At 40.6% G+C, this 115,343-nt stretch carries 104 protein-coding genes, 2 pseudogenes and 1 riboswitch (2 of these 107 cut by a window edge); of the genes and pseudogenes, 61 read left to right on the forward strand and 45 right to left on the reverse strand.

The window, feature by feature from the left end:
* The 3 genes from U2718_RS16045 to U2718_RS16055 form a co-directional block, all read right to left on the reverse strand.
* Nucleotides 1–470, reverse strand: the 5' portion of a protein-coding gene (locus tag U2718_RS16045) for a DUF561 domain-containing protein (protein ID WP_341996658.1). It extends 283 nt beyond the left edge of the window; only the first 470 of its 753 coding nucleotides appear in the window; its start codon is at nt 468–470; its stop codon lies off the left edge, out of view.
* 133 nt (nt 471–603) lie between these two features.
* A complete protein-coding gene (locus U2718_RS16050; protein WP_341996660.1) occupies nt 604–795 on the reverse strand; it encodes an AtzH-like domain-containing protein in 192 nt (63 codons plus the stop codon).
* Between the two features lie 83 nt (nt 796–878).
* Nucleotides 879–1,160: a DUF4278 domain-containing protein gene (locus U2718_RS16055; RefSeq protein ID WP_341996662.1), complete on the reverse strand. Its 282-nt coding sequence runs from the start codon at nt 1,158–1,160 to the stop codon at nt 879–881.
* 342 nt (nt 1,161–1,502) lie between these two features.
* Here U2718_RS16055 and dps point away from each other — a divergent pair, with 342 nt between their 5' ends.
* Nucleotides 1,503–2,069 (forward strand): DNA starvation/stationary phase protection protein Dps, encoded by a 567-nt coding sequence (dps, locus tag U2718_RS16060; protein WP_341996665.1) that lies wholly within the window; start codon nt 1,503–1,505, stop codon nt 2,067–2,069.
* 295 nt (nt 2,070–2,364) lie between these two features.
* Here the strand turns inward: dps and U2718_RS16065 are convergent, their stop codons facing one another.
* Complete coding sequence (locus U2718_RS16065) at nt 2,365–2,733, reverse strand: four-helix bundle copper-binding protein (protein ID WP_341996666.1); 369 nt, start codon at nt 2,731–2,733, stop codon at nt 2,365–2,367.
* Between the two features lie 516 nt (nt 2,734–3,249).
* Here U2718_RS16065 and U2718_RS16070 point away from each other — a divergent pair.
* From U2718_RS16070 to rppB, 9 genes are all read left to right on the forward strand, one after another.
* Nucleotides 3,250–3,978 (forward strand): DUF305 domain-containing protein, encoded by a 729-nt coding sequence (locus U2718_RS16070; protein WP_411813307.1) that lies wholly within the window; start codon nt 3,250–3,252, stop codon nt 3,976–3,978.
* A gap of 383 nt (nt 3,979–4,361) precedes the next feature.
* Nucleotides 4,362–6,011, forward strand: coding sequence for an efflux RND transporter periplasmic adaptor subunit (locus U2718_RS16075; protein WP_341996670.1), 1,650 nt, complete (start codon nt 4,362–4,364; stop codon nt 6,009–6,011).
* Between the two features lie 32 nt (nt 6,012–6,043).
* Nucleotides 6,044–9,124 carry an efflux RND transporter permease subunit gene (locus U2718_RS16080; protein ID WP_341996672.1) on the forward strand — a complete coding sequence of 1,027 codons (3,081 nt, stop codon included), beginning with the start codon at nt 6,044–6,046 and terminating at the stop codon, nt 9,122–9,124.
* Nucleotides 9,125–9,392: 268 nt separating this feature from the next.
* Nucleotides 9,393–9,995 carry a DUF411 domain-containing protein gene (locus U2718_RS16085; protein ID WP_341996674.1) on the forward strand — a complete coding sequence of 201 codons (603 nt, stop codon included), beginning with the start codon at nt 9,393–9,395 and terminating at the stop codon, nt 9,993–9,995.
* Nucleotides 9,996–10,079: 84 nt separating this feature from the next.
* Nucleotides 10,080–10,577, forward strand: a complete 498-nt coding sequence (locus U2718_RS16090; RefSeq protein ID WP_341996841.1) for a hypothetical protein — start codon at nt 10,080–10,082, stop codon at nt 10,575–10,577.
* Nucleotides 10,578–11,026: 449 nt separating this feature from the next.
* Nucleotides 11,027–11,710: a DUF305 domain-containing protein gene (locus U2718_RS16095; protein ID WP_341996676.1), complete on the forward strand. Its 684-nt coding sequence runs from the start codon at nt 11,027–11,029 to the stop codon at nt 11,708–11,710.
* Nucleotides 11,711–11,733: 23 nt separating this feature from the next.
* Nucleotides 11,734–11,997 (forward strand): thioredoxin family protein, encoded by a 264-nt coding sequence (locus U2718_RS16100; protein ID WP_341996843.1) that lies wholly within the window; start codon nt 11,734–11,736, stop codon nt 11,995–11,997.
* A gap of 122 nt (nt 11,998–12,119) precedes the next feature.
* A complete protein-coding gene (rppA, locus tag U2718_RS16105) occupies nt 12,120–12,824 on the forward strand; it encodes a two-component system response regulator RppA (RefSeq protein WP_341996678.1) in 705 nt (234 codons plus the stop codon).
* Nucleotides 12,811–14,193, forward strand: a complete 1,383-nt coding sequence (gene rppB, locus U2718_RS16110) for a two-component system sensor histidine kinase RppB (RefSeq protein ID WP_341996680.1) — start codon at nt 12,811–12,813, stop codon at nt 14,191–14,193. Before rppA ends, rppB begins: the two co-directional genes overlap by 14 nt.
* Here the strand turns inward: rppB and hisC are convergent.
* The gene (hisC, locus tag U2718_RS16115; protein ID WP_341996681.1) at nt 14,142–15,206 is read right to left on the reverse strand and encodes a histidinol-phosphate transaminase; all 1,065 of its coding nucleotides are present in this window, start codon (nt 15,204–15,206) and stop codon (nt 14,142–14,144) included. The two genes, rppB and hisC, sit on opposite strands and share 52 nt — an antisense overlap.
* A 748-nt stretch (nt 15,207–15,954) precedes the next feature.
* On the opposite strand from hisC, the gene U2718_RS16120 reads away from it, so the two are divergent.
* Nucleotides 15,955–16,224, forward strand: coding sequence for a hypothetical protein (locus tag U2718_RS16120; protein WP_341996683.1), 270 nt, complete (start codon nt 15,955–15,957; stop codon nt 16,222–16,224).
* A gap of 151 nt (nt 16,225–16,375) precedes the next feature.
* Here the strand turns inward: U2718_RS16120 and U2718_RS16125 are convergent, their stop codons facing one another.
* Both U2718_RS16125 and U2718_RS16130 read right to left on the reverse strand, forming a co-directional pair.
* Nucleotides 16,376–16,651: a hypothetical protein gene (locus U2718_RS16125; RefSeq protein WP_341996685.1), complete on the reverse strand. Its 276-nt coding sequence runs from the start codon at nt 16,649–16,651 to the stop codon at nt 16,376–16,378.
* Nucleotides 16,648–17,553, reverse strand: coding sequence for a LysR family transcriptional regulator (locus U2718_RS16130; RefSeq protein ID WP_341996687.1), 906 nt, complete (start codon nt 17,551–17,553; stop codon nt 16,648–16,650). The genes U2718_RS16125 and U2718_RS16130 overlap by 4 nt, the downstream gene beginning before the upstream one ends.
* A gap of 104 nt (nt 17,554–17,657) precedes the next feature.
* Between U2718_RS16130 and U2718_RS16135 the strand changes: the two genes are divergently transcribed.
* The 3 genes from U2718_RS16135 to U2718_RS16145 all read left to right on the forward strand — a co-directional run bounded on the left by U2718_RS16135 (nt 17,658) and on the right by U2718_RS16145 (nt 19,933).
* Nucleotides 17,658–18,458, forward strand: coding sequence for a methyltransferase domain-containing protein (locus tag U2718_RS16135; RefSeq protein ID WP_341996690.1), 801 nt, complete (start codon nt 17,658–17,660; stop codon nt 18,456–18,458).
* Between the two features lie 308 nt (nt 18,459–18,766).
* Nucleotides 18,767–18,979: a hypothetical protein gene (locus U2718_RS16140; protein ID WP_341996692.1), complete on the forward strand. Its 213-nt coding sequence runs from the start codon at nt 18,767–18,769 to the stop codon at nt 18,977–18,979.
* 27 nt (nt 18,980–19,006) lie between these two features.
* Nucleotides 19,007–19,933 (forward strand): hypothetical protein, encoded by a 927-nt coding sequence (locus U2718_RS16145; RefSeq protein ID WP_341996694.1) that lies wholly within the window; start codon nt 19,007–19,009, stop codon nt 19,931–19,933.
* Nucleotides 19,934–20,093: 160 nt separating this feature from the next.
* On the opposite strand, the pseudogene U2718_RS16150 reads toward U2718_RS16145, so the two are convergent.
* Nucleotides 20,094–20,546 (reverse strand): annotated as a pseudogene (locus tag U2718_RS16150) (dienelactone hydrolase family protein); the annotation flags it as partial.
* Nucleotides 20,547–20,909: 363 nt separating this feature from the next.
* On the opposite strand from U2718_RS16150, the gene U2718_RS16155 reads away from it, so the two are divergent.
* Entirely contained in the window at nt 20,910–21,356 is a 447-nt protein-coding gene (locus U2718_RS16155) for a hypothetical protein (RefSeq protein ID WP_341996697.1), read from the forward strand.
* Nucleotides 21,357–21,800: 444 nt separating this feature from the next.
* Nucleotides 21,801–22,037: riboswitch (cyclic di-AMP (ydaO/yuaA leader) on the forward strand.
* Nucleotides 22,038–22,134: 97 nt separating this feature from the next.
* Complete coding sequence (gene ntrB, locus U2718_RS16160; protein ID WP_341996845.1) at nt 22,135–22,983, forward strand: nitrate ABC transporter permease; 849 nt, start codon at nt 22,135–22,137, stop codon at nt 22,981–22,983.
* A 49-nt stretch (nt 22,984–23,032) separates the two neighbouring features.
* Here the strand turns inward: ntrB and U2718_RS16165 are convergent, their stop codons facing one another.
* Complete coding sequence (locus U2718_RS16165) at nt 23,033–23,170, reverse strand: hypothetical protein (RefSeq protein WP_341996699.1); 138 nt, start codon at nt 23,168–23,170, stop codon at nt 23,033–23,035.
* Here U2718_RS16165 and U2718_RS16170 point away from each other — a divergent pair.
* The 5 genes from U2718_RS16170 (at nt 23,169) to U2718_RS16190 (ending at nt 28,812) form a co-directional block, all read left to right on the forward strand.
* Nucleotides 23,169–24,620 (forward strand): ABC transporter substrate-binding protein, encoded by a 1,452-nt coding sequence (locus tag U2718_RS16170; protein WP_341996701.1) that lies wholly within the window; start codon nt 23,169–23,171, stop codon nt 24,618–24,620. The two genes, U2718_RS16165 and U2718_RS16170, sit on opposite strands and share 2 nt — an antisense overlap.
* Nucleotides 24,621–24,670: 50 nt before the next feature.
* Nucleotides 24,671–25,513, forward strand: a complete 843-nt coding sequence (locus tag U2718_RS16175; RefSeq protein WP_341996703.1) for an ABC transporter ATP-binding protein — start codon at nt 24,671–24,673, stop codon at nt 25,511–25,513.
* A gap of 411 nt (nt 25,514–25,924) precedes the next feature.
* Nucleotides 25,925–26,566 carry a universal stress protein gene (locus tag U2718_RS16180; RefSeq protein ID WP_341996847.1) on the forward strand — a complete coding sequence of 214 codons (642 nt, stop codon included), beginning with the start codon at nt 25,925–25,927 and terminating at the stop codon, nt 26,564–26,566.
* A gap of 386 nt (nt 26,567–26,952) precedes the next feature.
* The gene (locus tag U2718_RS16185) at nt 26,953–28,329 is read left to right on the forward strand and encodes a 16S rRNA (cytosine(967)-C(5))-methyltransferase (protein WP_341996705.1); all 1,377 of its coding nucleotides are present in this window, start codon (nt 26,953–26,955) and stop codon (nt 28,327–28,329) included.
* A 57-nt stretch (nt 28,330–28,386) separates the two neighbouring features.
* Nucleotides 28,387–28,812, forward strand: a complete 426-nt coding sequence (locus U2718_RS16190) for a TerB family tellurite resistance protein (protein WP_341996707.1) — start codon at nt 28,387–28,389, stop codon at nt 28,810–28,812.
* Between the two features lie 55 nt (nt 28,813–28,867).
* Here U2718_RS16190 and psb35 read toward each other — a convergent pair whose 3' ends face one another.
* Together psb35 and U2718_RS16200 are read right to left on the reverse strand one after the other, a co-directional pair.
* Nucleotides 28,868–29,086: a photosystem II assembly protein Psb35 gene (gene psb35 / locus U2718_RS16195; protein WP_341996709.1), complete on the reverse strand. Its 219-nt coding sequence runs from the start codon at nt 29,084–29,086 to the stop codon at nt 28,868–28,870.
* Nucleotides 29,087–29,365: 279 nt separating this feature from the next.
* The gene (locus U2718_RS16200; protein ID WP_341996711.1) at nt 29,366–31,756 is read right to left on the reverse strand and encodes a penicillin-binding protein 1A; all 2,391 of its coding nucleotides are present in this window, start codon (nt 31,754–31,756) and stop codon (nt 29,366–29,368) included.
* A 279-nt stretch (nt 31,757–32,035) separates the two neighbouring features.
* On the opposite strand from U2718_RS16200, the gene folK reads away from it, so the two are divergent.
* Both folK and U2718_RS16210 read left to right on the forward strand, forming a co-directional pair.
* Entirely contained in the window at nt 32,036–32,518 is a 483-nt protein-coding gene (folK, locus tag U2718_RS16205) for a 2-amino-4-hydroxy-6-hydroxymethyldihydropteridine diphosphokinase (protein WP_341996712.1), read from the forward strand.
* Nucleotides 32,519–32,603: 85 nt separating this feature from the next.
* A complete protein-coding gene (locus U2718_RS16210; protein ID WP_341996715.1) occupies nt 32,604–33,152 on the forward strand; it encodes an NUDIX hydrolase in 549 nt (182 codons plus the stop codon).
* A 200-nt stretch (nt 33,153–33,352) separates the two neighbouring features.
* On the opposite strand, the gene U2718_RS16215 is transcribed toward U2718_RS16210, so the two are convergent.
* On the reverse strand, nt 33,353–33,520 hold the full coding sequence (locus U2718_RS16215) for a hypothetical protein (protein ID WP_411813308.1): 168 nt from the start codon (nt 33,518–33,520) through the stop codon (nt 33,353–33,355).
* A gap of 815 nt (nt 33,521–34,335) precedes the next feature.
* Here U2718_RS16215 and U2718_RS16220 point away from each other — a divergent pair.
* From U2718_RS16220 to U2718_RS16255, 8 genes are all read left to right on the forward strand, one after another.
* Nucleotides 34,336–34,617 carry a 4a-hydroxytetrahydrobiopterin dehydratase gene (locus U2718_RS16220; RefSeq protein ID WP_341996849.1) on the forward strand — a complete coding sequence of 94 codons (282 nt, stop codon included), beginning with the start codon at nt 34,336–34,338 and terminating at the stop codon, nt 34,615–34,617.
* Nucleotides 34,618–35,107: 490 nt separating this feature from the next.
* The gene (locus tag U2718_RS16225; protein ID WP_341996850.1) at nt 35,108–36,832 is read left to right on the forward strand and encodes an iron uptake porin; all 1,725 of its coding nucleotides are present in this window, start codon (nt 35,108–35,110) and stop codon (nt 36,830–36,832) included.
* 223 nt (nt 36,833–37,055) lie between these two features.
* The gene (locus U2718_RS16230; RefSeq protein ID WP_016879051.1) at nt 37,056–37,496 is read left to right on the forward strand and encodes an RrF2 family transcriptional regulator; all 441 of its coding nucleotides are present in this window, start codon (nt 37,056–37,058) and stop codon (nt 37,494–37,496) included.
* Between the two features lie 64 nt (nt 37,497–37,560).
* Nucleotides 37,561–38,523, forward strand: coding sequence for a cysteine synthase A (gene cysK, locus U2718_RS16235; protein WP_341996717.1), 963 nt, complete (start codon nt 37,561–37,563; stop codon nt 38,521–38,523).
* Between the two features lie 15 nt (nt 38,524–38,538).
* Complete coding sequence (locus U2718_RS16240; RefSeq protein ID WP_341996719.1) at nt 38,539–39,240, forward strand: J domain-containing protein; 702 nt, start codon at nt 38,539–38,541, stop codon at nt 39,238–39,240.
* A 94-nt stretch (nt 39,241–39,334) separates the two neighbouring features.
* Complete coding sequence (locus U2718_RS16245; RefSeq protein ID WP_341996721.1) at nt 39,335–39,808, forward strand: ester cyclase; 474 nt, start codon at nt 39,335–39,337, stop codon at nt 39,806–39,808.
* A gap of 61 nt (nt 39,809–39,869) precedes the next feature.
* Nucleotides 39,870–40,742 (forward strand): 6-carboxytetrahydropterin synthase, encoded by an 873-nt coding sequence (locus U2718_RS16250; protein ID WP_341996722.1) that lies wholly within the window; start codon nt 39,870–39,872, stop codon nt 40,740–40,742.
* A gap of 738 nt (nt 40,743–41,480) precedes the next feature.
* The gene (locus tag U2718_RS16255; protein WP_341996724.1) at nt 41,481–42,470 is read left to right on the forward strand and encodes a glycosyltransferase family 2 protein; all 990 of its coding nucleotides are present in this window, start codon (nt 41,481–41,483) and stop codon (nt 42,468–42,470) included.
* Here U2718_RS16255 and U2718_RS16260 read toward each other — a convergent pair.
* The 3 genes from U2718_RS16260 to mscL all read right to left on the reverse strand — a co-directional run bounded on the left by U2718_RS16260 (nt 42,463) and on the right by mscL (nt 45,039).
* Nucleotides 42,463–43,434 (reverse strand): PrsW family intramembrane metalloprotease, encoded by a 972-nt coding sequence (locus U2718_RS16260; RefSeq protein WP_341996726.1) that lies wholly within the window; start codon nt 43,432–43,434, stop codon nt 42,463–42,465. The two genes, U2718_RS16255 and U2718_RS16260, sit on opposite strands and share 8 nt — an antisense overlap.
* Nucleotides 43,427–44,347 (reverse strand): class I SAM-dependent methyltransferase, encoded by a 921-nt coding sequence (locus tag U2718_RS16265; protein ID WP_341996728.1) that lies wholly within the window; start codon nt 44,345–44,347, stop codon nt 43,427–43,429. Before U2718_RS16265 ends, U2718_RS16260 begins: the two co-directional genes overlap by 8 nt.
* A gap of 236 nt (nt 44,348–44,583) precedes the next feature.
* Nucleotides 44,584–45,039, reverse strand: a complete 456-nt coding sequence (gene mscL / locus U2718_RS16270; RefSeq protein ID WP_341996730.1) for a large conductance mechanosensitive channel protein MscL — start codon at nt 45,037–45,039, stop codon at nt 44,584–44,586.
* 132 nt (nt 45,040–45,171) lie between these two features.
* Here mscL and U2718_RS16275 point away from each other — a divergent pair, with 132 nt between their 5' ends.
* The gene (locus U2718_RS16275; RefSeq protein WP_016879042.1) at nt 45,172–45,600 is read left to right on the forward strand and encodes a VOC family protein; all 429 of its coding nucleotides are present in this window, start codon (nt 45,172–45,174) and stop codon (nt 45,598–45,600) included.
* A gap of 40 nt (nt 45,601–45,640) precedes the next feature.
* On the opposite strand, the gene U2718_RS16280 is transcribed toward U2718_RS16275, so the two are convergent.
* Nucleotides 45,641–46,288: a TetR/AcrR family transcriptional regulator gene (locus U2718_RS16280; RefSeq protein WP_341996734.1), complete on the reverse strand. Its 648-nt coding sequence runs from the start codon at nt 46,286–46,288 to the stop codon at nt 45,641–45,643.
* A 170-nt stretch (nt 46,289–46,458) separates the two neighbouring features.
* On the opposite strand from U2718_RS16280, the gene U2718_RS16285 reads away from it, so the two are divergent.
* Together U2718_RS16285 and U2718_RS16290 are read left to right on the forward strand one after the other, a co-directional pair.
* The gene (locus U2718_RS16285) at nt 46,459–47,598 is read left to right on the forward strand and encodes an FAD-dependent monooxygenase (protein ID WP_341996736.1); all 1,140 of its coding nucleotides are present in this window, start codon (nt 46,459–46,461) and stop codon (nt 47,596–47,598) included.
* A gap of 145 nt (nt 47,599–47,743) precedes the next feature.
* A complete protein-coding gene (locus U2718_RS16290; protein WP_341996738.1) occupies nt 47,744–50,824 on the forward strand; it encodes a DNA cytosine methyltransferase in 3,081 nt (1,026 codons plus the stop codon).
* 135 nt (nt 50,825–50,959) lie between these two features.
* On the opposite strand, the gene U2718_RS16295 is transcribed toward U2718_RS16290, so the two are convergent.
* On the reverse strand, nt 50,960–52,627 hold the full coding sequence (locus U2718_RS16295) for a DUF3352 domain-containing protein (protein ID WP_341996739.1): 1,668 nt from the start codon (nt 52,625–52,627) through the stop codon (nt 50,960–50,962).
* Between the two features lie 659 nt (nt 52,628–53,286).
* Between U2718_RS16295 and U2718_RS16300 the strand changes: the two genes are divergently transcribed.
* Nucleotides 53,287–55,896: a M1 family metallopeptidase gene (locus tag U2718_RS16300; RefSeq protein WP_341996741.1), complete on the forward strand. Its 2,610-nt coding sequence runs from the start codon at nt 53,287–53,289 to the stop codon at nt 55,894–55,896.
* An 84-nt stretch (nt 55,897–55,980) separates the two neighbouring features.
* Here U2718_RS16300 and U2718_RS16305 read toward each other — a convergent pair whose 3' ends face one another.
* Nucleotides 55,981–56,955, reverse strand: coding sequence for an EamA family transporter (locus U2718_RS16305; RefSeq protein WP_341996743.1), 975 nt, complete (start codon nt 56,953–56,955; stop codon nt 55,981–55,983).
* A 76-nt stretch (nt 56,956–57,031) separates the two neighbouring features.
* On the opposite strand from U2718_RS16305, the gene U2718_RS16310 reads away from it, so the two are divergent.
* From U2718_RS16310 to U2718_RS16320, 3 genes are all read left to right on the forward strand, one after another.
* Nucleotides 57,032–57,619 (forward strand): hypothetical protein, encoded by a 588-nt coding sequence (locus U2718_RS16310; RefSeq protein ID WP_341996745.1) that lies wholly within the window; start codon nt 57,032–57,034, stop codon nt 57,617–57,619.
* 178 nt (nt 57,620–57,797) lie between these two features.
* Nucleotides 57,798–58,019 carry a hypothetical protein gene (locus U2718_RS16315; RefSeq protein WP_341996747.1) on the forward strand — a complete coding sequence of 74 codons (222 nt, stop codon included), beginning with the start codon at nt 57,798–57,800 and terminating at the stop codon, nt 58,017–58,019.
* Between the two features lie 381 nt (nt 58,020–58,400).
* Nucleotides 58,401–58,649, forward strand: a complete 249-nt coding sequence (locus U2718_RS16320) for a hypothetical protein (RefSeq protein ID WP_341996749.1) — start codon at nt 58,401–58,403, stop codon at nt 58,647–58,649.
* Nucleotides 58,650–58,832: 183 nt separating this feature from the next.
* Here U2718_RS16320 and U2718_RS16325 read toward each other — a convergent pair whose 3' ends face one another.
* A complete protein-coding gene (locus tag U2718_RS16325; RefSeq protein WP_341996751.1) occupies nt 58,833–59,639 on the reverse strand; it encodes a fasciclin domain-containing protein in 807 nt (268 codons plus the stop codon).
* Nucleotides 59,640–60,413: 774 nt separating this feature from the next.
* Here U2718_RS16325 and U2718_RS16330 point away from each other — a divergent pair.
* Together U2718_RS16330 and U2718_RS16335 are read left to right on the forward strand one after the other, a co-directional pair.
* The gene (locus U2718_RS16330; protein ID WP_341996753.1) at nt 60,414–61,211 is read left to right on the forward strand and encodes a glutathione S-transferase family protein; all 798 of its coding nucleotides are present in this window, start codon (nt 60,414–60,416) and stop codon (nt 61,209–61,211) included.
* Nucleotides 61,212–61,644: 433 nt separating this feature from the next.
* Nucleotides 61,645–63,378 (forward strand): ATP-binding protein, encoded by a 1,734-nt coding sequence (locus U2718_RS16335; RefSeq protein WP_341996755.1) that lies wholly within the window; start codon nt 61,645–61,647, stop codon nt 63,376–63,378.
* 105 nt (nt 63,379–63,483) lie between these two features.
* Here the strand turns inward: U2718_RS16335 and U2718_RS16340 are convergent, their stop codons facing one another.
* The 4 genes from U2718_RS16340 to U2718_RS16355 all read right to left on the reverse strand — a co-directional run bounded on the left by U2718_RS16340 (nt 63,484) and on the right by U2718_RS16355 (nt 68,893).
* The gene (locus tag U2718_RS16340) at nt 63,484–64,803 is read right to left on the reverse strand and encodes an O-antigen ligase family protein (protein WP_341996757.1); all 1,320 of its coding nucleotides are present in this window, start codon (nt 64,801–64,803) and stop codon (nt 63,484–63,486) included.
* The gene (locus U2718_RS16345) at nt 64,800–66,488 is read right to left on the reverse strand and encodes a hypothetical protein (protein ID WP_341996758.1); all 1,689 of its coding nucleotides are present in this window, start codon (nt 66,486–66,488) and stop codon (nt 64,800–64,802) included. The genes U2718_RS16340 and U2718_RS16345 overlap by 4 nt, the downstream gene beginning before the upstream one ends.
* Before the next feature lie 67 nt (nt 66,489–66,555).
* Nucleotides 66,556–67,737 carry a hypothetical protein gene (locus tag U2718_RS16350; RefSeq protein ID WP_341996760.1) on the reverse strand — a complete coding sequence of 394 codons (1,182 nt, stop codon included), beginning with the start codon at nt 67,735–67,737 and terminating at the stop codon, nt 66,556–66,558.
* A gap of 52 nt (nt 67,738–67,789) precedes the next feature.
* Complete coding sequence (locus U2718_RS16355) at nt 67,790–68,893, reverse strand: hypothetical protein (RefSeq protein ID WP_341996762.1); 1,104 nt, start codon at nt 68,891–68,893, stop codon at nt 67,790–67,792.
* A 730-nt stretch (nt 68,894–69,623) separates the two neighbouring features.
* On the opposite strand from U2718_RS16355, the gene U2718_RS16360 reads away from it, so the two are divergent.
* The 3 genes from U2718_RS16360 to U2718_RS16370 all read left to right on the forward strand — a co-directional run bounded on the left by U2718_RS16360 (nt 69,624) and on the right by U2718_RS16370 (nt 72,685).
* The gene (locus U2718_RS16360) at nt 69,624–69,767 is read left to right on the forward strand and encodes a hypothetical protein (protein ID WP_341996764.1); all 144 of its coding nucleotides are present in this window, start codon (nt 69,624–69,626) and stop codon (nt 69,765–69,767) included.
* A 646-nt stretch (nt 69,768–70,413) separates the two neighbouring features.
* Nucleotides 70,414–71,397, forward strand: coding sequence for an RNA polymerase sigma factor, RpoD/SigA family (locus tag U2718_RS16365; RefSeq protein ID WP_016878995.1), 984 nt, complete (start codon nt 70,414–70,416; stop codon nt 71,395–71,397).
* Nucleotides 71,398–71,854: 457 nt separating this feature from the next.
* Nucleotides 71,855–72,685, forward strand: coding sequence for a hypothetical protein (locus tag U2718_RS16370; protein ID WP_341996766.1), 831 nt, complete (start codon nt 71,855–71,857; stop codon nt 72,683–72,685).
* A gap of 149 nt (nt 72,686–72,834) precedes the next feature.
* Here U2718_RS16370 and cobO read toward each other — a convergent pair whose 3' ends face one another.
* The 5 genes from cobO to U2718_RS16395 all read right to left on the reverse strand — a co-directional run bounded on the left by cobO (nt 72,835) and on the right by U2718_RS16395 (nt 77,782).
* Nucleotides 72,835–73,506, reverse strand: coding sequence for a cob(I)yrinic acid a,c-diamide adenosyltransferase (cobO, locus tag U2718_RS16375; protein ID WP_341996768.1), 672 nt, complete (start codon nt 73,504–73,506; stop codon nt 72,835–72,837).
* Nucleotides 73,507–73,694: 188 nt separating this feature from the next.
* A complete protein-coding gene (locus U2718_RS16380; RefSeq protein WP_341996853.1) occupies nt 73,695–75,353 on the reverse strand; it encodes an alpha-amylase family glycosyl hydrolase in 1,659 nt (552 codons plus the stop codon).
* A 581-nt stretch (nt 75,354–75,934) separates the two neighbouring features.
* On the reverse strand, nt 75,935–76,318 hold the full coding sequence (locus U2718_RS16385; RefSeq protein WP_341996770.1) for a DUF1823 family protein: 384 nt from the start codon (nt 76,316–76,318) through the stop codon (nt 75,935–75,937).
* 92 nt (nt 76,319–76,410) lie between these two features.
* Entirely contained in the window at nt 76,411–76,980 is a 570-nt protein-coding gene (locus U2718_RS16390; RefSeq protein WP_341996772.1) for a phycobiliprotein lyase, read from the reverse strand.
* A 118-nt stretch (nt 76,981–77,098) separates the two neighbouring features.
* The gene (locus U2718_RS16395) at nt 77,099–77,782 is read right to left on the reverse strand and encodes a HEAT repeat domain-containing protein (protein ID WP_341996774.1); all 684 of its coding nucleotides are present in this window, start codon (nt 77,780–77,782) and stop codon (nt 77,099–77,101) included.
* Nucleotides 77,783–78,215: 433 nt separating this feature from the next.
* Between U2718_RS16395 and U2718_RS16400 the strand changes: the two genes are divergently transcribed.
* Entirely contained in the window at nt 78,216–78,563 is a 348-nt protein-coding gene (locus tag U2718_RS16400) for a translation initiation factor (RefSeq protein ID WP_341996776.1), read from the forward strand.
* Nucleotides 78,564–78,635: 72 nt separating this feature from the next.
* On the opposite strand, the gene U2718_RS16405 is transcribed toward U2718_RS16400, so the two are convergent.
* Nucleotides 78,636–79,157, reverse strand: coding sequence for a Coq4 family protein (locus U2718_RS16405; RefSeq protein ID WP_341996777.1), 522 nt, complete (start codon nt 79,155–79,157; stop codon nt 78,636–78,638).
* Between the two features lie 60 nt (nt 79,158–79,217).
* Complete coding sequence (locus U2718_RS16410; protein ID WP_289788595.1) at nt 79,218–79,670, reverse strand: hypothetical protein; 453 nt, start codon at nt 79,668–79,670, stop codon at nt 79,218–79,220.
* 384 nt (nt 79,671–80,054) lie between these two features.
* Here U2718_RS16410 and U2718_RS16415 point away from each other — a divergent pair, with 384 nt between their 5' ends.
* Nucleotides 80,055–80,291 (forward strand): hypothetical protein, encoded by a 237-nt coding sequence (locus tag U2718_RS16415; RefSeq protein ID WP_341996855.1) that lies wholly within the window; start codon nt 80,055–80,057, stop codon nt 80,289–80,291.
* Here U2718_RS16415 and U2718_RS16420 read toward each other — a convergent pair.
* Nucleotides 80,191–80,670 (reverse strand): annotated as a pseudogene (locus U2718_RS16420) (Spy/CpxP family protein refolding chaperone). The gene U2718_RS16415 and the pseudogene U2718_RS16420 overlap by 101 nt on opposite strands.
* A 225-nt stretch (nt 80,671–80,895) precedes the next feature.
* Here U2718_RS16420 and U2718_RS16425 point away from each other — a divergent pair.
* Complete coding sequence (locus U2718_RS16425) at nt 80,896–82,125, forward strand: sensor histidine kinase (RefSeq protein ID WP_341996781.1); 1,230 nt, start codon at nt 80,896–80,898, stop codon at nt 82,123–82,125.
* Nucleotides 82,100–82,759, forward strand: a complete 660-nt coding sequence (locus U2718_RS16430) for a response regulator transcription factor (protein WP_341996782.1) — start codon at nt 82,100–82,102, stop codon at nt 82,757–82,759. Before U2718_RS16425 ends, U2718_RS16430 begins: the two co-directional genes overlap by 26 nt.
* A gap of 13 nt (nt 82,760–82,772) precedes the next feature.
* Here U2718_RS16430 and U2718_RS16435 read toward each other — a convergent pair whose 3' ends face one another.
* Together U2718_RS16435 and U2718_RS16440 are read right to left on the reverse strand one after the other, a co-directional pair.
* Nucleotides 82,773–83,090 (reverse strand): hypothetical protein, encoded by a 318-nt coding sequence (locus U2718_RS16435; protein WP_341996784.1) that lies wholly within the window; start codon nt 83,088–83,090, stop codon nt 82,773–82,775.
* Between the two features lie 21 nt (nt 83,091–83,111).
* The gene (locus U2718_RS16440) at nt 83,112–83,537 is read right to left on the reverse strand and encodes a nucleoside deaminase (protein WP_341996786.1); all 426 of its coding nucleotides are present in this window, start codon (nt 83,535–83,537) and stop codon (nt 83,112–83,114) included.
* Between the two features lie 94 nt (nt 83,538–83,631).
* Here U2718_RS16440 and U2718_RS16445 point away from each other — a divergent pair, with 94 nt between their 5' ends.
* The 6 genes from U2718_RS16445 (at nt 83,632) to U2718_RS16470 (ending at nt 89,632) form a co-directional block, all read left to right on the forward strand.
* Nucleotides 83,632–84,405, forward strand: a complete 774-nt coding sequence (locus U2718_RS16445) for an ion transporter (protein ID WP_341996788.1) — start codon at nt 83,632–83,634, stop codon at nt 84,403–84,405.
* An 84-nt stretch (nt 84,406–84,489) separates the two neighbouring features.
* Nucleotides 84,490–85,164, forward strand: a complete 675-nt coding sequence (locus U2718_RS16450) for an OmpA family protein (protein WP_341996790.1) — start codon at nt 84,490–84,492, stop codon at nt 85,162–85,164.
* Nucleotides 85,165–85,356: 192 nt separating this feature from the next.
* Nucleotides 85,357–86,919 carry a DUF1565 domain-containing protein gene (locus U2718_RS16455; protein ID WP_341996792.1) on the forward strand — a complete coding sequence of 521 codons (1,563 nt, stop codon included), beginning with the start codon at nt 85,357–85,359 and terminating at the stop codon, nt 86,917–86,919.
* A gap of 433 nt (nt 86,920–87,352) precedes the next feature.
* Nucleotides 87,353–87,574 (forward strand): hypothetical protein, encoded by a 222-nt coding sequence (locus U2718_RS16460; RefSeq protein ID WP_016878964.1) that lies wholly within the window; start codon nt 87,353–87,355, stop codon nt 87,572–87,574.
* Between the two features lie 170 nt (nt 87,575–87,744).
* Nucleotides 87,745–89,025: an acetyltransferase gene (locus U2718_RS16465; RefSeq protein WP_341996794.1), complete on the forward strand. Its 1,281-nt coding sequence runs from the start codon at nt 87,745–87,747 to the stop codon at nt 89,023–89,025.
* Between the two features lie 22 nt (nt 89,026–89,047).
* Entirely contained in the window at nt 89,048–89,632 is a 585-nt protein-coding gene (locus U2718_RS16470) for a hypothetical protein (protein ID WP_341996796.1), read from the forward strand.
* A gap of 218 nt (nt 89,633–89,850) precedes the next feature.
* Here U2718_RS16470 and U2718_RS16475 read toward each other — a convergent pair whose 3' ends face one another.
* Together U2718_RS16475 and U2718_RS16480 are read right to left on the reverse strand one after the other, a co-directional pair.
* Nucleotides 89,851–90,261 (reverse strand): type II toxin-antitoxin system VapC family toxin, encoded by a 411-nt coding sequence (locus tag U2718_RS16475; protein WP_341996798.1) that lies wholly within the window; start codon nt 90,259–90,261, stop codon nt 89,851–89,853.
* A gap of 5 nt (nt 90,262–90,266) precedes the next feature.
* A complete protein-coding gene (locus tag U2718_RS16480) occupies nt 90,267–90,560 on the reverse strand; it encodes a hypothetical protein (RefSeq protein ID WP_341996800.1) in 294 nt (97 codons plus the stop codon).
* A gap of 279 nt (nt 90,561–90,839) precedes the next feature.
* Here U2718_RS16480 and U2718_RS16485 point away from each other — a divergent pair, with 279 nt between their 5' ends.
* From U2718_RS16485 to U2718_RS16500, 4 genes are all read left to right on the forward strand, one after another.
* Nucleotides 90,840–92,564, forward strand: coding sequence for a SulP family inorganic anion transporter (locus tag U2718_RS16485; RefSeq protein ID WP_341996802.1), 1,725 nt, complete (start codon nt 90,840–90,842; stop codon nt 92,562–92,564).
* A complete protein-coding gene (locus tag U2718_RS16490; RefSeq protein WP_341996804.1) occupies nt 92,551–93,240 on the forward strand; it encodes a DUF1345 domain-containing protein in 690 nt (229 codons plus the stop codon). The genes U2718_RS16485 and U2718_RS16490 overlap by 14 nt, the downstream gene beginning before the upstream one ends.
* Nucleotides 93,241–93,596: 356 nt before the next feature.
* A complete protein-coding gene (locus tag U2718_RS16495; protein WP_341996806.1) occupies nt 93,597–94,064 on the forward strand; it encodes a MarR family transcriptional regulator in 468 nt (155 codons plus the stop codon).
* A gap of 70 nt (nt 94,065–94,134) precedes the next feature.
* Entirely contained in the window at nt 94,135–94,527 is a 393-nt protein-coding gene (locus U2718_RS16500; RefSeq protein ID WP_341996808.1) for a hypothetical protein, read from the forward strand.
* Between the two features lie 453 nt (nt 94,528–94,980).
* On the opposite strand, the gene tkt is transcribed toward U2718_RS16500, so the two are convergent.
* The 3 genes from tkt to acpP form a co-directional block, all read right to left on the reverse strand.
* Nucleotides 94,981–96,993 (reverse strand): transketolase, encoded by a 2,013-nt coding sequence (tkt, locus tag U2718_RS16505; RefSeq protein ID WP_341996810.1) that lies wholly within the window; start codon nt 96,991–96,993, stop codon nt 94,981–94,983.
* A 292-nt stretch (nt 96,994–97,285) separates the two neighbouring features.
* Nucleotides 97,286–98,536, reverse strand: coding sequence for a beta-ketoacyl-ACP synthase II (fabF, locus tag U2718_RS16510; protein ID WP_341996812.1), 1,251 nt, complete (start codon nt 98,534–98,536; stop codon nt 97,286–97,288).
* Between the two features lie 150 nt (nt 98,537–98,686).
* Entirely contained in the window at nt 98,687–98,938 is a 252-nt protein-coding gene (gene acpP, locus U2718_RS16515; protein ID WP_289788612.1) for an acyl carrier protein, read from the reverse strand.
* A gap of 343 nt (nt 98,939–99,281) precedes the next feature.
* On the opposite strand from acpP, the gene U2718_RS16520 reads away from it, so the two are divergent.
* The gene (locus tag U2718_RS16520; RefSeq protein ID WP_341996814.1) at nt 99,282–100,199 is read left to right on the forward strand and encodes a CoB--CoM heterodisulfide reductase iron-sulfur subunit B family protein; all 918 of its coding nucleotides are present in this window, start codon (nt 99,282–99,284) and stop codon (nt 100,197–100,199) included.
* A 444-nt stretch (nt 100,200–100,643) separates the two neighbouring features.
* On the opposite strand, the gene U2718_RS16525 is transcribed toward U2718_RS16520, so the two are convergent.
* From U2718_RS16525 to lpxD, 3 genes are all read right to left on the reverse strand, one after another.
* Complete coding sequence (locus U2718_RS16525; protein ID WP_341996816.1) at nt 100,644–103,004, reverse strand: hypothetical protein; 2,361 nt, start codon at nt 103,002–103,004, stop codon at nt 100,644–100,646.
* A gap of 390 nt (nt 103,005–103,394) precedes the next feature.
* Entirely contained in the window at nt 103,395–103,874 is a 480-nt protein-coding gene (locus U2718_RS16530) for an Hsp20/alpha crystallin family protein (RefSeq protein ID WP_341996819.1), read from the reverse strand.
* 326 nt (nt 103,875–104,200) lie between these two features.
* On the reverse strand, nt 104,201–105,247 hold the full coding sequence (gene lpxD, locus U2718_RS16535; RefSeq protein ID WP_341996820.1) for a UDP-3-O-(3-hydroxymyristoyl)glucosamine N-acyltransferase: 1,047 nt from the start codon (nt 105,245–105,247) through the stop codon (nt 104,201–104,203).
* Between the two features lie 492 nt (nt 105,248–105,739).
* On the opposite strand from lpxD, the gene U2718_RS16540 reads away from it, so the two are divergent.
* Nucleotides 105,740–106,390: a DUF4142 domain-containing protein gene (locus U2718_RS16540; RefSeq protein WP_341996823.1), complete on the forward strand. Its 651-nt coding sequence runs from the start codon at nt 105,740–105,742 to the stop codon at nt 106,388–106,390.
* Between the two features lie 89 nt (nt 106,391–106,479).
* On the opposite strand, the gene U2718_RS16545 is transcribed toward U2718_RS16540, so the two are convergent.
* Complete coding sequence (locus U2718_RS16545; protein WP_341996825.1) at nt 106,480–107,730, reverse strand: murein transglycosylase A; 1,251 nt, start codon at nt 107,728–107,730, stop codon at nt 106,480–106,482.
* A 3-nt stretch (nt 107,731–107,733) separates the two neighbouring features.
* Nucleotides 107,734–107,988, reverse strand: coding sequence for a hypothetical protein (locus U2718_RS16550; protein ID WP_289788618.1), 255 nt, complete (start codon nt 107,986–107,988; stop codon nt 107,734–107,736).
* Between the two features lie 768 nt (nt 107,989–108,756).
* Between U2718_RS16550 and U2718_RS16555 the strand changes: the two genes are divergently transcribed.
* Entirely contained in the window at nt 108,757–109,527 is a 771-nt protein-coding gene (locus tag U2718_RS16555) for a hypothetical protein (protein ID WP_341996827.1), read from the forward strand.
* 286 nt (nt 109,528–109,813) lie between these two features.
* Nucleotides 109,814–113,647, forward strand: coding sequence for a PAS domain S-box protein (locus U2718_RS16560; protein ID WP_341996829.1), 3,834 nt, complete (start codon nt 109,814–109,816; stop codon nt 113,645–113,647).
* Between the two features lie 186 nt (nt 113,648–113,833).
* Here the strand turns inward: U2718_RS16560 and U2718_RS16565 are convergent, their stop codons facing one another.
* Together U2718_RS16565 and U2718_RS16570 are read right to left on the reverse strand one after the other, a co-directional pair.
* The gene (locus U2718_RS16565; RefSeq protein WP_341996831.1) at nt 113,834–114,334 is read right to left on the reverse strand and encodes a GNAT family N-acetyltransferase; all 501 of its coding nucleotides are present in this window, start codon (nt 114,332–114,334) and stop codon (nt 113,834–113,836) included.
* A gap of 95 nt (nt 114,335–114,429) precedes the next feature.
* Nucleotides 114,430–115,343, reverse strand: partial view of a heavy metal translocating P-type ATPase gene (locus tag U2718_RS16570; protein WP_341996833.1) — the end only. The gene runs 1,048 nt beyond the window's last position; only the last 914 of its 1,962 coding nucleotides appear in the window; its start codon lies off the right edge, out of view; it ends in the stop codon at nt 114,430–114,432.

Below are 115,343 nucleotides of genomic sequence, written 5' to 3' on the forward strand. Positions count from 1 at the left end.
GTACCACCCTCGGTTTGGATGATATCTGCACCAGCTTTCACTAGTTCTTCTGCTAACTGTACCTGTCGATCCAGTGTCAGGATATGGGGAACAGTGACAGAAAGGGTAATTTCTGGTAGCAAAGCGCGGGTTTGGTAAGTCAGTGCTAAAACTTCCTCAGCCTCAAATTTCCGTCCTTGCGCATAAAAAGAATCGAAATTACCGATTTCAATTAAATCTGCGCCCTTGTCTACAGCTTGGACAAATTTGTCTGGCTCTACTTCCGAAGCACAAATAGGTAAGTTTGTCAAGCTTTTAGCTAATTTTACGAGAGTTGGATCAGCAGCAATATCGACAAAAGTAGCACCACCGTGGTGTGCGGCTTTGACGGTGGCAGCAACGCTGTTGGTGTCAAAGTTATTCAAACCGCTGATAACTTTGAGGGCGCAGCGGTTAGCAAATGCATATTGGAGAGTAGGATGCATTGTCATGGTTTATGTGGTCAATCTACGAAAATCGCAAATAACGATTATTCTACCGTTCTCCTTTACCTCTTAACTCGGCTTTATCTATTTAGCCAAACTGCGAGTTTACACTGAAATTCTTATTTTTTCGTATTTAAATTCATGCTGGCAAAAACGAAACGTCTGCAGAAACTACCTTCCATTCCTCTGGCAGCCTGTACCACATTTGGCTTTGTCGCCCCAAACGCTCCACACCGTCAACAACTCGGCGAAACTCTAAAGTCACTGCTGCCGCATCTGAATCTATATTTAAATTTGTTGAGCGTTTTAGTTTTCCCAAGTGGTTCACCATGCAAATCATAGATTACTGAAAGCTGACAAACAAATTTATCTTGGTTTGGCAAACCACTAGGGCAAAAAAATGTTGTTAAAATTTTAAGTCTCAGAGAGTGAAGGTGTAGTGATTTGTGAAGTAATCGCTGGTGGAGTAATGACGCTAACCTCTCTCTGTACAGCTTTATTTACTAAGTAGCTAACTCCTCGATACATCAATTTCTGGGTTACTCGTGTTGCAAGAATATCTATCGGCTTGGGATGAGAATTGACACTATAGGCAATCCCACGGTAAACCATATCAGAAGCTGGTTTAAATTCACTATTGCTTGCAGATTTTGTTGGCTCGTATTCGTAGCTAGCGCCGCGATAGTAAAGTTTCATAAAGTTGAATATCCTCGTAAATACACGCTTATCAGCCAAATCAGGCACTTTCTTGAGCTACAAGCTTATATTTTGCTTTTACGGAAATCTTTCCCAAAAAAAGCAGAATTAAGAAAATATTTGCTTGAGGGCGATGGTGCAACGGAAGCGATCGCTTCTAAGTATTTGTAGATTGAGCGAAACTGAGCAATTTAAACCCGTCGTTGCGATTAAAATTCTTTTCTAGAATGCGTTTATTTTATAGCGACAAGAGAAAAATACCATCTGCCGCCAGAGAGTTTCGCGCAGTGGTCTTCTATTTGTAGACTTGTTCTATCGATTCCATGAAAGAGAGTGACAACCATGAGCACAAATAAACTGTCATCACGTCTTTATCCAAGCCGCATTGATCTTCCTGCCGATGCACGTACCAAAATTGTTGAACTTCTCAACCAAACTTTGGCAGCGACTTTGGATCTCAAAACCCAGGTGAAACAGGCGCACTGGAATGTAAAAGGAGCCGACTTCTACCAACTGCATGAAATGTTTGATGAAATGGCAGGTGAGCTAGAAGAATACATTGATATGGTTGCAGAAAGAGCCACTGCTTTGGGCGGCTATGCTTGTGGTACAGTTCGCATGGCAGCTGCTAGCTCCATATTGCCAGAGTATCCGACTGAGATTTTAGAGGGCATGGAACACGTCACCGCATTAGCAGAGCGCTTTGCACCCTATGCCAAACACATCAGAGAAGCGATCGATACAACCGATGAATTAGGCGATGCAGACACTGCGGATCTCTATACCGAAGTTTCTCGCACTATCGACAAGCGACTGTGGTTCTTAGAAGCTCATTTGCAACCAGCAGAAATTAAATCAGAGAATGGTTCTACAGCTGCTAAGAGTCAACAGAAAGTTGGTGTGAGATAAATAAAGGTAATAGTTAAGTAATTTCCAGGGCATAATATTACATCAGTAGAAGACAAGTAGTCCGCCAAGAAATAAATTTCAAACGGCTCAAAGCTAAAGTCAGTTAAAACTGACTAGGTAAGATTTTCAGTCAGTGCAAACTGACTTGAAGTATAAGCCTGGAACTTCAGTTCCAGGCGTTTTATTGTCGTTATAGGTTCACTTCAGCCTACAGGCTAAAAGTCTAAGGCTATCATAATCAAGCCTGCAAAGGCAGGCTTTGTCTGTAAGCCACACTTTTTAAAGTGTCAGCTACTTATGCCCTTGCCATTGCCATTTGGCGACAAGATTCAGCACAACGGCGACACATATCAGCACAAGCTTTCATTTGAGCATCATCACCCATGCGAACACAATCTTGAGCGCAACGTTCACATACTTCAGCACAAACGCCGCAGGTACGTGCATGAAGTTCAGAAGTGCGAAGCATAAAATTAGCGCTGGTTTCACAAATTTCAGCGCAGTCTAGTAGTAACCGGATATGAGATTGTTCTGCGTGATTGCCGCCTTTTTGTAAGCAGTATGTCACCGTATTCATGCAGATGCTATGGCAGTCTAAGCAGTTTTGAATGCACTCCTGCATTCCTTGATTAACTTGGTTCAAAGTGAGTTGTTGTATAGCCATGATCTCAACTTCTCCAATTGCTTAGGTTGACAGGCAAAATTGCCTTTAGCATCACCTTAAAAAGTTGTAAGTATGTTTGCCTCTCACTAATGGAGTAATAAAATTTCTACCGATTGAATAATCAGAATTTCATGTCGATTTCATTTTTGTATATATGAGTCAATCAACATAAATTAACTAAAATACAGAGTCCCGACTTCTTTAAGAAGTCGGGACTCTTACAATTCAAGAGATCTATATCACGTTAAAAATGAATCAGAACTTCAAATTGGTTAAAGAGAAAATATTCGCTAACAAACTAAAAACGAAGATTTCATTCTAATTTCATTTTGATATGAAATACTAAGCATTTAGCGCAGTTATCTAGCTCTAATAACAAGTTAGATAAATCACATAACGCTCGTCATGAAAGAAAATCTTTTTTCTCTAGCCCCTATTTTCAAGACAGCTATTCTGACAGAACATTACAGTTGACACTCCAGCTAACTAGAGATTTCAGAATAGAGAAGGAAAGTTATGAGTATGGATGTTAAGTCTATGACTATCTCTTGGAAAACTGGATTTTTTGCATTTGCTTCTGTTGCGATCGCTCTCACAGGTGGCGTGTTAACAGCCTGTTCTACAACTACTTCCCAAAGCCAGATACCAAATACCACTACCACTGCGACTGATGCTAGCGGCAAGCAACAAATGAACCATGACGGTATGCATCACAATCACGACATGAACCATAGCATGGTAATGGATTTAGGCCCAGCTGATACTAATTATGATTTGCGCTTTATTGATGCCATGATTCCGCATCATCAAGGAGCAGTAGAAATGGCACAGGAAGCACAGCAAAAATCAAAACGCCCTGAAATCAAAAAGCTAGCAGACGAAATCATCAAAGCCCAGAACCAAGAAATTACTCAGATGAGACAGTGGCGCGCAGCTTGGTATCCCAAAGCAGGAGATAAACCAATGGCTTACGATACCCAACAAAGAAAGACAGTAAAGATGTCATCACAGCAAATGCAAGACATGATGATGAGCACAAACTTGGGTGCTGCCGATCAAGAGTTTGACTTACGCTTGATCAACGCGATGATTCCTCACCATGAAGCTGCTGTGACTATGGCTAAAGATACCTTGCAAAAGTCTCAGCGTTCTGAAATTAAGCAATTAGCTCAAAATATTATCAGTTCACAAGATACAGAAATTAACCAAATGAAACAATGGCGAAAAGCTTGGTATAACCAGTAAAACCAAGTACATAGCCGACACTTTAAAAGGTGCCGCTACACAGACAAAGCCTGCAAAGGCAGGCTTGGTTATGATAGCCTCAGGTTACCCTACAAGAAGCCGCCCTGTCGGCTTAAGTGAAGTGTATTGAGTTCTAGAGTGATTTTGAGAGCGATCGCAACTCAATTTCATCTTAATTTCATTTCTCAATGAAACATTAGTAGAAGAGTCTTTTAAATCTAATACCTTCACCAAAATCCAACACCCTAGAAGGGTGTCGCTATACAAACCAAGGCTGCCTCCGCAGCCTGTAAGGATTTTAGCCCACGGAGGTGGGCTTTATTTGTGTAGCCCCAGGCTTCCAGCCTGTGGGCGTTTCTGTACTCAAGGAATTTTGAAGCGCGATGTCTAACTCTCTGGGTTCCCAATCAACCATATTAATTAGTTGTGTTTCTGGTACAGTAGCAAGCTTGCTTTTACTAGCAACTCCCACAATTGTTCTGGCACACGCCGGGCATGGAGATGAATTTCATCAAGGAAACCAAGCCACTCCAACTACTAACTCAATTAAAGTTGATGCCCAAACAGCGCAACGGTTGGGAATTAAAATTGAGCCAGTCAAACGTCAGCGCCTCGCAGTTGGCATTAAAACCACCGGGCAAATTGAAACTCTCCCTAGCCAAAAAGTAGAAGTAACAACTCCAATTTCTGGAGCGAAAGTAGTTGAGTTATTGGTAGAACCTGGTGTATCAGTAAAAAAAGGTCAACCCCTTGCTGTTTTAACTAGTCCTGATTTAGTGACACTGCGAGTTGAATCACAAGAAAAACTAGCACAAGCTCAAGCTGACTTACAACAAGCACAAGCAGACTTAAGATTAGCTCAACAAAACTACGATCGCTATCAACAAATAGCCGCAGCAGAAATCGCTCAAGCCCAAAGCCAAGTCTCATTTGCCCAAGAAAAGTACGACAAAGACAAGCAGTTAACCGATGCTGGTGCTTTACCTCGTCGCAATGCCCTTGAATCGCAAACTCAATTAGCCCAAGCAAAAGCCGAACTTGCTAAAGCCAGTAGTCGCCGCGATGTCATCGAGGCAGAAAATCAACTCAAACGCGCTCAAGCAGGAGTAGAAGTAGCAAAAAAACGTATAAATCTCAGCAATACTACTTATGAAACGCGCCTGCAACAATTGGGAAATAGCGCTAATGCTAAAGGACTGGTGACGGTAACATCTCCCATTTCCGGTAAAGTTGCTGACAGAGAAGTAACAATCGGTCAATCCTTTGAGGATGCAGGTGGCAAGCTCATGACAATCGTGAACGATAGTCGAGTTTTTGCCACAGCTAATATTTATGAAAAAGATTTAGATCAAGTAAAAACTGGTCAGAGAATTAGGCTAAAAGTCGCTAGTATGCCTGAGCGTACCTTTTCTGGACGAATTTCGCGAATTGGTGCAGTAGTAGAAGGAGAAACGCGAGTTGTACCAGTACAAGCAGAAATTAATAATACTAGTGGGCAACTCAAACCGGGAATGTTTGCAGAGCTTGAAGTTCTCACAGAGCAAGCATCAGCTGCTAAGTTGGTGATTCCGAGTTCAGCTGTAGTTGATGTGAATGGTAAAAAAACTGTCTACGTGCAAAATGGTAATGCTTACCAGCCGATTGAAGTTACCTTAGGGCAAACTTCTGAAGACACGATTGAGGTAAAGACTGGTTTATTTGAGGGAGATTTAATCGTCACTCAACGTGCGCCCCAACTTTATGCACAATCATTGCGAGGTGGTGCTAAGACAACAGATCAAACAAAAGAAACTCCTGCACAGGCGACTGAAGTTAAAACGTCTAGCTTACCAGTACCGCTGTGGTTGCTAGGAGTAGGTGGAGGAAGTGCGATCGCTACCATCGCTTTCATGGCTGGTGTTTACATCACAAGTCGTCGTAATCAGTCGCAGCAGCTAGTACTAGTAAGCAGTTCGTCGGAGTTAGATACTCCTGCTCGTGATCCAGAAACTCATCACATTGCAAATAATTCGACCACAGATGGACACCGATAAACACCGATAGGCTCTTTTAAACTGAACTAAATATGTTAAATGCTATTCTCAAGTGGTCGATTGTCCAACGCTGGATAGTGGTGCTAGGAGCTATTGTTGTTACTTTCTTGGGTGTATATAACCTTACCCAGATGCCCCTAGATGTCTTTCCTGATTTTGCCCCACCCCAAGTAGAAATTCAAACCGAAGCTCCAGGGCTTGCTCCCGAAGAAGTCGAGTCTTTAATTACTTTACCAATAGAAAGCGCAGTCAATGGTACGCCGGGAGTAGAAACGGTGCGTTCTTCTTCGGCAGTGAGTATTTCTGTTGTGAAGGTGATTTTTAAATGGGGAACTAATGTTTATCAAGCGCGGCAATTAGTGACAGAACGGTTGCAACAGGCGCTGCAAAAACTACCAGAAGGGGTGGAAAATCCGCAGATTTCTCCTATTTCTTCTCCTATTGGTACAGTTGTGCAATATGCTTTCACTACCGAAACAACCCCAATGATGGAAGTGCGGCGTTTAGTTGATCGAGATATTACCAACCGATTGCTAGCCGTACCGGGTGTTTCTCAGGTGATTGCCTATGGTGGTGATGTTCGCCAGTATCAGGTTTTAGTCGATCCAGCCAAGCTCAAGGCTTTTAATGTCACCCTAGAAGAAGTAACAGCAGCAGCAACAGGTGCAAATGTCAATGCTGCGGGTGGCTTTTTGATCAATCCCGATCAAGAAATAGTTATTCGTGGAGTCGGGCGTATAGATTCAATTGAGCAACTGGGAAATTCGGCGATCGCTGCCAGAAATGGTACGCCGATCCTACTCAAAGATATTGCTGATGTGCGCATCGGTGCAGCCCTCAAGCGTGGAGATGGTAGTTTAAACGGTCAAAGAGCGATCGTGGTAATGGTTAACAAGCAACCCCAATATGATACTCCGACTGTTACCAGAGCTATCGAAAAGGCAATGGAGGAAGTTAAAGCTAGTTTGCCCAAAGATGTCAAAGTTATAGAAACTTTTCGTCAAAATAATTTTATTGATGCAGCGATTGAAAATGTTACCAGTTCTCTACGTGATGGTACTATCATCGTTTCGATTATCCTGCTGATGTTTTTGATGAACTGGCGTACTGCCATTATTACCCTCAGCGCCATTCCTCTATCAGTTTTAATTGGAATGATGATTCTGGGTTGGTTTGGTCAAGGGATTAATACTATGACACTAGGGGGTTTAGCTGTAGCAATTGGTTCGGTAGTGGATGATTCTATTGTCGATATGGAAAATTGCTACCGAGGTTTGCGTAAGAACCAAGCAACAAGCAATCCGGTACATCCCTTCAAAGTCGTCTATGATACTTCAGTAGAAGTAAGAGTTAGTGTAATTTTTTCTACTATAATTATTGCCGTTGTCTTTGCGCCGATTTTCTCATTGACAGGCGTGGAAGGTCGGATATTTGCACCAATGGGGGTTGCTTACTTAGTGTCAATTTTTGCTTCTACCTTTGTAGCAATGACCCTTTCCCCTGCGTTGTGCGCGATTTTATTAGCAAATCGACAGTTACCTGCGGATGATACTTGGGTGAGTGCTTTATCGCAACGACTCTATCGACCGATGTTAAATTTTTCAATTCGCTTCCCCACAATTATTTTGGCGGTGGCAGGCGCATCTTTAGTAGCATCCTTGGTTATTCTCCCAAGTTTAGGACGAGTATTTTTACCTGAGTTCCAAGAACCATCTTTAGTAAACGCAGTCTTGCTTTATCCAGGCAGTTCTTTAGAAGCAACCAATCAAGTTGGATTTGTGATGCAGGATGCCCTTAAAAATGATAAACGATTTAAATCAGTGCAGTTAAGATCCGGACGCGCTCCTGGTGATGCAGATGCAGGTGGAGTTAACTTAGGGCATTTAGATGTAGAACTGAGTGCAGAGGGATTGAAAGATAGGGAAGGAAGTATTGAGAAACTGCGAGCCGAATTTGCGAAGATACCCGGAGTTGCACCTAATATCGGCGGTTTTATTTCTCACCGCATGGATGAAGTATTATCTGGCGTCAGGAGTGCGATCGCGATCAAAATTTTCGGCCCCGGTTTGGAAGAACTACGCCGTTTGGGGGCAGAAGTTCAAGCAGCAGTAAGCAATATTTCTGGACTTGTAGACTTACAACTCGAACCCCAAGTCCCAATTAAACAGTTGCAAATTAATTTTAACCGAGAAGCAGCAGCTCGCTATGGCTTAACTATCGGTAATTTGACTGAGATGGTAGAAACTGCTCTCAACGGCAGAGTAGTATCTCAGGTACTCAAAGAGCAGCAGTTGTTTGACTTGGTGGTTTGGTTAAAAGAAGATGCTCGCAATAACTTAGATATGATCCGTGATTTAATAGTAGATACTCCTACAGGTCAAAAAATTCCTCTCGCTCAAGTCGCCAGTATAGACTACGGAACTGGCCCCAACACAATTAACCGGGAAAATGTTTCTCGCCTCATTGTAGTGTCTGCAAACGTATCAGGTCGAGACTTAGGTTCTGTAGTAGATGAAATTCAAGCTCAAGTCAAAAACTCAGTAAAACTACCCACAGGTTACTTTATTCAATACGGCGGTCAGTTTGAATCAGAACAAAGAGCTACTTATAATTTACTGGTATTTGGAGGACTGGCAATTGTCATCATTAGTATATTAATGTACTTTGCTGTCAATTCGGTTGCAGCGATGCTGATGATTATGATTAACTTACCTCTGGCTGTAGTAGGGGGAATATTTTCGATTGCGATCGCAGGTGGGATCGTCTCTGTAGCTTCGTTAGTAGGCTTTATTACCCTTTTTGGCGTGGCGACACGCAACGGCTTGCTGCTAGTAGACAATTACAACAATAAACTGTCACAGGGGATGACTTTACGGGAAGTAATTTTTGAGGGATCGATGGAGCGCTTGGTAGCTATTTTAATGACAGCTCTCACCTCCGCCTTAGGAATGGTTCCTCTAGTCATCGGTACGGGTGCAGGCAAGGAAATTTTGCAACCTTTGGCAGTGGTAGTACTGGGAGGATTGTTTACCTCTACAGCTTTAACATTATTAGTTTTACCTGCTTTATACGCCAAGTTCGGCAAGTTGTTAATGCCAAAACAACTATCCTAAATTGACCATCTCATATCTTGAAATTTATTTCCCTCAGCGTTCCTCTGCGCTTTCCTCAGCGTCCCTTTGCGTTTAAAAGTATCACACAAATCAATATTTTTAAATTAAAATCTATTGTAAAATTGTGCCTGATGTACTCAGTACCAGATATCAAAATCATTAGCAATAATTTGAGTTGATTCTCCATTTACTGGAGAGTTTAAACTAGAAAAATATGAGCAATATCAAATCATCATTATTCACAAAAAATTAGTGTGAAATTTTGAAAATGAAAAAACATTTATCTAACTGGATGAAGAAATTTTCTCGCCCCTTTATTGTAGTAATAATTACTACTGGAATTTTAGTTACTTCATATGCAACAGTTCCTGAGGTGAGCAAAGCAGATAATCTTAAATTAAGCAATAACCTACAAAAAGTAGCCAGCAATTCTCAATTAATTTCCACCGCAAGCATCTGGGATAAAGAAACTGAATCTTACTCAGGCAAGCGAGAAATTACAGTTTATCGCAGTCCGGCTTGTGGCTGCTGTGGAGCCTGGATTGAGCATATGCAAAAGCACGGGTTTAAAATTAAAGCAGATATCAAAACTGACGAGATGGAGGCAATAAAGCAAAAGTACAACTTGCCTCAAGATTTAGCATCTTGTCACACGGCAATTATTGATGGCTATGTTATGGAAGGACACATACCAGCCGATGATATTAAACGTTTTCTCAAACAAAAGCCCAAGTTTGTAGGTTTAGCTGTACCGGGAATGCCTGTAGGAACCCCAGGGATGGAATCAGGTAATAGAAAACAACCGTTTTCAATTGTAGCGTTTGATAAAAAAGGTGAAGTGGAAGTTTTTAAAGAGTATCAAAATTACTAAGTTCGAGTTTCCAGATTTTTTGCTAAAAACTGTATTTCACCTTATCTAAATTAAAATTAAATTGTTCAGATGAAGAATCATTCAATGCAATATCTGAATCTCAGTTTTGTACTCTTTGCAAGTATCGGACTAATTTTTTTAGGCGCTTGTAGTAACAGCAATCAAACTGCTAGTACAGATAAAAATACTTCAGTAACCTCTAATTCCAGTTCTGGATCGCCAACTGCTTCTGTTTCACCTGCAACTAAAACAAATAACGAACATGGTGCATCAAAAGGCGGTCAAGTTGTAGAAACTGGAGCTTATCATTTAGAATTTGTACCTGAAAAAGATGCTAATGGAACTCATATGGATTTGTATCTGCTCAGAGGAGACAATCACGAAACAGTTCCTAACGCTAAAGTAACAGCTCAAGTTCAGCTGCCTGATGGTAAACAAAAGAACGTCCCTTTCAATTATGATGCTAAGGGTAAACACTATACAGGCTTGTTATCAGAAAAAGCAACTGGTCAGTATCAAGTGAAAGTTACTGCTGATGTTGGCGGTAAAAAGATAGATGGTCGTTTTAGTTTCAATAAATAGTATATAAAAATTGGCGTTGCTGAATCTAGAATTGAATTTATCTCACGCACCAGACGCACCAGGTGCAGAGAGGAAGAGTTTGAAAATACTTCTATTTAGCAATGCCTAAAAATTTATTTTGATTTTAAAGGTAGTGTGCTGTGCGATCGCTTTGTAAACAAATTTTGATGCAAATTAATATTTCATCTTGATTTCATTCGGAAATGAAAAACTAACTATATGGGCTGTTGTGAAAGGAATAACTCAAATAGATAAGGCCTAATGAGTAAAGTTTTATTGCTATTGTTAGACTCTCCATTTGAGTAGAGAGTTGACAATTGAAGTTAAGCAGTAAAGAACAAAATTAGAGACAAAGAGAACTAGTTCCTCACGAGTTGCTCACAATATGTAGTTAACGTTCATGATAGAAACAAAATATTTAGTCTTCAGTCTTGAACAAAGGTGAAGAGATGAAAAGCAGAAATTTGATTTATGGTTTGATAGGATTATTGAGCAGTAGTACTCTCGCAGTATTATTAATAATAAATAATACGCAAGCTCAATCTCCAAATTCACAACACAATACTCATCACCCGTCTACTCAAACTACTCCTCGGCAAAGAGGGATGATGATGGGTGCAGTCGATCAACATTTTATTGAAATGATGATTCCCCACCATCAGCAAGCAGTGGAGATGGCTAATCTAGCTTTAACGCGTGCTAAACATCCAGAAACAAAAAAACTAGCTCAAGCTATTAAAACAGAGCAAGCCCGTGAAATTCAACAAATGCGAACTTGGTACAAAGCATGGTACGGCAAAGAAGTGCCTGCTACCCCAATTTCTGGTATGGGCATGATGGGAGCACAGCACGGAATGATGAAAATGCCCATGCATCATGACATGAGGGGCATGGATGTAGATTTAGAAGCCTTGAAAAATGCTCCAGATTTTGATCGAGAATTTATCAGCCAAATGATTCCCCATCACCAAATGGCGGTAATGATGTCACGTATGGTTGTTAACAGTGGTACACATCCCGAACTTCGCAACTTAGCTCAATCCATTATTAAAACTCAAACGGCTGAAATCGCACAGATGCAGCAATGGTATCAAGCTTGGTATCAGCCTACTCCTAGATCGAGTCAGCAGTGAATCTGAAAAAGGGAGCAGATATGATGACAAAACGTCAAATTGAGATATTCACAGCTAATTGTCCTCTTTGTGACGAGACTGTTCGTTTGGTGCAAGAGCTAGCTTGCCCTAGTTGTGAAGTATTGGTTTATAACCTGAGTTTTGAACAACAGCAGTCGATTTATCTAGCCAAAGCGCAACAGTATGGGGTTCAAGCAGTGCCAGCGATCGCCATCAACGGAGTGCTGATGCTGACGGGCAAACCAACTCAACAGCAGCTTGAAGCTGTAGGTGTGGGACAAAACTAGAAACAGAAGATGGCTAAAGATCCCATCTGCGGCATGGTAATTCCAAAAGCTACTGCACTAAGCTCAACTTTATGTAAGTTTCGTACATTACTAATCAGCTACAACTTGTAGAGAAATTTTTTATGAGGGTGCTACTTGTAGAAGATGAGCCGGATTTAGGTGCTGCAATTAAGCGAGTTTTAAATCAAGAAAAGTACGTGGTTGACTGGGTAACAGATGGTACTGATGCTTGGGCTTATTTAGAAAATAGCTGGGCGCAATATACGCTAGCGATTGTTGATTGGATGTTACCAGGAATGTCAGGATTGGAGTTATGTCAACAGCTACGTAAACATAAAAATCCCCTGCCTGTTTTGATGCTAACAGCTAAAGACAGAATGGAAGATAAAGTTACTGGGCTGGATGCGGGTGCAGATGACTATTTAGTAAAGCCATTTGGGATGGCAGAGTTACTAGCGCGATTGCGAGCGTTACAGAGGCGATCGCCTCACTTTCAACCGAAGGAATTAACTTTAGGTAATCTGACTCTTGATTACGGCAATAGTACCGTTACGAGTCACCCTGCCCATCCAGACAAACAGGCAATAACCCTAACTAATAAGGAATTTCAGTTACTAGAGTATTTGATGAAGCACCCAAACCAAATTGTTACCACAGAACAAATTCGCAATCAACTTTGGGAAGTAAGTGCAGAACCTGTTAGTAATGTAGTAGCAGCACAAGTACGTTTGCTGCGCCGCAAATTAGTAAATAGTGGTTGTGGCAACCCAATTGAAACGTTGCATGGCATGGGGTATCGTCTCAATCTCACCGATGAATCAAAATAAACTGTTTCAGAACACCCGCTTTCGTCTAGCTTTATGGTATGCGATCGTCATGGCTTTAATTTTAAGCCTGTGCGGATTTGGTGTTTACGAAGCGATATCCCATGCTCATTGGATCACCTTAGATCGAGAATTAGAGTCTGTGGCGGGAACTCTCCATGACACGATTGAACTGAAACTACAACAACCTGGAAATTTAGAACCAGTAATTCAACAGCTTTTACCAGATATTTGTGTGGTTGGTAAAAGCTGCACTCCAAAAAAATCGAGTTCTAAACGTCATATTTTGAATGCCATTAGCCAAGGCTACTACTATGTACGTTTTTTTGATAATTCAGGGCGCTTAATTGCCGTAGGAGGTACTGAACCACAAGGGCTGCCCTCAGTTTTTAATCCTGAATCTTGGCAAACTCTGAGAGATAGCAAAGGCAATCTTTACCATCAAATTTCTTTTGTGCTACACACTAAAGACAATAAAAATTGGGGCTATATCCAAGTCGGGCGAAGTCTGAAAGACTTTAGTGAATATCTAGATGCTGTGAAATTAATTTTAGGGTTGGGATTACCGATCGCAATGGTTCTGATTGCGATCGCTAGTTGGTGGTTAGCTCTTTTAGCAATGCAACCGATTTATCAATCCTACAGACAAATTCAACAATTCACGGCGGATGCAGCGCATGAGTTACGCACTCCTTTAGCAGCAACAGGCGCGACAGTAGAATCAGCACTTTTGATGCCGCAACTAGATGAAACAGAGGCGCGGGAGATTTTACAAACTATACTGCGTCAAAATCAGCGGCTGACTACTTTAGTTGCAGATTTGTTATTGCTGGCTCGCTTAGACAGGCAATCGCTAAAAACACGACAAGAAATTTGTTGTTTAAATGAAATTGTCAGCGACTTAATTGAGGAATTTGCAGCAATGGCGTTGGCTGCGAAAATCACACTCACATCTTCTCTCCGGGTGCATCAACCTCTAAATGTTGTAGGTAATAGCGAGCAGCTTTATCGCCTGATTTCTAACTTAATCATCAATGGAATTCAATACACACCACCAGAAGGAACAGTAACTGTGATTTTAGATCGCAGTGACAATTATGCCGTGATTCAAGTTCAAGATACAGGTATTGGTATCCCCCAGCAGGAACTTGCTCGCATTTTTAATCGCTTTTATCGAGTCATGAGCGATCGCTCTCGCAGTACAGGTGGTTCTGGTTTAGGTTTGGCGATCGCCCAAGCAATTGTTCAAGCACATAACGGTAGTTTGAACGTACAAAGTAAATTAGGTAAAGGTAGTATTTTTACGATTAAGTTACCTTTTTATCCCGCTCCACCATCCAGCAATTGGCTCAGTGCCTTCACTAAAGCTTGATTCTGCTCATCAGTACCAACAGTGATGCGTAATTTATCTTCCAATCCTGGTTGCTGAAAGTAACGCACTAAAATCAAGCACTCCTTCAGCTTTTGATAGAGATATTCTGCATTCCCTTTTGGAGGCTGTGCCAACAAAAAATTGGTTTGAGAATCCCAAACACGAAAACCTAATTGTCTTAAATCTGTTGCTAGCTGAGTCCGCGATGCTTTAATCTTAGCTACACAAGTATTTTTATATTCTTGATCGGCGATCGCAGCTGCCCCAACGGCACAAGCGATCGCATCAATGTTATAGCTATCCTTCACCTTAAACAATCCATTCAGCAGCTTCGGATTCGCTACCCCAAACCCTAACCGCAATCCTGCTAATGAGTAACCCTTAGAAAGTGTGCGAATCGCGATCGTATTTTCGTATTCCTGAACCAAAGCTAATGCATCTTCTTCGGCAAAATCTACGTATGCTTCATCAATTACCAAAACCCCAGATAACTGAGTTGCTAGTTCTCGCAGCTCCTCAATTGGCACCACATGCCCCGAAGGACTATTGGGGGAGGCAATAAATGTTACAGCACCATTAACCGCAATCAGTTCTTTCAGGGGTAAGCTATAGTCTTCGTTGTAAGGAATTTCAACAACATCCGCAGCCTGCATTCCTGCTAATGTCTGGTATAACACGTAGGTAGGCACCGGATAGACTACCTTCCGCCCAGGTTCCGTACAGGCTCGAATCACCAAGTTCAACAATTCGTCACTGCCATTTCCGACAATAATCCAATCACTGGGAACTCCCAAAACTTTGCTCGCGGTTTGCCGGAAATCCTCCCCAAACGGTTGTGGATATCGCCGCAACCATTCCCCATCAATATTCTGTAGCACAGCTAGTGCCGCCGGAGAGGGAGGATAGGGGTTCTCGTTGCTGTTGAGTTTGATGATCTGCGTACCCCGTTTGGGTTGCTCACCGGGGACATAACTAGCCATTGCATTAATATTGGAGCGGAAATAATTGGTCATTACTCTGTTTTGGAGCAGAATTAAACTTGTTAGGATAGAAGAATTATGTGAAGTCTAACCTAACAATTCTTGACAATATCGTTTTTTGCTCTTTACATCAAATCTAAAGTGGATATATGCAATCTTAGGTTGGGTGCAGCGGAGACATTCAGTATCTAAAATCATCAACTATAGGACTTACGCAAAATCCCTCTAAACTCATCTTGACTCCGTGTTCACACCGTACTCTGTGGTTTATTATTCCATAAATCATGCCTAAGTCCTGCACTATTGAGCCAGCAGTGGCGTGTCAAGACTAAATAGATTGCAATAGTCGGAGTTTGTATTCCTCTTAAATTAAGTAATAAATAAGTAATAAATAGTTACAACATATGTACTTAATAAGGAAGTAAAAATTCAGATCTCCGACTTCACTAAGAAGTCGGAGATTTAACAAACTTAGCAACTCTTATTATAAATTATTTACAACTTTTTGATATTCGCTATCTATAGTTAAATCAAGATATGAGATTACAGAGATTAAGTAGCTCAACCCAGATAATTTCAAAATGTTCGAGCTTCATCTTAATCCCATTTCATCTCAATTTACAACTAGCAATAGTCTCTTTAACCGGAAATGTGGATGAAATGATTGTATTTGTATATAACTGATAACCAAGGCGATTGGTGAAACTGTCTGCCCACAAGATATAGATGTACAAAATGAACAACATTTTTATCGCACTCTATTGTGCAAAGGAGAATTTATATGTTGAGGAATACGGATGAATTACTTGTAGATATGTCAGAGTATAAAAACAAATCACTGGTTAAAAAATATCTACAAAACCCTTTCTCAATTGCATGGTCAAGATTAGCTAATCTAATTAAATCTACCCCTACTGTTCCACCTGAGGACAATGCCTCTGAAGAATATAGAACAGATAACATCAGAGAGCAATATGTATACCGTCCCTTTACAGACCGCATAGATCCGTCGCTTTACTATACCATCTTCTCTCCTCACCAACGATTTTAAAATGATGGTGTAGTCAAAAGCTAACAAAGGCATTTTAGGCTATCTCATCCACTAAAAAGGCGCTGAAGCGCCTTTCATTTTGCCCGGTTTTAAAATTTGCTTATTTATTCCAATCATAAATGGTCACCACAATAAATATTACTAGAATTGTCTAGCCAGAAGATAAGCGATCGCAATATCCAGCGAACCATTGAAGTTGTGGATGCTCTGGTGCTTGTGATCGCATTACTAATGATGGTGCAATAGCGTAAATAGAACATCCTTCGTCAGCTATCGCTAGACTGTAACCACCAGTGCCAACACCGATGTCAGCGATAATGCTATCTTTTGGCAAGTTGAGTAAGTCAATTATCGTTTTGACGATGCGAGGATCTGGGATACAAGTTTTAGAATATTGTTGACCAATTGAATTATAAATATCGCTCATTCTCCTGTAGACACTGATAGATTGCAAACATCCCTAACAACTTTGAGAAATTGTCGCATCACTGATGTTTCTGCCTCTGGTTGCCATACTACTGCTGTTTCTACTAATGGTGTTGCTTGAGCGATCGCCTTATACACTACACCTGCACGTTGGAGATTTTGCAAAGAAGACGGCACAATTGCAATCCCCATCCCAGCAGAAACTAGTCCAATAATTGTTTGCATTTGAACAGCTTCTTGCGCGACTTTTGGTGTAAAGTTACCTTGCTTGCACAGAGCGATAATCTTGTCATAAAGTCCAATTCCTAAATAACGTGGAAACAAAATGAACCGTTCGTCGCCAAGCGATCGCACTACAATCTGTTCTTGTTTTGCTAAAGGATGGATGGCAGGTAAAGCAACAACAAGATTTTCTTGCTGAATACACTCCCAACAAAGGTTGTCATCTTCCAAAGGCAAATGTACAAAGCCGACTTGGATGCGATGATTGCATAAAGCCTGTTCCTGTTCTGTTGTTGTTAACTCCTGCAATATCAATTCCACCTCCGGAAACTGTCGATGAAAAGCCTCTAGGATATTAGGTAAAACATCATAAGTGACAGAACTGATAAACCCTACCCGTAATTGTCCTCTTTCTCCCCTACCCGTACTGCGCGTTAACTCAATTGCCTCCTCAAGTTGCGCTAAAAGTTGATAAGCTTCACGCAAAAATACTCTTCCTGCCTCTGTTAGTTGTACTTGACGCTTAGTTTTGCGATCAAATAATTCCACCCCTAATTCTGCTTCCAGTTGTTGAATTTGCTGACTCAAAGGCGGTTGCGCTATGTGCAATCGTTCTGCCGCTCGACTGAAGTGTAATTCTTCCGCTACAGCAATAAAGTAACGCAGATGTCGCAGTTCCATAAAATTGATATCTTAAATATTTCAATTACTCACAAATATATATTAGACATCTGAAAAAAATCTATCTATGATACTCATACAAAAGCCTTGCAGGAGTCAAAAAGATGCCGGAAAATTACACGCCAGGCTATTCTCCCAATGCCATAAACTTTATGGCACGGCGCACAGCCGCATCTCATGCCGCCTTCTTCCTTCCTTATCTGCGTCCGGGAATGCATATATTAGATTGTGGTTGTGGCCCTGGTACGATTACTTTAGGTTTAGCAAGTGCGATCGCTCCCGGTAAAGTTACAGCAATTGACAAAGCAGACTCTCAAATCTTAAATGCCTGGGATAATGCTAAAAAGCAAGAAATCAGTAATGTTGATTTCATTAGTGCAAATATTTATGCCTTACCCTTTGTAGAGAATTCCTTTGATGCTGTGTTTGCCCATGCTGTATTCGAGCATCTCCAGAAACCTGTGCAGGCTTTGCGGGAACTGTGGCGAGTTCTCAAACCAGAAGGCATCATCGGAGTTCGCAGCCCAGACTGGGGAGGATTTTTGATGGTGCCGACAACACCAACACTGGATCGGGCAATAGATTATTGTAAGTTCCTTCAGCAGCAAAATGGTGGTAATCCCTGTATTGGTAGAGAGTTACGCGCTTTATTACGACAGGCTGGATTCATCAACGTCAAAGCCACCGCTACTTATGAATGCTACGAGCCATTGAGTTTGCCTGCCGAATATTTAGCCCTAAGAATAGAAGCCTCGGCAGAGATTGAGCAAGCTATAGATAAAGGATGGGTTGATGGGCAAGCATCTCTATTGGCAATGAGTGAAAGTTTACGGGAATGGAGTCAGCATCCAGATGGTTTTTTTGCTCAGACTTGGTGTGAAGTGGTTGGGAAAAAAAGCGTTTAAGATTGCGTCCTTTAAAGCGGCAGCATAACAACTCATAAGTATATACTAAACACTTATCTGCGATGTTTGTCATAACTTGCTTGCCTAATCAAACAACTAGCTATGGCTTCGTTTGATGATAGCTTGCATCCAGTGGCTTCTACCATTACCCGGCTTCAATTAACCTTGAACCGAACAAGCGATCGCTGACTCTATCAGAATCGGTCTATGATCAGAGGTAGTTGGAGTCGAGACAAATCTATCCCAGTTGTAGCAGCTAAATCTTATGTAGACTACCGGAACGATGCTTATTGGGTTGCAGGAACTGGGTGAGTCTACTGGTTGTTACAATTTGGTTACAACGACAGATTGACGAGGGGAGGGCAGCCTATCGGAATATCCCTGAACCTGCGATACTGGAGCCATACTACAAACTGCGGCAACTACACGCTATCGTCTGGGTATATGCGCTGCTACCAGAGTTTCCTGACTGGGTTACACATGCCAAGCGCATGCTCTATAACTTGCGCGATCGCCTTTGAATCTTGCCCATTCACGGCTACCTAAACATGAACCAACAACTCAAACCTTGGTTGTTAACTGCCCTACTATGGAATTCAACTATTTTTATTCAAGCCTGTGTTGTAGCGAAAACCAATTCACAATTTACTTCTCGCCCTACAAGTGCCACTCAATTTGATGAGCAAACATTAGCTCGGCAATTGGCAAGTAGTTATTTGAACAAACAACCTATAACAGCAAATACAGCTAATCTTTCACTAGAACAAGCTTTAAAGGTACAAAATCAATTCGTTCAAATTCTTATCCCTAATTTAGGAAAAGTTGTTGGTTACAAAGCTGCACTTACTAATCCAACTATCCAAAAACGCTTCCAAGTCTCCCATCCTGTATCCGGGGTACTGTTGGAGAAAATGCTCCTCAAAACGGGAGCAACAATTCCTAGTGATTTTGGCACTCAACCCAGACTCGAAGGAGATTTAATTGTTAGAGTTAAAAGCGAGGCAATTAATACAGCGACTACTCCGCAAGCAGCCCTAGCAGCCTTGGATGTAGTTATCCCTTTTATTGAGCTTCCAGACATCGTGTATGCAAAAGATGTCAGACTAAATGCTTCTAGTTTAGTAGCAATTAATGCTGGTGCAAGATTAGGAATCTTAGGTGAACCGATTCCCTTAACACCAACGCAGGCATGGCAAGAGCGTTTAGGAAAGATAAAATTGGTAATTTTTGATGGAACTGGAAAACAGTTAGCAGTGGGAGAGAGTCAAGCTATTCTAGGGCATCCGTTGCAAGCAGTACTTTGGTTGAAGGATAATCTCAAAACACAAGGTAAGTCTTTAAAAAAAGGTGATTTGCTTTCTTTAGGAAGCATTACTCCGATGCTCAGTGTAAAGTCAGCAACTAAAGTCCGTGCTCGGTATTTAGGTTTAGATCCTAAAGGGAAAGTAGAAATTTTTGTGAGTTTTCCTGACTGAAAAATTACTAGAATTTCATGAATCAGATATTAGGTTAGAAACCATAAATTTGAGAATTATAGGACTTACGCACGAGTCTATGGAATAATAAACCGCAGAGAACGCAGAAAACACGGAGTCAAGAGGATTTCGGAGGAATTTTGCGTAAGTCCTACATTGGTTATATGGTTTGAAGATGGCTTTGGAATAGTTCCAAAACTTTTTCCCAAGCATCATTAGCAGCTTCTGGGTTATGGCTAGAAGGTTCGTTACAAAAAACTATGTCCTGTTTTGTAGCGAAAAACACGATGGGGAATATTTATGTTTCTTTAACTCTGCTTCAATTTCTTATGTTTGTTCGATTGAAATTGAGTCATCTTGCGTACCAGAGAAGGCATAAATAGTACCTTTAATCTCAGAAGCATGAGTGATAGTAGGCGCACTACCACTAGGTGTATAAGTTGTAATTCCACCTCCATAGAAGGAAGCTGTCGCTTTAATATCAGGTAATGTTGCTGCAAGGTAGACGATATGTCCACCAAAACAGAAACCGATGGATGCGATCGCATCTACTTTTAACTTTGGGCAGAGTCTTTAAATACTCAATAGTGGCTTGGATATCACTTATAATCTCAGAGCAACATTAATGATTTTTGCACCTTAGAGACTCTTGCAATCACTACAGGTACAAACGCACAAAATTGACACTTGCTTGTGAGATATACAATGCTGTCTGACTCCGAAGACGAGATGTTATTTATACCTTTGTAGCTATTGTTTGGACTTGTAGTTTAGCGTTCAGTTAAACTGTCTGAATACTTACTAATCGCATTTTTACTGATTCAATATATCAAAACACTTTTTCTCTGTTCAATCTATCAAAATAGTGAATTTAACTAACAACTTATGACACAAGAACCTCTATCTAGGGAACGATTTGGCTGATGAGCCAGATGAAGTAAAAATAGGATGCTAAATCTTATGGAGATTGTATTCTGTGAAACTAAATTATTTTCTCAAAAGGCTTTCAACTGTAGGACGTTGGGTAGCTGCAACTCTGTTCTGTTTAATGGCGATCGCCTTTGTTTGGCAAGGTGCATTTTTCTCTGACAACACAGCAATGGCTAATCCTGCTGCAAACTTGATCGCATCTAAAGACGCAGGAGATCAGGTTAAAGAGAAAACCAGAGAAGATGCTGGGCGTGCTAAGAATTTCATCCGAGATACAGCAGATAAAGTTGAGGAAGCCGCTAGAAGCAATGCTTCTAAGGTTGATCGCGCAACTGATGGTGATAATTTCATTGAACGCAAAGCAAAAGATGATGCGGCTCTAATTCACAAAAGAGCAGAGGAAGATGCAGCTCGCACTCAAAAAGCAGTAGACAACACAAAGAATGCTGTTGAACGCACTGTTGAGAACATCAAGGATGCTTTTAGCAACTAGCAAATACTAGCTTGAACTGACTGAGTATGCGATCGCACTTTTGCTCCATCAATTTGCGATCGCTTCAACAATTTATTTTGTCTCTACAGTGCTGCCAAATCTTTCTAAAAATCAACTGGAGTCTGAGTAGGCTAAATAATTCCTCGTATATTTAGATACAATTAAATTTTGCTCATCAAACAGTATTTGATTGTTTTTATATCGTGACATTAACTGATATTTTTTAAATCTAACGACTCCAAATATTTATAAACTTGTGATCATAATGACTACTAATGATGTGGGATCGCTCTCTAGATAACCCTAAGTGAGTCATAATCCAATAGTTGGGCGATCGCTCTTTAGTTATATATTATGATGAATGAACAGTCAGACAAAAGCATTTGGTTAATCTTAAGACGGATATACAAATCGAGAAGCATATGTTACTCTGGGCTATTAAGTAGAGTAAGTCAGCCTAATCTAGCGAAGCACAATGCTAACGCCAGAGCGGAGGAACCAAATTTTGGGGCGTATCTCTTTGAAGGCAGAAGGTAGAAGGCAGAAGGCAGAAGGCAGAAAAATAAACATAAAATTTGTTAACTGCTTCATCCTTGACACTTCATACTTCATCCGTCTAGAGAAGGGTATCTCTCAACCCTAGCCCGTCAGCTAACTTCGTAGGCACTGAGAGGAGACTGAAGAGGCAGCATTTTTTAGTGTTTAAACCTCATCAGTATCCTTGGCTGGTACTGCTCAGATTTTTGTACCTGCAGTGAAACTGTCTTGGGGTTTTAACATGGCACAACTAAATTTGGCTGCGATCGCCGCAGTTGCTGGGCAAGTAGCCTGGAAAAAGGCAAAACCTGTAATTTTTAAGGATGTGGTATTACTACCTGCCCTCGGATTTTTGGGGATTATTGTCTTGTGGTGGGTGGTTGCCCTTGTTAACCATGAATTAATGCCCACTCCACCTGAAGCACTAATTGCTAATTTAGATTACATTCTAAATCCGTTCTATCAAAGAGGGCCAGGTAACTTAGGTATTGGTTGGTTATTGCTAGCAAGCTTGCGACGAGTGTTGCTTGGATTTCTGCTCGGTGCTGTTGTAGCAATTCCCGCGGGATTTTTGATTGGAATGTCAAAAAATGCAATGCTAGCCCTCAATCCGATCATTCAGATTTTTAAACCGGTGTCGCCACTGGCTTGGTTACCTATTGCTCTGGCTATATTCAACTTGGCAGATCCTTCGGCAATTTTTGTAATTTTTATCACCTCTCTATGGCCCACTATTATTAACACTGCTTTGGGAGTTTCTAGCGTTCCCAAAGATTATTTAGACGTAGCACGAGTACTAGAAATGCCTCGTTGGCGGCAGATTGCAAAAATTATCTTGCCTGCGAGTTTGCCTTATATTTTTACGGGTTTGCGAATTAGCTTAGGGATTGCTTGGCTAGTAATTGTTGCCGTGGAAATGTTGACAGGCGGTATTGGTATCGGCTTTTTTGTTTGGGATGAATGGAGCCGTTTAAATCTAAGTTCAGTATTTTTAGCCGTACTGGTGATTGGCATAACTGGGTTATTACTTGATTACGCTGTAGGCAAAATTCAAGAATTAGTAACCCATCGCCCCAGAACTGCAAATTAGATAGGGGCTAGGAAGAGGACACGGGGAGGAAAGACAAGGAGCAAGAACATCAAGCACGATTCTCCGCGTCCTCTTTGCGATCACCAATCCCCAATCCCCTATTTTGCTCATACCAACATCCCAGACGCACTCTAGCTTTGCAAAAGTGCGCCTTTTCGTAAATTTGCCAGTACTGAAGCAACACCATGAGTGATATCAATTGCAATTATTGGACTAGACGAGACTTCATCAAAGCAATAGGAGCAACCGCAGGCGGAATGACGTTGTCTTCCTGTGCCATCACTGGGAATACTGGCGCTAGAGGATTGACTGAAGAAGCTTTAGCAGTCGAACCACTAGTAAAACCACAACAGTTGGAAAAACCAGATATTACCGTTGGGTATGTTCCTGTCAATGACTGTGCGCCATTTGCGATCGCTTGGAAAAAAGGTTTTTTTCGCAAATACGGGCTAAATGTCAAACTCAATCGAGAAGCAAGCTGGGCAACTTCCCGTGATGGCTTGATTTTTGGTCGCCTTGATGCTTCGCCTGTGGTATCTGGTGCTGTTACCAACGCTAGGATCGGTGCTGAAGGTGCGCGTCACGCTCCCTTATGTGCAGCGATGACGATTCATCGGCACGGTAACGCCATGACTATGAACAAAGCTATGTGGGATTTTGGGCTGCGTCCGTGGTACGAGTATAAACAGAAATATGGCGATGGTGCTCTAGAAGCTTTTGGGCGCGATTTTAGAAACTACTTTAGCAAGCAACCACCTGAAGGCAAAGTTTGGGCAGTGGTACTAAGTTCTGCCATATACGAGTACTTTGTTCGCTATATTTCTGCTGCTGCGGGTGTAGATCCCCTGAAGGAGTTTCGCGTTATCATTGTTCCCCCACCGCAAATGGTAACTAATGTGCGGATTGGCGCGATGCAAGCTTATATGGTGGCAGAACCTTGGAATACACGCGCAATTACAGGTAACGAAGGCATTGGCTTTACCTTTGCTCAAGGAAAAGAAGTCTGGCAAGGACACCCAGATCGACTACTGGGGGTAATGCAATCTTTTATCGACAACTACCCAAAAACCTATCGCTCCCTTGTGAAGGCGATGATTGAAGCTTGTCAATATTGCAGCAAACCCGAAAACCGTCAAGAAGTTGCTGAACTAATTACAGATCGCTCATTCACAGGAGCAAAACCCAAAAATCCTGGTGCTCCAGTTACAAAATTTACAGGCCCTGCAATTTTCGGTAACTACAACTATGGTGGCTGGGATGGCAAAAACCGCACCGTGAAAGCTGCTGATACCACTATTTTCTACGATATTCCCGACAATGTTCCCAAACAACCAAATGAACACTCTACATTTTTATGGAGTTCCGAAAGTATTTGGTTGATGACACAAGCCGCACGGTGGGGGCAAATTAAGGAATTTCCCAAAAATGCTGAAAAGCTCGCCCAAACAGGTTGGAGAACCGATTTATATCGTGAGATTACTGCGGAAATGGGCATTGAGAGTCCCAAAGATGACTACAAAGTGGAGCCTCCAGAAGTATTTATCGACAACAAAGGCTTTGACCCTAGCGATCCGGTAGGGTATCTCAAAAGTTTTGAGATTAGAGCTAATGCTCCCGTTCGTTTCTATATGTCTTAATTAGTTCGCGCAAAACTATGTCAAAAATATTCTTAACCCCAAAAATTACCATGACTAAATCTACTTCGTTCTCAATGAATATTAACGAAAAAAACCCACGCACCACTCCATTTCTAGAAATTGAAAATTTAGTCAAGGCTTATCCAAACAATAATGACGATGGAAAATTTGTGGTTTTGGATGGTGTGAATCTGTCAGTGGGAGAGGATGAATTTATTTCTGTAATCGGCCACTCTGGTTGTGGTAAATCCACACTTTTAAAGATTGTAGCTGGTTTAGAAAAAGCCACTTCTGGTTCAGTAAGACTTGATGGTAAAGAAATTCGCAAACCCGGTGCAGAAAGAATGATGGTGTTTCAACACTATTCGTTGCTACCTTGGCTAACCGTGAAGGAAAATATCCGTTTGGCTGTAGATGAAGTTCTTAAAAATGCTACTCGCGCAGAAAAAATTAGCATTGTTAATGAACATTTAGCAATGGTAAATCTAACAGCAGCAGCTGATAAATATCCCGATGAAATTTCTGGAGGGATGAAGCAGCGGGTAGGTATTGCTAGAGCTTTAGCAATTCGTCCAAAAATGTTACTCATGGATGAACCTTTTGGTGCATTAGATGCCCTGACTCGTGGGAAATTACAACGGCAAGTTTTGGACATTTGGGAACGACACCGACAAGCGGTAATGATGATTACCCACGATGTAGATGAGGCTATTTATATGTCCGATCGCATTGTATTAATGACTAACGGCCCAGCTGCAAATATAGGGGAAATTCTAGAAGTACCATTTCCCCATCCACGCGATCGCACTCAAATGCGAGACTCTAAGGAATATTATGAACTGCGCAACTATGCTTTGAATTTCTTAGAGCAAAACTTTACCTCAGATGAGTAGATATTACTGTATTAAATACTGCCAACTAAACTGGTAATTGAGTAACCCATGTTTGTGGCAAATTTGACTACTAAATTTTCTAGCTTGATACTAATTTTTCTTCATTTGACAACACATTAATCCCACCTTACCCCCTTGTTAAGGGAGTACGAGACATCGTAAAGTGTAAGCGTTTGGAGAAATAGCATTAACCCACAAATGAACTCCATAGGTGACCGTCAAAAAGCCGTGTCATTTTGACTGCGTTTATATTTTTCTTGAGGCTTTGTTCATAGATGCTAGATTATAGGAGTGGCTAGCGATCGCTTGGAACAACAACAAAAAAAGTGACAAAATCTAAAACTGATTAACCTCTTTCTTCTTCGTAGTTTGTTTCATTGCAGGGAAGTAAAAGCTGTGAATATCAAACCAATGTTAATGCGTTTGCAAAACGCGATCGGTAGAGATGACTTGATTGAACAAATGGTGTTGCTTTGGGGAGAATCAACACCTGATTTAGAATCAGCTGCATCTGTCAAATCAGTCAACTTAATTGTTGGTTATGATAGTTCTCCCAAAAGTCACACAGCCTTGGATATTAGTTTATTAATTGCTCATCAAACGCGTATCGCCACTAAAGCACACGTCACAGTTCAAGCAGTTTATGTTTTAGAAGACAATCAAAATAGTCATCTTTTGGATGTCTTACCACAAAAAGAAGTTGTTAACAGTGGATTTTCCCATCGGTTTTCATTAAATTCACCTGCCATCTCAACATCAAATAGAATTTATCAACGCGTCTTCAATCAAACATATAAATTCGCATCCGCAGAGCGTATTCTCTGGCAAGCACGTTGTCTCGCTGAAGAATGGCAGAGTTATTTCAAAGCTCATCTACGATTTGGTTGTCTTGCAGATGAATTAAAGAAAGTTATAGCATCGGAAGCTGCATCTCTACTATTTTTGGGTTGCAACTCACCTCAACATCCCATCATCCAAAAACTAAAATATAGCTGTCCTTGTCCAGTACTAGGTATTCCCCATTGTATTGACAATGAACAAGGCTATAGTTAGAGATTTAAAGACCCGGTACTAGCAAAGAAACTCTTGTCAGTACCGTAACTAATTCTCATTCTCCTTGCTTAACTTTTGCTGTCAAAGAAACTCTTACACCATTCCTAACAACACCTGGAGGCGTCAGCCCACAAACCTTAGTTACCAGGTTGAACCTGGTAACGAGAACTAATTGCTTAATTTCCTGCCTGTAGGAATGCTCATGTGATTCAATAGATATTCATGTGAACTATTTCCAATGAGTAAGTTTAAAATAGTTAATATCAATTTGAAAAAGTAATGGGACACACAGACTCTGTGAAGACGATTCAAAATCGCGTCCATGACAAATACTTTGTCATCATCACTAATTGAATTGATATGAGCCTTTATTTTTAGTTTGATCGTTGCAACATCAAAAATTTAAAAGTCAAAATATATCTCCCCGGCAACTAGCTTTTATTGCCTTGCGAGATGTACATAGGGGAGCTTATGCAGATGTAGCACTAGATCGAGCGCTGCAAAAAGCTAATTTATCCGCTCCGGATCGTCGTCTGATTACAGAATTAGTCTATGGTTGTACGAGAAGACAGCGTACTCTTGATTCTGTGATCGACCAACTTGCCAAGAAAAAATCTCACGAGCAACCAAAAGACCTCCGCACTATTCTTCATCTTGGCTTATATCAACTCCGCTATCAAGCACGAATACCAGCTAGTGCCGCCGTCAATACAACCGTACAACTAGCGAAAGAAAATGGCTTTGCTGGACTAACCGGTTTTGTTAACGGGATGTTGCGGCATTATATCCGCTCGGCAGAAACATCTATTGATCCTCTACAACTACCTGAAAATTCAATTGCACGCTTGGGTATTGCCCACAGTTTTCCAGACTGGATTATTCAAGTTTGGATCGATCAATTTGGTATTGCAGAAACGGAAAAACTTTGTATTTGGATGAACCAAACTCCAGCAATTGACTTGCGGGTAAATCCACTTTGCACTTCAATACCAGAAGTACAAGCAGCGTTGCAAGCTACTGGTTTTTCCTGCCAACGTTTTTCTCATTTACCACAAGCATTACGACTGCTTGACAACCCAGGCCCTATTCAAAATTTACCTGGTTTCTACGAGGGGTGGTGGAGTGTACAAGATAGTAGTGCTCAACTAGTCACCCATTTCCTCGATCCTCAACCAGGAGAAGTTATTATTGATGCCTGTGCAGCACCTGGAGGTAAAACTACTCATATTGCTGAGTTGATCCAGGATCGAGGAACTATTTGGGGATGCGATCGCACTCCTTCTCGTTTGCGCAAACTCCAAGAAAATATCCAAAGACTCAATCTCAACTCAATTAAAATTTGTATTGGTGATAGCCGCAATTTACCGCAGTATAATAATTCTGCTGATCGTGTGTTGTTAGATGCACCTTGCTCTGGCTTAGGAACCTTACACCGCCACGCTGATGCTCGTTGGCGACAAACACCAGAAACTGTTCAGGAATTATCAATACTTCAGAAAAATTTAATATCACATACTTCAACTTTTGTCAAAATTGGAGGTGTATTAGTTTATGCCACCTGTACACTACATCCAGCAGAAAACGAGGCTGTAATTGAGTCATTTTTAGCCGAAAACTTGAATTGGAAAATTGATCCTCCCTGTTTGGATTCTCCATTTTTTGGGTATTCGTCACCACAAGGTTGGCTAAAAATATTACCACATCAGCATGGTATGGATGGCTTTTTTATGGCTCGCTTAAGAAAAACCAATCATTCAGGGTGAATACTGTTGGGAGTTGTAAGATTTCAGGGAGGGCAGAATCAACCAGAGGAGGCTGTGATGCCAGTTAACTCCAGTGATGTAAAAAACTTAGTAAAAATCTTGATTGGAGCAGCTTGGATAGATGGCAGAATCCAACCAGAAGAAAGGCAATACTTACGCCAGATCGCTCAAGAAAAAGGCGTATCCAGTGACCCAGATATCAAACCATTGCTGTACGAATTGGTTCCCGTTGAACCAACACAATGTTATGACTGGGTAAAGGAATACTTGGGCGATCGCCCCACTGTTGAGGATTGCCAAAACCTGGTTCAAGCCATCAGTGGTTTGATTTATAGCGATGGTGAAGTCGCAACAGAAGAAGCAAGACTGCTGATGAAATTACAACAAATATCTAACTCAGACGAGTCAACCCAAGTCGGTTTTAATGTTTTGCTCAAACAAATTCAAAAGCTTTACCGTCGTTGGGTTGAAATTCAAAACTAAGTGGATTGTCATTTGTCATTTGTCATTTCATGACTAATGACCAATGACTAGTTAATTACTTTGGTTCACCCACGCCCGGAGTTTCTTCTTTGTCAACCTTGGGTACAAAGTCAGGACGCTGTTTATCTTCCCAACCCACTGGACGTTTGGAGTTGTACCAGGCAATTGAACCAATAGTTACCGCAGCAATAAAACCAGCTACATAAACCGCAGTAAAAGCCCAAGGAAAATGGGGTTCATTTACCGCTTGTGCTGCTTGCATCAATAAAGTCATGAGTATACTCTCCTGTTGTAGGCAAGACTACTTATGTTAAGAACATATAAAAAGAGCGTACCACCTACATCCTCCACAAGTCATATGAAAAGGGAGTAAATTTGGAAAGGGGAAAGGGAATTAGTCATTTGTCATTGGTCATTAATTATTCTCCTTGTCCCCGCGTCCCCGTCGCCCCTAATCCCCACTCCCTGGCGGTCGTGGGGGTCCCGAGTTCCCCGCTCTCCGCGTCAATTTTCTCCCCATCTCCTTGTCTGTTTTTCCTCTTCCCGTTCCCTGTTATTGTGATGAACTAGGTCTTAATCTTTCCCGCCAGGAAGAATGACCAGAGCTATACTGTCGTCGCGAAAAATCTGATCTTAGTCGTCTGGAGCGACGCTGTGAGTTATCTGAAGAGGAAGAGTCACTGCTGGAAATTGCTGTTGATTCCGAACTGCGAACCCTGCGTCTACCGCTTCGAGATGTAGAGGGATCATCGTTCTCCTGCTGATAGTACCGCCGTCTGCGCCTTGGAGCTTGGTCTTCTTGTTGAGAATAACGTCTCCTAGATCTTCTTGTGCGAGAACTACCAGAAGATCCTTCATCTAATACTTGTTCACTAGACGAAGCAGAACCTTTCACAATTTTTCTTGGCTTGACGGGTTGCGCCTTTATACTACCTTTACGACCTTCTACTTGTGGTCGTTCGGGAAACTTTTCAACAGGCATCTCCTCTACTGCTTCTTTCATAAATGCATGCCAGGTATAGGCAGCACTACTACTGCTACCCCAAGTTTTTTTATTGTCGTCGTTACCCAACCAAACACCTGTAACTAATTGAGGTATGTAGCCAATAAACCATAAGTCGCGGGCGTCATCGGTAGTACCCGTCTTACCTGCAACAGGTCTATTACCTAATTGAGCTGCGGTGCCTGTGCCTGCATTTACTACATTACGTAACATCCAGGTCATAATGGCAGCTGTTTCGGCATCAATTGCACGCTTAGGCTTGAACTCAGCTGACCATATTTCTTTACCTTGGCGATTTAGAATGCGGGTAATACCATGCGGTTCGAGGTGTAATCCTTGCGTTGCAAAGGAACCGTAAGCACTGGTTAATTCCAGTAGGTTTACTTCATTTGAACCCAGAGCTAGTGAATAGTAAGGTTTGAGTTCTGATTTAATTCCCATATCATGGGCAAGTTTAATCGTTGGCTGAAATCCAACATCAATCAAGACCTTAACAGCAACAATATTGATTGATCTGGTAAGAGCATCTCTCATGTTCATCCAGCCAGAGAACCTCTCACTGAAGTTCTTTGGTTCATAACCATCGATCACAACAGACTCATCTAGATATTTGTTATACGGACTTTTACCCGCAGCGATCGCGCTTGCATAAACAAATCCCTTAAATGTAGAGCCTGGCTGTCGTTTTGCCTGAGTAACGCGATTAAACTGATTTTTATCAAAATCTCTTCCCCCAACCATTGCCTTAATTTCACCGCTACGGGGATCTATAGCTACTAACGCTGCTTGCTTAAAATTTTCCCAACGTCCTTGATTGCGTAAAGTTTTGGCTACTGCTTCTTCAGCTGTTTTTTGCCAGTTTGGATTTAAGGTGGTTTCCACTGTTAAACCACCAGTATTTAATATTTCTGGGGAAACATATTTAGGCAATTCTTTTTGGATGTAGCTAATAAAATAGGGTGCTTCTACTTGCCATCGTTTGGGCGAACTGGGTTTTGTAGTTAATGGTTCGGCAATAGCTGCTTGTTTCTGTGCTGCGGTGATATATCCATCTTCAAACATCCGCTGTAATACTAGATTGCGTCGTTGTTTGGCTGCTTCTAGATTTACTTGCGGCGAAAATCGATTTGGAGCAGGAGGTAAACCAGCTATAGTCGCGATTTCACTCAAAGTAAGTTCATTTACTGATTTACTAAAATACACCTGTGCTGCATCAGCAATACCGTAAGCTCCAGAACCCAAATATACTAAATTTAGATAACGCTCTAAAATATCGTCTTTACTCAATTGACCCTCTATTTTTTGAGCTAGACGAGCTTCTTTGAGCTTGCGCCAAACTGTACGCTCTTGTTTGAGGAAGAGAATTCGTGCTAGTTGTTGCGTGATCGTGCTACCGCCTTCCACTACGTTTTGCGATCGCACATTACTCAAAACTGCTCTGACAATTCCTTGTGCATCAACACCTTTGTGAGTATTAAATCTTCTGTCTTCTGAGGCGATAAAAGCTTTTTGAATTTGCTGTGGTATTTCCTCTAGTTTTAACTGTTCTCTAGTCGCTTCTCCCTGCTGTTGTAAAATAGTACCGTCAGCTGCTTTGATAGTTAATGTTTGTTCTCGAACAACAGCATTTAATTCTGTTTTATCTGGTAGTGTGCGGTCTATTGACCACACACCATAGCTGATGGCTACTATGCCGCCACCAATACCCAAGCCAGCCCAAAACCAGTAACGACGATAAAGTGGTTTATGATCGCCTGGAAGCTTTGCAACTAACTTTGTCAGTGTTTGCTTTGCTTTTTCCAGCTGCGTTGGTGGTCTATTCTCTATATTGGTGGATTTCTTTTTTTCTTCACTATCGCCAAGCGGTGATTCAGCTTTTTCTGTTTCAGAATCACTCGACTTCGTCGTTCGTTCCTTAAACCAGGAGGTAAACTTCGCCACGTTAGTGCCTCGCTTCAAGCAGTTTTAAACTAACCACCATCTAAAAATTTTTCTGATTAGTACACCACAATCGTGTTAGTATAATAGCCCATGCGTATTAACTATAGGCGTTATCAAAAAAGGTTTTTTAGATTTTTTAGGTAAATTTATTTAAAAGCAATATATAAAAAATATATAAAAGTTTAAACAATCTCTTTGGAGTAAAGAAGCTGTTGAAACTTCCTGTCGAATTTCCGGCTAAAATTAAGACAATAGACGATAGCATACGGAGAATATTGTATGCATAGCGCTATTGCTCTTGGTAGTAACATGGGTGATTCTCATGCCATTTTGGAGGCAGCATTAGAAACTTTAGCTCAAACACCAGGCATCATCTTAAAAGCAAAATCTCATTGGTACAAAACTAAAGCTGTAGGACCGCCACAACCAGATTATTTAAATGGTTGTGCAATACTACAGGTAAATATATTACCACAATTACTGTTAGAAATATTGCTGGATATTGAAAAAAAAAGTGGGCGTGTCCGTGAAGAACGTTGGGGACCACGTTTACTGGATTTAGATTTGTTGTTATATGATGACTTAATTTTGGATACTCCAAATCTCCAAATTCCTCATCCTAGAATGCAACAGAGAGCTTTTGTATTAGTGCCATTGGCAGAGATAGCACCAGATTGGATCGAACCAATTTCCGGACGCAAGATTAAACAACTGGTGAAAGAGGTAGACTGTTCTGAAGTACATCTATTGATAGGCGTTTAAAATTACACTAAATAAACGCAGAACAGTCCTGTTTTAACTATCAATCTCAATGTCACTCGTGTCTTTTTAGACCATAAATCCGACTATGCCATTAGGTAGAGAATTACCCCAACTGCTGAAAAAACGCTTGTTTTATCAAGGGCGCAAGTTTAATTTTGAAGTCAATCGCTTGCGTTTACCTAATCAAGCCGAAGGAGACTGGGAGTGCATTCGTCACCCTGGAGGCGCTTTAGCCGTACCAGTGACACCAGAGGGCAAACTTATACTCGTACGCCAGTATCGTTTTGCTGTTGGGGGACGGGTATTAGAATTTCCTGCTGGAACTGTGGAAGTCAATGAAGACCCTTTACAAACTATTCAGCGTGAAATAGAGGAAGAAACTGGTTATCGCGCTCACAACTGGAACAAACTAGGAGAACTTATTCTTGCTCCTGGTTATTCTGATGAAATTATCTATGCCTACTTAGCACAAGATTTAGAAAAGCTCGAAACACCCCCACAACAAGAAGAAGACGAGGATATCGAAACCGTTTTACTTTCTCCCGAAGAACTGGAGAAAGTTATTATGCAAGGAGAAGCTGTTGATGCCAAATCAATTTCCAGCTTTTTCCTGGCTCGTCCAATGTTAATGTGAAACACAAATTAGGACACGGGGACACACCAGACAAGAAGAAGAATTTTACTTCACTATTCCCCACTCCTCCCCATGTCCTTCTAACTTGAAAATAGGGAACGGAGAACAAGGTTGGGCTTCCCGTCAAGGCAGGGGGGACTGGCAAATCCGTTCGTCGAAGACGTTCCCGAAGGGTAGGTACAGCTTCCGTAGGTACGGCTTCAAGGTAGAGTACCCCGTAGGACGTAGACGCGTTCGCCGTCAGGCGTTGCGTTAGCTAGCGTCTTCTCGCAGAGTAGCCCTTCCCTACGGGAAGGGGTGAAACTTGTTTGATCGGAACTGCCTTGTGAACATTGGTAGTAATTGCGATCGCAGATTTGGAAGATCACAAATAGTCTGTGTCATCTTAGCGAGCAATATGTTATAGTGAGGCATAGAGTCAACAACTGAGAGTTCAAAGCTCTCCCTTTTTGAGACTAAGACCGCTTAGGCAACAAGGAGGTGATGCCCATGATAGATAGTAGTAAAAGCATGGGTCATCAGGTTGCGAATAGCCAGCTGTGTGCTGGAGCTGTTCTCTAAAAGTAAGCCTTAGTTTTCTTGAGAGACTAAGTTACTTAAGCAGCTAGGCTTGTTTGGAGTTCCTTCCAGCAGCTAGGTTGTAACCTGAAGACCCGCTAGACCGCTCTTACCTAGATCCTTAAATCTAAAGTAAGAGCGGATAGTTATTTATAAGGTTGCTTGTGTACGTTCAAGTTTTCTGGTAAACAAAGAGTCAAGCAATTAAAAACTCAGAGTCAGTCAAATTTAAGTAAAATAGAAGCTTTTCAGAAAAATTGAGAAAAATAATTGACTATTTTCCTAAAGTTAGGGAACTAGTTGCATAAAAGTACGTCTGCATAGCTGGTTAAATCTAAGCTTCTAGAAAGGACAACCCTTACCTTTAGATATTTCTCGGTTGAGACAAGCTAGAAAATCAATAAATTTTAATCGCTGATAGACGCCTAAAGTGGTAAGGGCGCAGTAAAGTTACAAATAGAAGAACTCATCCCAGTAATTTCTCCTAATTTATTAATTTTTCAAATTTATTTTTTGCGAACTAAGAGAAAAAAGGTAGAGGGCATAAATTGCTTTTGCTGGCCTTAATTTGGCAAAAAACTTGGCAAAAAACAATGCAAATCAAGTAAATAGGAATTTATTAATTATGGCGCAGTTACTTGGCGAAGCCGAAATTAAACAACAACTCAGCAATCTTTCAGGCTGGACAAAAGAAGGGATGAGCTTGCAATGCAACCGCAAATTTAAGGATTTTGTACAAGCAATCGAATTTGTAAATAAGCTAGTTGAACCTGCTGAGTCAGCAGGACATCATCCAGATATAGAGATTTCTTATAACAAAGTAAAAATCATCCTTACGACACATGATGCAGGTGGTTTGACGCAGAAAGACTTTGATTTAGCAAAGGTAATTTCACAAATTAGTTAATTTCATAGCCTTTTTAACCTCAAAGCGATATGTAGCTAAGACCATTAGGTTTTTAACCTCAAAGCGATATGTAGCTAAGACCATTAGGAATATAGCTGCCTCAAATGTAGGTAAAAATTTTGATGAAGCAACTGTGCTCGAATTACACTTTCTTAGCTTAACTAGGTTGGCTATTCCTGCCCAAAATTCTTGCTGTCCATATCGCACGATGTGACAGTTTTATTTGCGAACGCCCATATATTGCTATCTAACTCAGATGACTTATAATTACAAACTATAAAGATATGTTTTTGCATAAGTTAATTACATAAAACTTTTACCCTAATTTAATCAATTGTTAGCTTTGCAAAAACTAAAATTGTCTTTAGTAGGGCAAATTATGCCTCGTCCACAGGTTTCAACAAGAAGTCGCTTTTTCAGTAATAGTTGCAGCAAATCAAAATTACTTATACGACACTTATACGACAAGGTGTGAGGAGAACAGATAATGATGTCTAATATCTTGTGGAAATCCTTGGTGGCAAGTCCAGCAGTCTTAGGAGCTACTTTGTTAGTTTCTGCAACTGCGATCGCAGCACCAAATAGCACCACCCCCGAAACCGTTCAAACACAACAAACACAATTTACCGCTGTCTCAGAAATTACCAACCAGCCAAAAGTTTTGGCTCAGGCTGCGCCAGCACAATCAACCGAAGTTTTACAACAAGTTAGTCAATACAGCAACTCAGAAAGACAGAATTCAATTTCTCAGGTAACTTCGGTTTCCCAGTTTTCTGACGTACAGCCAACTGACTGGGCATTCCAAGCTTTGCAGTCCTTGGTGGAGCGCTACGGTTGTATCGCTGGTTATCCCAATGGCACCTATCGTGGCAACCGTGCTTTAACCCGTTATGAGTTTGCAGCAGGTTTAAATGCCTGTTTAGATCGAGTTAACGAACTGATAGCCACAGCAACAGCCGACTTGGTAACTAAAGAAGATTTGGCTACTTTGCAGCGATTGCAAGAAGAATTTTCTGCTGAACTCGCTACCTTGCGCGGTCGTGTAGATGCATTAGAAGCACGTACTGCGGAATTGGAAGCCAATCAATTTTCTACTACCACTAAACTCGTCGGTGAAGCGATTTTTGCCCTTACCGATGCTTTTGGGGATCAAGCCGGTGACGATAACAATACCGTCTTCCAGAACAGGGTACGTTTAGACTTGCAAACCAGCTTCACAGGCAGAGACGTGTTGCATACCCGTCTTGCTGCTGGTAACGCAGATAGGCTCAACGTTGGAGATCCTACTGGTGCAGAGGCTTTCCAAACTTTCAATATTGGTAATACAGGTAATAATAACGTCACTCTTGATTGGTTGGCGTACTACTTCCCACTTGGTGATGCTGCACGAGTATATGTTGCAGCAACTGGCGGTATTTGGAGCGACGTCGCTGCTACCACCAACCCTTACTTTGAGGACTTCGATGGTGGTAACGGTGCTCTGTCTACCTTTGCTTCTCAAAACCCCATCTTCCGTGTAGGTGGTGGTGCTGGTGCAGCAGTAAACTTCGGTTTTGGCAGTCAGCGCAGTTTCCTTCTACCATCTTCAGTTACAGTCGGTTACTTGGGATCTGAGCCAAACGATTCTGGCATCGGTTCAGGTGTATTTAATGGTAACTATGCTGCTCTAGGACAGTTAAACTTTAATCTTGGCGATCGCTTGGCATTAGCTGCAACTTACGTTCATGGTTATCATGGTTCAGGTAGTGTTCTATTCGATCAAGGTACTGTGACTGCCCCTGTAGTAGGTACTTCTCAAGCTAATACATTAAGCGCTCTTAATGCATCTTCAAGTAATTCCTACGGTATATCGGCAGCTTTCAGACCAAGTGATAGACTCTCTATCAGTGGTTTTGTTTCTTACCACGATGTTACTGGCTTTGGTTCCGATGACGACTATGAAGCTTGGAGCTATGGAGCTGGAGTAGCTTTCCCCGACTTAGGAAAGAAAGGCAACGTTTTGGGTATTTTCGGTGGTGCACAACCATATGCTTTGAACAAAGTAGCAGGTGTTAATGATAGCGATATTCCTTGGCATATCGAAGGTTTCTATAAGTATCGTGTCAGCGATAACATCTCTATCACTCCTGGTGTAATCTACTTGCTCAATCCCGGTCAAAGCAGTGACAATGACGATGCGATCGTCGGTACGCTCAGAACTACTTTCACCTTCTAGAGCAATAACGATTTGCACATAAATTTTGTTTGATATGTAAAGCTCTCCACTATGATGGGGAGCTTTTTTGTGTTTTTCGCACAAAAAATAACAAACCCCAGTGGAGAACCGGAGTATACTGGAAATAAGTGTGAAGTGTGAAGTATGAAGTATGAATTAATAAAATATTTCATCCTTTATCCTTCATCCTTAATTCTTGATCCTTAATCCTTTCGCGCTGACTGTGGAACTATCGTGTAAATCAGAATACGCAATTCTTGCTTTATTAGAATTGGCAATTCATTACCAAAGCGGGGAACCGCTGCAAATTCGTCAAATAGCGGCACAGCAAAATATTCCTGATCGCTATTTGGAACAACTGTTAGCCACTTTGAGGCGTGGGGGTTTAGTCAAAAGCCTGCGCGGTTCAAAGGGTGGCTATTTATTGTCACGAGAACCTTGGAAAATAACTATTTTTGAGGTTTTAGGATGTGTTGAAGGCTTAGATAAGGTGCAAACTTATGAGGAAGACGCCAAGCCCAAAACTGTAGACGGTGATGTTGTAGAAGAAATTTGGCAAGAAGCACGTCAAGCAGCCAACTCCGTTTTACAAAAATATACACTTGCCGATTTGTGTGAAAAAAGAGATTCACGACGGCAGTTGGATATCATGTATTACATTTAATCAAGAGTTAAAAGCCTATAGTTCAAGGTTTTTTGACTAATGACCATTTATTAAGGATAAAAGAATGCGAATAGCTCGTAACATTACAGAACTTGTTGGTCATACACCTTTAGTACAATTGAACCGTATTCCGCAAGCGGAAGGTTGTGTAGCCCAAATAGTGGTAAAACTAGAGAGCATGAATCCTGCATCATCGGTAAAAGACCGCATCGGTGCCAGCATGATCAATGCTGCTGAGGAGGAAGGGTTGATTACTCCTGGTAAAACTGTATTAGTAGAACCTACTTCTGGAAATACTGGCATTGCCTTGGCAATGGTGGCAGCGGCGAAGGGTTATCACCTCATCCTCACGATGCCAGAGACGATGAGCGCCGAGCGAAGGGCGATGTTACGAGCTTATGGTGCAGAATTAGAACTAACACCAGGAATTGAAGGTATGAGTGGTGCGATTCGGCGTGCTCAAGAGATAGTTGAGACAACACCACACGCTTATATGTTGCAACAATTTCGTAACCCTGCCAACCCCCAAATTCACAGAGAAACAACAGCCGAGGAAATTTGGGAAGATACTGATGGCAAAGTAGATATGATTGTGGCGGGTGTGGGTACAGGCGGTACTATTACTGGTGTGGCAGAGGTAATTAAAGCACGCAAACCCAGTTTTAAGGCGATCGCAGTTGAACCAACCAACAGCCCAGTTTTATCGGGAGGAAAACCGGGGCCTCATAAAATCCAGGGTATTGGTGCCGGATTTATCCCCCAAGTACTGAAGGTAGGATTAATTGATGAAGTGATTGCCGTTAGTGATGAGGAAGCGATCGCCTATAGTAGACGTTTGGCAAGAGAAGAAGGATTGCTATCTGGCATTTCCAGTGGCGCGGCATTATGTGCAGCAATTCGTGTTGCTCAACGTCAAGAAAATGAAGGGCGCTTAATTGTGATGATTCAGCCCAGTTTCGGAGAAAGGTATCTAAGTACGCCATTATTCCAAGACCTAGAACCAAGGGTAGCAGCTAACATCAGCTAACGATACATTGGAATAATGTTAGACACTAATCATTACGAAACTCTTAAAGTCAGTTCTGATGCCAGCCAAGCGGAAATCAAACAAGCTTATCGCCGCTTGGTTAAGCAGTATCATCCTGATATCAATCAAAAAACAGCAGACCGTGAGTACATTATCCGTATCAATGCGGCGTATGAAGTCTTAGGTGATACTAAAAATCGCCAAATTTATGATCGCCAATTGTCCAATCAGCGCTTGCAAACAACTAATAGCAATAGGCAACAGCGTAGTGCAACGGCTGGGCAACAATATCAAGCAACGCGGCACACAGGACGAGATCTTGACGAACAAATTGAAGAATGGCTGCATCTGGTGTATCAACCTGTTAATCGTTTGTTACGTGAAATTCTCAATTCATTGGCAATACAAATAGAGAAATTAGCGGCTGATCCATTTGATGATGAACTGTTAGAGCAATTTCAGGAATACTTGAACACTTGCCGAAATGGCTTCAAGCAAGCACAAACAACTTTTCGTTCCCTACCGAATCCACCTAGCCTAGCAAGAACAGCAGCTCACCTTTACTATTGCCTGAATCAAATTGGCGATGGGCTAGATGAATTGGAATATTTTCCTCTCAACTACGATGAAAGTTATTTACATGCAGGGCAAGAAATGTTCCGTATTGCCAAAGGACTATACTGGGAAGCTCAAGATTCCTTGGGCGTATACGCTTAAAAATCTGCTTTTTTAACAAACAGTGTTTATATAGAATAAAACTGACATGAACATTGCCCACCTTCTGAAACAGTGATGTACGGAGACACGGTGCATGACAAATATACAAGCTGAAAATTTATTAGTTCCAAATCTAAATTCTCTTGGAGATTTGACAGAGTTGGAACGTGAGCATGTACAGTTGGTAACGGAGTTCTTACAGGGCTGGATCAGTCAAGATATAGAAAAGATTATTTCAGTTATGGCACCTGATGGTGTTATTAATAACTTAGTTTTTCCCGAACCAGTTAAAGGTCATGAGGCAATCCGTAATTTTGCCCAAGAGTTATTATCTGTTGTGAGCGATATCGGCTATCGGGTAGAAGAATTGTTAGCTAAGGGCGATCGCGTTGCATATCACGGCATATTTTCCGGAACCTTCATTGGTGACTTTATGGGAATGCCGACAACAGGCAAAAGTTTTTCTGTGCCATATTCTGAGTTCGTGACTATCAAAAACGGCAAAATAGTCTATCTATGGGATCAAACAGATGGTTTGCAGTTAGTACAGCAAGTAGGTGGGATGTAATTAATTGCTGCTGGAAAGGCTAGAATATTAAGAAATATTAAATTAAGCTACCAGTGTACTCATGCAATGCATTGTGAATCGCCGCGCTCAGTTTTCGGCAAGTCATCGTTATTGGTTGCCAGAACTGAGTGAAGCCGAGAATGTTGAGAAATTTGGTGCTTGCTCCCGTTTTCCTGGACATGGGCATAATTATGTCTTATTTGTTTCCCTAGTTGGGGAATTAGATAAATATGGCATGGTGCTGAACTTGTCCGATGTAAAGCACATTATCAAGCAAGAAATAACCAGCCAACTAGACTTTTCTTATCTCAACGATGTGTGGGCAGAATTTCAACAAACTCTCCCCACAACAGAGAATATTGCACGGGTGATCTGGCAGCGGCTAGCACCTCACTTGCCTTTAGTCCGTATACAGCTATTTGAAAATTCTGAGCTTTGGGCAGATTATATGGGGAATAGAATGGAAGCTTATCTTACTGTTAGCACTCACTTTAGCGCTGCCCATCGGTTAGCGCATCCCAATCTTAGTAATGAAGAGAACTTCGAGGTTTATGGCAAGTGCGCTCGTCCCAACGGTCATGGACACAATTATCATCTAGAAGTGACAGTCAAGGGGGAAATAGATCCACGCACCGGCATGATTGTGGATTTAGGCGCTTTGAATCAGGTGATAGAAGATTATGTAGTTGAGCCATTCGATCACACATTCTTGAATAAAGATATTCCTTACTTTGCAGAGGTTGTTCCCACTGCTGAAAATATCGCACTGCACATTAGTAATTTATTGCGATCGCCCATTCAGGATTTGGGAGCTAAACTTTTCAAAGTCAAATTAATCGAAAGTCCAAATAACTCTTGCGAAATTTACTGCACTGAGCCAGAGTCAAATATAGTTAGTGCTGCACAGAATCAGCCAGTTTTAATCGGCTTATAGCCGTAAATACGTAAAATTTTGGGGAACCTTATTATACAAACCCTAGTTTAAAAATTCCTTTTTTAAATCTTTGTCTGCCGAATTATTGTCTATCTTCTCAAACTTGAAGGTAAGTAATTAAGTCTGGCATAACTTTAAATCTACTAATGTCGAAGGAATTATCACTGGAGTTTTGTATAGAAAACCTTTTCAAGACGAACAAAGTTCTTAATAGGTTCCCCTTTTATTGTGTCAATTCTCTGACCTAGATAAATAATCTTTCAGATTTAGTGACGATAAGTCTTTGTTTACTAGGTTAATTTGCCATCAGTCAAAAAATACAAAGAATAATAACGATAAGAAAAACTATTTAAAATATTCCTTCTATTTAAAATTTTTATAGTTATTTTGATTCTCAAGAGAGAAAAAACTTAAGTTTTTATAAGTATCCTAGTTAATATGTTTTAATATATTGGTCATTACTTTTTTGTTTTTGGTTCTTATTCTGTAAACACTTAGTGACAACAATAAAAAGTAACGTAAATCACAAATAAGCTCAAAAAACTAGATTTTGAATAATGGAAATGTCCATCTTTAGTCAAAATAACTAAATCACATTGAGCCTCTAGCAAATATCACTACTATCATCTGCAAGAATTTCATTTTTCTTGCCTACTATTTGTGTTTCAATGTTTATGCAATTGCTAATTTGTTGATTGCATACCTTATAAATTTAACAAACTGTAGGAAGCATAAATTATGCCACAAGACATAAATTTCCAAAGTTCTCTAGTTAGTGTAATAATACCAATTTATAATCGCTCCAAATATCTCAAGCAAGCTATAGAAAGTGCACTCAGTCAAACTTATAAAAATATTGAGATTATTGTGACTGATGATTGTAGTCCAGAAAATCCTCAAGCAATAGTTGAATCTTTTCGCGATCCACGAATTAGATTCCGGCGAAATGCCAAAAATTTAGGAGTGGCTCGGAATATTGCCAGTGCTGCTACTGAGGCACGCGGAAAATATATTGCGAGTCTAAACGATGATGATATCTGGAACGAGAACTTTTTAGAAAAACTTGTTCCTCATCTTGATGCCAATCCAGACTTAATCTTGGCTTTTAGCGACCATTACATTATAGATGCAGATAGCAATATAGATGAGGTTGCAACTGAAGAGTGTAGCAAACTTTGGAAGCGAAATCAGCTAGAAGAAGGAGTTTACCAACCTTTTTGTGAAATTGGGTTAGTTCATCAAGCTGTACCAAGTGCAGTTGCTGCCGTTATTCGCAAGGATGCTATTGATTGGAAAAATTTTCCATCTCAAGTAGGGCCTTTTTGGGATTTATATTTAACTTACCTTGCTTGTCGAACTGGTAGTGGAGCATATTATTCCCCAGAAAGACTGAGTAAATATCGAATGCATCCACTAGCTGAAACAATGGCGATCGGCAGCCAAAATCCTCAAGCCAAAATTAGAGGAGCAAAGGCAAGCATATTTTGTTTTAGTCAGTTTATGGAAGACGAGCAGTTACAGCAATTTCATGGTTATTTCAGAGCAAAATGGTTACACGCACACACAACTCTAGGAATTGGATTATTGCGAGCCGAACGAGCCTTAGAAGCTCGCTCGCTCCTTTTACACGCTTTCAGCCAACAAAAATTTAACCTGAGAACTCTCGTAGCACTAGTATTAAGTTTTACTCCCAAACCATTGGTACGCAGATTATTCCTAGCTATTTAAAATAGCGCCGACGTGCTGAATATCGTAAGTAACAATAAATTGTCCATGCTACTAGTCCGAAAATTAAATTGAGCAGGAAGCGGCTAAGTAAAAGCCACAGAGTACCAGGGTAAAAAACCTGCGACGGACTAAGAGAATTAAAACTTCTTACCAATAGAAATAACCCAAAAATAGCATTACCACCCAACATCAGGGCAAACACTACCAAACCTTGCTCCCATAACCGATGTCGAAGGGTATAACCACTGATGAGGATAATAGGTGCTTTTTCTTGCACTTTTCGCAATAATTGTTCCAGTCGCCAAAACATCCATACGAAAAATGGAAACAAACCGTAGCTGAGGAAAAATAGGGGTGCTGGATAACGCCAACTGCTGGATAGAAAATTCACCAAGGCATGACAGATAACAGAATTGAGCCATGCTTGTGGAATATTTGGGGTGTAGCGCCGGAACTGAATTTTTGATCTAAAAAATAATGCTAAAGCATATCCCCAGGGTGCTGAGAACATGGCATGAACAGGTGTACCGATCGCCCGATCAAATATAGATGCCGTTTCGTGGAAAAGGTAAATCCAGTTTTCTTCAGCAGTGAATCCCAGGGCAACGGCGATCGCAAACAGAAAAATACTACTAGAGCGTAATCGATACCTGCGTTGAAAATACCAGCTGGGAATCAGAACTGCTACCATCTTACAGCTTTCTTCGATGGGGCCGACTACCAACACCTGGCGCAGAGAAACACCTGCAAGAGTATGTCTAATTTCTCGCCAAGCCGCAAAAGAGTTAATTTGTGTTTCCACAACCCATCCCAAACTGAGGGCGACAAAACCCGATATTGCTCCGACAACGAAGAATAAAAGCAATCGTAGCAGGGAAGGAGCGGTGGAAACACGCCGATAATAGTAAATCAGCAGTAGCAGGGGAGGTGTTACCGCCCACAGCACTAAAAAGAAATTAGCCACTCACCTGAGCAATGACAGTGCGGTGACGAGGGCTGTTGCAAGTGATGGTAGGAGTTTGGAAACCCGCATCTACCAGCGTTTGCTCAATATCTAAGCCGAAATATTCATCTAGGTACGGCTCTGTGCTTTTGAGCAAAGTCAAAATGTAAGGAGGCATTTTTTTGTAAACTTCCGATTTCGGATTCATATCCATAATTGCCAAATGCCCACCTAAACGCAGCAAACGCCGCGCTTCCGCGAAAATGCGCCTTGTTGCAGACTGGGGCAATTCATGACACATCAAGAAAATAGAAACTAAATCAAACGAGGCATCTGGTAATCCCGTTGATTCAGCAGCAGCATGAACCCAATTAACATTAGCTTGACGCTCTTGGGAGCGATAGTGGGCAACAGCTAAGAAGTAGGGAGATAAGTCTATACCCGTAATTTTGGCATGGGGATAAAGTTCTTGTAGGGCAAAGGTACTCATACCCACACTGCAACCCAAATCAAGGATATCTTGCGGCTGTTGGGAGATTTGCTGCTTGAGGATTTCGTGATAGCTTTGACGCAGTTTTGGATCTCCTTGTGCTCCAGCATCCTTCCAAATCCCAGCATGAACAGCGTAAGCAGCTACTTCTACCTCTAGAGCTGCATCCCAGTTAAGATTGCCTTTTTCGTAAGCGTGAAATGAAGTGAGGTAGTACTCTGGGTAACTAGTCTGAGGATTTTGTACTTTTGCTAGTTCGCTTTCCCAGTCGTGCGATCGCAGACGAGAAACATTCTTTCTCCAAGGCACCCCTATTTTCTCAGCACGTTTAATCATCATTTGACGAGCTTGATGCTTGGCGAGGCTATATAGTGGTTTGATTGCCAGTACCCCATTTACCAAGCGTGAAGCCAATCCGGGAGTATTATTTACAGCCGTGTTCATCAGTAAAGTTGCTCAAATAATTAGCCTGCTTTGTGTAACCAGGACAAAGCCTGTTTATTTGCATCATAATCCTTCGACAGAGCTATTCTTGCAATCAAAAATTTTTTCTAATTAACAAAGGACACGGCATAGTCGTGTCCTGAGATCATCCAAGCTATTTGAGTTTCTACAATTGTAAACACCAAATACGAGTTTTTTAAATTGCGAATAAAAATTGATGTGATCAATGACACTTTTTACATTCTTTCAACAGTGGGTGCTAACTCAGAAGTACAAGCACGACAACGAGTAGCAGCAAGAGGAATTTTTTCTAAGCAATAGGGACATTCTTTTTCTGTAGGTGCCGGAGAAGCCATTTCTTCTTTGCGTTTAAATCTAGCGATCGCCCGAATAGCGAGGTACAAAGCAAAAGCAATAATTAGAAAATCGACTACGTTGCCTAGAAATGAGCCGAGTGCAATTTTACCTTTTCCTACGGGAATGCCAAATGTTCGCCAATCATTACCTGTGAAAGCCAATAAAGGATTCAACAATGGCATGATAATGTCTTCAGTGAAAGAGGTGACGATTTTACCAAAGGCTGCGCCAATAACTACTCCAATAGCTAAATCCATGACGCTGCCCTTGAGGGCAAATTCCCGAAAATCGCGAATAAATCCGTTGATGTTTCTGCTGTTACGTCCTACAGCCATAATTCCTAAAATTTTCTCTTAATGAAGATATAGAGATAATCTTATTACTATCTTTTCAAGCTGGAGACAGTTGAAAAAATAATTTAGTAATTGTGCGTAAATCAGTAATACCAGGTATGATTTACAAGACTTATGTTCCTCGATCGCCCCTCTCGCAGTTCGTTAGAAGTATCTATGCAGATTACCGCTTCAGCGATTTCACTCAACGTAGATGATGTCACAGCATCAGCAACGTTCGTAAAGCAACATTTTGGCTTCAGTGAGGAAATGGCAGCCGAGGGCTTTGTTTCTCTCTCTAGATCAGATGCTGGCTTTAACCTAATTTTTCTCCAAACCAATCTCGAAAGTTTCAAACCCATCCATATGCGGGGACATCGAGCCGATGGTCTACTCATTGTCTTTGTAGTGGATGATATTGATCGGGAATACGCGCGAATTCAATCAGAAGGTGTGGAGATTACAACTGCGATCGAGACTGAATCTTGGGGTGAAAGGTTCTTTCAAGTCACAGATCCCAACGGTGTCGTAATTCAACTCGTTCAGTGGGACACCGAAAAATAGGAGAAACAGCATCAACCCGCGTCTAATGCCCTCTACTTTTTTAAGGGTTTTGCACACCAGCTAAAATTAACGCGATCGCCTCTTGAGCGTGTTGTTCTAACATTGCTTTGCTCAGGAGCCGCTTACCTTGAGGATGCTGTTGAATATTACCCGCCCCTACAAAATAGAACAAGCAAGTACCTATAATGTTAATTGCTGATTGAAATGGATCGAGTTTACGAAATACTCCTGTAGCAACTCCTCGCTCCAAAATTTTTACCAAGGTTGTATCAATGCTTAAAGAACTACTGCGCTTGTAATATTTCCCTTGATTTTGAACCGCCTCGTGAAACATCATCAACGGTAACTTTGGATTACGTGACACACAATCAAGCAGTGCAGTGAGAAACTTCTCCAATGCCGCTTCCGGAGATAGATAATCCAAATTTAACTGCTGAGTTGTTTGCAAAAGATCTGAGTGCGATCGCTCCAATACTGCCTGATACAAGCCTTCTTTATCCTTGAAATAGTAATAAATCATTGACTTCGCTACACTCGTTTTATTCGCGATCGCCTCTGTTCTGGCAGCAGTCAGACCATGTTTGGCGAATTCTTCTTCTGCTGCTGCTAAAATCACAGCTTGGGTTGCCTCTGCATCTCGAATTTGCCTAGTATTCAATCTCTTTTCAGCTTTTATTTGACGTGCCACAGCATTTTAACTTCTCAACTGACTGTTTAGTCAGTATAGCCTGTCTGATTTGAGCAATTAAAGGGCAAATTTGATAGGGGTATTACAGTCGACAGAATAGTCAGTTGACTAGCAAGAAGTTATATTTGATAGTAATTAATCAACTGACAAGTCTGTCAGTTATAACCCAGATGCAAACAAAAAAGAAAATTATTATTGTTGGTGGTGGCATTGGTGGTGCTGCAACTGCTCTAGCTCTTTCCCGTGCTGGTTTTGAAGCTATTGTCTATGAGCGAATGAAGGAACTGCGAGAGGTTGGTGCTGGCATTGCACTGTGGGCAAACGCTACACACATTTTGAAAAATTTAGGTTTACTGGAAGATGCAATCCGCGTTGGCTGTTTGACTACAAATTATCAATTTAATTCGCAAAGCGGTAGGGAGTTGGTAAACGTGCTTGTTGATCGCTTTGAGTTGCCTGTTGTGGCAATTCATCGAGCAGAATTACATCAGCTACTGTTGAGCAATATACCCAGCGAAAAACTTGTTTTAGGACAAACCTTTGAGGGATTTGAGCAGGATAAAAGTCAGGTGCGTGCCTATTTTGCTTCCGGGTTAAGTGTTGAGGGAGATGCTTTGATTGGGGCTGATGGTTTGCGATCGCGAGTACGAGCAAACTTGTTGGGCGATCGTCCACCTACCTATCGAAACTTTAAGACTTGGCGGGGTTTGACGGATTATATTCCAAGTAGATATCGTCTTGGCTATATTCAGGAGTTTTTAGGGCGTGGCAAAGGTTTTGGCTTGATGATGCTCGGTAAAGGGCAAATGTATTGGTATGCGGCAGCGATCGCAAAAGAAGCACAACCAGATGCTAAGATTGGTCGCAAACAAGAGCTGGAAATTATGTTCCAAGATTGGTTTCCATCGATTCCTGAATTGATTGCTGCCACAAAGGAAGCCAATATTCTAACGACAGAACTCTATGATCGCCCGCCAAATCAACCTTGGAGCAAGCAGAACATTACGTTACTAGGTGATGCCGCCCATCCAATGCTACCAACACTAGGACAGGGAGCGTGTACCGCCTTGGAGGATGCCTATGTAGTCACTAAATGTTTGCAAGAACACTCAGATCCCACTGCCGCTTTCCAACAGTATGAATCTTTGCGATTTTCCCGTACAAAGGCGATTGTTGAGCAGTCTTTGCGATCGGGTAAAATGGGCGAATTCAAAAATCCTTTTGCAGTAGCAGCGCGAAATACATTCATCAAGGTAATGGGAGCGTCTATTAGCAACAGTTTCAAGTCCCTTCATGCTTACAGAGCCTAATTGATTTTGCATCCACGCCCAATACCGAAAATTAAATATCTAGGAAGTTAGATCTTGTTTGGCGAATCTTCTTCTGCTGCTGCTAAAATCTATGAACTACGACCTTTCTATGTTAAATATTGAGAATTAAATCGGTGTCATTCAAGTGCAAAAGCGATATAGACCAATTGCTCTGTCCCTTTTTTCCGGAGCTGGTGGATTAGATATTGGATTTAATAAAGCAGGTTTTAATATTGTTGCTTGTGTAGAAAAAGAAACGAGTTTTTGTCAAACGCTACACAAAAACTTAGGTAGATATTTAGAATCTGATTGCCGAATTATCAATGAAGATATTCGCATTCTTGAACCCGAACAGATTTTTAATGGACAGATTGACTTTATTATAGGTGGCCCACCTTGCCAAAGCTTTTCTGCTATTGGTAGGCGGGCAGGAGGTGTATATGGAATATTGGATGAAAGAGGTAGTTTATTTGAACATTACTGCCGTTTAGTAAAACACTACCAGCCACAAGGATTTCTTTTTGAGAATGTACGCGGTATTTTAGGAGCTAGCAAAGGGCGAGATTGGAAAATTATAAATGAAAAGTTTTCAGAGTTAGGCTATCAAATTTATTATCGGATTCTTGATTGTGCAGATTATGGAGTACCACAGCATAGAGAACGCTTAATTTTAGTTGGAACAAAAACGCATAACTTCAAATTTCCTTTACCAACACACGGTATAGACTCACCTGATAAACGACCTCATATCAGTGCTTTTGAAGCTATAGCTGATATTCAAGATCCTTCAGAGACAACACATATTTATCCTGGAAAATATGGTCATCTGCTTGCAGAAGTACCTCCAGGAATGAACTATCATTATTTCACACGAGAAATGGGATATCCTAATCCTATTTTTGCTTGGCGTTCTCGTTTCTCTGACTTTTTGTATAAAGCAGATCCAGAAAAACCAGTCCGAACAATTGTGGCACAACTTGGTGCTTACTCAGGCCCTTTTCATTGGAATAATCGGAAGTTTACTTTACAAGAATTCAAAAGATTACAAACATTTCCAGATGATTATGAGTTAATTGGAAGTTTTAATACAGTACTAAAACAAATAGGTAATTCTGTACCTCCCATTTTTGCTAACAGGCTTGCAGAAGCTGTGTTACAGCAAATATTTGGTATTGATTTAGGAATAAAACTTATTGAACAAGATGAAAAACTATCTTTTGACTTACGAAAGTCTAGAAAAGCAAAATCAACACGTTTTCGCCGTCTTAATAGGACATTAGAGGCTGTTCAACTCAACTTATTTAATTCTAACGAAAACGTAGTCTCAATAAAAGATTCTCATGGTTTAACTCCGGATAACACCATAACTGAAAAATTTTTCCATTATTCTTCAATAAAAAAAAGAACTGCATTCAAAAACTTATTGTTTCCTACAATTGGTGTTGTATACCGTTTTATTACAAAACGTATTGAAAAAAAATGTTCAATTTCTGTATCACGTTATGATAAAAAATTTATAGAAACACCTCTTTTATCATATCAACTTCAGTTTAAGCATCCTATTGGTGATGGATTAGAATTCATAGAATGTATTCTTCTATCAAATCAAGAAGAAGATATACCTATTGCTTGGGATGCTATTGAAGATTGTTTACGGCAATGCTCTGGATATCAAACAATGATGGATGTATATGGTCATTTTACAGAACCACATCCAATTTTTAATCTCAAAATGAATATTTTCACCAACAAACCTTATTTTTTGCTAAAATTCGCTAAAAAATTTAGTGATTTTGATTCTACTAAAAAACTCTATCCAGGGAAATTTCTACAAGATTTGTATGAAGAAGAATGTAATTTTGATTTAACAGAAATTGTTAAAAAACTTAGAAGTTTGCGTTTTGATGTACGAGTTAATGAAACAAATGAAACTATTCCTCCTGGTTATTTTCGTTGCTGTTACCCTTTTACATTAAATATTGAAAAACAAGTTGCTGTTGCTTGGAAAAACCATCCTAAAAAATATATACCAATGAAAACGGAGTATAACCATTATTTATCTGAAGCATTTATTGAAGCTGAAAAATTAATCAAATACGAAGATGTAGATGAAGCAATTAAAAAATATAAACAAACACAAAAATCTCTGCTCTATCCTTTAGAAATGCAACAGGATGGTCAAGAAACTCCCCTAAAAAAAAATGTTGCAGAAGGCATAGAAACTATTATAAATAATTTGAAATCTAATAAATACCTATATAGTATTTTAATTACAAGTCTTGTTGAAAAACTAGTTCATCCAAATCAAGATATTCGTTCTGCTCAAGAAAGCTTAAATGGTGGTTATTCTAATCGTTCAACAGATGCAAAAAATGTTACTCCTTTTTTGAAACGCCATAATCTTACCTCTTGTGCTGTGAGTGGTGCTGAAAGCGGTAGAAATTTTGAGAGGCCTTTTCCATATACTTTAGACTATAAGGCTAAACCTAAGGGTGAAGGTAATTTAGAAGCATTTTTGGGAATATTACACGCTGTTCAGGTAAAAGGAATAGACCCATTTCCCTGTATAGTTCTTCTTATGGCATTAGATTTAAAAAACAAACAAAAGGCAGTTTATAATTATCCTCAGCCAAAAGGATTAACTGTTCATGATATTTTTAATGCTGTTATTAAGCATCATGAACAAGCATCGGGAAATGGTCGTGCTCGTCTCCCTGTAATTGCAATTCAAGCGGTTTACCAGTGTTTGGTAGTTGAACTTTTACGTTATGCCAATACGACTATAAGAAATCCACCGAATAGACATAATGCTAATGACAAAGATGGTTGGATCGGTGATGTGCAAGTAGACAGATTAGACGGTACTCCTTTTGAAGGAATTGAAGTGAAGTCAGGAATTCGTATAAAAAGTGATATGGTTCGCTGCCTGCCTGAAAAATTTGCTGGGCAATTTGTAGACCGCTACTATATACTTTCTACTGCTGAACCGTATATTGCTAGTAATGAAATAGATGAGGTAATCCAAATCGTAAATCAAGTTCGTCAGCAAACAGGATGTCAGGTAATTGTTAACGGTTTAAATCACAGCCTTCGTTACTATTTACGGTTAATTTCAGATCCAGATCAGTTCTTAAAAAATTATACTGAATTAATAGAGACGGATTTGGATGTCAAATCTGAGCATAAGAAACTTTGGTCTGAGATCCTAGCTAATCTTCAGGATTGAGCTATTCTTCATAGAAGAAAATATCTGAATTAGTTGAGAGTTATAAGTCCCTTCATGCTGACAGAGCATCAAGGCTCATTCAAAAGGTACTGAGCCGAAAAAGTATTTTTTACTCAGTACCCGGCACTCACTACTCTATTTATTTTTCTGCTTCAGAGCTAACAACATCTCCATTTGAGCGGTGGAATTGTCGGGGCTATTAGCAGTGATGCCCACACCATGAATAGAACTGAGAACAGCATTGGCTTCCGGTGGCAAGGGTTGGCTTTGCTTGGTAAAGCGATTAATTAAAGACAGGATTTTGTTCATATCTAAGTAGAAGTAACCACCATTTGGCTTTTGCAAAGAGCCAGTCACAGCTTTGAAGTTTTCGCTGTTGTCTAGAGACTGCTCCTTAGAAGCAGCGATCGCATCCACTACAGAATCACCCACAGTCACAACCAGCGTGTTTTGATTTAGCCAACCATGAGCTAACAAAGCTCCTTGGCGGGGAACTTGCCATTCAATCATATCTTTACCGCCAATATTTCTTGGAGCAATATTGATTTGTTGAGTTTTGGCAAGGGTATCCAATTTGGTGAAGGTGGCTTCAGCTGTTTTGCGATAGCTAGTGTGGAATAAAAAAGCTCCTCCAAACCCAACTTGCGCCAACATACCTTGATTTGCTGGAATCGCAGCAAAACCAAATTCTCCATCCATCCAACCAAAAATTTCTTTATCCAAATCTATATTGACTACTTTGAGTTGCGCCCGTGCTTGCTCTAGTACTTGTTTGAATTCAGGATAGTCTTTGGACTGTTCTACCAATGCTGACCACCATTTATTAATACCTTGGCCACTAATTAAGGCAATTGTATCAGCAGGTAATTGCGATACCACCTGACTAGGAGTACTTTGATATTGGAACTTAACAAGTGCTGGATCTAAATTGGCGATCGCTTTCATTCGCACTCCCCCATCGTCTATACCAACACCAACTACCATAGATTTAACCGACTTCAACTGTGTAAGGGTTTGGGGCGGTAGCTGGCTTGCTTGCTGTACCGTACTGGCATAATCAGGAATATAAACTTGTGCTACGGTGTTTTCTAAATTCACACCTTTGGTAAGAATAGTATTTGCACCTTCTTTAGTAATAAAGGAAGGTTCTCCTTTAAAAGTGTTTATAGCTTGTTCTACAGCTTGTTTTTCGGGAGCAAGCACCACATGATTGTTTAACATTGCACTGTATGTGGGTTTACCCTTGCTTATAGTTTCTGTAATTTTTTGACCTTTATAGTCTGTTTCCTTTGTCGTGACACCTTTTCGCTCTTTGAGTTTATTAGCAAAATTTAAAGCTGCAAGTTTATCTTTGATTCCTACTACCATCAAAGTTTCAGTCTCTGGCAACCTTCTGGTAATGAGTCCATTTGGTGTTGGTGAAGTTCCATTGAACTGGGCAGGCTGAGTTGGAGTTGGTGGCAAAACTGCAATCATCACACCACCTATCCAAGGTTTTAAGTCTTTTTCGTAAGAAAAATTGCTGTCATTCAACACATCTTGATTAAAATTCTCCAGCCCTTTTGCCACTAACTTTTGTGCTTCCGGAGTGCCAAATTGCTCCAGCTTTTCCCAAACTTTCGGATCTGTGGAAATATAAGTTGCCATCAATGCTTCATTTGGTACTACTTTGGCACTAGGAATTGCACCTGAGATGTCTCCAGCAGTTCCACCCTTGAAATACATATAAGCAGCTATACCTCCTGCCACAATTAGAGCAGTTCCAACGGCAGGAATTAACAACTTTGATTTATTTTCGGGCATAGTTTGTCCTTTGTTGATCACATTGACTTCGAGGCAGTTTCAAGCGTCACTGTAAAGTTTTCGGAATCTGCAACCCAGTGATTGAGACTTATACCGATTCCCTCACACAGGAACGTAAGGATTGTCTATGCCCATTATTTTTAGCCTGACGCAACGCTAGTCTCTATTTATCGCTGCAATTACTTAAACATTAGTAATATTTGAAACGCAAAACCTAGTAAAAATCAAGACAGGCTACAAACTTTATAAAAACAGAACCCATAACTAGCCATTGCTACTGGGTACTGGTGATTGGGGATCGGGAAGAAGAGGACAAGGGGACAAGGGGCAAGAACGTGAATCACGATTCTCCTTGTTCCCTGTACCCTGTCACCTATCCCCTGTCACCTATTTTCAAGACAGCTATGTTCTTCCTTGAGAAATATTTAATATGAGCAATATTGCAAGCTATCCTAAGCTATATATTCTACTTCTACTCAATCAGAACCTATTACGGTGTCAATCACTAAAAATTAAATAAAACAGTGTTCAATGATACAGAGTGCGCTGTATCAGAGTAGAAAATATTAAGGGTTGATTTGGGAAGTGAATGCGATGTAGTTATAAGGTTTTTTCGTTACTAAAACCATTTTAAAGTTATCAGGAATTAGAAGGTTAGAATGTCTCATTTTTCTTTAGATACAGAAAATAGCCGCTACAAATCTTTTGAATTACCAGGGTCAAAACCACACTATAACCCCGATCACCCTGGACAGGTTGAGCATATTTTTCTCGATCTCAATTTAGATATTCCTACACAGAGTCTTAGTGGTAAGTGCAACATTACTCTGTTGCCCATCCGTAATGGTGTTGACCGTTTGACATTGGATGCTGTTAACCTGAATATTGAATCCGTGCAGGTGGATGAGGAACCGCAAAAATTTGATTATGACGGGGAAAAACTATCGATTAAACTCGCCTCACCCACGCAAGTTGACAAGCAAATCAAAATAGCGATCGCCTACTGGGTTGAAAAACCTCAACGCGGTATTTACTTTATTCAGCCAGACAAACACTATCCCAACAAACCTACCCAAGTTTGGACACAGGGAGAAGATGAAGACTCGCGCTTCTGGTTTCCCTGCTTTGACTATCCAGGGCAGCTGTCTACTTCCGAAATTCGCGTGCGTGTTCCCAAACCTTTGATTGCTATTTCTAATGGCGAATTAATTGCCACTGAAGAAGACGGTAATTCTAAAATATATCACTGGTTGCAGCAGCAGGTTCATCCTACCTACTTAATGACGTTAGCAGTAAGTGATTTTGCGGTAATTCGCGATGAGTGGAATGGCAAACCTGTTACTTATTATGTAGAAAAAGGACGAGAAGCAGATGCGAAGCGCAGTATGGGCAAAACCCCGCGGATGATGGAGTTTTTAAGCGAAAAATATGGCTATCCCTATGCGTATCCAAAGTATGCCCAAGTCTGCGTGGATGACTTTATTTTTGGTGGCATGGAAAACACCTCTACAACACTGCTTACTGATAGATGTTTATTAGATGAAAGAGCAGCACTCGATAACCGCAATACCGAAAGTTTAGTTGTCCACGAACTAGCACACCAGTGGTTTGGCGATTTAGTAGTGATTAAACATTGGTCTCATGCTTGGATTAAGGAAGGAATGGCTTCCTATTCTGAGGTAATGTGGACAGAGCATGAATATAGTGCAGATGAAGCAGCCTATTACCGTCTGCTCGAAGCTCGCAGTTATTTAGCAGAAGATAGCAGTCGCTACCGTCGCCCAATGGTAACGCACGTTTACCGAGAGGCAATAGAGCTTTACGATCGCCATATCTATGAGAAAGGATCTTGTGTTTATCACATGATCCGTGCCGAACTCGGCGAAGAACTATTTTGGAAAGCAATGCAGACATTTGTACGGGATAATGCCCACAAAACTGTAGAAACCGTAGACTTGCTGCGAGCGATCGAAAAGGCAAGCGGACGCAATCTATTGTTCCTTTTCGATCAGTATGTCTATCGTGGCGGTCATCCTGATTTTAAAGTAGCTTACTCTTGGGACGGAGATGCCAAATTAGCAAAAGTGACGGTGACTCAAACCCAAGCGAAATCAAATCGGAATGGTAGTAGCAGCGATTTATTTGATTTGCGCATCCCGATTGGTTTTGGTTATACCAACAATGCAGAGACGGGTTATGGCGCGTCTTCTGATTTAAAAATTTTCAATGTGCGCGTTCACGAACGCGAACAAAGTTTCTATTTTCCCCTCGAAGAAAAACCCCAGTTTATCAGCTTCGATGTCGGGAATCATTTCTTGAAAACCGTCTCTTTGGAGTATCCAATACCAGAGTTAAAAGCGCAGTTGGAATTCGATCCTCACCCCACCTCTCGCATTTATGCAGCGGAGGCTTTAGCGAAGAAAGGAGGATTAGAAGCTCTCAAGGCATTAGCGACGGCACTGCAACATGATCCTTTTTGGGGTGTACGTGTAGAAGTAGCTAAACAACTAGCAGAAATAAAGTTGGATCAAGCTTTTGATGCTTTGGTGGTGGGATTAAAAGACAAAAGTTCCTATGTGCGTCGGGCTGTGGTGATGGCACTGGCGAAAACTAAAACCCACACCAGCTATAAAGCTGTCAAAGAAGTTATACAGGAAGGAGATGCCAGTTATTACGTAGAAGCAGAAGCCGCTCGTGCTATTGGGACAATTGCTGCTGCCAGTCTGGAAGAAAAACCCAAGGAAGAAAAGGTTATTAAACTGCTAAAAACTGTTTTGGAAGAAAAAGCGGGTTGGAATGAAGTAGTCAGAAGTGGTGCGATCGCTGGTTTAGCGGAACTTAAAACTTCGGAAGCAGCTTTAAATCTGATCATGGAATACACCAGACTGGGTGTACCGCAACCTCTGCGTTTAGGGGCAATTCGTGCTTTAGGTAAAATTTCTGTTGGACAAACTCCTGTTAACCTAGAGCGAATTTTGGAGCATTTAGCTGAACTTGCTAAAGACACGTTCTTTTTAACGCAAATAGCAGTAGTTACAGCACTGGGGCAAATGGAAACTCCCAAGGCGATCGCTATTTTGCAATCACTAAGCGATCAAACAGCCGATGGGCGTGTACGTCGCTATGCCGAAGAAGAAATTGCCAGAGTGCAAAAGAATATTGGTACAGAAAGTGCAGTTAAACAATTACGCGAGGAACTAGATCAACTTAAGCAACAAAACCAAGAACTCAGAAGCCGTCTGGAAAACTTGGAAGCTAAATCTAAGTAGGAGGGAACAGTGAACAGTGAACAGTGAACAGTAAACAGTAATCAGTGAAAAAATTGATAACTGATTACTGATAACTGACATTGCTTATACACCTACTTTTTGATTGAGTTGCAAAACCAGCACTGCTCCCAGAACTAGAACACTGCCCAATATTTGTAGCGGTGTCAGAGCTTGCCCAAACCAAATCCAGGCAATAACAGCAGCGATCGCTGGTTCTAAGGTAGCTGCGATCGCTGCTCTGTCTGCTCTGACTCGCTGGATACCCCAGCAATAGAACAAAAAGGGAAGCAGTGTGCCGCCAACTCCTATAAACAACACTCCCAGTAAATTATTTGGTTGAATCAAGCTAGTGGGGAATCCTTGCGGAAGTTGAACCGCAATCCAAAATAAACTTGCCACGATGAAGCCTTTCAACATCACTGTTACGGCATCATTAGCCATGCCCACCCTTTCTGCTAACAAAGTATAGGTTGCAAATAGAATCGCGCTGAGAATTGCACTGGCAAGCCCAATCCCGTCAAGCTTACTCACATCACCCCCTGATACCTGAGCTACTAGCGCTACTCCCAAAATCGCAGCTATTACTGATGTACCTACAGAAAATGAGGGTAAACGCCTTGTGGTAAGTGCAATCCACAGGATAATCAAGGCTGGAGCAGTATATTGAATCACAATCGCAACCGCAACCTCAAGCCGAGCGATCGCCAAGTAGTACGTAAAGTTTACTAACGCTAGAGCCAAGCCCAGCATCAAAATCCAACCGTTGATTTGAAAGTTTTTCCAAATGGATAGTTTTCGAGTTTGCAGTCCACTTAATACGCCCAATCCCACTGCTGAAATTGTGGCGCGAGCCTCTACCAACTCAAAGGGAGTAATCCCAGACTGGAAAAGCCCTTGAGCTACATTTGCTCCTACTGCCCACAAGATTGCGGCAAGGGCGATCGCGCCTAAACCCAGCAATGCAGAAGAGCGAAACTCTTTTTTGGAAGCAACTGCCATTTTGAGTACGTGTTGTTGACAATAACCGATGTTAGGCGATCGCCAAGGATATAAAAGCAAAGGATTTTATGTTAGTGATAAGGTCATAACATGATCATTACCAAAATCACCACAACCAGATTGAAAGATAAAATTAATGCACGAATTTCCTGACTACATTACGCATTATTACGAACAAGGGAGCGACATTCTCAAAAACATTTGCAGTCATCCTGATGAAGTAGCGGAGGTGATACTAGCACATCTCAAAGAAAATGGTAAGCGTACGTGGCTACATCCTGGGTATCTTGAGGAACGGCGCACAGTTGAAGCATGGTTATACGAAGAGTTTGTGCGGAAGGGTAAAAAGCCATATCTCAAGCACCCGCTTTATTTTGTCTTAGGTGAAAACGATGACTTTTTTCAAAAAAATGGGTTTTTTAGCAATGCTAATCCTGCGAAATTAAGACTGCCTTTGTCACTTTTTACAAGTGACATGATTTCCTTCACATATCCTGATAGTATGCCAAGCTTGGCAATTGCCACAGTGGAGCGAGGTGAGGCATATCGGAAACCTTTTCACGGAAAGGTTTTTACTTTAGAAGAAATTAATGACATTGTGCAGACGTATGGATTGCCAGGGAACAAGTGGAAAAGTGAAGAGTATTGGCGCTATGACCGCTTTATTGAGGTACAAATATGGGATGATCGATCCATTTGGAATTTTTTGCAAATGTCGCAGTAAACCATTTGTCAAGGTCAGAACACCGAATTGAATATAGTTATAAGCGAATTACCGAGTAGTATGATTACACAATTTTAATTTGACGATCAAGCTAAAAAAGAATTACAATATAATATGATGCAATTAGTCCTTAAAAACAACTTATTTGAATTATCTTATCCATGTAGGAACAAGCTTTATGCGATTAAAAAGATGGGAATCTCCCCGCCGACAAGGCAGGAATAACAAGGGCAAAGGAGGCTCTGCAAGACAACGGCAACTCAAAAAACAACAGCAGATGCTTAGAAAAAGGTTGAAGACTGAAGGTAAAGAAGAAAAAAACAAATATCAAGAAAGGGGGGAAGTCAATCTAAACTTCTCCTTATTTTTTGACTTTTTGATGATAAAAATAAAGCTTTGAACTAAAATAAAAAATAATAATTTATTATCTAAATTAGATTTTTGCAGTTACTATTTATCTATTGAAACTGCTAGTTAGTCTGAAAATATAAATAACATTTGAATTCACAAGCAGAGTTGGCACTATTATTTGTAATTTGACTTTCTCGGCGATTAGAACCGCTATGGCTACGCAAATAGTGGTATGATAATTTTTTAAAAAATAAACAGTCAAAATTTAGGTTAAGTCATGCTTTTATGACTATTTTTCCTAAATTCCTCACAAGTTCCTCAAATTTTTGATTTATAACTCACGAGTGGAGAAGGTTAGGAATTATGATTTACTTCTAACTCTCCATCTCACCTCTTGAAAGAGGCAAAATATTATGTAGGAGCGTGGTTTATGGCGAGAAGATGGGCAACACTCCAGAAGGCAAAAAGGCAGCAGAGCATCTTGCTTCCAGATGTAGGTGGAATACCAAAGGAGCAAACCTCCCATCCTTTGGAAAGTCACTCTTCACCGATAAATCATACCTTGTATGAGAAGTTATCAGGTTACCTTGCAGATACTTCCAGAATGGCAGATTTAGCACATTCTCAATTTGGCGATCGCCACTGGGCAAGACAGAACATAGCCAGATCCATAACTTAGTAGAAATAGTAAACGTTTGCTTTTATGATTGCACTCCTCACACCAACATCCTGAATTGAGAAACGCTCCTCAATGCGATCGCTTAACTGAGTTATGAATAGAAAAAGCCCTATTCAAAATCGATTTGAACAGGGTTTATGGCTAAAAATTGTATGCCTACAGATACATAAAGAACTGCCAAAATTATAAGTTAGGAGGCAATATTACTTGATCAATTGCATGGATGACGCCGTTACTACCCTTAATATCTGGTTTCACAACGTTAGCATCATTTACCATCACGCTCTTGCCACCATCGGCTTTGACAGTGATTGGACTACCTTCAACGCTATTTACTTCGCCAGACTTTAGGTCAGTTGATAATACCTGACCAGATACCACATGATAAGTCAAAATTTTGACCAAAACTTCTTTATTTTCTGGCTTCAACAAATCTTGTACAGCATCTGGTGGCAACTTAGCAAAAGCTGCATCTGTAGGTGCAAATACAGTAAAAGGCCCTTTGCCTTGTAAAGTTTCTGTTAATCCAGCTGCTTTCAAAGCTTTGGTTAACATCGTAAATTCTTTATTGGATTCTGCCAGAGCTACTAAATCTTTACCTTCTGTGCCTGTCGATGGTTGAGTTGGAGTTGTCTCTACTCCTGGTGCAGGAGCAGGGGCAGGTGTAGTTTCAGGGGTTGTAGGTGGAACTGCCGGAGTACTTCCAGGACAAGCAGCGCGATTATAAGGACACTCATCTAAAATACTCGGTCTAGGATTTAGTGGCCCTTGCCCCGTGTTTTGTGCTAAATTCTTCTGACTTAATGTTTTGCCCTTTGGCGCTGATGCAGGCGCACTCAGCGTGCGGCTATACGGATTTCCTTGGAAGACACTGTGTTGAGAATTGAGTGCATCGTTTGCTCCTACAGGTAACCCAATCAAAAGACTTGCGCTCGTCACTCCTGCTATACCAGCAAACTTTGTCAATAAATTGCTATAATTTACCTTCATAAATTTTGTTTGGCTTAAATTTCCACACATTACCATAAAGATTTATAACATCTTGTTACGCAAAAAATCTAATTGTCTAAGTAAGTTTTGACCAAATAAAGTAGTTGTGATGATAATATCCAAAGTCCTTATGATACTCATACTGAAGGCAATCAGGAGCATTAGCACAAACACAAAATATCAATAAAATATATATTGAGTAAATAGACTCTTAGGAACACTTATATGTTTCCTTCGAGCACAACTAGTTTTTGGGAATTGCAGACAAAGTATTTACTATATGGGAAAAATTTAGCGTGTCCATCTAAAAAATGTTTACTGAAAACCTTTGCCGATTGGCGAGAATTTCAGTAATTTTGATTGCTAACCAAAAATTTTCCAAGTTTGTGCTCCGTTGTATAAATTTTACATTAAATCGCAGAAACTTTTAAGGATTAGAGTTTTTGATGGGTACGTTCAGAAACATTTCATCATTAGTTATGTAATGATGTATAAATACAATATTCAGAAAAAAGCTGTTAATTATACTAGTAAAATTTTTACTATGATCACTTATGTAATCAAATAACTTATTGCAATCAACACATAGAAAATTTTCAAACAATATTATCAATATGCAAGTATTTTTGCTTAACTTGACACGAATATAAATCTAAGTCTAACTAATGCTTAAAATTCTGGACATTTTATATTGAAATTGTTTTCAAATATGATTAATTTTTATGAAGGTAAAACTGTAAAATTAAAGCATCAACGATACACAGGGTATGTTCAATGTTAGAATTGTATCAATTTGAACTATCTCAATACTCAGAAAAAGTACGTTTAATTCTCGACTATAAAGGTTTGGAATATCGTAAAATCGAGGTTACGCCTGGAATAGGACAGGTAGAGCTCTTTCGTTTAACTGGTCAGCGGCAAGTTCCCGTACTTAAAGATGGCTATCAATATATAGTTGACTCTACTGACATAGCCAAGTACTTGGACTTACATTATCCCGATCGCCCACTGATTCCACAAGATTCCAAAAAGCGAGGTTTGTGCTTAATGATGGAAGAGTGGGCAGATGAATCAATCGGCATCAAAGGAAGAAAGGCACTCTTTTCTGCCATTAGTCAAGATCAAAATTTCCGCAAAGCTTTGTTACCTCATTCTGTTCCAGATGTCTTCAAAACTTTTGTAGAAGGAGTGCCAAACGATGTACTCAAACTTTTGGGCTTTGGAGTTGGTTATAGTCCAGAGGCAGTACAAAGAGCGATCGCCGATTTGAAACAAGACTTGGAAGCTTTATGCCTACTATTGGCAGACAGTCCTTACTTATTAGGAGATGAACCAACTCTGGCAGATTTTGCAGTAGCAGGTTTATCTATATTATTAAAATTCCCTGATGGCCCTTATCTGGATTTGCCAGTCAGCATTAGAGGCAAAGGAGTACTTGGTTTAGCAGACAATCCTGCCTATGAACCATTCTTTGTGTGGCGCGATCGCCTTTACGCCCAATTCCGTAAACCAACACTGGGTTCTGGATTTTCCACTGGTACAACTGCGCCTACTTCGATTCAAATTGAGTAATTAGTTAGTAGTTAGTAAGGACGAGTTTCAATAGATATATTATTTTTTCAGACTACTAAAATTATGGCTAAACCTGTCCGTATAGTGGTTAATGATTTAGTAATTCCTGCCTATTGCCACTTGTTCCTTGGGAGAACGCTGAGTTTTCCATTAAAATTTTGTACTAAATTTGGTGTCGCCAAAATTTTCCTCGATTATTTAAGTAAAATGGCGAGATCAACCCAATTACGTAAACAAGTGTTAAAAAAGTATTTTCTCAACTAACAACTGTACGGGCGGGTTTGAACAGCAATCTCTCTCAATTAACGAAATAACTTTTATATAAACCCGCCCCTCCTAATTACTAACAGTCCTAATAGAAAATAATGTTTATCCATGCCCATCTACTTAAAATTCAACATAAAATAAGGCACGTAAGTATGTAATTAATGAAATGAATTTAGGACAGCCATTAGGTTCAGTCATACAAGGTTCTCTCATCGGCGGATTAGAAGTGCGATTGCACCCTGATATTTCTGTTGAAGATATGCGGGTGGGCAAATTTCTAGTTGTGCAAGGTATGCGATCGCGTTTTTTCTGCATGCTAACAGATGTGGCACTGGGAACCGCGAACCAAAGAATTATCGCTAATCCTCCTAGTTGGGAAGATACTTTTTTGCGAGAAGTTTTAGCCGGTAGTGGTACTTATGGCACCATCAATCTGGCACCCATGCTCATGTTTACCCCTGAATCTAATGAATCTTTTTCGGCTACAAATGGTAAATCTGCAAATCCTTTTGTGCCGTCATCGGTGACAGGATTGGCATCATTCCAGCCCCAAACAAGCACAACTATGGAATTGATGCCAGTCAAAACTATTCCCACTCATTTTAGCCAAGTTTACGAAGCCTCAGAAGAAGATTTTCGCCGCGTATTCGGCTGGGAAGACGATCCCCACAGAAAAAACTTTTCTATCGGTAAACCACTAGATATGGATGTACCGGTATGCATCGATTTAAATCGCTTTGTTGAACGTAGCAATGGCGTCTTTGGTAAATCTGGAACAGGTAAATCTTTTTTGACACGCTTACTTTTAGCAGGAACAATTCGTAAAAACGCGGCAGTAAATTTAATTTTTGATATGCACTCCGAGTACGGTTGGGAAGCTGTATCGGAAGGAAAACAATTCAGTACAGTTAAAGGTTTAAAGCAACTTTTCCCCAGCAAAGTAGAAGTATACACGCTCGATCCAGAATCGACCAAGCGTCGCGGCGTTCCTCATGCTCAAGAACTTTACCTGAGTTACGACCAAATTGAAGTTGAAGATGTTAAATTATGCTCTCGCGATTTAGGACTTTCGGAAGCCAGTATTGATAACGCCAATATTCTCTATGCCGAATTTGGCAAATCTTGGATTCTGCAATTATTGAACATGACCAACGAGGAAATCAAGCTTTTCTGTGAAGAGAAGCGGGGGCACCAAGGTTCGATTACTGCATTGCAGCGCAAACTCTATCGGCTGGAAAATTTAAAATATATGCGTGCTGCTTGTCCGCACAACTATATCAATCAAGTTATGCGTTCAATAGAAACGGGTAAGAACGTTGTGATTGAGTTTGGTTCCCAGTCAGATATGCTTTCCTATATGTTGGTGACGAATATGATTACCCGTCGTATCCACCATTATTACGTCAGTAAAGCAGAAAAGTTTTTGCAGACAAAAAATCCTAACGATAAACCAACACAATTAATGATTACTATTGAGGAAGCACACCGTTTCCTTGACCCTGCCATAGTCCAAAGTACTATTTTTGGCACGATCGCCCGCGAAATGCGCAAGTACTTTGTCACGCTGTTGGTAGTCGATCAACGCCCATCAGGGATAGATAATGAAGTCATGTCCCAGATTGGTACTCGCGTCACTGCCTTACTTAATGATGAAAAAGATATTGACGCAATTTTTACAGGCGTATCTGGTGCTGGCAGTCTCAAATCAGTATTAGCAAAGTTAGACTCCAAGCAACAAGCCTTAGTTTTAGGTCATGCCGTTCCCATGCCAGTAGTAGTACGTACTCGTCCTTACGACGCACAATTCTACACTGAAATTGGTGATGCTGCTTGGGAAGAAAAATCAGATGAGGAAGTTTTTGCTGCTGCTGATTTAGCTAAGGCAGATCTTGGATTTTAAACAGTCAAAATTAACTATTTCTATATCTATATGACTGAAATCTGATTAAGATAGTGCTTCTATCTCTGTAACTATATAAAAAATACCGAAATCTTAAAGTATAATTTATTCACGAACGCATGACGCTCCAACCAAACTCAACGACCACCAAGCTAGATGCGTATACTGGGCGCACTCAAACCAGGTAAAAGTAAACACAATGTAGGCAATTACCACCGCCTCAATCCCCCGGCAAGGCGACTTGATAACCAGCCATAGACCCAATCCTAACAGCGATAAGTAAGACACTAATCCTAGTACACCTACTGATAAAATTGTATCTAAAATCAAATTGTGTGCTTTCACCGTGGGTAACGCTTGCCTGCCACGCTGCCCATCAAAGCCCTGGTAATCAAAAGTAAAATCGCCCAAGCGAGTAATCTTCACCCATTTAACCGATTTAGAATTGATGACGTGGGGATAAGCAGTACCAAAACCATTCATACCCCAACCGAGTAAAGGACGTTTACTGATACCGCGTTGTGATATCTCCCACAGATATACTCGGTCTGATGTTAGTTGTTTGAGAATCTTGGTATTGCTATCAAAGTTGAATCGATTAAGTGTTTCAATATTGCGAGTCAAGGAAACTGCACCGACAAACAACAAAGCCACTAACACAGTGCAGAGCATAAAGGAGCGTACTTGTTTGCCCAGAGGGAACTGGTAGAGCCAATAAACTCCTGCTACAACAAAAGCTAGTATTCCCGCCCTAGTTTGAGTCAATAGCAGTGCAGGGATAATTAGGATACTAGCCATAGCAGCATAACGAGTACTCAGCCACCGCCATTGCCAACCAATAAGCGTCATCACTGCCACTGCTGCTAGCACAAATGAAGCATGACCGCGATGAGAATACAAGCCGATTGGCTGTTGATTTTGGAAAATGGTACTAGCCAGGATATTATCTAGTAGTAGTTGCCCGCTTGTAGCAGTGTAGTCGATGCGCCAGTTAATAACTTGAGGAAAGATACTCAAGGCAAGGATAACACCGCCAATGACTAAACCAATGAATTGAGAACGGGCTAATTCAGGATGCAGTCTTAGTAGTAGGCTATTGCTGAGAGTGAAGATGGCGATTAGTAACCAGTAAAGCAAGCCATCACCCATCTGCTCTTGACCGAATAGGGAACGTAAGGGGAAGGGACTAGTAACAGTTGCGATTAACCCTATTGCCAGAAATATTTCCCACAGCAGTTTGCTGAGTTTCCAACTTTGAGGAATTTTAAGGGTGTCTTTTTCTTCCCACAGATAAAGGAAGTTGAGTATACAGATCAGGAGGATTGCAAATACTTTTGGCTGAGTCCAAATTTCCCCGCGCATTTTACCGAATGGGTTGATGAGAATGATGCTGAGGGAAAATAGTACGGTGTAGAGGTGTTTCACTGCTGTTTGTTGGATCTAATTTTCAGCGCTTTTATAAAGCCCCACGCGCCGAGCGTCAAGAGTCCAAATATAGGTGTAGATTCGGGTACAGATTGAGGTGAGCTTTCCTTAGAAATTGGACGCATTTTGAAACTGCCGATACGGTCATTAAATGCTAGTTGAATCGGGAAAGCTGTTTCTTGTGTTGAACCAAATAGTGAATCGATGTCAGTGATTTTAAAGTTGGAAATACCATGACCAAATAAGGAAACGAAGTCTAAGCTCTCTCCGGGACTGAATTCACCAAGAATAGTATCTCCTACTGAAACGGTAAATCGATTGTCGTCTCCAATTGGGAAGTCAAGAATTTCAGTAAATAGTGTGTCATCTAGTGCTTGGAATTCAAAACCATAGGTAGTGTATGGGTCGTACCAACGGCAGCCAGGAACGTTGCGGAATACTTGCCAGTTTCCATCTCTTGCATTGGGGAGGATTGGATTGTCTTGAGTTCCTCCTGGCCGTTCTCTGCTGACACCACCACCTCCGCTATTAGCTCCAATCACATATGGAAAATCATTTTCATGTTCAAACACTTGGACAGTAAGCTCGTATTTGCCTCCATCTTTGCCACGAATATGATTGCCGCCATCGCCATATGCACCTACAGTTAGGTTGATAGTTCCATCACTTGAAACGTTACCTGTTAATGCAGAAGCAAAGCCATCTCCTACAGGGCTACTATCATTGTCATAACCCCAAGTTTCATAGTTATGTCTTGCTTCCAAATATGTATTTGGATTGCATATATTTCCAGGTATATCGTTATTTATCTCGGCATGAAATTTTGCTCCTGGAGTAAGTTTTGTCAGTTGGAATGTATCTGTTTCTCCACTGGAGTAAAGACTATCGGCGAAGGTTTTTTGTATCTCATACTCGTCACGATAGTTTTTCCAACCCCATTTAATTCCGTTGTAAATCTTGACTTCTCTTCTACTACTGTTAGGAGATGTTATCTCCTCAGCCAAGAAAAGAAGTGCCTCAAAGTAATTCTTATTTTGAGCAGCTTGTAAGCCAGGGTTATAAGGTATATCGATAAAAGAGCTTTCACTAACGTAGTAATTAACTTCATCAGCAAAGGGAGTATCTCTTCTAAAGTCATTATCAATGTACCAAATATTAGGAAAAAGACCTACTCTATCAGAATAGTTAGCCCGGAATGCTTGAATCCAGTGAACTTTTCCTTGCCCTAGTTGAGGATCTCCAGGCGCAGGAAGATATTTTAAATGAAAAGAAGCCCCAACTCCATCATCTCGAAGTTCCTCGTCAGGGTCTATTGGTAATTCCAAACCACAAAGATCCCCGTAGCCACATGCGACATAATCTTTAATTTCAAAACTACCCTTTAAATCCTGATCGGCAGGTTTGAAATCCCAACCTAACAGACCCTGATTAGACTGAAGAACCCATAATGCAAGTGTAATGTTAAATGTAGTTGAACCACCAAGACGGAGAGGTTCTGTCCATAATCTCCTATCTACTTCTGTTATACCAAAAACACCGTCAGCATTATAGCTTGTAGTTGGTTTCCAATTGTCAGTTGCACCAGGGCTAGAGGGGATAATAGTAAATGCAAAACTTGCTTGTCCCGTTACCCCAACTATTAAAACCGATGCAAACCAAGCTATAGAATGTTGTATGAATCGCATTTTTTGTAACTCCTCTGTGTATTGAAGTTCAAAGAGATGTCATTTTGATTGTGAAATCAGATATAAATTATCGAGATAATGATTCTGATTTACTCGATGGATTGACAAGACGAAACTCTACAAATGGCATAGCCAACCAACCATTCCAAACTGTTTCTGATACTTTTTCTTGCGGACACTTAGCTGACCGTTCAGAAATGTGATAAATGAGTTGTAGTCGATATAATGTGTCACATTTAAGACCAGGAAAATAATAAAAACCGCAATCTCTTAAGCCGCGAGCTTGATTAGTAATAGCAAGTTCAAGCTGACCATTACGCCAAAAAATCATTGCTTCTAAATCAAAAAATGTACTTTCTCTTGGTTGAACTAAATAATATTGTGTTCTCTTACCTAGTCCAGGTCTAACCATTTCGCTAAACCAATTGATTTCTTTCCCATCGATATCAATTAGAGTTACGTTGATAGAATGTGCTTGGTAAAAGCGAAAAGCAGTTGATGTGTTGTTAGTAACACGAATCCCTAAATTTATATCTGTTTTGGCTCCACTTTGCATGGGAGGGATAGCCAAAACAGACTCCGGCATATCTGTTTTGAACAGGACTCCATCAATTTCTATTGCATAAATATCAGTTGATAAGGGTTGAACTAGACGAATATTTAACCAAGGTGTAACCAAAATTTGTGAATTAGTTTCTCGTACAGTTCTTTCTTGGCTATTGTTAAATCTTGAGACATATGTAGTTTTGTTGTCAGTATTCAAAATCAATCGAAGCTGATAGGTTTCTGGCTGAAGTACTTTAAAATACCAGAAGTAATTAGGCGTAATAGAACCAATTACGTAATCAGGAATAGTAGGAATTTTTAGTTGTAGAGAGTTATCTTGCCAAAAGAGTCTTGCAGTTAGAGAAAAAGTTGTGCGGCATTTAGACCTAATTGTAAACCACTCGAATTGTCTGGTATGGTTACTCTCCATCAGTCTGTTTAACTGATTATTAGTAATGCCTTCTTCAATCACTAAATCTCCTTGTATTATTTGTCCATCTGATGTCAAAAGCTCTGGGATAAAAGCTTGCAAAGGGTTAAGATAAAAATAATTTGAATTATTGTGGTTGATACTCACACATAATTTGATTGGAACATCAACTCCATTTTGATTTTTTGGAATGGGATAAATTCTGGTAGGAAAGAGTAGTGTATTAGGATTAACAACCTCTATGCATATACCATTAGATTCAAAAGATGTCATGTTGGCTGTCCTCTCAATTTTCAGGTTTTCATGCGCGTCAAACTTTTTGACTTCAAGCTTGAACTAGGCAAAATTTCACGAAGGGCGTATGCACCATACCTCTCCAAAAATCTTCAAACGAACCTATATCTAATGGATTTGTTAGCGATCTGTATGTCAACCGAACCTGATAAGTACCCAACTTCAAGCCATTAAACGACCAATAACCTCTACCTGTACCACGAACTATCAAGTTCAATAGCCCATTCATCTGCCTTTCAAAGTGTGCATTAACAAAGAACATCACACTTTTTCCAGGCTCAACCAAATGATAATCCGATTCCCTAGCACCAACCCACCCAGTGCTGCCAGCGCCTAGATTCTGCCCTAAAATACAACCATCTGCTCCCATCAGTGCTGGAATCAAGGTGGTAAATGAGCAGAAGCACTGAGAAGTTGATGTGTTGTTTGTGATGCGAAGCCCAATCTGTACAGAGGAACTGGCATCGGATAGCTGAGAGTGCGAAATAGTCCATATTTGCTCTGGCACCACAGTTTCAAAGCAAACATTATTGACTTGCACTTGATTATTATTAGATCCCATCGGTTCAACTAGTTGGAAATTCACCCAAGGAGTTGCTAATAGACTTGTCACAGAGGCTTGTATTGGGGTAATTTCCCCTGTGTGTGCATCAAAGAATAAAAACTCCTCTTGAGGACTTAAGTAGGTGAATCTCAGCTTATATACTCCCAGTTGTAAAGCTTCAAAAAACCAAAAGTAGTTAGGGTTAATAGGGGGTTTGGAAGAGTGAAGGATAGTTGCTTGGACTTGAAGCAAGCTATTTTGCCAAGAGAACTTTGCAATCAAATAACAACCCAAAGTCATTTGATATGGAATTCCCATGCCGTTATATCGACTTGGAGTTATCTGCGTATTCATCAATTTTTGTGGATGTAGTACTTGCCCATCGCGGGATAAGAATTCTGGAGTCAGGAGTTCATAGACGAAAGGAAAAAGTGTTGGTGTTTTGTTAGTAATGCCAATGTCAATTTGTAAACAGGTATTAGTATCTGTTTGATCGGGAATAGACAAAACTATGAGGTTTGGCTCCGAAATTTCCATCTGGATACCATCGGCTTCACAAGTGTTGCTGCTATTTGATTCAAAAGATGTCATTTGACTACCCTCTTTATTTACAGGTTTTCATGCATCCTTAAACGTATGAACACATGGTTTAATATCATTGTCCTGAAAAAGAGCGATGAATTGTTTCAGACTTAGGTGTAGATTATTCAAAAAGTTTTTCTAATTCTTTGTTCACCATCGAGGCAACAATATCACTATTCTTTCTAAATACAGGGCAGTCACTCTTTCTAAGAGCTTTACGCAAATTGTATATTCTTTCTGTTGATGGTTCAGAAATACTTTAACTCTATGGGTCGTAGATGCATAAATTAAAGGTTGATTTCATGCAAAACTTTTGGTGCTGTATTTTCATGTTATATTTGATTGCTTCAAAACTATTAAGATAAATCTAGGCTGTTTTTCAATATGTGATAACCCAAGATTTACCGAATTGTTAGAACTAGTATCTACTGTATTAATAAATGAAAATTTATTAGAGCTTTATAAATTAAATCTAAAGTAAATATTCTTCAAAAAAGAAAGGTTAATTGTTAAAATAAAACAAAGATAAAATCAAGAAAAGAGATAGCCCAATATTAAGAACATATTAAGCTGAAGAAATATATTTATTTAGTGATGTAGCTGCTACTGTACTCAAAGAGCGATCGCTCTTATCAATAGCTTGCTGTCAGTCAGTTGAGTACTCGCACAGTCGTTTAAACTACTTTGGATATAGCAGCCAGGTAAAAATGACAGGCGATCGCTTTTTTAAATGAGAAAAATGGTATTATTCATAGTACGGGGTCTTCTTCGCGATCGCTCACGAGGGGATAAAACAGCGAGCAGAAGAAGATTACAGGCAAAAGCTGCTTCAGCAAGCAAATACACTCTTGGTAGGTGTGGCTGTAGTGCGATCGCTAGCTGAAATCAGGTTGAACTTACCAAAATTGCAGGGCTTTTGAGCAAGCGCTTCCTTTAGGAGCATTTTTGTTTGCTATCAAATCTTTGCCGAGAAAAGTTATTGGTTGTAGAGCCTTTGGTTTTATAGCTTAACTCCCGCTAGGTAAGGCAAAAATTTACATAGCGTGACATCCCTCCCTGAAAAGACTTAGATAGTTCGGTTATCCGGCTACCTCAGGAAACCTCAAGAGGGGTTTTTAGCGTCACTATATATATAGTGAATCTTGAGAGGAATTTTAGCTATTTTTTTTGGCCAGTTACTTATTTTGAACTATAATGGAAGATTTTGTTTAAACTACTTTACTCTTGGTTAAATTTATCGTAATATTAAATAAGTAGAACTCATACTGACTTCGTATTGTCAGCATCGTAGCCAGCGACTAAGGAAAAAAAGAATTCTTTAAGACAACGAACGCCTGCCTATAGAGATTCCAAAATCTAGGGAGGGTAGGGGAACCTATCTAAGGAACTAGCCGTCGTAACAGGTTCTAAAAACCGAGAAACTCGATCTTTGGTGGTAGTTCCGAAATGACTGATGATATATGCACTACCTTTCCTAATCCGCCATAACTTAAGTATTCTTTGTGTTTGGAGAAGAGGAAAACGCACCAATGCCCACTGTTAACACCGAACTTGAAAATACTAACGCCAAATTCACGGCTGATATGGTGCGAACCTATCTGCGCGAGATTGGTCGTGTACCCCTGCTAACTCGTGAGCAAGAAATTGTTTACGGCAAGCAAGTACAACAAATGATGACACTGCTAGAGGCAAAAGAGGCTTTAGCTAAGAAACTGCGCCGCGAACCGAACTTGGAAGAGTGGGCTGCTCACGTGAAAAAGTCTGAGACAGAAGTGAATCAGACTGTGTTGCAGGGTAAGCGGGCAAAGCAAAAAATGATTGAAGCGAATTTGCGCTTAGTAGTTGCTATCGCCAAAAAGTATCAGAAGCGGAACATGGAGTTTCTGGATCTGATTCAAGAAGGAACACTAGGATTAGAGCGTGGTGTCGAAAAATTTGATCCGACACGGGGTTATAAGTTTTCGACTTACGCTTACTGGTGGATTCGCCAAGCGATTACTCGTGCGATCGCCCAACAAGGGCGTACTATTCGCTTACCTATCCACATTACCGAAAAGCTGAACAAAATCAAAAAAGTACAGCGAGAACTTGCTCAAACCTTAGGGCGATCGCCATCTCCTGCGGAAATTGCTAAAGAACTTGAACTAGAGCCAGCTCAGATCCGTGAGTATCTGAATATGGCGCGTCAGCCAGTTTCTTTGGATGTTAAGGTTGGCGATAACCAAGATACTGAGTTGCAAGAAATGCTGGAAGATGAAGGGCCATCGCCAGAATCTTACATGACTCAAGAGTTCTTGCGCCAAGATCTTAACAATATGCTTGCAGAACTAACTCCTCAACAGCGAGAAGTATTAGCTTTGCGCTTTGGATTAGTAGATGGCAATGAAATGTCTCTAGCTAAAGTTGGTGAACGTTTAAACCTTAGCCGTGAGCGCGTTCGCCAGTTAGAGCATCAAGCCCTGGCGCATCTGCGCCGCCGTCGCGCCAACGTTAAAGAGTACGTTGCTAGCTAGCTAAATGCTTCTCGCCGTTGGCGACGCGCCTCCTGAATGCAGGGGGCGATTTTTTTATTCAACCTACCAAATCTTCTAAACATCTATTTGTCAAAATTTCTAAATAAAATCCGGAATCGAAAGATTTTCTTGTGTAGTTTCAGATAGATGTACAAAAAGTTAGGAGTTTTTCTGTCAAGTAGCAACAATTCTTCAAAAAAACACTAAAAATCAAGCTAAACTACTGAAGTTTTAATTTTTCTGAAAATCACCCTATTGGATTAATCACATAGGTCAAAGCGTTATCGCTCAACCAATGGTAGTCTAAGATTATTGTCCGTAATCAATCGAGACTTTATTTTTTTAGAAAGTTTTTTCAAACAATATCATCCCTTTGATAGAAGCTTTATTTATCAATACATCGATTCCAATTGAAGTCAGAGGCGCAGGATAGTTAATTTTTAAAAGGAGAAATAGGGTGCTTAATCATATTAACAAGCTGCTTCCCCCTCGTCATTTGAGAATACCCTTAATAGGCTTACTTCTTGTCCTTGGTGTCATGGGCGAGAGAGCTAAACCTGTATTAAGTAACCAGATCGCAAGATTTTATATCCCTGCTCCTCAAGAATTTGAAAATGAAGTAACTAACAGCTATACGGGGTTACAGCGCAATTCTACGCCAGAATCTCAAGCTAGTGAAAAGGAAGCTCGCTTACGCAGAGCGCTAGTAAAGTCGGGTTCCGTTGCTAGTAAAATCACCATAGATTCTGAGATAGGATCAGCAAAAGCTTTACAGAAGCAAGCAACTACTTACACTTGGTTACAGCGTAATTCTGATCATACACAAGCACCTGAATTAGAAGTAGCTCCTACAATTACAACTCAAAAGAGTGCATCAAAAGCATCTACACAAAAAGCAGGAACAGCACAAAAAGCAAAGTTGCCGAACCGAGATGGCGTTTACCTTTATGGACAGTCGCCCAAGGCAGGACAATTTGGGCATGGATATATCGTTTTTGAGAAGCGCCAGAGTAAAATTATGGGTGCATTGTATATGCCCAGTTCTGAGTTTAGTTGTTTTGAAGGTAGGCTAGCATCATCAGGAGATTTGGCAATGACTGTTAAGGGCTATCCTGGTGAGATCAGTCCAATACAGGTGGCAACAAAGGAGAGACTGCCTCGAACAAGCAACGATGAGCCAGTCATCTACGGTCATTCAGTAACACTGGAAGATTATTATCGTTTAAACTCTGTTAGTGCCAACGATCGCCGGGTTTTGCAAATGTGTAAAGCCAACTTGCAAAGCTAAGAATTCAGAAAGACGCAGAAATTAGAAGACAAGAACACAATTATTCTACGAGAAGTTGCTCTTTAATTGGAACTTTACAGAAGATTTTAATTGATTGACTAATTTTCTCTAATTTCTGGTTTTCATTGGTCAAAATCAGTAATAAAATTTTAAAACTCAATGCCTGGTTGTGCTTTCACACTTTGATCGCGTAAAGGATGCTTAACTAGAGTCATTTCCGTAACCAAGTCTGCGCGTTCAATTAAAGCAGTGGGAGCGCCTCTACCTGTGAGGATAACGTGGCTTTGCGCTGGCTTTTGATTTAACCCCGCTAAAATTTCCTCAACACGCAAATAGCCAAGTTTAATAGCAATATTGATTTCATCCAATAGCACTAGCTTGAAATCTGGATTTTGAATGTATTCTAATCCTTTTTGCCAAGCGGCTAGTGCTTTTTCAATGTCGCGATCGCGATCTTGAGTTTCCCAGGTAAAACCTTCGCCCATAGCATGAAATTCTAACTGGTCTTGCCAAAGACTGAAAACCCTTTTTTCCGAAGGTTCCCAAGCTCCTTTGATAAATTGGATAATCGCTACTTTATAACCATGACCAAGCGATCGCAATACCATCCCCAAAGCCGCAGTGGTTTTTCCCTTGCCATTACCAGTGTGAACAATGATTAACCCTTTTTCCTGCGCGGCTTGAGCAATTCTTTGGTCTTGTATTTGCTTGCGTCGCTGCATCTTTTTGCGATATTGCTCTTGTGTGAGGGATGGGGATGATGCCTCCTCCATCAAACTTTGCGCTTCTGAGTCTAGTTGAGTTGGTTTGTTAATGTTCATCAACTTTTTTGGAACAGTTATAAAGGAATCTTATAACTTCCTGTGATGAACCAAAACAGGAATTGGGGAGCGGGAAGAGGACACGGGGCGCGGGGACACGGAGAATCAATCGTGCTTGACGTTCTTGCCCCTTGTCTTCCCCTCTCCTTGTCACCTTGTTCTCTTTCTAGTCCCTATCCCCTAATTAATCATTGCCAAACCAGCACTTTAGCTTCGTACGGCCCAATATCAATCATGATGCCATCATCACCAGCTTCTACATCATAATCTCCTGTCCATTCGTGCCATGTACCAGCACTGGGGAAATTAGGAACATGATAACCAGCTAAGAAGTTTTCAGAAAAATTGGTTATAACCACTACACGGGAACCTTCATCATTCCAGCGACTGTAAGCTAGCACCTTAGCTTCTGGATTTTCGTGGATGAAGTCGATATTTTCTGTGTAGAGAGCATGATTGTTTTTACGCAGGTTAATTAAACCTTTGTAAGTTTCAAATAAACTGCGGTTTAAATCATTGCCTAAGAGTTGCCAGTCAATTTTAGCTGATTCTGGAGTTTTCGGTTTGTACTCACCAAACTCTTCACCCATCCAAACTAGAGGCACACCAACGGCTGTCATCAAAAGAGCTACGCCTAACTTTGCTCGCTTAAATGCTTCTTCGTCAAGGATACTGCGGTTTCCTAATTCCACCATTAAGCGATCGTGATCGTGATTTGTTAAATAATTCACGACATTTGTTGCACCTAAAAAGCCTTGACGTTTGCAGTCAATGACATCTTTGAGGCGTTCTATATCAAATGTGTCACCACAGATATGTTCTATGATGCAGTGATAGAAACTGTCATGCCAGCACCCATCCATTGGCCCATCTACATTGGTAATGCTGGGAGTTTCAGGAATATGTTCGGCAATGTTATAAAAAGGTTTAGCTCCGGCAGCGTTTTTTGCCTCTTGCACAATCCAGTGCATGAAGTCATAATTGGCAATTTGACGCGCTGCATCGTAGCGAATGCCATCAAGATGATATTCTTGAATCCAAAAACGAACTGTATCACCGATAAATCGGCGAGCAGGATAAGTCTCTAGATTCTCGTCATAGTGTTCATAATTAAATTCTGGCCCCCAGTTGTTATCTGGATCGCGGGGAGAGTGATGATACCAATAATCGTGGTCAATTTGTGTTAAAGGACTAGATGCTTCCGAGTGATTGTAAATACCATCAAGAATGATGCGAATTCCTCTGGCATGGCACTCATCAATGAGATTTTTTAATTCAGCTGTGGAGCCATAACTTGATTCAGTTGCAAAAAAATAGCGGGGATTGTAACCCCAACTGTAATCGCCAGGATATTCTTTAACTGGCATCAATTCAATAGCATTAATTCCTAATTCACATAAATAATCTAATTTTTCAATAACGTGCTTGTATTTTCCTCGTGCATAAGGGTCATCTTCACCACCAGAAAAATCCCCAACATGTAGTTCATAAATTACTAATTCATGGTCAGCGGGTAAGGGTTTGTCGTCATGTTTCCAAACATATGTATCGACTATTCTTTGCCCATCTTTGATTCTTGCTATACCGTTATCTTCTCCCCCATACTCATCAATATCAGTAGCATAGGGATCTGTAACATCAACCCATTGATCTGGTTCAAAAAACCACGATTTTGACTGTACACGAAATTTATATTTATATTCTCCGTCTTCTAATTCAACTGTTGTCCGGAAATAACCATCTTCTCCTTTTTCCATTGGTATTTCTTTCCAATCGGAAAAAGAACCTATTAAAGCTGCACCTTCATTATAGGGAGCAAATAATTTAAATTCTATTGGCTTTGGCATAGCAATATTTTGGTAGTAACATAGTGGCATAAGTATTTTCTTAATTTTCAAAAAAATAGCCAATCATTCTGTGGAAATAAATATTTAATAATTTCGTCTATCCACTGATATATTTTTTAATAAAAATAAAAAATTGAATATCTGAAGGTAGAGTGATCGTCATCCACTCAAGTTACATCTAAAGTATAAAAAATATCATTTTTGGTCAAATTTAAACAGTAAATACCCTCTTTCCCTGATTTCACCTATGTATATGGGTAGTTTTGATTAAAAAAGTAGCAGCGATCGCGATTGAGTAATTGGTAGGATAAATTTTAACAGGGAACGGTAAACAGGAAAACAACGGGTGTAATTAATTCTGTCTAAGTACTTAATTGATAGTTTGAGGTTAAATTAAGTTAAACAAAAGGTTTTCAAGAGATTGTAGAATACAAAACTACTTAATTTAACACTGATTGCAATATCAAAATATTACTGCTAGGATTTTTGGCAACACCATTAATTCTGTAAAAACACTTACACTCCCCTTAACCGCTCAAGGGGAGATTTTATATTCAGTAGGCGAGTGCTTGAAGCGATCGCTACATTGAATCAATATCGTCAGTATTTTGTTGCATATAGCTTAATAACCAATTAGCTGCCGTTGCCCTACGAGTTTGCCGAGGGCCAAATTCTCCTATTTTATAGCCTTTAAAACCCAGTTTTTCTTTTAGTAGTTGTTTGTTCTCTGGGGGAATAGAACGAGTCAACTTAACTGTAGCAGGGCGACTTTCAATAAAATCTGGTGGTTGTGGATATTCATCTCGCCACTCAGCAGACACCTGTTGATTGTCCCACTTTTGGGTTGTAGAGTCGTAGCGATAGCCCAGGCACTTCCACACCAATTGGTTCACTGTGGCATCATCAATTTCTTCTTTGAGAATTGCCCAAATGATTTCTGTGTTAAGTTGTGGCAAATTAGACATAAAAACAATAGGGAACAGGAAACAGGGGACAGGGAACAGTTATCAGTGAGCAGAAAAGGGAAACTGATAACTGATAACTGCTAGCGGCTAAACTAACTTGATACTGAATTAGCTGCCTCTGATGCCTTTGCTGCTGGTGCAGCACTACCCATGCGAATCTCAGAAGTAAAAGAAGCCATGCTAAAACCACCAAAGCGCTTCAGAACACTAACTCGCATCCGTAGATTGGGGCTAGCAAACCATAAGCGCTCTTCAGACCACATAGTTTCATATTCTGTAGTGAGTGTCAAAGCGCCGTCGCCACCCATTTTATAGCTGCCGGCAACTGGCATTTTTTCTGCGTAACCCATTTCTCGCAGCAACTTACCTTCATGGGGATTATCTTCATCAGGCACTGTTACTAATACTGTGGAACCAACGTGCTTTTGTTCATCCCATTCCATTGTGCCGTTCCAACTGACCCTAGCACCACAAGAAGCCCGATTAGGCTCGATTGCGTACTGTTCGCAGAGTTTAACAACTTCTGGATGATCTGCCGCCAGCATTTCAATTGTGATGTCTGACTTGCCAGATTCGGATTGTTTAAAAGCCAAGTGGTGACTAGTACGATGGGAAAACCATTTACCAGCACTTAACTGAAAAAATTCTTCAATATTATTCATGAATCAAATTACCTTGCGTCAAAATCCTTACGATCCCACTTAATTACAAGGTAGCAGGAGGAGTTGCTTTATAGATGGGTGATTCAAAGCTAATGGCTAATGGCTAATTCTTTAGCTATTAAACATCAGTCATTCGTGCTTCTTCAAGCCTTTTGAGACAAACCCTTGCTGCCTCAGCAACGTGTGGGTGTCCGTCTTTTTCGAGATATTTTAAAGCTGACAAACTTTTGGGTGTAGGTAGATGTCCCAAAGCTTCTGCTAGACGTTGCCGCACTAACCAATCTTCTGCTTGGGCAAAACGCAGTATCCGATCTACTGCATCGATATCTTTAATTTCTCCCAATGCAGCGATCGCTGCTTGTTGGATTACGACTTCCTCACTTTCTAATGCTTTGTAGAGAATTTCACGGGCGCGAGAGTCTTTAATATTACCCAAAGATACGGCAGCACTAAAGCGTACTAGCCAATCTGTATCTTCGTAAAAAGCTCGTGATAGTGGTTCAAAAGCTCTAATATCACCCAAGTAACCTAAAGCACCAGCCGCATCAGCGCGAATGCCATAATCCGGATCAGTTTCTAGAATTTTGACTAGAATAGGATAGCACTCTGGAGTTGGTTTCACTCCCAAGGCAAAGATTGCCATCGACCGTAATTGGAGAGAATCATCATCCAAAACCTTTTTAATCAAAGGTACGGCGTCTTCTGCTGGTACATCCCGCAAAGAAGCAAGGGCAACCATGCGATCACGTAAATTCGGACTTTCTAATTGAGCGGAAATTTCCTCTATGCTTGGAGTTGGCATCTGGTTTAATGCACTTTTGCTACTTACATCCATACAAGTATCATTACCGATCCAGCTATAGATTACTAGGAGGATAACCGCTCAAAATTTTCACATTAGGCAAAAGGATGGGGGACACGGAGAATCGTAAATCACGTTTTGCCACTCTGCCCACGCCAGTCGCCACCCTGACGGGAAGCCCTTCGGGTACTCTACGAGAAGCCGCCTTTCAGGCGTCTACGCAGTCACCTGCGCTCGTGTTACCCTCCCGCAGTGCTGGACTCACCGCCCACTCTCCAAGAAGCCAGGCTACGCCTGTCTACCGGGCGTCTACAAGTCGGCAAAGCCGCCCAACGCGCTGGCTCCCCTAGTCCCTAGTTTCTATTGCCTGTAACCTTGTAAAAAGCGATATATTTACGGTTATTACTAATCCTGATTTTTATTAATTAAGTTTATGGCTTCCGAAAAGGGTAAATCTTCAAGCGATCACTTTGTCTACCGAGAATTTGGGCAAGACAACTCAGCAGCCTTAGAAAGAGCAATTCAAGAACTACCCCCCCAGAAACAAAACTTACGCGTACAAGCTACTCGTGCTGGACGTAAAGGTAAAACTGTAACTGTGATTAACGGTTTTCAGACCAAGTCAGAAACCTTACAAGCCTTATTAAAGCAGTTAAAAACACAATGTGGAACAGGTGGTACTGTTAAAGACAATGAAATTGAAATTCAAGGCGATCACAAGCAGAAAATACTGGAAATTTTGACTAAACTGGGTTACAAAGCCAAAATTAGTGGCGGGTAAAGAGGACAAGGGGAGGGGGAGACAAGGAGACAAAAAAGCAGAGGAGAACAACCAACTACTAACTCTTAGCCCCTAATCCCTATTAATCGCAAACATAGCTTGTACATCTTTTAAGGGTAAGTGCCAAAGTAACTCCGGTTGCCAACTATCTGGATCGAAGTGGGAGTTAAAACCGCGTTGGTAGGCTTGCCACAGTCTTTGCCAATTAAACTTTTGTTGCTTGTCTACTTGTCTGTGAATCATTCGCAACAACCCTAATCCCAGCAACAGGTTAGCTAATCTAAATTTTGCTCCCAGTAAAAACGCTTGTACTTCTGCTTCACCAATGGGATCTGTACCATAACCTGTGAGGATATGAACACCATCGTGAAGTTGCTTGCGACGAGGGCCTGTAGTAAAGGGTGCTATATTATTTTCATCTAGAAAGTCTGCCCAAGTCCTGCCAAAACTACCAACAGGTAAGGAGCGCAATTTTTCTATACGCACCACTTGAGGAACATTTAGACCTTTTTTTTCAGTTATGCGATCAACTAAATCTAAAAACCTTTGAATGCGAGGAGCAGAATCAAAAGAAGCGCTCAGTGGCTGAATCATAATCTATGAACGGAGGAATAAGGTGGGCAAGCAGCCCACCATAGTGCTAGCTAAAGTAGATTAGCGTGGTTTTGGCTGTGGTTGTTGTGGTTGCTGACGCTGCAAATTATTCTGGTATTCTTGTATTTTTTTCTTTTGATCAGCAGTTAAAACAGCTTCCATCCGCTGTTGCGACGACATCATGATTTTCCGCAACTCAGTTTGCTGCTGTGGGGTAAATTGTAGAGCAGCAAATGCCTGTTGCGGAGGTGTACCTTGATTCATCGCAGTTTGAATTTGACTACGTTGCTCTTTGGTTAGAACATTTTCAATTTGTTTGCGAACATCGGCACGAATTTTTTTAATTTGATCTTGTTGTTGAGCCGATAACTGTAAACGCAGTGGTTGCTGTTGCTGTTGTTGTATCTGTTGCTGTGGTGGTTGGTTTGTTTGTGCTTGAGTTGGGCGTAGGGGGACTGCTGTTAGACTTAGGGCGATAGCTCCGGCTATCAGTGTCAAGTTTTTGAGCTTCATTTATTGCCTCGCGGATTTCTCCCGTTTAATTTCACCATTATAGAAACTGATTACCCAATACCATGACCGGGAAATTTACGAATGTGTTTCTGTAGTGCGATGATAAGGTTTTTGTTGCCTACACTGGTTGATTAAGCAGATTTATTGCTTTGTTTACGATTGGAATTACGGTTTACTTGGATGCTATCCAGATAACCGCAATATAATCCTCTAGATTTTTGTATGTTCAGAATTACAAATTATTATGAATAGTAATTTTAATATTTCTCATACTACACATGCTACTAAATCGTATCATTGATTACATAAAAGTAGTCTAAAAAATTATCCATGACATTAAGCAAGGAAAAGGTTAAAGGTTAAAGGGGAAGGAATTTAACTAAAATGTACTCTCTTACCCTTTATCCTTTACCTAATTATCTGCAAGAAGCTTTAAGATTTGGAACGGATACTACTCAATACAGATATCCATTCCAATTAGATTTTTTCAATCATTTTAAGAACCCTTGGCGTGAAGCGATTAGGGATTGGAATTATTATTTTGTTGACGGCGCGATCGCATATTTTGCCTATTTTGCCGGAACTCCTCTAATCTCTGCCTTTGCTCAGAAGTCAGGATAGCTTCCATCTTAGATTTCTGTGTCTGCATGATTTGCCGCATCTGGTTTTTCTGTGCATCAGTAAGATTTAGATTCTGCCATACTTGACGCTTCCCTTGACGATTTTGTCTGGCAGTTTGTAACTGCTCTCGTTGTTATGAGGTGAGAATTCCTTCTATTTGAGCTTGAGTCTCGCGGCGAATTTCTGCCATTTGAGCTTTTTGTGCATCTGTTAATTCTAAGCGATTAAATTTGCCCTCACCTTTGCGTGGAACTTGTGTTGGGGTTTGTGCTATTTGCATGGATGAGGAGGAAATTGTTTCTGCTTTGACTGCAAAAGGTATGGCAGTTAAACTCAAGGCAAAAGTACCGACAATCAGTGATAATTTTTTAAGTTGCATTTAGGTTCCCCTGTGTTTTTAATTCCTCCTCTACATCCTAGAGATAGATGCATACTATGCACATGAGTATAAAGTCATGTATGCATCTATGACTGAAGTCATGTTTTTAATGTGAGACTTGTAAACGGTTTTAAGCTTAGTTTAAATTTAGAATTTAAGCAGTGAGAAATCTTAAAATAAGTGTAGTTTGCAAGCATAAATAATTTAATAGGCAGGTATATTTCTGTGAGTCGTCCTATTTCAATTTTTAATCATCCCTTTCGTTTTTTACTTTATTTAGAGTGGATATTACTGAGTTTTGCTGCTTTGAGCGCTTTAATACCGCCTCCTTTTCGGCGTTTACCTACCAGATTCACCGAACTCACAATTTGTTCTCTAATTATTTTTGGTTTAATGGGCTTAAGACTGCCCCAAAGAAATCAAACTTTTAAAATTATTTATACAGGACTAGAAATATTTTTAATAGTTATTACTAGTTTTTTCGGTGGAATTACATCTAGAATTTTTCCATTTTTATACTTGATTTTAGTTACTAGAAGTTGCTTGATTTTCCAAATCAAAGGTCGTTTGGTAGTTACTGCTTTATCTTTTATTTTTTTCTTGTTGGCATTAAGACGAAGATTTGACCGCATCCCCTCATCACCAACTGAACAAGAACGATTTTTATTTTTCAGTTTTAATTTCGCGGTCATGTTCGGATTATCTTTAATATTTGTATTGCTATTAATGAATACTGTCTTATCTGAACGAAAAAGTCGAGAAGAACTAGCAATTGCTAATGATAAACTTCGTCAGTATGCTTTGCGAATCGAAAGCCAGGCTACTTTAGAAGAACGTAATCGCATTGCTCGTGAAATCCATGACTCGTTGGGACATTCTCTCACAGCTTTAAATCTGCAACTAGAAACGGCTTTAAAACTTTGGCAATCCCAACCAGAAAAAGCTCAAACTTTTCTAACAAGAGCAAAAGAACTCGGTTCCAAGTCGCTACAAGATGTACGGCACTCTGTTTCTGCTATGCGTTCTCATCCTTTGCAAGAACAATCTCTAGAGCAGGCAATAGCAGGACTTGCAGAAAATATGCAGCGTGCGATTGGAGTTTCTCCAATATGTAAAATTGACTTGGTTTCCCTAATCTCTTCTGAGATTACCACTCCTATTTACCGAATTATTCAAGAGTCTTTCACAAATATTTGCAAACATTCTCAAGCAACAGAAGTTACACTGGAACTAACAACGACAAATACAAATTTATACTTGATTATCAAAGATAATGGCAAAGGTTTTGATTTAGGACAAAATACAACTGGTTTTGGACTAAAAAGTATGCGCGATCGCACGTTAGCATTAGGAGGAAAATTTCATATCAATAGTACTCCTGAAAATGGTTGCCAAATTATAGTTGAGATTCCTTTAATGAGCAGAAGCAATGATAAAAGTACTGCTAGTAGATGATCAACATTTAATTCGTCAGGGATTAAAAACTTTACTAGAACTTGAAGCAGATTTAGAAATCGTTGGGGAAACAGAAAATGGTGAAAGTGCTTTGAAGTTAATCGCAGAATTACATCCAGATGTAGTATTGATGGATATTAGAATGCCTGTTATGGATGGAGTGGCAACAACACGGGAAATTCACAGACTTTTTTCTGGTATCAAAGTTTTAGTATTAACTACTTTTGATGATGATGAATATGTCACAGCAGCCTTACAAAATGGAGCAATGGGCTATTTGCTTAAAGACACTCCTTCAGAAGAGTTAGCTTTTGCAATCCGTGCTGTTTATAAAGGATATACTCAATTAGGCCCAGGAATAGTAAAAAAGCTTTTGACTCACTTTTCATCAAATGGAGTCATTAACTCACCACCTCCACCTAGATTGGCTGAACTTACTCCCAGAGAAAAAGAAGTTTTACAGTTAATTGCTGTCGGTGCTACGAATAAAGAAATAGCTCAACAACTTTATATTTCTGAAGGAACCGTCAAAAATCATGTGACGAATATTTTGAATCGTTTAAATTTACGCGATCGCACCCAAGCAGCAATTTTTGCTAATTCGTTTTTATCTTATTTAGAAAACTCTAATTAAACTTAGCTGTTGACTAATTTTGCCTCAGGGTAGACATAACTTGTAGAGTAACATCCTTACCACCTCTCAAATTAATAAAAATAGACTGGATTGTGTAGATGATACCCCACGGTATTCCCCACCAACCTAACAATAGTGAAATTAATGTATATTTAATACTTTTTATAAAAGCTAATTCCCTATATTTAATAAAGTAAATATTAGAACTCCGTTTAAAAGTCAAAATAACTATAGAGAAACAATAAAGAAAAACAACAAATTTAGCTCCTTTAGATAGCTCTTGATAAACTTCTTCTATGCTCATTTCTTCTAAGCCAATTATTTTTGTCATTTCCCTTTCGCTTTTTTACACCTACTCAAATAACTTTAAACACTCTTCTCTTAAAACTCCTTTGACAACCTCAATTTTTTGAAAGGATTTAGCAATTAATTCCTCGCAAGATATATTAATCTGAGATTGATTAACTGAAATTAAATCCTCAATTGAAGCACCATAAACTATTTCTGATATCCCTGCCCAAATGCAAGCAGTTGCGCACATCGGACATGGCTCACCAGTTGTATATATTGTGTAACCCTCTAAGTTAGGAGTTTTCACTTTACTTGTCAAACTTCTAATCGCATTTATTTCTGCATGAGCTGAAGGATCACTGTCTCTTTTGACAGTATTATATGCTACAGCAACTACTATATCATCTTTGCTGATCACCGCACCATAAGGAGCATCTCCTTTTTTGGCTTCTTCTAAAGCCAAGCGCATAAAATCTTCTGGAGTCATCAGATAATAAAGATTGAAAGTGTATAAGTATTAAGATTATTGTATTTTAAATCTAATCTCTGCGAATGCATTGAAAAAATAACAGGTATTAAATATGCTACTTCTCAGGGAAAAAACGGCATTTTACTTAAAAGATTTAGAAACACCAGTAGGTAAAACGATTAATTTAGCGATTGCGGGGTTAGTTTTACTGTCATCAATAATTTTTGTGGCTGAAACATATCAGATTCCTGATACTGTCAGATTTAACTTAAATACAATAGATACTATAATTTTGATTATTTTTGCACTAGAATATCTTCTCAGATTATGGAGTTCAGATAACAAAATAAAATATATATTTAGTTTTTATGCCCTTATAGACTTAATGGCAATTGTGCCATATTTCCTTGGAGTAATTGATATTAGCTTCATTCGTTTATTACGTTGGTTTAGAATTTTGCGTTTGCTTAGGTTTATCGATAGAAAATTTTTGTTCGGCATCAGCAGTGATGATGGAGTAATTTTTGCCAGGATACTATTTACTTTATTTGCAATTATCTTTGTATATTCTGGCTTGATTTATCAAGTCGAACATCCAGTCAATCCAAAAGTTTTTGTTACTTTTTTGGATGCTTTTTATTTTTCAATTGTAACAATGACAACAGTAGGATTTGGCGATGTTACTCCTGTTTCAGAATTAGGACGACTACTAACAGTTTTAATGATTTTGACAGGTATTGCTTTAATTCCTTGGCAAGTAGGTGATTTGATTAAGCGCTTAGTCAAGACTGCTAATCAGGTAGAAACTGTCTGCCTTGGATGCGGTTTGGCTTTCCACGATGTAGACGCCAAATTTTGCAAGATTTGCGGGACAAAGTTGAATTAGAAATGGACTGAGTGACAAAAATACCATTTCCTGGTAATAATCCTTTATGACTTTAGCGAGAGATACTGTCTGCTGATTGAGTGTATGTTGGATAACAAAAGCCAGAAATCATCTACCCGTAAAATGCACTCACTTCGTTTTCTTCTCTATTTACTGGCTATTACCTTTATAAGTGTTAGTTGTAATTTTATACTTCGTGCAACGGCACAGTCAGAAGATAACTTACCAAATGTTCAAACATCTACAACAAAGGTTCAGGAATTTAAGGCTTCAGAAGTCGTTCCTCCTAGCGTTAAATTTCCTGAGAACACATTTCCTCAAGTTAAATTTTCAGAAATTGGATGTGAGCAAATTTACGTCCAAGAAAATAAATATTTAACAATTATTACCCTGCCAGCGGATCTTGTGTTTGACTCTGACGAAGATAAAATTCGTCCAGAAGCAGAAAAAGCACTGCGTCAAGTTAGTCAAGCAATAACTAATCGCTATCCAGACACTTGGTTACAAATTTTAGGGCATACTGACTCTGTAGTCGGTAAAATCGATAATCTTAAGTTATCAGAACAGCGTGTCACAACCTTACAACGGTGGTTAAGTGAAAAAGGTGGTGTCAAAATTTCTTTAATGACAAAGGAGGGTTACGGCGAAACTCAGCCAGTTGCACCCAATACCAATTCTGATGGTTCCGATAACCCAAAAGGAAGGCAAAAGAACCGTCGGATAGAAATTGTGGTTCAGAAGCAAGCAAATCAGGTTTAACTGCAACAAGAGACTAGGAGCACTTAGGTTAGGAGCTTTCGTTATGAGATGAATCACACGCGTGACTGCCTTAGCTGCTAAAACGACGGAAAAAAGCTAAATAGCAGAAATTTTTCACTAATTTAAGGAATCCTTTGCTAGTAAATAGGAGTGTTAGCGGTAGGATGTCTATGTCTTTTTGACAGTATAAATATGCCTGACACTATTTACGTGAATCCGGTAGTTGGCAATGATACCGCTAATGCTAGCCAACAAACACCTTTAAAAACTATTACGCAAGCTCTTAATAAAGCTACATCCGGTACGCAGATTCAACTAGCAGATGGTACTTACAATGTTGCTAACGGTGAAGCATTTCCTTTATCAGTTCCCAGTGGAGTCTCCATCATTGGTAATGAAGTAAATAAGGGTAGCAGTATATTAATTGAAGGCAGCGGCGAATACCTCAGCCGTACTTTCGCCCGGCAAAATGTCACATTTGTGCTTGCAAACGCTTCCCAACTCCGGGGAGTAACTGTAACAAATTCATCTATCCGTGGTAGTGGCGTCTGGATAGAATCAACTAGTCCTACAGTTGCAAATTGTACTTTTAGGCAGTGCAAGCGAGAAGGAGTTTTTGTGACTGGTGAAGCCAATCCAGTTATCCGTGATAATCAGTTTACGGAAAACGTTGCCAATGGCATGGCGATCGCCAAAAATGCCCAAGGTGATATTAGAGGTAATACTTGCTTCAACACAGGTTTTGGTATTGCTATAAGTGATAGTGCTTCCCCGAAACTTACAGACAACAAAATTTACGAAAACCGTTCTGGAATTGTCATTTCTGGTGATGCTCGCCCGGTATTGCGCAATAATTTATGCGAAAAAAATATTCAAGACGGGTTGACAGTAATTGTAAATGCACTACCAGATATTGGCAGTACTAATAACCCAGGAGGTAATATCTTCCGCAATAATGGTCAATTTGATATTCAAAATGCTACTTCAAATAAGCTGGTTTCTGTTGGAAATCAAATAGATCCTGCCAAAGCTAAGGGTAGTATTGAATTTACTGATAATCAAGTTCCTACTCCCATTCCCACCCCTTCGCCAAATCCTACACCGACGCCGACACCAGAACCAATACCAGAACCAATCCTAACTCCTATACCCACACCTATACCAATACCCAGCGTTAGCAATCTAACTGATATTAAAGGTCATTGGGCTGCTACTTTTATTCAGGAACTAGTTAAATTAGATATTATTAAAGGTTTTCCCGATCGCACATTTAAACCCGATGCAACGATGACACGGGCACAATATGCGGCATTGCTTGTCAAAGCTTTCAATCCATCAGCCAAAAGGCAAACAATCAAATTCAAGGATGTAGCAGAAAGTTTTTGGGCATATAAAGTTATTGAAAAAGCATATCAAGGACAATTTCTCTCTGGTTATCCTGATAGCACTTTTCACCCCAACGAAAACATTCAACGTGTGCAAGTCATTGTTTCTCTAGTAAATGGATTGGGGCTAACTACTAGTGCTAACAAAGCCGTAAAACCTTACGACGATCAGGCAAAAATTCCTAACTATGCCAAGGATGAAGTAGTTACTGCCACTCAAAAACAGATAATTGTCAACTATCCGAAACTTAACCTACTCAACCCCACCCGCGAAGCTACACGCGCAGAGGTGGCAGCGATGGTGTATCAAGCATTAGTTGACGCTGGTCGTGTAGCGACGATAGATTCACCCTACATTGTGGCTGCTTAGTATTTAATTTTTGTTTAATTTTTGCTGGGTGGGCATCTTGCCTGCCCTATATGCGATCGCAAAGCAGAATAACATCAGCTACCTGTGTGGATAATCTCGACAAGTTACTATTTAAAATAAAGCAAAAAGAAGCATCCCTCTTAAGATAGATAATTTTTTGGGGACAATCCTTAAAGTTAACTACGAAGTTTTAAATCCTAAATTCACCAACTGTTTTATCACCAACATAATTTTTATAAATATCAAAAGCTCTAGTATAAAACAGCAAATAATCATACAATGAAATGTTAGTTGCTGGTCGTAGTAATTGTTACTTCATTGGCTTAGATTCACGGTTGTTAAGTGAGGTAGATTAAAAAGTTTAAGCTTGTCCTTTAACTTTTCGGTTTACCTTGTCAAAGAAACTTGGCGAACTATTAGGTATCAAAGAATAATGTTTAAACGTCGCACAATACTAGCTGGTCTAACTGTGCTTGGCTTAACATTGGCCGTTAGTACACAAGTCTACGGACAATCCACTAGCGGGCCAGAAGCTTGGGAGAATGTCTATAACGAGGCGGTTGCTGGGGCAACAACGACAATTACAGCTTCGATTTTAAACATAGTATTTAACCTGCTAACATTCCTTAACTTGGCAGGTTTTTGGGGCGGTTAACCCTCTATCTCATACTCAAACAGAGAAAGGGTCTAAATAGGACTTTTGCAATTTGATTTTTTGATAATTCTTGCGCCTGCGATCGCGATCGCCTGACTATATCTCTAACTCCAATGGCGCAGATTATTCCATAGCCAAATATTCCATAACCCGTGAGGAGTTTTCTTTCTATGTTCAAACCTCGCGCAATTTTTAGCGCCTTAGCTGCAATTATCCTAGCGCTTGTCATCGGTACACAGATATATAAACAACCTGCCGTTGCTTCTGCAGGGGTATGTAATCCAACTGTGGCTAACCTACCTATATGTCCAAGTGCAGCACCTTCAGAGACAGCTAGTTTCATCGATCCAACTGCAACAATCACCAATCCAACAAATATTAGCTTGGGCGAAAAAGTCTATGTTGCACCATTTGCCGAGTTAAACGCTAATACTGCCCCCATTAGCATTGCAGCAGATTCTAACGTCCAAGAGCAAGTGAAAATTACAGCTTCGGGAACGGGAGTGGAGATTGGCCCGCGAGTGATTATGGCACACATGGCTACCATCAAAGGTGCAGCCAAAATCGGTACTCAAGGCTCAACCGGGCCTTTTACCGACCCGATTACCAATACTCAGTTCAACAACGATATTCCAGAGACTTTTCTTGCCTTCAACTGTGAAATAGACGGTGCAACTATAGAAAGAAACACGGTAGTCAACTTTCTCTCGCGGGTTGGCCCTGGCGTTACCTTACCTGCTGGTAAAGTTGTCCTGCCAGGTAAAAACGTCACAACTAACTTAGAAGCTACTAGCGGTACTTTGGGAAAGGTGGCAAACCTGACACAAGCCGACGTTGCATTGATGGAAGGCGTCATTGAAGTCAATCAGGCATTTGCCAAAGGTTACACAGAATTGGCCAGAGCAGACTTGTCAAACGTAAGAGGGATAAATTACGCTCCAGTCACATCTTTTAACTCCGGAGGTCTGCCACAGATAGGTGGGAATGTCACTCGCGATCCAAACTTTCGTAATCGCATCATCGGCAATATCATTCTGCAAGATTCTTTAGCAACGCTCTCCAACAAAATAGGTAATAGAATTTCGCTGCGTGCTGATGAGGGTCAACCTTTTAATGTCGGGACAATTGCTGGTATGGCAAATGATGTTGTCTTTCACGCTTTAGCAACAACTAGCTTGACTCTTGGTAATAATATTGGCTATGGGCCTCGTGTTCTAATTCATGGTGGTAGACAAGTTGTCAATGGTGTTGCTAATGGCCCTGAAACCAGAATAGATGATTCCGTAGGGCTAGGGCCGAACTCTGTCATATTCCGCTCAGTCATTGGCAGCAGATCGGCAGTTGGGCAAAAAAGCGCAGTCTTCAATTCCACACTGGCTCCCAGAACGGCGATCGGTTCTCGAACAATCTATGCCGACAACGGCAACATCATTTTACCTGTGGAGTGGTAAGCAATTAACTTTTGCATAAATTATGAATCTGAAAATCTTGTCGCTAGTGCAATTACAGTGCCTACGATTGATTGTGCTGTTCACTTTGATATTCGTACTGATACTAAGTGTTGATGACGGTTCATCTATAGCCGCACAGAAGGTTGGGCAACCAGGATTTATAGACCCCGTCAATACTGACATCACCTCCAATCAGCCTCAGGTAGTACAACCTTCAGTCACCGGACTTGTTTCTACATTGTCGGATGAGGTCGAGGAATTACCAGCACAGTTAATTCGCTGGTCAACTTACTGGCAACTTTGCTGGCAACCATATCCCGAAGCTAAAGAATACGAACTGCAAGCAGTGCTTATGCAAGGCAAGTCTCCTAAGTTGCAACGTCAAAGCGATCGCTGCTTTCGTATACAAGCTGCATCTAATGAAAACCAAAAATCACAAGGATTACTCAACCGCGAACTAATCTTGTTGATGCATAAGATTCAGCTTGGTTATCGAGTGCGAGCTGTCTTAGATCACAACCGCGTCAGTGAATGGTCTCAGGTAATGGCAGTCGGTGCAACTACTGTTTCTGAATCGAATGGTACTAAGATAAGTGCAAATCCCTGATATTACTGACTTTAGAATGTAGGGTTTAGGAAATTAAAAACAAGACAGTTCTGTTTCTTTTGTCACAAGTTGAGGCTCTTTGGCAGTGATTGTCAAAGAGCTTTTATAATAAGCTTGAAAGCAGCCGATAGGCGACGCACCACCCGCTATGAATGTGGAGTTTGGAGGGCGTTTGAAGAGCGATCGCCGGGCGAAAGCTTATCCATAATCAAGGAATTTTAAGAATCAGCTTGCAACCAATTCTCTACGCTAATACCATCAACTCTCTGCATATCAGAATCATTGGAAACAAGAATCAAGCCGCGTGTAATTGCCGTTGCTGCTATCAAAATATCTGCATCTTCTAAAGATATACCTCTCTTTTTTAAAGAAACTTGAATTTCACACGCTTTCTCTATCATTTCTATATCATCTAAAAATAAAACTCCATATTTTCTGATAAACTGGTTAAATTCAGCTAGCTGCCTCGTTGCATTTACAGCTAATAGTCCTCCTTTAACTTCATAATACGTGATACAACTGATAAATACTTCTTCGCCCCGAATATTAGCCTCCCGTAATTTGTTATCTACTGTGATATTTCGCTTCAAAATATAACTAACTATATTAGTATCTAGAAGATAAGTCACACTCTCTATTTCCCTTCTACCGCAGCATCAAAAATTGCTAACTGTTCGGGCGTTAAATCATTTAACGTTCCCGAAACAGCCTCTAATACAAGAATCTTATCAATTCTGCGTGTTAATTGGTTATCAGGAATCGCCCTGATTTCTTCTGGAGACAACTCGCCAAACAGGTTTACCAACATTTCTATCATTTCCTGTTTGTCTAATTTCACCTGGTACAGACTATTAGTTTGAAACAACTTTTCTACAATTGGCGATATGCGGTTAATAAGTTCTTGATTGTAACTAGTAACTTCTTGCATAACTTTTCCTCAGCTTTTAATATATTGCCCCAATTATAAATAATTTCCTAAACCCTTTACGTTAACCTCAACACTCGTCTGCGTTGTACAAAATTATTTTCGCGTTAGCTTCATAAGCTTCTGTAGATAAGAGCGCAATTGCTATTGACTTGAGTGAGGCTTCTTGTTTGCTGACTAGTAGATTAAGATTTAGTTAATTCTGTTAAAAACAGGTAATTTTAATCTTAAGCTTCAATTAATTTTACTAAAATGAGGTGAATTTCATCTCAACTTCAAGCCATGTTGCAGAAAAGCATTCACGCGATCGGGCGCTACATTCCCATTCTGCAATGGTTGTCCAACTATCGACTGTCTTGGCTGTGTCAAGATTTTATGGCTGGGTTAACAGTCTGGGCGGTGATGGTTCCCACTGCACTTGCCTATACAGGAATTGCTGGCGTTCCCGCTGCTGTCGGGTTGTACACTGTACCGCTGAGTCTCCTAGCCTATGCCCTTTTTGGTACCTCTAGTGCCTTAGTTGTCGGCCCGGATTCAGCAACCGCCTTGCTGTCAGCTCATACTATAGTAATGTTTGCTACTCCAGACTCGTCAGAGTACCTTGCCCTAACATCTTTACTTGCCTTTTTGGTAAGTCTACTTTTGATTGGATTCGGACTGCTACGTATGGGATGGGTAGCTAATTTCATTTCCCAGCCAGTCATGCAGGGGTTTGTCCAAGGGCTAGCAATTGTGACGTTAATGACGCAATTACCCAAGCTGTTCGGAGTGAAACAAGTTGACGGCAACTTTTTTGAGAGATTGGGGACACTGTTGTCAGAGTTGCCTCATACCCACCTCACAACCTTAGTAATGGGGTTGGCTAGCTTGTTACTTTTGTTTGCTTTCAGTCAGTGGTTCCCTCGATTGCCAGCGGCTTTCCTTACAATTTTAATAGCTGTCTTAGCGGTTTCCCTGTTCGGTTTGCAACACAGTGGTATTGCCCTTGTTGGCAACATCAAAGCAGGATTGCCTCCCATCGGACTGCCAAAGATGAATTGGCAACACCTCAGCTTGCTTTTGCAAGGAGCCTTAGCGATCGCGCTCCTAGATTATACGGAGTCTCTGGCAGCGGCTGAAACGGCAGCCCAAAGGACAGGCGGGTATATTGATCACAACCAAGAAGCGATCGCTTTAGGAATGGCTAATTTAGGAGCAAGTGTGAGTTCTGGCTTTGTGGTAGCTGGCAGCCTTTCGCAATCAGCAGTCAGTATGGTGGCTGGTGGTAAGACTCAGATGGCATCAATTTTTCAAGCCGCTTTGGTGCTGCTGACTTTACTGTTTTTGATGCCTTTATTCAGTAACCTTCCTTTGGCTGTACTGGGTGCGATCGTGGTTAAGGCAATGCTTACCATGCTTAATCCAATTTACTTCAAGCAACTATGGAGCATTGATCGCACAGAATTTTGTCTGGCATTAGCCGCCTGCGTGGGCGAACTTGTTTTCGGAATCTTACCAGGTATCGGTTTGGGAGTACTCTTATCACTCATCGTGCTAATTTATCACACTAGCCATCCACAGACAGCAGTTCTCGGCAAGCTTCCCAATCAATCGGGAACTTATCGAGACATTGTCTTGCACCGGGAGGCGCTAACTGTACCGGGGCTATTGATTTATCGCTTTGATGCAATATTATTCTTTGCCAATGCCAGCTTTTTTGCTCAAGATCTCAAACGCCGAATCAAGAACTCCAAACAGCCAGTACAGGAAGTACTGGTAGACGCACAGACGATTAACTCAGTCGATCTAACAGCAGCGCAGATGTTAGTCAAATTACACGCTCAATTAAAAGCACAGAATATCTCTCTGTCTTTAGCTGGTGTGAAAGATCCTGTATGGGACATGATGCGTTGGACAGGAGTGGAAAAAGCGATCAGCCGAGAAAACTTTTTTGAGTCCATTACTGAAGGAGTAAACGCCTTTCTCAAGCAACAAACAATAACCGAAAAGTCCAGTGAAAAAGCTTAGAAGCAAACTCTACCGTTTCGTATGGAATATACATGATGGCAAGAGGGCTGTCTTGTGTGGCAGCTTCGGTGTTTTGACTGCCATTTTAGTTCGACGCTTAGGCTGGGAAATAGCCAGTATTCTCGGTTGGATATGCTGGGTAGGCAGTTATCTATTGCTACTTGGCATTGTTATTGTCAGTGCTGACGGGCCAAAAACTCAACAACGGGTTTCCAGAGATAACCCAAATACGCTCTTGTTACTTATTTTACTAATAGTAACTATCTTTATAAGTAACATTTTTGTGGGCATTATTCTCACATCTGTAGGCAATCGTACTCAAGGTCACACCCAAATTCTGATTGTACTTAGCGCGATCGCTGTACTTTTGTCTTGGTGTTTGTTGCACACTTCTTTTGGACAGCAATATGCGCGGATTTACTATGACGTAGTAGATGATAGCGGACGAACATTTTCCAGCAAGCTGCGTAGGGGATTAGCTTTTCCAGGAACAGATCAGCCAGCCTATCTAGATTTTCTTTACGTATCTTTTACAATTGCCCTGACTTATGCAACCAGCGATGTTGATATTGAATCTGAATATCTACGGCGAATCGTTCTTGTCCACAGCTTGGTATCTTTCTTCTTCTACTCGATTATTTTAGGAAGTGTTCTTAACGCTATTGTCACTTCTTGAGTCAAGTAAATATTTGCAATAAAAAGTTAGAATTGTCAATTGGGATGATACTTCTGCAAGATTGACTTAACCAAATCTGTCAGCAATATGCTTTGAGAATTTTCTTGCTGATTTTTCACGAATTTGCTGCCGGGTTCTGGTAGCTGCGTATGGTCTGGTAGGGTTGTTTCAATGCCTCATGGTGTTTGTGCCGAGGTCATGCAAACCTGCTAGATGTGGAGGTTTACAAATAACATGGCATTTTTCCCAGTTGGCTGGGGGGTTTGGAGGGCGATAGCACTCAATTACTCAGATTTTTCTAATATATTTTTATATACTATTTTATAGTTCAAAATAAATATAAGGAATGCAAAGCAGTGGAACAGAAGAGAGCGAAAAAAGGTACTGTTCAAGCTGACATACTCAATCTACTTAAGAACAATCCTGGCCAAAAGTTTACTTTCAACGAAGTAGCACAGAAACTTGGGATAAGTCATGGTTCTACGAGTGGTACTCTCTCTGTTCTTTGGAAAAATGGTGTTATTAGTAAAACTAATGACCATCCGGCTAAATATTTCTATAATTCAGACATCACAGCTACTTCCCCAAATGAGAAGTTGGATAATAAATGCCAAAACTACCCAGAGAGTAGTGAAGAGCAAGAAAGATCCTATTCAGGCTTGAGTGACTTTGAAAACAAGATTAAACAAGAGATAGAAGAAATCGAGCAACGCTGCCAAGAACTTAAAAAAACACTAGAAATTCTAGAGATTCGTCGAGAGACGCTTAGGGGAACTTTAAAAATTTTAGATGAAACAATAAGACTAGAAAAAGAAAGGCTATAAAAAAATTAAATATAAAACTTTTAGTAAATATTCTATTTCTAAAGTATTATATGTTTTATAGTATAAAGAGATGTTTGAATCTATGTATCCTAAATTAAAAAAAGGTACTCTCCAATATAAGATAAAAGAATTTTTAGTCCAAAACAACGAACAAGGATGGACTTCAAAGGAAATTGCCATCAAATTAAATTCTAATTACGGTTCTGTGAGTGGCTCACTTTCCATGCTTGAAAAGAATGGCGAAGTAACAAAAGTAGTGGATTCTCCTGCTGCAAAGTATTTTTCTAACAATAAACCTAGCTCTAGATATAACTCTAATATTATAGAAATCGAGAAAATTATAGAAAGGCGAGAGATAATCAAGAAAAAAAGACACGAACTTACTAAAGAAGAAGAGAAATTAGCGAAGGAAGAAGAAAAACTAGCAATAGCCTTAGAAGTCTTAACTGAGCTTGTTGTTTAGCAAATTAGTCCCTCTTTTGTTACTTTCGTCAGAGAATAATCTAAAACCCTTATGTTTCAGGACTTTTATCAATTTAGGCGTAGGTTAGGTTTCTTTCCTCAAGCCAACGCTAAAAACCTCGATTCTGTTGGGTTTCACTTTGTACCCCTACGGGGAAGCAAGCTACAACCCAACCTACCTCTATTTTTCTCTCCCCATAGTGATTAAAGAGGGTTAGTGATGGAGTAGTGGGTGCAAGAGAACAAAGCAACCTAAACCTATACGTATCACTGCCGCATCTCTTCCACTAGAAACTTCTTGCATCTTCCCCTGCCTCCACCCATAAGTTTAATTTTGCCTAACCACTTATCACTCTGATAACTCATCATCTTTGCGTCCTTTGCGTCTTTGTGGTTCGTTAAATAAAAAAGGGCAGGCAAATTACCCGCCCTCAAAATAATTATTCTGTTGCTATTAACCCAACAATTTCTTAGCTTTAGCTAACACATTATCAACGCTAAAGCCGAATTTCTCCATACAGACACCACCAGGAGCCGAAGCACCAAAGCGATCAATACTAACAGTATCGCCTTCGGTACCTACGTACTTATGCCAGCCAAAGCTAGTGCCAGCTTCTACAGCCAAACGCTTGGTGACAGCTTTCGGCAATACAGACTCTCTATAAGCTGCCTCTTGGGCTTCAAACAAATCCCAAGAGGGTAGCGAGACAACACGGACTTTCTTGCCTTCGGCAGTGAGTTTCTCGGCTGCGGTTACACAGAGGCTTAATTCTGAACCAGTACCAATCAAGATCAAATCTGGCGTACCTTGACAATCCACTACAATGTATCCACCCTTTGTTACGCCCTCAATCGACGTACCTGCCAAGTTGGGGACATTTTGACGGGTGAACGCCAATAAGGTGGGAAAGTCTTGCTTTGCTCTTTCAATTGCCACTTTGTAAGCGCCAGAGGTTTCGTTGCCGTCTGCCGGGCGAATTACTGTGAGCTTCGGAATAGCTCGCAGGGAAGCCAGAGTTTCAATCGGTTGGTGTGTCGGCCCGTCTTCACCTTGTCCAATCGAGTCGTGAGTCATTACCCAAATCACGCCAGCGTTAGACAGGGCAGATAAGCGGATGGAAGCACGCATATAGTCTGTGAAGATCAGGAAGGTTGCGCCGTAGGGAATTAATCCCGAACCGTGCAGCGCTATGCCGTTGCAGATTGCGCCCATACCATGTTCCCGTACACCAAAGTGGATGTTCGGGTTTTGGTATTGCCCTTTTTGAAAGTCGCCCTTGCCCTTAAGTTCGGTAAGGTTGGAGTGAGTTAAGTCAGCCGAACCACCAATTAACTCAGGTAAAACACCTGCCAATTTATTGAGGCAGGTTTCCGAGTGTTTACGGGTGGCTACTCCTTTGTCTTCGGGGGTGTAGGTGGGTAGCACCTGATCCCAACCGTCAGCTAGCTTACCGCTAATGTAACGTTCAAATTCAGCCGCTTCTTCAGAATATTTGGCTTTATAGGCTTCAAAGGCTTGCTTCCATTCAGCTTCATAGCCTGCACCGCGCTCAACTGCCTTACGGGTATGGTTGAGAGCATCTTCTGGAACTACGAAAGGTTCATATGTCCACTCCAGGTTGTTGCGGGTAGCAGTTACTTCATCTGTTCCCAAAGCCGCACCGTGAACACCGGCTGTATTTGCTTTATTGGGAGAACCGTAACCGATGGTGGTTGTTACCTTGATCAGCGAAGGCTTATCAGTGACTGCTTTTGCTGCTTCAATTGCTTTGGCTATCCCATCTAAATCGGTATTGCCATCTTTTACGTGCAACACATGCCAACCATATGCTTCAAACCGTTTAGAAACATCTTCGGTAAAGGCAATATCCGTAGAACCGTCGATGGAAATGTGATTGTCGTCGTACAGGGCAATTAGCTTACCCAACCCCAAGTGTCCTGCCAAGGAACAGGCTTCACCGGATACACCTTCCATGTTGCAACCATCACCCAAAATTACATAGGTGTAGTGGTCAACAATTTTAGCTTCGGGTTTGTTGAACTTTGCGGCTAGATGTGCTTCAGCTATTGCTAAACCGACTCCGTTCGCAATTCCTTGCCCTAAGGGGCCTGTAGTAACTTCTACACCAGCAGTCATGAAGTTTTCTGGGTGTCCGGGGGTTTTGGATTCCCACTGACGAAATTGCTTAATGTCCTCAATGGTCACACTGTCGTAACCAAACAGGTAGAGCAGGGCATACTGCAACATTGAGCCATGCCCGGCAGACAGGACAAAGCGATCGCGGTTAAACCATTTAGGATTCTTGGGGTTAAACCGTAAAAAGCGATCCCAGAGTACAAATGCCATTGGTGCTCCGCCCATCGGCAGTCCTGGGTGACCAGACTTTGCCTTTTCTACGGCATCAATTGCCAAGAAGCGAATCGAGTTAATACAAAGTTCTTCAAGGGTTTGGGTTGCAACAGCCATAATCAGATTGTTGTTAACGACGGGTTAGCACTCTTTGAGCTTCTCCACTGTTGGGGATATTTTATTTCCCCAAGACAGTATCTTCATCATCCCATTGGTGCTTGTTGACAAACAAGCTGTAGTATCGAGGATTTTTGATTTGGGATTTTAGATTATCTTATGAAAAATCATCCTAAATATCAGTTGCTAAAGGGACTTACTTATGCAACCAAGCTGTCCTTCTAGCTACTTTTTACGCTATTTGCGATCTCCAGAGTTTTAGCATCAAATCCAAAATCATCAATTTCAAATCCTAGACGTACTTCTTAAAGACTAGCGTGACATTGTGACCGCCAAAACCAAAAGAATTGGATAATGCCACATCTAGACGTGCAGCCCGGCTCACATGAGGAACATAATCTAAATCGCACTCAGGATCGGGGTTTTCTAAGTTGATTGTTGGTGGAATGCGATCATTGGCGATCGCCATTACTGTTGCCACTGCTTCAATGCCACCAGATCCACCCAACAAGTGACCAGTCATAGATTTTGTGGAACTGATCGCCACTTTGTAGATATGCTCACCCAGAGCTTTTTTCATGGCAGCAGTTTCTGTGGTATCATTAGCCGGAGTGCTAGTGCCGTGAGCATTGATATAGTTTACCTGCTCTGGGGTTATGCCTGCATCTTTGAGTGCCAACCGTATAGCTCTGGTTGCTCCTTCTCCACCCGGTACAGGGGAGGTAATGTGGTAAGCGTCACAGGTCATCGCGTAGCCGACAATTTCCGCATAAATTCTCGCGCCACGACTCTTCGCGTGTTCTAATTCTTCGAGGATAAGAATGCCAGCGCCTTCACCCATGACAAATCCGTCACGGTCTTGATCAAATGGACGGCAAGCATGAGTGGGATCGTCATTGCGAAAAGAAAGGGCTTTGCACGCAGCAAATCCAGCCACAGACAACGGTGTGATTGCCGCCTCGGTGCCTCCACAAATCATTGCTTGAGCATATCCACCTTGAATCAAGCGGAAAGCGTCTCCGATCGCATTGGAACCAGCAGCACAGGCTGTGACAGCGCAAGAATTAGGGCCTTTCGCACCAGTATGAATTGCAGTTAACCCCGCCGCCATATTAGCAATCATCATGGGAATCATGAAAGGGCTACAGCGATCCGGGCCACGATTTAGGTAAATAGTTTGCTGGTCTTCCATTACCTTAATGCCACCAACGCCCGAACCGATCATGACACCCACTTGTTCTGCATTCAGGTCATTGATAACTAATCGTGCATCTGCTAAAGCTTGCTTTGCAGCCGAAACAGCAAATTGCGTAAATCGATCCATGCGCTTGGCTTCTTTACGTTCCAAGTAATCGTGCGGATCGTAGTTTTTTACCTCACCAGCAATGCGGCAATCATGGCGAGAAGCATCAAATAGGGTAATTTCGCCTATGCCATTACGCCCGCTTACCAATCCTTCCCAATACTCGGCTGGTGTATTACCAATTGGTGTAATCGCGCCAACACCAGTTACAACAACGCGTTTACGTATAAAATCAGTCATTTCTCAGTTACAGGTGGCTCTTCCTTGATGCAGGCAGGACAAAACAGGGATTCAGGGATTAGGGACTAAGGACTGGGGGCTAGGGACTAGGAAAGTATTTTCTCAATACCCAGTACCCAATACCCAATACCTAGTACCCAGTACCCAATACTAGGCGGATGCGGCAACTTTGTCGTTGATGTAATCAACTGCCTCTTGAACTGTTGTAATCTTTTCTGCGGCTTCATCGGGAATTTCGATATCAAATTCTTCTTCTAAAGCCATTACTAGTTCCACAGTATCCAAAGAATCAGCTCCCAAGTCATTGGCAAAGCTAGCTTGTGGCGTGACTTTATCAGCCTCAACACTCAGTTGTTCGGAGACGATTTTCTTAACCTTTTCAAAAATTTCCGCTTGGCTCATAGATTAAATTCCTCAATCTGTTGCTAAATCCGCTCTTTAATGGGGGACATGATTTTGAGCATATTTATCTTATCGGAAAGCGCGATCGCCCGTATACTACTAAAGAATTTTCTTTGAGAAAATCTTTCTGCTGTTTCTATTAGAAACAAAGCTACTGCTCAAGCGCTGGGGCAATAGAACACGCTAAGTGTCGCATCTACGGTTTAAACAGTTCTGTTTTGCAATTCTTACTAATTTTTTTTAAGAATATACACTCTACAATCAACTGTCTTGCAATCGTCACTAACAAGCGATGATAAAAAAGTTATCGTATAAGTCTATGACCTCATAATTATCAATTTCTATGCTATCCCATACTTTAAAGTACGCTTACTACCCTGGCTGTGTTGCTCAAGGAGCTTGCCGGGAACTTCATCAGTCAACTATTGCCCTAACTAAAGCATTGGGCATTGAACTCATTGAACTCAAAAAAGCAGCTTGTTGTGGTTCCGGCACGTTTAAAGAAGATTCTCAATTATTAGAAGATACTGTTAATGCTCGAAATATTGCTTTGGCAGAACAATTAAATTTACCTTTACTAACTCATTGCAGCACTTGCCAAGGTGTGATTGGTCATGTCGATGAACAATTAAAAGAATGCCAGAAAACAAACCCTGCTTATGTAAAACAGGTTAATAGCTTGCTGAAAAAAGAAGGCTGTTCGCCTTATCGAGGAACAGTTGAAGTAAAGCATATCCTTTATGCTCTAGTAAAAGATTATGGTTTAGAAGAAATTAAACGAAGAGTTACTCGTAAATTAACTGGGCTAAAGTGTGCTGCCTTTTACGGCTGTTATCTTCTCCGTGCTCAAAAATCTATGCCCTATGAAGATCCTTTTCAACCAGAGGGGATGGAAAATGTATTTCAGGCATTGGGAGCCACACCAATTTATTATAAAGGTCGTACACAATGTTGTGGTTGGCCTCTTTCTAGCTACGCTACCACTCAATCTTTTAAAATGGCGGGAATGCATATTCAAGAAGCTTTAGCAGCTGGTGCTGATTGTATAGTAACTCCTTGCCCTCTGTGTCACCTGAACCTAGATTCTCGCCAACCAGAGGTAGAAAAAGTGATTGGGCAGAAACTCGGTTTACCAGTGTTGCACTTACCCCAATTGATTGCTCTGGCAGTGGGAATTAGTCCAAAAGAATTGGGCTTAGAAAGACATATTGTTTCTACTAAACCTGTGTTGGAGAAATTGGGAATTTTGGTGAATAGATAGTAGATAGGTAGGAGTTAGTAGATAGTAGTTAGTAGCTATTAGGGACGGGTTTAACAAGAGCAATTGTCGATTTAAATCAGACATAATTGATAAAACCCAGATAAAATCCAATCGTACAGTAGTTAGTAGGTATGACTTTGACACCTCCCCACTAAACATCAACCACTAACCACTGTACGGGCGAGTTTAAAAGATAAATTATCGATAGTAGCCCAAAAATAATCAGCAAAACCTGCACACCAGTTGACGCCAGTTGCTACAACGCGCTTAACCCGCAAGGGCGCACGGCTCCGCAACGCGCTGGCTCTTATGCCGGGAAACCCTTGCTTTCGCTTATCCGCTCCGCGTCTACACCAGTCACCTGCGGCGGGAAATCCGTCCGCAGTGCTGGTTCACCACCGCACTGGCTGCCCTACTATCCACTAATCACTATCTACTAACCTTTCACTGTTGATTTAACTGTTCTTCTATTGTTGTTACCGTCACATCTGGAATCGAAAATTCGGTTTCGCTTTTTGGTGTTGGTGGTTGATTGAACAGTTCTTGTGTTGGCACGGTTAGATCTAAATTAGGAGATGTAATTTCTGCTTTTGGTGTCGCCGCTGCTGTTGGTGGCGGTGTGATGATTGACGAAGATGGAACTTCTGAATTTGATGGTTCGGGTGTTGGTGTAAAAGTTGGTATCGCTAGGCTTTCTGGGCTTGGAGACTCAAACAGTGGAGGAGATGTTGGTGTTGGAGTAGGTGTAGTTTCTACGGTTGGTGTTGGTATAGAAAGAGGCGTAGCTTCTGATGTCGATGTTGGTGTAGGTGAAGATGTTACTTTAGTGTTAGGTTGTTGGCTTCTGCCAGTAGTTGGTTTAGGGAATGTTAGTACCGGATCTATAATTGGTGTGTTTTCGGGTAAAGGTGACAGCGTTGCAGTAGGCACAGAAGTGGGTTGAGTAATTGCTGAAGGTGTCTGAGTTGCCCTGGAAGTGGGTTTAGCCTTAGGCACTGGGTTAATAGTTGCCTTTGGCTCACTGCTGGGTGATTTAGTAGGTAAAGGTGTAAAACGATGCCAATTAAACAAAATCAATAACCCGCCTGAAGCTAAAATTCCAGTGGCAATGATTTTTGTAGGTGAGAATAAAAAATTTGACTTTTTAGGCTTATATAAAGATGAAGTATTTTTCGTGACTATAGACATTCGAGTTAATGCTGGTGGCGAGGATGATAACTGCGGATTGGTATCCCTTCTCACCTGTTGATTGTGATTTAAATTTGTATCTGCACTACTATTTTGAAAATTTTGAGGTGGCAAAGTAGATACATTTGAGGAAAGAAAATCGAAATTATAGCGAGTTGCTGTTACTGCTATCTTTTCATTCAAAGATAATCTTATTTCTAGTGCTTTAGTGAGGTAATCTGCTGCGACGCTATTTTCCTCTAAACAAAGGGTACGAGTACCCAGCTGATGAAGTATCCAAGCTTCAGAGGCTCGATCTCCTCTAGCTTGAGATGCTTGCAATCCTTGCTGCAAAACTTGCTCCCATAAACTCCATTGCTTGTTTAAAGCGAGCGAGCCTTCTATTGCTTTTACCAAGCGCAATACATTTTGCCAACGATTGGCTTTAACTGCTACTTCTATTATTTGTACGATCGCATCAATTTCTGTACTTAATATTGTTGGTTGCTGATAATACTTTTGTGTCCAATCTATAAAGTAGGTAATAGCGCTTTCTGAGGCTGCTTTCAGCTTCCATGCTGGTGGTAAAACTTCTGCAATTATCTTATTTAGAGTGTAGCGATTTTCTTGTTGGCGAAGAAGATGAAGCCGACATAAACTCTCTAACATAGTAAGAGTTTTAGGCAGTTGTGTGATAGCTATAATTTGTTCGGCTGACAACCCTGCATCACCCATTACGGCTAATAAATCCAAAATGCTTCTTTGCCTGCCTGTGAGCGACTTTAGGATTTGTTGGATTAAATATTTTTCTGGCTTGGAAGTTGGCAGTTGGTTGACAATCTCGACAAGCGATCGCCCATCTTCCAGCATATAAGCGATCGCCAAGCGCAGATATATCGGATGCCCCTGCATAATTTTACACAATGATATTGCCGCAGGTCTTTCCTTAATCGTGAGTGAGCTTTGGAGTTCCTCTTCCACTAAAACTAAAGCATCTTGAATAGAGAGTTCAGAAAGCTCGATAGAACGTCCTTGTTTCTGAAGATGCTTTTTTGAGGAAGCGAAAACAAAGGTACATTTACTTAAAGCATTTCTTAATTCTGTTACTTCCTCTGCAGTGAGTTTATTCTCATTCAATACAATTAGCGCTTGTTTATTCTGAATTTGTTGTCGAATTTGTTTATTAGTAGGTTTATAAGGAATATCGCTTTGATAAAAAACTTCCCAAATCGATTGAAGTAAATCATCTACGTAAGGATGAATTGAAGATAAATATATAACACCGTCAGCAAAACTAGAGCTAACTTGTAATTCGTGAGCCAGATAAAGTAATAATTCTGTCTGAGCAAAACCTATAGGAGTGCAAAATTCTACTGATTGTCTAGATTGTAAAGCTGCGCTCGCTTCTTGAAGTAATTCTTGATACTCTAGTCGCTGCTTATATGGAGGATGTCGTATTAACGCTGGTGTAGAATTTTGTTGTAAAGTAGGCTGCTTTTGTGGAGTCGCTGTATTTGCGATCGCACCATAACTTGAGCCAACCTGGATAACGTACTTGCCAACTGCTAGCTTACCAATCATTTCTATCTGTATTTTTTCTATAAAATTGCCATGTGGTATAGATTTTTCTCTAGTCATGCAGTTAGTTTTTCCTTGATTGACCACAATTTTTTACGATAATTAATACCGATTTTACATTCATTTTTTAATCAATAAAATTTTTCGGTATTAAGTAGTCGAGCAAAATAAATTATCTAGTTAGGTAAGGGAACAGGATTGGGAGAACAGGGTAAGAATACAGCTATTTCACTGGTGTTGAAAAATAGCTAGATATTTATGCCTAAGCACTGATTACTCAAAGATTTTAATTAAGTAAGTCAAAAGTAGTTATCAATAAAAGTGTAAAAAAATAGACATAAAAAAGAGTGGATAATATCCACTCTCCTAGTATTATTTATGCTAATAGATTAATTTGTTACAAATTACATAATTTATGGTGTAATTTATCACCTACTTTCCTTTAGATATTTAAACCACTTGAACAGTTTCTGATCCGGGAAGTGACGTTTTACCATCTTCTAAATTAATCTTCACCACTCTCTTTTTAGCTTCTTCTGCCTTTGGTAGCGTTAAGTTCAAAATACCATTCTTAAACTCTGCTTGAACTTGATCATTCTTGATAGGAACAGGTAGAGGAATTGTGCGTTGGAAATTACCGTAGCGGAACTCTGAGCGGAGATATCCACGCTCTTGGGTTTTGCTTTCATGCCGAGTTTCGCCCGCAATAGATACAGATTCTCTTGCTACTTGAATGTCTAAATCTTTACCTTCTATACCTGGAATTTCGGCTCGCAAAATTAGATTATCCTCTGTATCTTCTAACTCGATTGCAGGTGTCCAAGTTGTCGTGTACTCACGGTTAACTCCAGCCAAGTCATCAAACATCTGATCCATTTGACGACGAATAGTTTCTATCTCTTGGAAAGGTTGCCAACGTATGAGTGCCATAACAGATTTAGCCTCCTTTGAGCAGTATTACAACTGAATCCAAGGTTACTTAAAATTTTTATCCGTACTCTAACGAGTTCTCAGGTTCTAATTTTTCTGGGCGTTTATTTAGTCGCCTTTATCTTTATATTGGCTGAAAATAGCAATTAAATTAGTGAGGAAAACCCTACCTGTCTTAGTCGTACTTTCCAGATACATCTTCAAACAAATAACATCACTAATCACTAGTCAAAAACGCAACTCATGAACATGGACTTATGAATCTAGAGCCACCTCATCCGAACTCATGACTAATGATTAATGACTAATGACCAATAACTAATTTCTTACTTTTGCCCGATTTGTCTCTGTAGTTGTTTCAAAGATTGATAAATATCTGGTAAGCGACTTAAAACAGCAGACACCTTCAGATATTGTTTGTGAGGTAGAGCGGGAGTTCCAGAGACAATTTCTCTGGGTGGAACATCACTGTGAATTCCGGCTTTTGCAGATGCGATCGCACCATCGCCAATTTTTACCTGATTGGCAATTCCTACTTGCCCAGCTAGAATCACACGATTTCCAATTTTGACGCCTCCTGCCATCCCAGATTGTCCTGCTAACGCACAACCAGCGCCAATTTGACAACCATGACCGATTTGTACCAAATTATCAATTACTGTATAGCGGCCTATCCGTGTTTCTCCGACAGCAGGACGGTCAACAGCGCTGTTACAGCCAATGACTACTCCATCTTCTAAGACAGTATAACCTGATTGTTCCATTTTTAGCCAACCCGTAGCAGTAGGCACAAAACCAAAGCCTTCAGCACCAATGACTGCGCCGCTATGAATTTCGCAGTCTGTGCCGATCAGAGTACGCTCGTGGATAGTACAGTTGGCGTGTAAGGTAGTGCGATCGCCAATCTTTGTATCGGGATAAATGACAACGTTAGGGTGAATGCATACTCCATTGCCAATTTCTACTCCTTGATGAATCACCACATGAGGACCAATGTAAACTTCGTTGCCAATTTTTGCTGTAGGATGAATTACCGCAGTAGAATGAATATCTGGAGCCGGACGCCAAGGTTGATAGAACAATTTCAGTACTTTAGCAAACAACAGTCTTGGCTCTAGAGTAGCGATCCAGGCAATATCACGTTCTTGTGCTTGTGCCTGCAATGTTTCATCTGGAGGCAAAATTAAAGCACTTGCGTTTGTCTTAGATACCATCGCAGAAAATTTTGTCCCTTCAATGTAGCTAAGGGTACCGCTTGTCGCCTCATCAACCGCTGCGAGTGCTGTTATTTCTGGATCATACTCTTTTTTGATACTAAGGCTATTAACGGCAGCAGCATCCCCAAGTTTTTCTAAAATTTCACTGAATTTCATTTTGGGTGAGAAGTCCTTTGTATTAGTTAGATGGTTATTGCTCTTGTTCAGGATGATGTTATCAGAGGTATTGTATAAATCTTCTCTACATCTATCTATTTCTCTAAAGAAAAATTACTACTAAACGCCAATTCCCTAAATCACGGCTACAAATTATTCTCCTTTGCTCCTCTTGCCACATTAATGATATGACAATATCTTTTGTAACTAAGTAATACCCAACAGTTTTAAAGTCCCTCTAAAGGTGAAGGACAGGCTATTCCTGTGGTAGAAGTTTGAAAAAATGACGCTAGTTACCTTTTCATAAGAAGCAACTAAAGCTTGATTTGCTAGAACATCTAATAGCAAGATGGATGATTCAACCTGAATCATCGTCAAAGTTTCTATCAGACTTAATTTTGAGAACATTACTTGTTCAAAATTTTCTGCAACTGCGTTTGAGAAGCACAAATCCAATCATTTATTTTCCAAAATTTAAACGGATAGGTATCAATGAATATTGTTTGTGACGTGAGGGCGATTACAAAGTTTGTTGGCAGCTTTGTAGGAGTTGCTGGTGTAAGTGCCTTGATCAGTTTTCCAGCACTAGCACAAGCTAACTTGAATTCTGGTAATTCCAACAGTCCTAATCAATTTATTCTTGTCCAAAGTACGCAAAGAAACGTACCTGCTCCTGCTAGTTCACCTGGTACCACTGATTCAGGTACTTCATTGAGCGCTCTAGATCGAGAATTTCTGACTAGGGCTGCACAAAGCGATCTAACTGAGATCCAGACAAGTCAACTGGCACTCCAACGTTCTCAAAACAAAGCTGTGAGAGATTATGCACAGCGCATGATTCAAGAGCACACAAACTCTAGCAAACAATTGACGCAAATAGCAAAGAACAAAAATGTAACATTGCCTAAAGATATCGGCCCAGACAACAAAGCTTTGTTGTCTAAACTGAGAAATGCCACTGGTAGTAATTTTGATCGTGCCTATATGCAGGGACAAGTGCAAGCTCATAAAAAAACGCTGGCTGAGTATCAAAATTACTTGAAAAAAGGACAAGATCAAGAGTTAAGAGCGTTTGCAAGTAAAATTGCACCTCTTGTTGCCGATCACTTACAGATGGCTCAGAAAATGGTAGCAGGACGATAACTATAGCAGTCTGGAATGTGGTTTAACACAGATATTAATGGGGCGAGGGTATAATACCTTACGCCCCTACTGTGTAAAGAAAACTAATTTTATTCCTTCAACAACAAATAATATAAACTTCCACTACTGCCTGTTATCCCAGCGCGATCGCCTGCTAGTTCACCAGTTCCCATAAAATAATCTACCCGTCCTGGCCCCTTAATAGCACTACCAGTATCTTGATCCAGGACGAAGCGACTGACTCGACGTAAAACCAGTTTGCCACGACTGGCAGGATAAGGAAATGAAGCGTTAATTATCGCTAGTGCTCCCGGTGGCATTAAAGATTTATCTGTGGCAATAGAACGATCTGGTGTCACGGGTACGCCAATACTTCCAGTAGCCGCGCTGCCACTGGTTTCTTTGAAAAAGACAAAACGTTCCCAACGGGGTAAATAATTATTTAACTCCTTCGGATATTGACGGAAGTACTGAATTACTTTGGGTAACGTCAAACCTTCTAAAGCTACTTTGCCATCTTTAGCCAATTCTCTGCCAATACTAGTCCAAGGGTAATCAGTGCCTCCTGCATAACCAACAGAGGTTCTGGTACCGTCAGTTAATTTAAGTTGAGCAGAACCTTGAATATGTACAAGATAAGCATCTAAACGATTGCGAAACCAAAATAACTCTAAACCACGTAAAGGACTTTTCTCTCCTAGTAAACCATCTTTTCCTTCTAAATCTAATCGTTTGGGGTGTGGTTTAGCCCATTGCTCAAAGTTTACCGGGAGTCTATAGAGAGGATACTTGTATGCCGAGGTGCGAGTGCGACTGGCAGTATATACAGGTTCGTAATAGGCGGTAAACTTTACAGTACCGTTGCCATCGTTGCCGACTGATTTGTAAAAGACGAACTCTCGACGTACAGCCGCCTGTAATTGTGCTGGAGATTTGGAGCTAACTACTAACTGACGAAAACGTTGCAAACTGCGACGAACACGAGCTAGAGAAATTTCTGGAATCGGATAATTCTGGTACGCTGTGATCGCCCCCTTTGTGTTTAGGAAACGCAAGCTATGATCGATAGCTGCTAATAGAGCTTTGCGATCGCCCTGTCTGCCCATTCCCTGCCAAATTTGTTCATCCCATCCCAAGCACAAGTGACTGGGTACACAATCTGTTCCTAGAGTGATCGGCTTGAGTGGCGGCGTTACTTCTGGAATGCTTGGTACTTGTAGTGGAACTTGTTCAGGATTTTTGGGTAATGGTAGACTAAGGGGTTGAGCCAAAGCAGAGTAAACAGGATTGACAAAGGAAATTCCCAGGCTCAAAGAAAGCACAGCAAGCGTTTTTCTCATCTTTTATGTAAATCTTTCCACACTAGAGCTAAATATCGGTTCTACCCGGATTGCCACAATCCGAGACGGACGCACTACCATATATTCACCCTGAATATTTTTGATCGGTACGTTAATAAAGTCGTTGGAATCAGACTTTGGTGTGAGTGCGCCGCTATACCACTTCTGAAAATCTTGAAATGTTGGAAAACGTACTTCTTCCCGATGTCCACTTTCCATCATCAGGTAAACTGCGTATTCATTCGGAGTTCTAGACATATTAGTTGCATTATTTAAAACACATCTAACCATTTTGCACTAACAACCGCTTGAATGGAAAGAGGATATAAAAACAGTCGGGAGTAGTTGTGTCGTTTTGAATTAATCACCCATAGCTGCTTTTTTACTCCTGTATATTACTTTCGCCAATGACGTTTGTTTTCCTACCTAGAGTTCCCTAGCTCAAGCAAGAGCAATAGAAATATGAATTTTTTAATTTCAACTGTTAACTTTAAATAGCAAAGTGAAAAGTTTCAAAACTTAATAATTAATGAAGTAAAACTGTATTGATAATTTTGGATTTTGCATAGCTATTTTTAGCTGTAATTAAAGCTATAAGTAAAATATAATCGCTATTTAATCAAGTTAATTAATTGGCTAAAGTAAAGTTTAGTTTCAAAGAAATTTATTTTCAGAGCAAAGGTGCTAACTTAATAATTGAAGCTAAAAAGCTTCCCTGGCAGATCGAACAGCTAGTTAAAAATAAGAAAGAGGTAAAACGCTGTTGAAAATATATCTGTCTCGTCACAAAATAGCAACACCCAACTCACAAGTTGATATTTCCTCATAGTGGAAAGAAGGGGGCGCTGTAACTGATAAAATCACTGAATATAAAGGTGATTTGCCCAGTACATCCCTGGCTAAGATTAACAAAAAGAGGAAATCACTCACCTTTTAGCAGCTTGGGTGTTGTTGTTTTATTTACAGCAAGCTTAGGTGTAAGCTAATACTAAGTGGAATAGCACGAGACAGTAAAAATAGCACCTTATGTCAATAATTGCTCTAAGAGCATGGTATCTTGAGAATTACGAGCCGATACCAGAGCTGGAAAAACGCCCGCCAGATATTCGTCTTAGTAAAAAAAGTCTGCTGAAATCAGGACTGAGAGCGGACTTTTTGGAAGACAGCGAAGAAATTAGGCAATCAATGTGGTTTGGGCGCTATCTAGAAGGGGAAAACATTGAATTTTATATAGAAGGCAGTGGAGGCTACGCAGTAGCAAATATTGACTTAATTAGTCATGAAATTTATTTTACTAAACAGTCGGTGTTGGCGCAGTTAGAGCCAACAATTTTTTTGTGTTCTCAAACAGAATATGCACAAGCAAGTGATGCTCTGCGTGAAGCAATACTGAGTAGTCTGGAAAAGTTGAATGTGCGATCGCGTTTGCCACTCAAATTATTAGAATCTTATCGCTCTAAAGATTCACCAACTAGAATCGGCAGCGCAATGATGCGAAAAATTCGTAGGAGTTTGTTGTTTATTGCCGACACCACACCCATTGCTAGTATTGAGGGCAAAGAAACTGCTCAACAAATTCCCAGTCCAAATGTCTGTGTAGAAATTGGCTATGCTATCCAAAGTAAGCGAACTGAGCAAATATTACTAGCACAAATGCAACGCCCCGATTTACTGGGACAATTTCCCTTTGACTTGCCACCAACTCAAATTTTACAATTTCAAGACACAAAGGAGCTAAATAAAATTTTGCCGCGAACAATAGAAACACAGCTAATGCGATTTAAATTGTTTGTTTAGGTTTTTGTCCATACAACAGTTGGTAGTTAGTTGGTAATAGTAATTATCTACTATTGTCTATCAATGATAGTGAGAATGTATTGATACAAGCCAGGTTTAGAAAGCGATTTGCAAGTCAAAATCTAAATTTTCAAATAATATAATTTCTCTGTTAACCAAAAAATATGCATAAAGATAGATTTCAAAATTCCTATTTTGTAAAATAAAATACGTTGGTGACTAAACCATGGTTATAAATAAATTTTAAAATTCACCGCGCTAGACAGATGCGGTTACATAACCTTCAATGATGCACGTCAACCGCTTGCGCCAACAAAGTTTAAATCAGATATCTTCACATTCTTTACTGATTGGAAAACTTGGAAGTGGGTTCGCTATTGTAGTTGGCAGCCTTGTCATGTTTGGCTGGTGGTTCAACTTAGAAGTGTTTAAGAACTGCTTCAATCTCAGTCAAGTAACCATGAAGGGAAATACAGCATTATGTTTTGTTTTGTTAGGTATATCGCTGTGGTTATCTATCAAAAGCAGGGAAGACAGCAACATAAGAGTAATTTCAGGGCAAATACACAAACACTCTTATAGTCTTTTGCTGGCAAGAGTATGTGCATTTACTGTTTTCACGATTGGTACGCTGATATTAACCCAATATTTATTTGGCTGGAATTTCGGTATCGATCAGCTGTTATTTCTAGAGGAAGAAAATCCTAGATTGACATTCCAACCAGGTCGGATGGGGTTAAATACAGCAGTAAACTTTATATTGATAAGTAAAGCTTTAGAACTTTTGGGGAAATCAAAAACTCATCGTAGTATTTGGTATGGACAGATTTTGGCTTTATTTACAGCCGTGATTTCCTTGCTAGCTTTAATTGGTTATGCCTACCAAGTAGAAGCTCTGTACGGCATACTTCCCCATGTAACATCAATGGCACTACACACAGCAGTAACATTTACAGTGCTTTGTGTGGGAATTTTGTGGTTACAACCACAGCAAGGGGTAATGCAGATCGTCACTAGTCAAACCTATAGTGGTTTGCTTGCACGTCGTTTGCTGCTGGCTGCGTTTGCAGTACCTTTAGCTACAGGATGGTTAATTCTGCAAGGACAACGGGCAAAACATTACGATACAGCGTTTGCTTTAGCACTGTTTGCGATTATTTCAATTGTAATTTTCGCGATTTTAATTTGGGAAACAGCTTCCTCTGTTCAACGTTTAGCTAACCAACGCGATCGCGTCAAGGAAGTATTAAAAACAAATTCTGAAAAACTGAGAAGATTGGTAGAAGCTAACGTTATTGGCATTTTGTACGGTGACATCTACGGTGGTATCCAGCAGGCAAACGACAAATTTCTGCAAATGATTGGGTATTCTCGCAAAGATTTAAAAGCAGGCAAAATCAGCTGGAAACAGATGACGCCACCAGAGTATTTGGATATCGATGCACAAAAAATAGCCGAAGCTCAAATAAATGGTGCTTGTACTCCCTACGAAAAAGAATATATTCGTCGCGATGGCAACCGAATCCCGGTTTTAGTCGGCTACACACTAGTGGGGAACAAACGAGAAGAGTCAGTTGCGTTTATCCTAGATTTAAGCGCACACAAGCAAGCACAAGCAGCGCTAATCCAAAGCGAAGAGCGATTTCGGTTGGCGGTTGATCACATGCCAGATGTTTTTGCCATTTATGATGCCCAACGGCGATTTCAGTTTGTCAATGCGGCGGCTTTGCAGCTATTTGGAAAGCTAAAGGAAGAAATAATTGGACGAAGGGATGAGGAAATTTTTCCTACTAAGGTAACAGAATCTTATCTTGGAACTTTGATTCAGGCAGTCGAAACACGCACCATCCAAACAACAGAAGCCAGAATTACTTTCCCCGAACGTGGTGTATTGACTACATCAATTAAATATGTGCCGATTTTAGATAACGAGGGAAAAATTTATCAAATTTTAGCTTTTGCTGAGGACATCACAATCCGCAAACAGGCAGAGGAAGTTCAAAAAAATCAACAAAAATGGCTAGAGGATGTACTTAACCTGATGCCGACACCACTACTTTTGATTGAACCTGGAACGGCACAGGTAACTTTTGCCAACAAAGCAGCAAATGAAGTAGCTGGAGGCAAATTTCCGATGGCAGATTCAGCTACAGATTATCATACTCTTTACTATTCAACAGACGCTAATGGCAATCCAATTCCCGACGAGCAAGCACCAGGAATCAGAGTGGCGCGTGGCGAACGCTTAGATGGTGTGGAGTTAGACTGGCATTCACCAGTAGGCATCCGCTCTTTGCTCATATATGCCGATACTTTGCCAGCTATGCACGGCCATTCGGCTACTTGTGTTTTAACATTTCAGGATATTACCAATCTCAAGCGAGTCGAAAAAGCCTTATCATTGGGCTATAAACGGCTCCATTTATTATTTAGTACAGCTAGCGATTTACTATCGAGCCAAGAACCACTCACGCTAATTGAAAGTTTATTCCGCAAGCTCTCAGAACAGATCGGGTTAGATGTTTACTTTAACTATTTAGTTGATGAAAACTCTCAGCTCATGCACCTAGCCTCTTGGTGCGGCATTGATGAAGAAAGTGCCAAAGAAATTGAATGCTTGAGGGTTGGAATGGGAATGTGCGGCACTGTTGCCCAACAGCGCCTTCCGATCGCCGTAGAAAATGTACAACAATCAACTGACACAAAGTCAGAATTCCTACGTGGTATTGGTGTTACGGCTTATTATGGTTACCCGTTGATGGCACAAGGGCGTTTATTGGGTACTTTGTGCTTTATCAGCCGCACTCGCTTGAAGTTTACCCAAAATGAAATGGGCATGATGCAAGCAGTTTGCGATCAGGTTGCGATCGCTATGGAACGTGCCAGTTTAATTTCTTCTTTACAGCAGCAAACGGAGCAGTTGCAAGAAGCAAACCGCATGAAAGATGAATTCTTGGCAATATTGTCTCACGAATTGCGATCGCCTCTCAATGCTATCCTTGGTTGGTCTCAACTTTTGCGTTCCCGCAGCAACCTCAACGAAACTCAAATTCACAAAGCACTGGAAACTATTGAGCGTAATGCAAGGGCGCAAACACAGTTAATAGATGATTTACTTGATATTTCGCGGATAATTAGAGGTAAGCTGCGTCTTAATGTTCGCACTTGCGATTTGATTAACATTATTGAAACTGCTTTAGATACTGTAAATTTAGCCGCTCAAACTAAAAATATTCAAATTCAGACGATACTCGATCCAACAGCAGCAGTAATTTCCGGTGATGCAGAACGCTTGCAGCAGGTAGTTTGGAATTTACTTTCCAATGCAATCAAATTCACACCCCCAGGTGGACGGGTAGAGGTAAAATTGTCAGGAGCTAGTGACTGGGAAATGCCCGATCCCCAATCTCCAATTACTAACTGTGCTCAAATAGCCGTCAAAGATACAGGTATCGGTATAAGTTCAGACTTTCTTCCTTACGTATTTGATCGTTTTCGTCAAGCAGATAGTTCAATTACCAGATCTTATGGTGGACTTGGATTGGGGTTAGCGATCGTGCGTCACCTAGTAGAAATGCATGGCGGTACTATCCATGTCGAAAGTCCAGGAAAAGAACAAGGCACCACTTTTATAGTTAATTTACCACTTCTAAAGACTGAACAACCAATAGTCCATACTCAAGAGTCAATCGTCAATAGTCCTTCCTTTTCCCTCACACCTTCCCTTACTCCCTGCCTCAGTGGTGTGCGTGTACTAGTAGTAGATGATGAAGCTGATACTCGCGATTTTCTCACTACAGTACTTCAGGAATCCCAAGCTGAAGTTCAAGCGGTAGCATCGGTACAGGAAGCACTCGCAGCCATTGAGCGTTATAAACCAGATGTATTAGTCAGCGATATCGGAATGCCACAGGAAGATGGTTACTCTTTAATCCGTCACCTGCGATCACAACCGCCAGAAAAAGGAGGAAAAATTCCAGCAGCAGCTTTAACAGCATACGCTAGGGCAGAAGATCGCCGTCAGGCAATACAAGCAGGATTTCAACTGCATATGCCTAAACCCGTCGATCCATCTGAGTTAGTTACAGTAGTAGCCAGCTTAGTTGAACGCAATACTTAAAAATAAGTAAATCACCAGGTGTAGGAACTCACCTATGCTGTTGAAATAAGTATTTTCAACTTAAATGCGGTTAATGTCTAATCAATCGCACTTGTTCACGGGCAATCCCACCGCTCTGGTGATTTTTTAGCGGAAAACTCCACTAAAAGTAAAAAAGTAAAGGGTTTGGACATATTATCTCAATTCTTATTTTTGTACCGTATAAACACGCACTATTTTGCCCCACATATGGGCATCTTTCTCGTATTTCATACCATTCTTCATCGCTACCTTTTGAGATGCTATATTTGCGGGATCAATCAGTGAGATCAGGCGGTGAAAACCAAGTTGCTCAAAACCATAATTACGACAAGCAATAGCTGCTTCTGTTGCCAAACCTTGCCCCCAATATTCTTTAGCGAGTAAATAACCTATTTCCACTTCTTGTTGCCCATCTACCAACTGAGATATCAATCCACAACGTCCGATCAACTTGCGATCGCCTTTGTGAATAGTTGCCCACAGGCTCCAACCACCTTGTTGATAGGTATTGATGATTCTCTCTACCTGCTGTTGTGTTTGTTCATATGTATATGGGCTAGGATAGAACTTCATGACAACAGGATCGGCGTAAATACGAGCTAATTCATCCACATCATCTAGGGTGAGATGTTGCAAGATCAGACGTGGTGTTTCAATAATAATCATCCAATTGAGATTTGAACTTGCTTGAAGAGTTTTTAGTCTAAGCAAAACCGTTATTTACTATCCTCAATCAAAATCTGAGATGCCTACAAAATACCTCATTTCAGCAATCTCAATCCACTCAGTGTCACCAATACTGTAGAACCTTCATGCCCAACCACACCTAGTGGTAAATTAACATTTCCCAAAAAATTACCAACTAAAAGCAAGACTATAAACGAAAGAGCAATAACTATATTTTGTTTTACAATCACCTGCGCCCTTTTACCCAAGCCCATAGCCACTGCAATTTTCTCTAGTTTATCTGCCATTAAGACAATATCTGCCGTTTCCAAAGCTACATCGCTCCCCGCTTTCCCCATTGCAATACCTACAGAAGCCTGAGCTAGCGCCGGTGCATCATTAATACCATCACCTACCATTGCTACTGTCTCATATTCTTTTTGAAGATGACGGATCACACGCAGCTTGTCTTCTGGTAGCAACTCTGCATATACTTGGTCTATGCCAATTGCTTGAGCAACACTGTTGGCAGTTTGCTGGTTATCCCCAGTTAACATGACAATTTGTTCAACTCCTAGCTTCCGTAAATGTGCGATCGCTTTTGGGGCTTCCGGTCTAATTTTATCAGCAAGGGCAATTAAACCCAGTATATTGAATGAAGTAGAAACAGAAACTATCTCCGCGTCAGAGTGTCCCCGCGTCCCCGCGTCCTCTTCTGCTACCCAAACAACTGTTTTGCCCTCTTGCTGTAAATTATAAGCCACTTCTTGCAACAGTACAGGTAAATTAGTTGCATATTGCTGTACAAACTCAGCATTACCAACAATGAATTGCTGTTGTTTCATCAAACCAACAATTCCCTTTCCTGGTATAGCTTGTACCTCTACAGCACTGTTATATTCCCAATCGCTAGCCGCTTGCACAATCGCCTTACCAATCGGATGTTCAGAACGAGATTCTAAAGCAGCAGCAGCTTTTAATACTTCTGATTGCGTATATTTATCATTAG

The sequence above is a fragment of the Chlorogloeopsis sp. ULAP02 genome, assembly GCF_038404745.2.
Classification (GTDB): domain Bacteria; phylum Cyanobacteriota; class Cyanobacteriia; order Cyanobacteriales; family Nostocaceae; genus Chlorogloeopsis.

Coding starts and splice junctions, on each gene's coding strand:
- U2718_RS16190 (WP_341996707.1), top strand. CDS start 28,387: ATGCCAGTTAACTCCAGTGATGTAAAAAACTTAGTAAAAATCTTGATT.
- U2718_RS16265 (WP_341996728.1), bottom strand. CDS start 44,347: ATGAACACGGCTGTAAATAATACTCCCGGATTGGCTTCACGCTTGGTA.
- U2718_RS16240 (WP_341996719.1), top strand. CDS start 38,539: ATGTTAGACACTAATCATTACGAAACTCTTAAAGTCAGTTCTGATGCC.
- U2718_RS16400 (WP_341996776.1), top strand. CDS start 78,216: ATGGCTTCCGAAAAGGGTAAATCTTCAAGCGATCACTTTGTCTACCGA.
- U2718_RS16550 (WP_289788618.1), bottom strand. CDS start 107,988: ATGTCTAGAACTCCGAATGAATACGCAGTTTACCTGATGATGGAAAGT.
- U2718_RS16485 (WP_341996802.1), top strand. CDS start 90,840: ATGTTGCAGAAAAGCATTCACGCGATCGGGCGCTACATTCCCATTCTG.
- U2718_RS16555 (WP_341996827.1), top strand. CDS start 108,757: ATGTCAATAATTGCTCTAAGAGCATGGTATCTTGAGAATTACGAGCCG.
- U2718_RS16530 (WP_341996819.1), bottom strand. CDS start 103,874: ATGGCACTCATACGTTGGCAACCTTTCCAAGAGATAGAAACTATTCGT.
- U2718_RS16295 (WP_341996739.1), bottom strand. CDS start 52,627: ATGCCCGAAAATAAATCAAAGTTGTTAATTCCTGCCGTTGGAACTGCT.
- U2718_RS16180 (WP_341996847.1), top strand. CDS start 25,925: ATGTTAATGCGTTTGCAAAACGCGATCGGTAGAGATGACTTGATTGAA.
- U2718_RS16125 (WP_341996685.1), bottom strand. CDS start 16,651: ATGAGCGATATTTATAATTCAATTGGTCAACAATATTCTAAAACTTGT.
- U2718_RS16455 (WP_341996792.1), top strand. CDS start 85,357: ATGCCTGACACTATTTACGTGAATCCGGTAGTTGGCAATGATACCGCT.
- U2718_RS16565 (WP_341996831.1), bottom strand. CDS start 114,334: ATGATTATTATTGAAACACCACGTCTGATCTTGCAACATCTCACCCTA.
- U2718_RS16135 (WP_341996690.1), top strand. CDS start 17,658: ATGCCGGAAAATTACACGCCAGGCTATTCTCCCAATGCCATAAACTTT.
- U2718_RS16315 (WP_341996747.1), top strand. CDS start 57,798: ATGCGATTAAAAAGATGGGAATCTCCCCGCCGACAAGGCAGGAATAAC.
- U2718_RS16435 (WP_341996784.1), bottom strand. CDS start 83,090: ATGACAAAAATAATTGGCTTAGAAGAAATGAGCATAGAAGAAGTTTAT.
- U2718_RS16540 (WP_341996823.1), top strand. CDS start 105,740: ATGAATATTGTTTGTGACGTGAGGGCGATTACAAAGTTTGTTGGCAGC.
- dps (WP_341996665.1), top strand. CDS start 1,503: ATGAGCACAAATAAACTGTCATCACGTCTTTATCCAAGCCGCATTGAT.
- U2718_RS16440 (WP_341996786.1), bottom strand. CDS start 83,537: ATGACTCCAGAAGATTTTATGCGCTTGGCTTTAGAAGAAGCCAAAAAA.
- U2718_RS16405 (WP_341996777.1), bottom strand. CDS start 79,157: ATGATTCAGCCACTGAGCGCTTCTTTTGATTCTGCTCCTCGCATTCAA.
- U2718_RS16365 (WP_016878995.1), top strand. CDS start 70,414: ATGCCCACTGTTAACACCGAACTTGAAAATACTAACGCCAAATTCACG.
- U2718_RS16145 (WP_341996694.1), top strand. CDS start 19,007: ATGAACCAACAACTCAAACCTTGGTTGTTAACTGCCCTACTATGGAAT.
- U2718_RS16225 (WP_341996850.1), top strand. CDS start 35,108: ATGTCTAATATCTTGTGGAAATCCTTGGTGGCAAGTCCAGCAGTCTTA.
- U2718_RS16345 (WP_341996758.1), bottom strand. CDS start 66,488: ATGCGATTCATACAACATTCTATAGCTTGGTTTGCATCGGTTTTAATA.
- rppA (WP_341996678.1), top strand. CDS start 12,120: ATGAGGGTGCTACTTGTAGAAGATGAGCCGGATTTAGGTGCTGCAATT.
- U2718_RS16560 (WP_341996829.1), top strand. CDS start 109,814: ATGATGCACGTCAACCGCTTGCGCCAACAAAGTTTAAATCAGATATCT.
- U2718_RS16500 (WP_341996808.1), top strand. CDS start 94,135: ATGTTTGAATCTATGTATCCTAAATTAAAAAAAGGTACTCTCCAATAT.
- U2718_RS16520 (WP_341996814.1), top strand. CDS start 99,282: ATGCTATCCCATACTTTAAAGTACGCTTACTACCCTGGCTGTGTTGCT.
- U2718_RS16325 (WP_341996751.1), bottom strand. CDS start 59,639: ATGAAGGTAAATTATAGCAATTTATTGACAAAGTTTGCTGGTATAGCA.
- U2718_RS16450 (WP_341996790.1), top strand. CDS start 84,490: ATGTTGGATAACAAAAGCCAGAAATCATCTACCCGTAAAATGCACTCA.
- mscL (WP_341996730.1), bottom strand. CDS start 45,039: ATGGCTGTAGGACGTAACAGCAGAAACATCAACGGATTTATTCGCGAT.
- U2718_RS16360 (WP_341996764.1), top strand. CDS start 69,624: ATGGTATTATTCATAGTACGGGGTCTTCTTCGCGATCGCTCACGAGGG.
- U2718_RS16100 (WP_341996843.1), top strand. CDS start 11,734: ATGACAAAACGTCAAATTGAGATATTCACAGCTAATTGTCCTCTTTGT.
- U2718_RS16430 (WP_341996782.1), top strand. CDS start 82,100: ATGATAAAAGTACTGCTAGTAGATGATCAACATTTAATTCGTCAGGGA.
- U2718_RS16395 (WP_341996774.1), bottom strand. CDS start 77,782: ATGCCAACTCCAAGCATAGAGGAAATTTCCGCTCAATTAGAAAGTCCG.
- U2718_RS16220 (WP_341996849.1), top strand. CDS start 34,336: ATGGCGCAGTTACTTGGCGAAGCCGAAATTAAACAACAACTCAGCAAT.
- U2718_RS16090 (WP_341996841.1), top strand. CDS start 10,080: ATGCAATATCTGAATCTCAGTTTTGTACTCTTTGCAAGTATCGGACTA.
- U2718_RS16350 (WP_341996760.1), bottom strand. CDS start 67,737: ATGACATCTTTTGAATCTAATGGTATATGCATAGAGGTTGTTAATCCT.
- U2718_RS16055 (WP_341996662.1), bottom strand. CDS start 1,160: ATGAAACTTTACTATCGCGGCGCTAGCTACGAATACGAGCCAACAAAA.
- psb35 (WP_341996709.1), bottom strand. CDS start 29,086: ATGACTTTATTGATGCAAGCAGCACAAGCGGTAAATGAACCCCATTTT.
- U2718_RS16095 (WP_341996676.1), top strand. CDS start 11,027: ATGAAAAGCAGAAATTTGATTTATGGTTTGATAGGATTATTGAGCAGT.
- U2718_RS16320 (WP_341996749.1), top strand. CDS start 58,401: ATGGCGAGAAGATGGGCAACACTCCAGAAGGCAAAAAGGCAGCAGAGC.
- U2718_RS16525 (WP_341996816.1), bottom strand. CDS start 103,004: ATGACTAGAGAAAAATCTATACCACATGGCAATTTTATAGAAAAAATA.
- ntrB (WP_341996845.1), top strand. CDS start 22,135: ATGGCACAACTAAATTTGGCTGCGATCGCCGCAGTTGCTGGGCAAGTA.
- U2718_RS16245 (WP_341996721.1), top strand. CDS start 39,335: ATGACAAATATACAAGCTGAAAATTTATTAGTTCCAAATCTAAATTCT.
- U2718_RS16465 (WP_341996794.1), top strand. CDS start 87,745: ATGTTCAAACCTCGCGCAATTTTTAGCGCCTTAGCTGCAATTATCCTA.
- U2718_RS16255 (WP_341996724.1), top strand. CDS start 41,481: ATGCCACAAGACATAAATTTCCAAAGTTCTCTAGTTAGTGTAATAATA.
- U2718_RS16210 (WP_341996715.1), top strand. CDS start 32,604: ATGCCATTAGGTAGAGAATTACCCCAACTGCTGAAAAAACGCTTGTTT.
- U2718_RS16130 (WP_341996687.1), bottom strand. CDS start 17,553: ATGGAACTGCGACATCTGCGTTACTTTATTGCTGTAGCGGAAGAATTA.
- U2718_RS16080 (WP_341996672.1), top strand. CDS start 6,044: ATGTTAAATGCTATTCTCAAGTGGTCGATTGTCCAACGCTGGATAGTG.
- U2718_RS16410 (WP_289788595.1), bottom strand. CDS start 79,670: ATGAAGCTCAAAAACTTGACACTGATAGCCGGAGCTATCGCCCTAAGT.
- U2718_RS16120 (WP_341996683.1), top strand. CDS start 15,955: ATGTTGAGGAATACGGATGAATTACTTGTAGATATGTCAGAGTATAAA.
- U2718_RS16355 (WP_341996762.1), bottom strand. CDS start 68,893: ATGACATCTTTTGAATCAAATAGCAGCAACACTTGTGAAGCCGATGGT.
- U2718_RS16415 (WP_341996855.1), top strand. CDS start 80,055: ATGTACTCTCTTACCCTTTATCCTTTACCTAATTATCTGCAAGAAGCT.
- U2718_RS16480 (WP_341996800.1), bottom strand. CDS start 90,560: ATGCAAGAAGTTACTAGTTACAATCAAGAACTTATTAACCGCATATCG.
- U2718_RS16285 (WP_341996736.1), top strand. CDS start 46,459: ATGCAAACAAAAAAGAAAATTATTATTGTTGGTGGTGGCATTGGTGGT.
- lpxD (WP_341996820.1), bottom strand. CDS start 105,247: ATGAAATTCAGTGAAATTTTAGAAAAACTTGGGGATGCTGCTGCCGTT.
- U2718_RS16330 (WP_341996753.1), top strand. CDS start 60,414: ATGTTAGAATTGTATCAATTTGAACTATCTCAATACTCAGAAAAAGTA.
- rppB (WP_341996680.1), top strand. CDS start 12,811: ATGAATCAAAATAAACTGTTTCAGAACACCCGCTTTCGTCTAGCTTTA.
- U2718_RS16460 (WP_016878964.1), top strand. CDS start 87,353: ATGTTTAAACGTCGCACAATACTAGCTGGTCTAACTGTGCTTGGCTTA.
- U2718_RS16380 (WP_341996853.1), bottom strand. CDS start 75,353: ATGCCAAAGCCAATAGAATTTAAATTATTTGCTCCCTATAATGAAGGT.
- U2718_RS16335 (WP_341996755.1), top strand. CDS start 61,645: ATGAATTTAGGACAGCCATTAGGTTCAGTCATACAAGGTTCTCTCATC.
- U2718_RS16070 (WP_411813307.1), top strand. CDS start 3,250: ATGAGTATGGATGTTAAGTCTATGACTATCTCTTGGAAAACTGGATTT.
- cysK (WP_341996717.1), top strand. CDS start 37,561: ATGCGAATAGCTCGTAACATTACAGAACTTGTTGGTCATACACCTTTA.
- cobO (WP_341996768.1), bottom strand. CDS start 73,506: ATGAACATTAACAAACCAACTCAACTAGACTCAGAAGCGCAAAGTTTG.
- U2718_RS16250 (WP_341996722.1), top strand. CDS start 39,870: ATGCAATGCATTGTGAATCGCCGCGCTCAGTTTTCGGCAAGTCATCGT.
- U2718_RS16390 (WP_341996772.1), bottom strand. CDS start 76,980: ATGAATAATATTGAAGAATTTTTTCAGTTAAGTGCTGGTAAATGGTTT.
- U2718_RS16175 (WP_341996703.1), top strand. CDS start 24,671: ATGACTAAATCTACTTCGTTCTCAATGAATATTAACGAAAAAAACCCA.
- tkt (WP_341996810.1), bottom strand. CDS start 96,993: ATGGCTGTTGCAACCCAAACCCTTGAAGAACTTTGTATTAACTCGATT.
- U2718_RS16310 (WP_341996745.1), top strand. CDS start 57,032: ATGCACGAATTTCCTGACTACATTACGCATTATTACGAACAAGGGAGC.
- U2718_RS16275 (WP_016879042.1), top strand. CDS start 45,172: ATGTTCCTCGATCGCCCCTCTCGCAGTTCGTTAGAAGTATCTATGCAG.
- U2718_RS16085 (WP_341996674.1), top strand. CDS start 9,393: ATGAAAAAACATTTATCTAACTGGATGAAGAAATTTTCTCGCCCCTTT.
- U2718_RS16165 (WP_341996699.1), bottom strand. CDS start 23,170: ATGGTGTTGCTTCAGTACTGGCAAATTTACGAAAAGGCGCACTTTTGC.
- hisC (WP_341996681.1), bottom strand. CDS start 15,206: ATGACCAATTATTTCCGCTCCAATATTAATGCAATGGCTAGTTATGTC.
- folK (WP_341996712.1), top strand. CDS start 32,036: ATGCATAGCGCTATTGCTCTTGGTAGTAACATGGGTGATTCTCATGCC.
- U2718_RS16050 (WP_341996660.1), bottom strand. CDS start 795: ATGGTGAACCACTTGGGAAAACTAAAACGCTCAACAAATTTAAATATA.
- fabF (WP_341996812.1), bottom strand. CDS start 98,536: ATGACTGATTTTATACGTAAACGCGTTGTTGTAACTGGTGTTGGCGCG.
- U2718_RS16300 (WP_341996741.1), top strand. CDS start 53,287: ATGTCTCATTTTTCTTTAGATACAGAAAATAGCCGCTACAAATCTTTT.
- U2718_RS16385 (WP_341996770.1), bottom strand. CDS start 76,318: ATGTCTAATTTGCCACAACTTAACACAGAAATCATTTGGGCAATTCTC.
- U2718_RS16470 (WP_341996796.1), top strand. CDS start 89,048: ATGAATCTGAAAATCTTGTCGCTAGTGCAATTACAGTGCCTACGATTG.
- U2718_RS16065 (WP_341996666.1), bottom strand. CDS start 2,733: ATGGCTATACAACAACTCACTTTGAACCAAGTTAATCAAGGAATGCAG.
- acpP (WP_289788612.1), bottom strand. CDS start 98,938: ATGAGCCAAGCGGAAATTTTTGAAAAGGTTAAGAAAATCGTCTCCGAA.
- U2718_RS16075 (WP_341996670.1), top strand. CDS start 4,362: ATGTCTAACTCTCTGGGTTCCCAATCAACCATATTAATTAGTTGTGTT.
- U2718_RS16545 (WP_341996825.1), bottom strand. CDS start 107,730: ATGAGAAAAACGCTTGCTGTGCTTTCTTTGAGCCTGGGAATTTCCTTT.
- U2718_RS16170 (WP_341996701.1), top strand. CDS start 23,169: ATGAGTGATATCAATTGCAATTATTGGACTAGACGAGACTTCATCAAA.
- U2718_RS16445 (WP_341996788.1), top strand. CDS start 83,632: ATGCTACTTCTCAGGGAAAAAACGGCATTTTACTTAAAAGATTTAGAA.